Raw genomic sequence first — 83,853 nt, 5'->3', positions numbered from 1 at the left:
TGGCGACGTGCTCGTGTGTCGCCATCGCTGACTGGATTCAGGATTCACTGGCGATTGGATGTGAGGTGATCTCTGACGGGCTGGCCTGCTTCCGCGCTGTGGCAGAAGTCGGTTGCCTCCATCAACCTGTGGTCGTGAAGGGTCGCCATCCCAATGAACTTCCGGAATTTCGCTGGATCAACACGGTGCTCAGCAACCTGAAAATCAGCTTCAGCGGCACCTTCCATGCCCTGAAATTCGATAAGTACGCTGATCGCTACCTGGGTGCCTTCAATTACCGCTTCAATCGGCGCTTCAACTTGGCGACGATGACTGAGCGAGTGGTTCATGCCATCTGCAGCTGCGGCCCTCGGCCGGAACGCTTCATGAGGAGTGCGGAGCTAGCTACCTAATCAAGTACCCCTTTGGCATGCTTTGCCGCTCCTGCCAACTATTTTAGACTCTTCCGCCTTTCCAAACGCCACAGCAAGGCCCTCTTGTCAGTGCGAGCTAGCCCACAGTTTGCTGTTCGACGCTGCCGACTTAATCAATCATACAGAGCAAGTCTTATGATTTATGAGAATGAAGATAAGCAAGGAAAAAGACCGGCTCATTCCATGAGCCGGTCTCAGAGACAAAGAACTTGATTGCACCACTCGGTGCTTACAAAGCTATCAAGTAAAAGTACAGGTCAATGCCCCGGTGGTGGCAATGTTGACGGTGACTGTTGCACTAGAAGTTGTGCTGACAGATGTGAGGCAACGTATTCCAGCTGCACCGGCAGTGAATGTAGCCGCCACCGAACCAGTGGCACCTGCAGCGCAGTTAACAGTTGAGTTACCAGCGTTGGTGGGTGGTACACCAATACCACCAGATGCGACAAAGGTCGCGCATTCTTTGCCGAGGCCCAATGCTTCACCCACACGGGCTCCGGCGGCGGCAGCGTTGCGGGCCTGAAGGTAAAGGGGCAGAGCAACGGCGGAAAGAATACCGACGATCGCCACAACGATCATCAGTTCAACCAAAGTGAATCCCTTGGCGAGGCCGGTGGAATTTCCGTGGCGTTGGTTGAGCTGGTTGAGAACCAGGAGTTTGGTTTTCGCTTGCATTGGGGGAATCCTTTTAACTTCCTCAACTTACAGCGAATCTTCGGCTCCCGCAATCGGGCCATGCTGTTGTCTCAGTCCTAAGCACACCCTGTGAGAGGGCTCAGAACCCAGTGTTTCCAACTATTCTGACCGTTCCTGCCTTGTCAGGGAGTTTCTGGCTCTAACCCTATTCCATTCGGTTTTGTGGAATCGAAGACGACCAATTTTCTGTTCTCTAGCTCGGCTCTCATCAAACTCTCATAATTTAATTGGTTTGCTCTCAGGCTTGACCCGATTTCCGCGTTTGCCGAGTGGCCTCCGATCGAATGGTTCTGGCTGAACACACCTGCGGGCGTTCGTCGCCGATGATTGAAGGCTGGATGTTCCGCTGTCGTTGCTCCCCCATGCCCTTCTGGCTCGCCATGGTGTTGCTTTCCGCCTCGGTGCTGCTCTGGGTCCTTGGCTCCGCCAACGGCGATGACGTGATCGGCCTGCTGGAGCACATCCTCTCCGTGGCCTTCATGGCCATTGCCTTGCTGGCCGGTCATTTCGCTCTGCTGGAGCTGGCCGGCATCGGCTTGGCCTGCTGGCTGCCTTCGGCTCGCCAGCGGCAGACGTTGGAATCACTGCCGCAGCGTGGCGATGGGTTGATGCCCTATTGATCTGGGTATTGGGAAAACTCCCAATAAGGGACCACTATTGGGAGGTGGTCTGCTCCCGGCGATAGCTCTGCGATGCCTCTCCCGAATCTGTGGAGGCTCTACAACCTCGGCTCCTCCCCCTTCTTTCAGGCCACCCTCCGCCCCGACTCGGTGGCAACCCCGCTCAGCCTGTTCGTGGGGCGCCAGAACGAGCGGCTACTGGACCTCAGCCGAGATCATTCCGATCACCGCCGATCTGGCCAGTGAAGATCTGATCGGCCTTCTGCTCGCTGGCACCTACGACGCCGTTCTGGCCTCCAAGCCCCAGGCGAGTGGAGCCGCCTTGTCGGCGGCGCAGCAGCTGGTGCGCACCATCCGTCTGCGTGGTGGTGGCTTCACGGTTTCGGCCGCCGGGTTTGGGGCGGGTGGCACCAACACCCAGGCCGTTTCCTCGCCCCCTGGCGCCCTGGTGCTGGATGGACCAAGGGTGCTGCACCTCAACAGTCTCGAGAACCTCAGTGAGGCCGATGCAGCCCGTGCCGCCGATCTCCTGCGCAGCATTCGGGACCAGGTCCTGCTGCTTGATGGCCTGCACACGATCGTGGTGGGGGACCACCGATGCCGTCCGCACCGTCGTGCAGGGTCACACCCAGGTGCGTTCCGTGTTCAGTGATCCGGTGGTGCTCGAACCCCTTGACCTGAATGAAGTTCACCTGCTGTTGCAGGCCCGCTACCAATCGCTGCAACTGGACCCCAGCCAGCCCGTGCGCTCGCCCCGTGCAAGACGAGGTGATCGACGCTCTGCATGAGCTGTTCCGGGGTGATCTGCGCGGCCTGCTTGGAAGCACCCTTTGGCAACGGTTGGAAGCCTGGGCTGCCCGTGGTGCCCAGGCCCTGCAACAGCTGATCGTTGCCGGCACCGTGGACGTGTTGCCGCGCCGGGGAGGGGATCCACTCCAGTACTTCCTCGCGGGTATGACCCGGCTGGCCCTGAGCTGAATGGTGCCTTATTGGCTGAAGCGACGAGCCAGCCAATGGCCAATCAGGCCGTCTCGTCCTGCTCCAGCCGTTGTTGAGCGGCCAGTTGTTGGCCCACCTGCGCCTGGAAGGCCTCGATCTCCCGGCGCAGGGCCTCCCGGCTGGTCGGCAGGGGGAAAGGCCCCGGCCGGTAGCGTGCTTCCACCGCATACACCTGCAAGTTCAGCAGGTCATCGCTGAGCAGCTGCCGGGCCATCGCCGCCAGCGGCCTCAGCTCGTGGGTCAGAGGAGGACGCTCATCGCCCAGCACGATCAGGGCCTTGAGCAGCTTCTCCACCGCCTGTTGGGCTGAGAATCCCCAGTCTTCATCAGGGTAGTCGGGGTGCATCGTGAGCGCCATCCCTTTCAGGTGACGCTCCACGCTCTGCATCAGCAGGGCCGCATCCTCACTCGGTGGCATGGAGCACCACCCCTCCCGTGCCGCCAGGCTCACCACATGCCAGCGCGATCCGGCCATCCGGTCGGCCTCTTCCCAGCCCATCACCACCAGATCCACCGGCAGCGGCAGATCCCGAAGCTGCTGGTAGTACTGCCGCCAGGCCTGCTGCAAAGCCTGGCCTTCCAGCTGCGCCTCCCGCGTGATCAGCAGCAGATCCAGATCCGATCCGGCTGCCGCCGTGCCGCGGGCGCGGGAGCCAAACAGCACCAGCGCCTTCACGCCAGGCCCCGCCGCCAGCCGTTTCAGAATGGCTGCCGTGGCCGCCTGCCGCTCCCCGTCCACGCCCGCACCCAGAACCGGCAGCTCAAAAGGCCGCGGCTGGTGCCAGGGGCAGAGGCTGGTGGTGGGCATGGGGGGATCGTAGGAGTGGGCGGGGTCACCACAGCACCCTGCAGGGAAACTGCTGGAAGGTGGGATCACAGCTCACCAGCGTCAGCTGATTGAGTTCCGCCTGGGCTGCCAGCAGGCGATCGAAGGGATCCCGGTGGTCAGCGACGTAGCTGCCTGCCCGCCCAGGAGCGTCTCGTAGTCAGCCAGCAGCACCTCCACGTCCACCCGTTGGCCCGGTTTGACGCCCAGATGGCCGAGCAGCTCTTTGCGCAGGGTGACCTGCCCCTTGCTGGTCACGGTCAGGGTTGACATCGTCCCGCCACGCAAGAAGTTCAGTGTAAGGCGGTTCTGCCTTGTGAAGGGGCCTTTGCTCAGCAGCGCAGCCGCAGCGTGCGCGGCAGCTCCTCAGCCAGTGCCCCCTCCGCCGTGAGCTCGGGGTAGGGGCGGCCTTCGCGGCGGCACCACTCCGCCACCTGGGGGTAGGCCCACTCCAGCAGCAACCGCTGGCGCCGCTCCGCCGGCACCCCCTCCCCGGCCAGTGGCAGCAGCCCCGCCGCCTGCCGCTGGCGTAGCGCTTCGAACAGCAGCACCGCCGCCGCCACCGACACGTTCAGCGACTGCACCATGCCGCCCATCGGCACGAACAGCCCCTGATCCACGCCGGCCGCCGCCGCCGCGCTCAGGCCCCATTTCTCCGCCCCCAGCACGAAGGCGGTGGGGCCGGTGAAATCACACTGCCGGTAGTCCACCGCCGCGCTGCCCAGCTGGGTGCCGTAGATCCGGAAGCCCTCCTGCCGCAGCCGTTGCAGTGCGTCCTCCACCGTGGCGTGCGGGTGCACCTTCACCCACTTCTCGCTGCCCAGCGACGTGTGGTTGTAGCGGCGGCTGCGGCCCGCCAGGCTCACCGCGTGGGCTTCCAGCACCCCCACCGCATCGCAGCTGCGCAGGATCGCCGAGAGGTTGTGGGGTTTGTCCACCGCCTCCAGTAGCACCGTGAGATCCGCCATCCGCCGGTTCAGCACGGCCTTCAGCCGCTCGAAGCGGCGCGGCAGCAGGGGCATGGATCGAGGCGCGGCGAGGGCCTCTCAGTTCAGCATTGCGCCTACGTTCAGCACCGGATCCAGGCCGGGGATCACGGCGACTGAATCGCCGCTGCTGCGCACCGCCACGCCGGCCTCGCTCACCTGGAAGCTGCCCTGGTCGGTCCTGCTGCCGCCGGCTCCATCGTCGGCCCGGATCGCCACCCGGCCGCCCTGGAAGAAGGCGTAGGCGTTGCGCGAACCGTCGGCCCAGGCGAGCTGATAGATCGTCTGCCCGCCGGCGGTCCGGGTGCCGCTCAGCCGGCAGGGAATCGACTCGGCCGTTTCGCTCTCCGGTCGCTTGAACAGGCAGACCGTTTCGCCGGCTCCGGCTCCAGCTTCGGATTCGGCGGCGCGATCGGGCTGCTCAGCTTGGCTGGCCCGATCAGCCGCCACGCCCGCCGCCGGCAGGTTGGCCAGGAAGTTGCGCACCACCGAGCTGGAAATCGCGAAATTGAGCCCCTCGCTGTCGTTGAGCTTGAAGGTGGCCACGCCTGCCACGCAGTTGCCCGCATCCAGCACCGGACCGCCCGAGTTGCCCGGGTTGATCGCCGCATCGATCTGCAGGATGTCGTTCTGCTGCCGCAGGCTGCTCACCACACCCCGGCTCAGGCTGAACTCCAGCCCCTTCGGCGCGCCGATCACGAACACCTCCTGGCCCACCGCCGCCGCCTTGTCGCCCAGCGCCAGCGGCACGCCCCGCTGGCCATCCACCGCCAGCAGGGCCAGGTCGGTGCTGGGGCTGTCGCCACCGCCACGGGCCACCACCCGGGCGCTGTCGCCGGCGCCGTCCACCCACTTCAGCCGCACAGTTTCGCTGCCCCGCACCACGTGGGCATTGGTGACCAGAAAGGTCTGCCCGTCCTGCTGCGCCACCACGAAGGCGCTGCCCATGCCGCTCCCCGTCGAGACGACCGCCACCCCCTTGCTGGCCCGGCTGAACACCTGCTCGGCGCTGAGCTTCCCGGCGCCGCAGCTGCCGGCCGGGGCCGCGGCCAGCCTCGGGGTCCGCACGGTTTCCTGGCTGCGGACCATGGCGCAGCTGGAGAGCAGCAGGGCCAGGCCGGTGGCCCCCACGGCGGGCATCCAGGCCATCGGGCGTCTTCCCGGGCGGCTGGGCGAATGGGCTGCGGGGTTGGGGGCCGTCATCGAACGAAACAGAACAGGAATTCGTTCTACGGTTGATCCCTGCCCGCAGCTCAACCGGATCGGTCGCCGCTGGTGACAGGATCTTCCCGCCTGAGCCTGCGGTTGGATCTGGTCATGGCTGTTGCCGAGCCGGCTTCGCCCCGTGGCTTCGATCAGCGGGTCTACGCCGCTGTGGCCCTGATTCCCTGCGGCCAGCTGGCCACCTACGGCCAGATCGCTGATCGGATCGGTGCCTTCGGCTGCGCCCGTCAGGTGGGCTGGGCCCTGCGTCGCCTCAGCCTGCCGTCCGAGATCCCCTGGCACCGGGTCGTCAATGCCCGCGGCCAGATCAGCATGAGCCTCAGCCGTGAAGGCAGCGACTGGATCCAGCGCGAGCTGCTGATCGCCGAAGGCATCCCCGTCGACGACGAGGGCCGCCTCCCCCTGCGGCGCTATCTGTGGAGGCCGCCCTGGCCCGCCCCAGCACCGCTGCCATCGCCTGAGCACCCCCACCCCATGAGCACGCCCCCCTTATGAGCACTGCGCCGGAGGCCGTCGGGCTTGATTCGCGCCGGGTGGCCTGGCGGGCGCTGCAGGCGGTGGCGGCCGGCGCCTATGCCGATCTGGCCCTGGAGCGGGAGCTGCAGCGCCTGCCGCTGTCGCCGCCGGATCGGGCCCTGGCCACCGAGCTCTGCTTCGGGGCGATCCGCCAGCGCCGCCGGCTCGATGCCTGGCTCGATCAGCTTGGCCGGGTGCCGGCCGACCGCCAGCCGCCCCGGTTGCGCTGGCTGCTGCACCTCGGCCTCTACCAGCTGCTCGCCACCGAGCGGGTGCCCGCTTCGGCGGCGGTGAGCACCACGGTGGAGCTGGCCAAGCTCGATGGCCTGGCCCGCCTGGCGCCGGTGGTGAACGGCCTGCTGCGGGCCTTCCTGCGCCGTCCCCAGGCTGATCTTCCCCTGCCCTTGCCAGCCGGTGTTGATCCCGCCGCCGCCGCCTTCGGTCTGCGTCACTCCCTGCCCGACTGGCTGGCGGCCGAGCTGCTGGGCTGGCTGCCGCCGGATCAGGTCGAGGCCTTCGCTCTCGCCGCCAACCAGCCACCTCCCCTCGATCTGCGCGTCAACCCCCTGCGGGCCAGCCGGGACGCGGTGCTCGCCGCCTTCAGCGCCGCCGGCCAGCTGGCCGAACCGCTGGAGGAAACACCCTGGGGGCTCACCCTGCTGGGCCGCTGCGGCGACCTGCGCAGCCTGCCCGGCTACAGCGAGGGGCACTGGTGCGTGCAGGATCGTGCCGCCCAGACCATCGCCCCCCTGCTGGATCCCCGCCCCGGTGAGCGGCTGCTCGATGCCTGCGCCGCCCCCGGCGGCAAGAGCACCCACCTCGCTGAGCTGATCGGCGATCAGGGCACGGTGGTGGCGGTCGATCGTTCGGCCGGCCGGCTGCGGCGGGTGCGGGCCAACGCTGATCGGCTCGGCCTCTCCTCCATCCAGCTGCGCCAGGCCGATGCGGCCGAGCTGACGGCGGACCCGGTGGCAGGCGCAGCGGCGGAGGAGCGCTTTGATCGGATCCTGCTCGATGCCCCCTGCTCCGGCCTGGGCACCCTGGCCCGCCACGCCGATGCCCGCTGGCGGATCGAACCCGCCACGATCGATGAGCTGGTGGTGTTGCAACGACGCCTGCTGGAGGGGATGGTGCCCCTGCTCAAGCCGGCCGGTCGCCTGGTCTATGCCACCTGCACCGTCCATCCCGCCGAGAACGGGGAGCTGATCCGGGCCTTCCTGGCCGGCCGGCCAGGCTGGAGCCAGCTCGCCGAGCGGCAGCTCTGGCCGCGGCCCGGCGGTGGCGACGGCTTCTACGCCGCTGTGCTGCAGGCTCCGGGTTGAAGGTTCAGGGTGCCGGCTCAGGGAGGCGGCTCAGGGAGGAGGCTCAGGGAGGAGGCGGTGCCACCGGCGGCGGTGGAGCGCTCGGTGGCGCCGGGGCGGCGGGTGCCGGTGGGGGAGCGGCGGCCGGTGCGGGCGCCGGCATCGCTTCCGGCCTGGGGGCGGGAGCCGCCGCCGGCGCCGGGTCGTTGCGGGGCTGAACGGGGGCCGGTTCCTCGGGGCTCAACCGTGGCCGCCACTCCTCGATGGCCGGGCTGCTGGTCGTCGGCTCCGATCGATCCGGTTCCCAGGGCCGGGTCTCGTCCCGGGTGACAGGCTCCTGGCGCGCCCAGGGCTTCTCGGCCTTCGGCTTGCCGGCCCGGAACGAGCCGGTGAGCACCGGCTTGGGCGGGAACTCGCGCACCGGCAGATCTTTCACCACCAGGCGCATGTAGCGCCCCCAGGCGGCGGCGGCGGCGCCGCTGTCGCTGCCGGTTTTGCGGTTGTTGTCGTAGCCCAGCCAGATGCCGGTGGTGAGCTGGGGAATCGAGCCGACGAACCAGAGATCGCGGGCGCCTTCCGAGGTGCCGGTCTTGCCCGCCACCGGCCGGTCCGCCAGGGAGGCGCCACCGCCGGTGCCCGCCCGCACCACCTTCTGCAGCATCCACACCATCGCGTCGGCGATGTCGCTGTCCACCGCCCGCCTGCCCCGCTCACCCTGCAGGCGGCGGCTCCAGAGCAGCTCGCCGTTCGGGCCGCTGATCTCCTCGAACGGGGTGGGTGGCACGAACACGCCCCTGTTCACCACACCGGCGTAGGCCGCCGTCATGTCGAGCACCGTCTGCTCGTAGGCGCCGATCACCATCGGATAGAACCGCCCCAGCTCGCGGGTGATGCCCAGGCTCTGGGCTGTGGCGATCACCTTGTCGAGGCCCACCATCTGGCCGAGGGCCACCGCCACGATGTTCAGCGAGTTCTGCAGGGCCGTGGCCATCGACACCCGGCCGATGTAGCGGTCGCCGAAGTTCTTGGGGCAGTAGCCGGCAAAGCAGCGCTTCGAATCGAGAATGACCGTTTCCGGCCGCATGCCCTCCTTCAGGGCGGTGAGGTACACGAACAGCTTGAAGGTGGAGCCGGGGGAGCGCAGCGCCTGGGTGGCCCGGTTGAACTGGCTGGCTTCATAGTCCTTGCCGCCCACCATCGCCCGCACAAGGCCCGTGCCCGGTTCGATCGTGACCAGCGCCCCCTCCAGCCCCCCGTAGGCGCTGCTGTTGATCACCCGCTGCGCTTCTTGCTGCCAGGTCAGGTTGAGGCTGCTGCGGATCGTCAGACCACCCACCTCCAATTGCTCCGGGGTGAGCACCTTCGGCAGCTCCTGGGCCACCCAGCTGGTGAAGTAGGGAGCCTGGCTGTTCCAGTACTTCGGCAGGGCCGGCTTGAGCGTCAGCGGCGTGGCGTTGGCTTCGGCCCGCTGGGCCCCGTCGATGAAGCCCGCCTCCTGCATCCGCTCCAGCACCACCGCCCGTCGTTTCAGGGCCAGATCCGGATTCACCAGCGGTGAATACACCGACGGGGCCGGCGGCAGGCCGGCGATCAGGGCCGCCTCCGGCAGGGTGAGCTGGGCGGGGGTTTTCGAGAAGTAGATCCAGGCGGCATCGGCGACGCCGTAGGCGCTGGAGCCCAGATACACGTAGTTCAGGTATTGGTCGAGGATCTGCTGCTTGCTGAACTCGCGCTCGAGCTTGCCGGCCAGGGCCGCCTCCTTGAGCTTGCGCACCAGGGTGCGGTCCTGGCTGAGATACACCGTGCGGGCCAGTTGCTGGGTGATCGTGCTGGCCCCCTCCTCCACAGCGCCGCTGCGGATGTTGCGCAGCATCGCCCGTCCGATCCCCACCGGATCGATGCCGCCGTGCTCATAGAAACGCCGGTCTTCGGCGGCCACGAAGGCCTGGCGGAGCAGCTTGGGCATCTCGCCGCTCGACACCTTCTCCCGGGTGGCGGGGCCGAGCTTCTGCAGCACCTGCCCGTCAGCCGAGAGCACCGTCACCGTGCCGGGCCGGTTGAAGGTGTTGATCCGCTGCGTTTCCGGTAACAGGCCATCGATGCCCCGCACCAGGGCCCACTGGCCATAGGCCAGCAGGCTGCCGGCGCCGGCAGCCAGCACGGCTGCGATCAGCAGCTGGCGGCGCCGGCTCCGGCGCAGCTGGCTCCGCTCCGTCCGGCGGGCCGTGGCGCTCACAGGCCCACCGTCAGCCGGCTGTGGCCGATCGCCAGAGCCGTGACCAGCATGCCGAGCACCAGAAAAGGCTGGGCGCTGGCCTGATACTTCACATCAAAGCTCACCGGATCGCGCAGCAGCCAGAGATCCTGAAAGGTGATCTGGGGAATGATCAGCAGCACGAGCAGCACCGCCGCGAAGTGCTGGTCGATCGCGATCAGCACCCCCACCATGGCCAGCTGGAACAGGTCGATCATCACGGCGCTGATCCAGCTGGCCCGCTCGATGCCGAACACCACCGGCAACGACTGCAGCCCCAGGGCCCGGTCGCCTTCGACGCTCTTGAAATCATTGACCACGGCAATGCCCAGGCCCGCCAGGCTGTAGGCCAGGGTGAGCGCCGCGGTGGTCCAGGTGAGCCGGCCGAACAGCGCCTGGCCCGCCCACCAGGGCAGGGCGATGTAACTGGCGCCGAGCGCGTAGTTGCCGAGCCAGCCGTTCTGCTTGAGCTTCAGCGGCGGGGCCGAGTAGATGTAACTCACGAAGGAGCCGCCCAGGGCGAGCAGCAGCAGCACCGGCGTGCTGTGGCCGGCCCAGAGGTCGAGGCCCCAGGCCACCGCCAGCCCGGCCACCAGCAGCACCCAGATCTGGGCCTGCACCTGGCCCAGACCGATCGCCCCCGACGGGATCGGCCGGTAGGGCTCATTGATCGCGTCGATCTCGCGGTCGTAATAGTCGTTGAGGGTCTGGGTGTAGCCGGCTAGCAGGGGCCCGCTCATCACCATGCAGGCGATCGCCGCCACCAGATCCCTGCCGTTCCAGTGGAACTGCCCTGAGGCCGCGGCACCGCAGATCACCCCCCAGATCAGCGGAATCCAGGTGACGGGCTTCATCAGCTGCAGCCGCAGCTTCCAGAGGCTGCTGGTGCCGCTGGCACCTTTCATGCCCAGCAACTGGCGGGCGCCGCCGCTGCTGGAGGGGGAGTCGGGTGCGTCGCTCAACAGACCGAAGCGGGGGTCACCAGCATGATCGACACCCTCAGGCTGGCGCGATCTCGTCGTCAAAGAACCAGCCGCTGCTGCCGTCGCTCAGTTCCACCACAACGCCGATGCCGCTGCCGTCGGTCATCTTGTAGCCGCTCACGGTGCCGGAGGCATCCTTCTTGAGCACCTCGACAAGATCAGCGGGGATGCGGTCGCGCACCCGGGTGATCTTCACCCTGGAGCCCACAGTGATCGAGCCTGGGGTGAGAGCCTGAGTCATGGCCTGCGCGGCTGGACAAGTGGCGCAACCTTAACAGCGCCGTTCTCTTCCTTCCTCTGCCCAGCTGCCATGGTCGCCAAGCGCCTGATCCCCTGCCTCGACGTGGCCGACGGTCGGGTGGTCAAGGGGGTGAACTTCGTCGGGCTGCGCGATGCCGGTGATCCGGTCGAGCTGGCCTGCCGCTACGACGCCGCCGGCGCCGATGAACTCGTTTTCCTCGACATCGCCGCCAGCCATCAGGGGCGCACCACCCTGGTGGAACTGGTGCGCCACACCGCCGAGGCGCTGACCATCCCGTTCACGGTGGGGGGCGGCATCGGCAGCGTCGAGGGGATCACCGAGCTGCTGCGCGCCGGCGCCGACAAGGTCAGCCTCAACTCCGCGGCGGTGCGCCAGCCGGAGCTGGTGGCGGAGGGGGCCCGCCTGTTTGGCTGTCAGTGCATCGTTGTGGCGATCGATGCCCGCCGCCGCACCGACGGCTCCGGCTGGGATGTCTACGTGAAGGGCGGCCGCGAGAACACCGGTCTCGATGCGGTGGCCTGGGCCCGCCGGGTCGTGGCGCTCGGTGCCGGTGAGATCCTGCTCACCTCGATGGATGGCGATGGCACCCAGGCCGGCTACGACCTGGCACTCACCCGTGCCGTGGCCAGCGCCGTGGCGGTGCCGGTGATCGCCTCCGGTGGCGCCGGCAGCATCGACCACATCGCCGCCGCCCTCGAGCAGGGCCAGGCGGCGGCGGCTTTGCTCGCCTCCCTGCTGCACGATGGCGTGCTCAGCATCCAGCAGATCAAGACGGGTCTGCTGGAGCGGGGGCTGCTGATCCGGCCCCTGGAGGAGTCGCAAGGGTCGGTGGCGGAGATTACAATTGCTTAAGGGAGTTGGACGTTGGTTTCACTGCTCTCGCTTCTCCGTGCCGGCTGCCGTTTCCCCCGCCTCAACCGCCGTCGCCCTCTTGACGATGGTGTTGGTTGTCGCGTTGGTGGCGTGGGCTCTCTCGCTGATGCAGGCCGCCAACGATCGCCAGGAATTTTCGCTGATGCTGGCCGGCTGCATGGTCTGCTCCGCGGCCGTCGGCCTCACCACGGTGATGGTTCTCACCTTCGCCAGCCCCAACCGGTTGCTGGCTGTCGGCCTCGGCCAGGGCTTTCTGAGTGGTGATGGGGTGCTCAGCACCGATTCGGCTCTCCTTCCCTGGGATCGCTCCCTCGATTGTCTGGTGGAGCCTGAGCGCTGCGCCGCTCTGCCATCCTCCTGAGCAGCCATCGGCGGCGGCCCCTTGACGACCGGAGATCCCGAAGCGGTCCGTGAGCTCTTCGAAGCGATCGCACCCCGCTACGACCAGCTCAATGACCTGCTCAGCCTGGGTCTGCATCGCCTCTGGAAACGGCAGGCAGTCCACTGGCTGCGCCCCAGGCCCGGCCAGCGGCTGCTGGATCTCTGCTGCGGCACCGGCGATCTCGCCCTGCTGCTGGCGGAGAGGCTCCGGCCCGGGGGGGATGTGCTGGGGCTGGATGCCGCCGCCGCTCCCCTGGCCGTGGCCCGTCGGCGCAGCCGGCTGCAGCCCTGGCTGCCCGTGCGCTGGCAGCAGGGGGATGCCCTGGCCACGGGCCTGGCCACCGGAGCCGCCGACGGTGCGGTGATGGCCTACGGCCTGCGCAACCTGGCCGACCCGGCGGCGGGGCTGAAGGAACTGCGGCGGCTGTTGCGCCCAGGCGGCCGTGCGGCGGTGCTGGATTTCAACCGCCCGGATTCCTCCACCCAGGCCGGCTCCCTGACCGCCGGCTTCCAGCGCTTCTACCTCCGCCGCCTGGTGGTGCCGGCCGCCCGCTGGTTCGAGCTGCCGGAGCAGTACGCCTATCTGGAGACGAGCCTGGAGCGCTTCCCGATCGCGTCCGAACAGGAGCAGCTGGCGCGCGATGCCGGCTTCACGGCCGTCCGGCATCGGCCGATCGCCGCAGGGCTGATGGGTCTGCTCCAGCTGGTGGCCTGAACCCACTCTGAGAGGATCGGCCGATGCTTTTCCAGGACATCATCTCCACCCTGAACCGGTTCTGGGCAGCGCAGGGATGCCTGTTGCTGCAGCCCTACGACACCGAAAAGGGCGCCGGCACGATGAGCCCCCACACGGTGCTGCGGGCGATCGGCCCGGAGCCCTGGGCCGTGGCCTACCCCGAACCCTGCCGCCGCCCCACCGACGGCCGCTACGGCGACAACCCCAACCGCGCCCAGCACTATTTCCAGTACCAGGTGCTGATCAAGCCGTCGCCGGATGGCATCCAGGAAACCTATCTGGCTTCGCTCGAAGCGCTCGGCATCCGCGCCGCCGATCACGACATCCGCTTCGTGGAAGACAACTGGGAATCGCCCACCCTGGGCGCCTGGGGTGTGGGCTGGGAGGTGTGGCTCGATGGCATGGAGGTCACCCAGTTCACCTATTTCCAGCAGTGCGGCGGCCTCGACTGCCGGCCGGTGTCGATCGAGATCACCTATGGCCTCGAGCGCCTCGCCATGTATCTCCAGGATGTGGAGAGCATCTGGGAGCTGCGCTGGAACGAGCAGCGCTCCTACGGCGAGATCTGGCTGCCCTTCGAGAAGGCCCAGTGCACCTACAACTTCGAGGCCTCCAACCCCCAGCGGCTGCAGCAGCTGTTCGCGCTCTACGAGGCCGAGGCCACTGATCTGGTGGAGCGCCGCCTGCCAGCGCCCGCCCTCGATTACGTGCTCAAGTGCAGCCACACCTTCAACCTGCTCGAGGCCCGCGGCGTGATTTCGGTCACCGAGCGCACCGCCACGATCGCCCGCATCCGCCATCTGGCCCGCCAGGTGGCGGAAGGCTGGCTGCAGGAACGGGAGGCCCTGGGCTTTCCGCTGCTGGCGGCCACCTCCGCGGGTGAGCAGCCCGCCCCTTGAAGCGCACCCTGCTGGTGGTGGTGCTGCTGGCAGGGTCCTTCCAGGCCGGCCGCCTCACCGAACGGGCGATCTGGCCCTGCCGGCTGCGGCCGATCGCTGCACTGGTGGCGCTCCTGCTGGGCCAGGAGCTGCCCAGCCCCCAGCTCTGTGAGCTGATGCTCAAGCTGCCGAGTTTCTGAGCGCCGGGTTCAAGCGGGCCCGGCCGGGGAACCCTCAGGGGTGCGGTCCCGAGCCGGAGCTCGATGTCAGTGCTGTCGCGGCCATGTCTTTCCATGCCCTTGCTCACGGTGGCCCTGGCGCTGCTGGGGCTGAGCCTCGGGGTGCTGGGCCTCGATGCGCCGCTCCGCGCTGTTGGTCTGGTGCTGCTGAGCGCTCTCGCCTGGTGGCAGGCGGGCCGGCATGGCCTGGCGCCGGGGCCGCGGCTGCTGTTGTTGCTGCTGGCGCCGGCCCTGCTGCTCTGGGGCCTGGCGCAGCAGCCGGTGCCCGGCCCCGCTGATCCGGTGCAGCTGCTGCCGGCCGCGCCCCTGGCTCGGCTGCCGGTGCAGCTGCGGGGCCGGCTCGGCGGTGATCCCCAGCCCCGTGGGGAGCAGGGCGGTTGCCGCGCCGTGCTGGAGCAGGCCGGCGGCCGCACCGAGCTTCTCTTCCGCCACTGTCCGGCGCTGCAGCAGGGCTGGACAGTGGCGGTGGCCGGTGAGCTGCGCCGACCTGCCACCGGCCCCCATCCGCTCCTGAGCGGTCCGGCCGAGCGGCTGGCCCGCCAGGGGATCTGGAGCCAGTTGCAGGTGGAAGGCGAAGCCGAGCTGCTGGAGCGCCCGGCCACGCCGATCGCCGGGCTCAGGCGGCGGATGGCGGCTGCCCTGCTGCGGTCCTGCGGGCCGGAGCGGGGCGGGGTGCTGGCCGCCCTGGTGCTCGGCAGCGCCGTGGTGCCGGTGCCCGGCGATGTCCGCGACGCCTTCCGGGTGGCCGGACTGTCCCATGCGCTGGCCGCCTCCGGCTTCCACCTCACCGTGCTGCTGGGGGCGGTGATGGCCCTGGGGCGTCACCTGAGCCGGCCCCCCCGGGCGGCCCTGGCGGTCGGCGCCATGTTGCTGTTTCTGCTGCTGGCTGGGCCCCAGCCCTCGGTGGTGCGGGCGGTGCTGATGGGGGGAGTGGCCTTCGCAGTGCTTGAGAGCGGCGGCCGCAGCAGGCCCCTGGGGGTGTTGCTGCTCAGCGTGCTGCTGATGCTGCTGGTGCGCCCCAGCTGGTTGCTGGATGTGGGGTTTCAGCTCTCGGTGGCGGCCACCGCCGGCCTGATCCTCACCGCCACGGATCTGGAGGGCGCCCTGGTGCGGCGCCTGCCGGCCTGGCTGGGGGCCCGCTGGATCGGGGCGGGCCTGGCCGTGCCGCTGGCGGCCTCGCTCTGGACCCTGCCGCTGCAGCTGCTCCATTTCGGGGTGGTGCCGCTCTATGCGGTGCCGGCCAACCTGGTGGTGGCGCCCCTGCTCACCCCGCTCACCCTCGGGGCGATGGCGATGGCCCTGGCGGCCGTGACCCTGCCGCTGCTGCTGCCCCTGCTGGCCTGGCCGCTGGGGCTGCTCACCGGGCTGCTGCTGCTGGTGGTGCGGGGTTTTGCGGCCCTGCCGATGGCCCAGTGGCAGATCGGGCGGCCCCAGTCCTGGCTGGTGCTGCTGTTCGCTCTGTCCCTGCTGCCCTGGCTGGTGGCCAGCCTGCGCTGGCGGCGTCTGGGGGCGGCCGGGGTCGGGCTCACCCTTGCCCTGCACCTGGCCCTGCTGGGGGGCGACCAGCTGCTGCTGATCCACCAGTGGGGCGGTGATCTGCTGCTGGCCCGCCACCAGGGTCGCGGCGCCCTGGTCAGCAGCCGCGCCGATGCGCTCAGCTGTGCCAGTGCCGCGAGGCTCGCCACCGGACTGGGCCTGGCCCGCTTCGACTGGATTGCCCTGCTCGATCCGGTGGCGGCGGCGGAACCCGCCTGCTGGCGCGCCCAGGCGTCGCTGGTGCTGGCTGCCACGGATGGCAGCACGCCGCTGGCTCCAGGTCAGCGCCTGGAGAGCCCTGGCCTGGCCCTCTCCCCCCTGAGTGCTGACAGCCGCGCCTATGGCCTGGCGCTGGGGGGAAACCGCTGGCTGCTGCTGCCGGATCGGCAGTCGATGACGGCCTGGCAGCGGGCCGGTGCCGCCGGGGAAACGGTTCTGCCCAGCGGTGCCTGGAGTGGTACCTGGCTGGGCTTCCGGCCCCGTCGCCACGAGCAGCAGGCTGTGGCGGCGGCCGCTCCCCGGCGGATCTGGGTGAGTGGCGCCTGGCTGGCCGCACCCAAGGGCTGGCAAGCCAGCGGCGGCAGTGGATCGCTGCAGAGCCCGGCCGGCTGACGGCTCCGTAAAGTTCCACTTCGTGCGCGCCACTCCGGTGGCGCCGGACGAAGCTGGAGAGGTGGCTGAGTGGTCGAAAGCGAACGACTCGAAATCGTTTGAAGGGAAACCTTCCGTGGGTTCGAATCCCACCCTCTCCGTTTTGAGGCTTTTTGCTCTGCTGCGGCTAGCTTCCGGCTGGCTCAGAGCTCGATCGTGAGCCTGGCGGCATTGTTCGCCTGCGATTCCAGGGGCTCCAGCACATGGCGCTCGGGGTCGGCCATCACCAGCAGCTGATGGGGTCCGGGCGGCAGCGGCAGGGGCAGGCTGAATGGCTGGGTTTCGCCGGCTGCCAGCCAGGGAAGCCTCAGATAGTGGTGGCTGGAGTAGCGATCGTCGATCACCACCGCCACCCCCAGATCGCTCACATCCAGCTCGCCGCGATTGCTGACCTGGAAACCCAACCGGCCATCGCTGTAGCCGAGCTGCTCCACGGCGAGGTCGGAGCCCAGCATGCGGATCTGCTGGAGTGGGTAGATCGCCAGCCACTCCAGCCGCCGCAACCGGCTGCCCGGATGTTCATGGTGCAGGTGGCCGCCATGGCGCAGATCGCGGCTGCAGCCATGCAGATGCAGCGGGGCTGTGGCCACCGGCACGGTCACCCGCCCTGATTCCGGCTGCGTGTCCCAGAAGCCGCAGCAGTCCCAGTGGAGGCTGCGGCCCAGGAAGCGGATCGGATCATTGGCGTCGCCGGGGTCGTCGGCAGCCAGGCGGTAGTGCTGGAGGCTGCCATAGAGCCCCTGGGCGGCCGCCCCCGGATCTTCCGGCGCCTGGTTCCGCCGCTTCTGTCCCATGCAGAGCTTGGAGGCCACGGTGATCACCAGGCTGTGCCACTCCAGCCCCAGCCGCAGGCCGTAGATCGGTGCCTCGGCCAGCTGCCCCTGCTCGCTCAGGGAGGAGATCGCCGCTCCGATGCGCTGCTGCAGCGGCAGTCCTTCGCTGGCTGCCAGGCAGGCGGGGTCCACCGGATGGCGCAGGGCCGTGGCATCGCCACTGAAGCAGACGTAGGGGAAATGGGCACTGCCATCTCCCGGGTGCAACTGGCGGATGCTGCCGTCCCCGGCCGCGCACTTGTAGAGGCGGGTGCGGGGCTCGCTCCCGTCGTGGAGGAAGGTCAGCTCGCCATTGTCGAGGCTGGTGGTGGTTCCGAGCCCCAGCACATCGCCTTCGAGGGGAATGCTGGCCAGGGGCAGATGCTCGCGCACATCGCCCTGGATCAGATCCGTCACGGTGTTGGCGATCGAGAAGTTCAGCATCGGGATGCGGCGTCGTGCCGGATCAAGATGGGAGCCGGGCGAGATCGGATGCCATGCCGTGGTTCGTGAAACTGGAGCAAGGGGTTGTCGACCGGGCCGGTTTCGATGCCCATCTTCATGCCCATCTGGCCTGGATCGGCCAGCTGGAGCGGCTGGGTCACCAGCCCAGCACCGGCTACTGGCGTGAATGCAAGGGGCTCAATGGCGCCGGAGCCGGCGGCATGCTGCTGTTTGAGGCCCGGGATCGGGCCGAGGCCGAAGCGATCCTGGCTGGCGACCCGCTGATCCAGGCCGGCTGCGTCAGCTGGGTGCTGCATGAATGGCAGGTGGTGGCTGGAGCGCTGCGGCGTGAATCGCCGCTCACATGCGGGCCAGAGCCGAAATTTTGACGAGCTTTTCCTGGTCAAGCCCGTCGAGTTCATGCACCGACAGCAGACCATCTTTCACCAGGGTGGCAAAAACGAAAACCAGCGAGGAATCGCGGAGATCGAACTTTCCATCCATCTCGTGCCGCTTGGCGCTCAGGTAATCGTGCAGGCTCCAGACATCACCCGAGCAATGGACTGAACTCACTCGGCTGTGCAGATCGGTGATCAACGAGGCCACTTCCCGCTCATAGGCGAGGTCAACGGCTTGCTTGGCAATGTGACGCTCCTCTGAGCTCCAGCCCTTCTGGCCTGCTTCCACGGTCCTGTCAACAGTTTTCAGTGTCTTTGGACCCTAACACCCAGCTGAGGTTGAACGCGAGCGCAGGGATGGCGCTCCACGAGCTCTTTCTTGAGCCGTGATCTTCGCAGGGAAGGAAGCGTGTACCAGGGCGAATCAGGGTGATGATGGTGTTCCCAGTGGTAGTCGAAGTGATAACAGGCAAGCAGGGAGATCGCTGGCGGAAGCGAGCTGCTGCCTACCTGATGGCAGCTGCCCGGCGAGGCGGATTGAGCCCGGTGTGGCAGATAGGTTCCAAACAGAAAAAGCTGCATCGAGCTCAGGATCAGGGGTAGCACCCAGAACAGCACCAGCACGGCAACTGGATGGCTGCTGGTGAAGGTGAGGCCGGCAAGGGCGCAGGCCCAGATCGCCAGCAGCCAGCCAATCTGAGCGGTGGACAAGTAGCCACCCATGAATGTGATGTACCAGCTCAGTGGGTGGTTATGCCGGCCATCATGAAAATCCGGATCGTCGCCACCCCCTGGATTGCGGTGATGGCGAAGGTGATTGGAGTGGCAGAGGCGATAGGGGATGGCGGCATAGAGCCCCAGGCAAATCTGGCCCAGAAGGGTGTTCAGACCTGGACGCCGTGGAACCAGGCTGCCATGCATGGCGTCGTGGGCCACGATGAACAAGCCAGTCTGCAGAAAGGTGCGGACCAGGATGATCGCTGCCACTGCAATCCAGGTCTGAAGCGAACGTTGCCCAAAAATGGTGAAGGGATCAAACCAGCCGAGTGGCACAAGGCTGGATAACCACAACCCGATGATCAGCAGGGCCAGGCTGCACCCAGGCCCGACCATGACAGCACCCCCCGGTCTGATCAGCGGATGAAGTTGACCAGTTCCTTGGGAGAGGCGAGCAGATCGATCGCCACAAAGAAGATCTTGTTCTGGGGATTGAGCAGAAAGCGCCAGGCCACGTTCATGCCGACGCCGGCACCGAACCAGGGGGTTTGCACTTTTCCTGTCACCTTGATCTGGGTGAAGCCATCGTCCGCAGGCTCGGTGACGCCCTGCTCGGGAATCAGTTTGAGATTCTGGCAATCTTCCTTGAAGAACCGCAGAACCGCCTCCTTGCCGATGATCGGCCGCTGGAAGGGAGGCTGCAGGCCCCCATCCGGCAGAAACAGCTCGATGAGCGCATCAAAGTCGTTGGCATTGAGCAGGTTCATATAAGACAGCACCGTGGTGTTGCTCACATTGTTGATCGATACCTCGCTGCGCTGGGCAATGTCCGTTGGTGGCACCACCGGTTCGGCCACGCGCTTGTTGCCCTCGATCTTGTTGGCATCGAATCCCATGTCCACCACAGCGTTGCGCAGCACCGTGATCTGCTGGCCACCCTCCAGGCGCTTGATGGCATCGAGAATCGCCGCCGCATTGGCGGAGAGCTGATAACCCTGAGGGATCGGGGCAACGATTCCCTCCTCCATCCATTCGCCGAGCTTGTACCAGAAACCCAGCTTGATGTTGGGGGACCAGACCGTGTAAGTGCGTGAAACCGGAGTATCGACCCGGTTGGCCAGATCGCACATCACCTGGGACTGATCCGCGAAACTCATCTGGCGGATCTGGTTCAGCGTGGGTTCAGCGAACTGCATGCGGGCGGCGCCGGGAGCCGCGATCGTGATCGTTTTGCCCATCTCCAGGTACGCATACCAGATCAGTGCCAGCTGATCTTCCGCACTGAGCTGATCGAACCTGGCGATCGTGGCCGGGACGACGTCGGCTGCCAGGGTGGAGGGAAAAATGCCGCGGGCTTCTTCGATCGTGATCGGCATGGCTGGGACCCCGGGGAGAGCATTGAGCGTGTGTCGATCGTAACGGAGTCAGCCCCGAACAGCCTGGGCCTCCAGCTCATTCCGGTGGCATCCCTTGGCATCCCTTAACCAACGGCAGCGCCAGGATGGGTCCCTTCCTGGGTTGCACCGCTGATTTCACCCATTCGTGAGATTCCTGGCCTGGTTTGGCCCTGTCCCATCACGGATCCACTGCAACCACCATTGCTTTGGCAGCTTGCCAGCCGCCACGGTTTCCCTTAACACCCCGGCGGCACTGTCATCAGACCGGCCGGACGGGCGTGGCCTCGTCTGACCTGGATCCAGCCATGGGCCGGGCAGAACTCACCTTCACTCCCGTGACACCAGGCAGCAGCTTGACCAGCTGATAACCATCGTTCTCGGCAGGGCCGTGGATGCCGCCGCCGATGCGGACAGGCTTTACCATGCTTGCGGCTTGCCTGGGTTCGCCCCAGGTGGCAGCTGCCGTCAGGGTGTTTGATCAGACCCCTAACAGGGAGCTCTCGATCGGCCCGGTGAATCCCGACAGGACCGGATTCCCCCAACACATTGGCGAGAATGGACTCCTCTTCTCCCCGCGATCCCGTGGCCAGCAAGTACATCGGCCGGCTGGCTTTGCTCGCGTGAAGCCGGCAGCGCTGAAGGCCGCAACGCCAGGCAACCCCCGTTTAGCGCTGCCCCTTCCGATGGCTGCGTCTCAGGTTGGGATGGCTGCTTTCTGAGTGGTCTGGGGCTGCTTGTGGGATCGGCCTTCTTGGTGGGGGGACCGGCCGGCTGGTTCGTGGGCCTGGCGGCCATCGCCGTGCTGATGGTGCTCGGTGCGGCCAAGACCAAGCTACGGACAGTGTCGATGCGCCGCCCAAGCCTTCCACCTCTCCAGCCGGAGCCCATGGCGTTGGCCGGATCGAACCCCTGCCCACTGCGCTGCTCAGCTCCGGCCTGGATCAGGAGCCGGATCAGGAGTTGGATCAGGAGTTGGATCAATTGCTGTTGGAATCGCGCCGGGCGGTTGACGAGGCGGTTTAGCGGGTTGGGGGAGATCCGATTCCTGCCGATAAGATTCCGGGGGGAGGTTTGACAGATGGGATTGGCTCCAACACAGATGACAGCAAGATTTCTGTCAGCGGCAAGATTGCTTTTGCTTGCCCCTGGACTGCTGGTTGCTGAGGTTGCTGCCCAGCCAGTTCCCTTTCACTCGCCCCAACCGGAGACAGTTCTCACGTCTGCCTTGCCATGGCGCGTCGAACCTGCTGAGTCCGGAGCTAGTCCATGGGTTGTGGTTCCCGCTGATCAACCTGTACGGTCTGGATTCTCTGACGTGGTGCCGACAAGCGAGCCACTCGCTACTCCAACCACGCTCCCTGCCACAAGAGTTCGAGGCCTCAGCCGTGGCATCACGGTCAACGACAACCTCTATACCGACACAGCTTTACAGGTTCCGAACGGGTTCGCAATGGACAAGCGTTTCACCGTATCAACATCTTTCAAAGGAGTCAATCGCACCCGCACTTGTGAATCCTTCAGTGGCGACAGCAGCACGAAATGTGCCGATGGGGAGCTGAACGTCGAAATTACCCCGATCAAGGGCGAAGATGCCAGCCTGGGTTTTAGCTGGAACATTCAAAGCCTGAGCTCCCGTAGTGAAGGAACAGACTCTTTTTCTGGACAGAGCCTTGGTTTTCGAGCAGCCTGGAATCTCAGTCCCACCCTGGGTGTTTCCTTCGGAGGTGAGCAGATAATCCAGTTTGATGACACTATCGATTTGGGGCGTAACTTCTATTTGGTGGTTTCCAAGGCGATTCCGTTCAGTTCTGGATCGGAGCCGGTTGTGGCCGTGGCGACAGTTGGCATTGGCTCTGATCTGTTTGGCTATGGGGGCAACGGGATTCTTGGCTCGACCGACTGCCTATCCGGAAGAAATATCAGCAGCAATAATTTTCCAAGTGGGACAGATTGCTTTTGGGGGCCGATTGGCTCACTGAGTCTTCATTTGGGCAGTCGTGTGTCCTTGGGTGCCGAATGGTTTGGCTATGGGATAGGAGCGGGGATTTCAGCCCGTCCTTTCGACGAAATTCCATTCACTGTTTCGATCTATGCTACTGATTTTCTTGGTAATACACCCAGTTACATCGAAGGGTTATGCACAACCAACCCTTGTGGTGCCCGCTATTACGGCAGGATGACCCTCTCATTCTGATGAAAAATGGGATTCTTTTCACTGTTTTGCGAATCTGCTCTGAATTGCCAGCGGACTGGATGGTGCTGTGATTTCAGCCCAATCCCCACGATGGACAAATTATGGATAGAATCGGAAAGAACCAACAAGATAGTTTGATGGCAAGCAATCTTCATCGTTTACGGCGGACGGGCCCAGGCTACCTCTCCGTAGCACTGATCACCGCGTCGGCTTTGTTATGCGCAGGCATGCCAGCGCGGGCTTTCCCGAACGCTCGGGTCAATCTGATCAGGATCTCTAGCGAGGGCGTTACCGCGATGCCCGGCCTGCAACAGGCCAAGCTGCTGGGCCCGCCCCCTGAGGCTGCTCAAATTCCACTCCTGAGCCAGTCCCAACTCGCCTCGGGCGAGTCGCCGACACTCCTTACCAAGGCCAGCGACCCCTTGGTCATGTCTTTCGCTGATTCCCTACCAAGCTTCGAAGTCGATGACTATATCTCTATCCGCATCAAATCCAACGATTCTAGCAACGGTGTTGAAGTTGAACAAATTCGCTTTGATTCTTCTGCAGTTGTGATTTCGCCTGATCGCCGTACGATCACAATCACACCTCGCCAACCACTTCAAGCAGGTCAAACCCTTGCGGCTCTTTTGCCCACAGGCAATTACGTGTTGCCCGTAGGCACAAGCTCTTGCTTTTTTGAGTTGGCCCCTCCTGTCGCAGTAACGCCTCCTGGGCTTCCGCCCGCGGCAGCGGCGGCGGCGGTGGCGTTCCCCATTGTCCCGGTGATTCTTGGCATCGGTGCTGCGGCCTTGATTGGCTGTGCAATAGGCGGTTGTTTCAACGGAGAAGGTGGCCGAAACCAGTCTTCCAACTAGTTTCGCTAATCTTTTGAACCAGTTTTCCACTGATTTGCTTCACCCCATGTTCAAACCCCTGGTTTTCGCTGCTGCCTCTGCGCTCTCCTTCGCCCATCCGGCCATGGCGGCACAGCCCACGGATCTGCCGGCCTGCCTGAAGCCAGCCAAGACCTTGGCAACCGTTCCCGTCAGAACAGTCCAAACCACCCTGGTGGCTCAGGCGAGCCCCCTGGGCCCCGTCTGCACGTTCACCCCGGATCGCAAGCCCGCTCCCGTGATCCGCGGCCTCTGGTGATCAGATCCCCAGCCGTTCCCAGATCACCTTCAACTGGGCCTGGTGCAGGTCGCTGCTGAAGCAGCCCTCCAGCAACTCTTCGCCCAGCTGGCTGGTCACCTCCGGATCGGCCCTGAGGCTGGCCCTGAAATCGCCACCCTCGGTGTTCCAGGCAGCATGGGCATGGTGTTGCACGAGGGCGTAGGCCTTCTCGCGCGCCATGCCCGCTTCCACCAGGGCAAGGAGCACCCTCTGGCTGAACACCACACCGCCATAGATGTGCAGATTGCGGAGCATGTTGTCGGGGTAGACCCCGAGGCCTCTCACCACCTCCGCCATCTCGCGCACCATGAACTGCAGGGTGGCAGAGCAGTCCGGCAGCATCATCCGCTCCACGGAGCTGTGACTGATGTCCCGTTCATGCCAGAGCGCCACGTTCTCCAGAGCCGCCACGGTGTAGCTCCGCAACACCCGGGCCAGCCCGCTGATCCGCTCGCTGCGGATCGGGTTGCGTTTGTGGGGCATGGCTGAGCTGCCCTTCTGACCTTTGGCGAAGTTCTCTTCCACTTCCAGCACATCCGTGCGCTGCAGGTTGCGGATCTCGGTGGAAAAGCGCTCCAGGGAGGCGCCCACCAGGGCGAGGGTCTGCACGTAGTCGGCGTGCCGATCACGGCCGATCACCTGGGTGCTGGCGGTGTCGGGCACCAGGCCCAGCCGCGCACAGGTCAGGGCTTCCACCTGGGGATCGGTGTTGGCGTAGGTGCCCATGGCGCCACTGATCTGGCCGACGGCCACCGCAGTTTCGAGTCGTTCCAGCCGCTCCTGGTTGCGCAGGGTTTCGGCCAGCCAGCCGGCCACCTTGAAGCCGAAGGTGATCGGCTCGCCATGGATGGCGTGGGAGCGACCGATCATCACCGTGTCCTTGTGGGCACGGGCCAGCTGCCGCAGCGCCTGGGCGAGGGCATCGAGTTCGGTGCGCAGCACCACAACCGAGGCCCTGAGCTGCAGGGCCAGGCCTGTGTCGAGCACATCCGAGCTGGTCATGCCCACATGGATGTGGCGACCGGCATCGCCGACATGCTCGTTGACATTGGTGAGAAAGGCGATCACGTCGTGGCGGACCTCCGCCTCGATCGCCTCAATGCGCTCCAGCTCGAAGCTGGCCCTGGCCCGGATTTCGGCCATCGCTTCCACCGGCACCCGGCCCAGTTGGCAGCGAGCCTCGCAAACGGCCAGCTCCACCTCCAGCCAGGTCTGGAACTTGGCCTGCTCGCTCCAGATCTCGCCCATTTCGGGGAGGGTGTAACGCTCGATCAAGGGCCGGCGCCGCGCGTGGATCGGGTCAATCTATGGCTCCACCACAACGCCACTCCGCCTGGATCCTGCGCCGCTGCCGTGGTTCGATGGCCTCAGGATGTCCACGGCTGGCCCGATCCGAGCGCCCATGGCCCGTAAGCAACGCCTCGACCTTCACCTGGTGAGCCTGGGTCTGGCGGCCAGCCGCGGTCAGGCCCAGCAGCTGATCAGGGCCGGCCGGGTCCGCAGCCACGGGCAGATCCTCGACAAGCCGGGCCTTGAGGTGAGCCTGGAGCTGATCCCCGAGGTGGAGCAGGGAGCTCGTTTTGTTTCCAGGGGCGGTGAGAAGTTGCTGGCGGCCCTGGAGGCGTTCCCGATCGATCCCACCGGCAGGGTCTGCCTTGATGGCGGCATTTCCACCGGTGGCTTCACCGACTGCCTGCTCCAGCGCGGTGCCGGCCGGGTGTATGGCATCGATGTGGGGTATGGCCAGACCGCCTGGAGCCTGCGCACCGATCCAAGGGTGGTGCTCAAGGAGCGCACCAACCTCCGGCATCTCCACGCGGAACAGCTCTATGGACCCGATGATCCCTGGCCGGATCTGGCCGTGGCCGATCTGTCGTTCATTGGCCTGCCGCTGGTGCTGCCGGCGCTGCGGCGGCTGCTTCACCCTGCTGGCCCAGCCGAGGCGGTGGTGCTGATCAAGCCCCAGTTCGAGGTGGGCAGAGAGCGGGTGGGCAAAGGTGGGGTGGTGCGGGACCCCCGCGCCCATGCCGATGCGATCGAAGCGGTGATCGCTGCCTGCTCAAAGCTGGCCTGGCCTGCCGCTGGCCTGGTGGCTTCACCGATCACCGGTCCGGCCGGGAACCACGAATACCTGCTCTGGCTGATCGAGGCCCGGCCGGATCAGCCGGCTCGCCTGGATCGAGCCGGAATCGAGCAGCTGGTGGCCCACACCCTGGGCTTGGGTTGAGCAACACCAGGATCGAGCAGACCGAGATGGCCGTCCTAGATGGCCGTGCTGTCGAGATCGCCGGTGCGGATGCGGATCACGGTTTCGATCGGGCTGATGAAAATCTTTCCATCCCCGATCTCTCCTGTGCGGGCGGCGTCCTGAATCGCGTTGACAACGGTTTCGACCCGGTCATCGTCGACGACCACATCCAGCTTGAGCTTCTGGAGGAATTCAACGGTGAACTCGGAACCCCTGTAACGCTCAACCTGGCCCTTCTGCCTGCCGAAGCCTCGCACCTCACTCACGGTCATGCCGATGATTCCGGCTTTTACCAGGGCCACCTTGACATCTTCAAGCTTGAAGGGACGGATGATGGCTTCGACTTTTTTCATGGAGGTGGTGAGGAGATGCGGTGTGCGGGGAGATCAGGGTCTTCACCGGATGGGAACGCCATCGATCTGGCCGTGGATTCCGAGACGGCTGACACCGAGGCCAGCGGCCTGGGCGTCCTGACGGATCAGGGCGGCTGAGGCCTCTTCCACGCTGACATGGCCGGAGGCCAGCTGGGCCCAGTGCTTGTCGTCGAAGTGGGTTTGCAGCCACAGCATGCCGTTGGCCGTCAGGGCCAGCAGGCGGTAGCCCCCGGTTGTGGCGACCAGTGCGAGATCCAAGAACAAGCCCTGCGACCCAGCCATTAGGCCTGAGTGCGCAGGGCTCCGATGTCATTGTTGCTACAGCCGGTTCGCCTGGTCGGCGATCAGCGATCCCGAACCTGGCGGGCCGCCGCCTGCTGGCGCTGGTGGTAGGGGTTGCCACGGTATTGGAGAACGATGGATTCGTTCACCACACCAGGTTCGTGTTGGAGGGGCTCTTGGAACGTGATGCCCCGGTAGATGTGCTGAACCGGATCGTGGTCGGACGTTGGCGCCGGTTGGTCACCGTCGTGGCGAACACCCCGATAGACGAGAGAGGCTGGGGTCATGGTTGAGAGGCTCGATGGGAAGGGATCGCAGGTCTTGGAGCTGATACCGCTTCATGCAAAGGAGCGTTGCTTCGCCTCGCGGTGGGGCTACTTCCAACAGGCGCACCGGGTTTGGCCCAGGGCATGCCCAACGTTTTGTCCTTTATGCATTGTTAGCGCACTAATGATGTTCATGGCGAACGAACTGCCCGATTGCCGCGGGATCCGTCACAATCTGTTGGGTTCATAGCATCGGCAAGGTCGACCACGCCCATTGAGCACCCAGCCCTGATGACCATCACCCAGACCCCCTCCTATGGCGAACGGCTGATTGCCGATGCCCAGTTGATCTGCTTCGACAACCCCAGGATCGGTCGCGCCTACGAGGTGGCGATCGAGCTGCCTGAGTTCACCTGCAAATGCCCCTTCTCGGGCTATCCCGATTTCGCGGTGCTGCGCCTGATCTATCAGCCTGGCCCGCGGGTCCTGGAGCTCAAGGCGCTCAAGCTCTACGTGAACAGCTGGCGGGATCGCAGCATTTCCCATGAGGAAGTGGCCAATCGCATCCTCGACGACCTCGCCGCGGCCTGCGAGCCGGTCTGGATGCAGCTGGAAGCTGATTTCAATCCCCGCGGCAATGTCCACACCGTGATCAGGGTGAGCCAGGGGAACCGTCAGGCCTGCTGAGCCAGCTGGCTGGCCAGGCTGCGGCTCCGCTCCACTGTGGCCAGGAGCTCGGGAAGTTCCTGGGCCAGGGCGGTGAGGTTGCGGTTGCAGAGGCCCGCCAGGTGAAGCCGGCCCCGCTCAGGTTCAGCGATCGCCCAGAGCTGGCGGGTGGCGATCAGGCTGAGGCCACCGCCGACCAGGGCAATGGCGAAGCCGGCGTAGACAAGTGGTACGCCGGGATCCCGCTTCAGCAGCAGGCCACTGGCCGGCAGCACACTCACCACCCGCAGCGGCAGGCCCCCGATCTCGATGGGCTCGCCGCCGGGCACGATCTGACCGATCCGCTGGGCATCGGCGGCAAAGATCTCGACCGGACCCTGTTCGTTCCCCAGAGTGAGCAGCACGGGTTCGCTGCCATCGGGCCGGGTCGGCAGCGCCAGGCCCCAGATCTGTTCACCGAGTTCCGGCAGACTCCGCAGCGGCAGTTCCAGGAGGGGGCTGCGGCCGATCTGAACGGTGATCGCCGCCAAGGCCCAGTCCGCCTGATACACCGTCATCCCCCGGAAGCGCAGGGGGTGGTTGACACTCACCTCAGCGGTTTGCAGAGGTTCTTGATCGCCGTTCCTGAGCAGCAGGCTGGAGCGGAACTGTTCCGGCCGGCCGGCCGGATCCCGCTCGATCCGGAAACTCTCCACGGCCAGGTTGAGCTGGCTGACGCCCCTTGAATCCAGCAGGCTCAGCTCTCGCCCGGGGGCGAGAAACCGTTCGAGGCGCTGGCCACCCAGCGCGCCCCAGGCAGAGCCCACCATCAACACCACCATGCCGGCATGAACAAGCAGGGGGCCGACGCGGCCAGCCAGGCCACGCCTGGCCGCCAGCCGGTCCTGGCCCCGCTGCAGCTGCCAGCCCTGGGCCGTGAGCAGTTGCTCAAGGCTGCTCAGGTCTGAGCCTGGATCAGGACTTGAGATGGTCTCCGCCAGGCTCAGTTTGCTGAGCTGGCGTGGTGTGCGGTAATCGATCCAGCGCAGCGCCGCCTTCAGAGCGGGCCACTGGCGCCGCCAGCTGCACAACACCAGCGACAGGCCCAGCCAGGCCAGCAGGGCCAGGAACCAGTTGCTTGCGTAGACATGATCCAGCTCCAGACGCAGGATCCAGCCCCCATCGAGCAGGCCCAGCCAGGGGTGATTGTCGTAAAGCTGGTGATAGCGATCGACGGCCTCCTGCTGGGGAATCAGGGTGCCGATGCTGCTGCCCACGGCGATCATCAACAGCAAGCCGATCGCCAGGCGAAGATCGGAAATCCAGGCGAGCAGTCTCAGGGCCATCGAGCCAGGAGCGTGAGGGATCCGCTGGCCAGCAGCACCACGCCGCTGACCGGGGGTATCCAGCGGCTCAGGGCCCTGAAGGCCAGCAGGCGTTGCATTGAGGCCGCTGCCGTTCCGGCCAGCAGCAGCGGCACCACCTGGCCGGCTCCGAAGCAGGTGAGCAACACCATCGCCATCAGCGGTTGTCCATGCTGTGCGATCGAGCCCAGCAACACCGCCAGCACCGGCGTTGTGCAGGGACTGGCCGCCAGCCCGAAAGCCGCGCCGGCTGCCAGCGGGGCCAGGGGAGCGGGCATGCGGCGGCGCCAAAGCTCCGGATCGGGCCCACTCGGCAGGGGAAAGCGCAGCAGCCCAAGCAGGTTGAGTCCCATCACCACCGAAAGCACAGCCACCAGGGTGGGGATCACGCCGGGGATCTGGCCGTAGAGCCTGCCCAGCAGGGCGCTGGCCCCACCCAGCACCACGAGCGCCAGCACGATCCCACCGGCAAAACTGAGGCTGCGTTGCCAGGGACGGCTTTTCTGGCCGGGAAAACCCGCCATGTAGGCCACTGTGATCGGCAGCAGCGACAGGGAGCAGGGTCCCAGGCTGGTCAGCAGCCCTGCCCCGAAGATGATCGCCAGGGTGAGGGGGCCCGGGGCGTTGAGGGAACTGGCCGTGAGGTCTTCCCCCCAGCGGGCCAGATCGGCAATGAACAGCCCAGGGCTCGTCATCCGTGTCTTCGGAAACCGGGAGGCACAACGCCAGCCGGACAGAAAAGTCAGCCTATCGGGGCAGGGTTCACCCCAGCGGTGTGAGGGGGGTCTGGTCGCTGCTGCCGTTTGCGGGGGGGAGCATGGCCGTGTGCCGATTCGAGCGAACAGCGGATCAGCAGGCCAGCGGTGATCAGGCTGGCGAGCAGGGAGTTGCCGCCATAGCTGACCATCGGCAGGGGCAGGCCTGTGGTGGGCATGGCGCCACTGGCAACGGCGATGTTGAGGATCGACTGGCCCACCAACAGGCTGATGCAGCCGATCGCCACCAGCCTCTGCTGGTTGCTGCGGGAGCTCAGGGCCACCCGCAGGCCCACAAAGCCGAACAGCAGAAGGAAGATCAGTGCCACGAGGGAGCCCACGTAGCCGAATTCCTCGGCAAACACAGCAAAGATGAAATCGGTTGACTGGATCGGCAGGTACTGAAGCTTCTGGGTGGAGAGGCCGAACCCTTCGCCCAGCAGTCCACCCGAGCCGATCGCCAGCAGGCTCTGGACAAGTTGATAGCCATCTCCCTGGGCGTCTTGCCAGGGATTCAGAAAGGACACCACCCGAATCCGCTGATATTCGTTGATCAGGATGCTTGCGGTGCCGATCAGGCCACCGGCAACCGCTGTGCCGACCATCAGCAGCATGGGCAGTCCTGCGGCCAGGGCCAGCGCCCAGAGCAGCAGGCCGGTGAGGGCGGCTGTGCTCAGGTTGGGCTGCTTGAGGATCAACAGCAGCAGAACCGAGAAGATCCCCAGCCAGAGCACTTTCTGGTCGAGTCCGATGCGCTTCCAGTGGGCAAACAGGGAGGCACCCTGCAGAACGATGAACGGTTTGACCAGTTCGGATGGCTGGATCTGGATCGGTCCGATCACCAGCCAACGGCTGGCCCCGTTCACGGTCGTCCCAGCCAGGAGAGTGGCGGCGATCAGCAGTGCGCCCACAAGCACGGCCGGCCCAGCCAGGCGGAGCCAACGCCGCAGCGGTGTGCAGATCGCCAGCCACAGCAGGCCCCAGCTGGGAATCATCCAGATGGCCTGTCGTTTCAGGTAGTAAGCGGGATCGCCCATTTCCCGGGCGGCCACCCACCAGCTGGCGGAGGTCAGGATCAGCAGCCCCGCCAGGCACCAGATCGCCACCAGGCCCAGCAGCAGCCGTGCCTCGGCCGGCCACTGGGCCCAGGTCAGCCGGGAGTCATCGCCGAGCTGGGAAGCCGGCTCGACCTTGCTTGCGGCTGGCCGGGTCCTGGTGCGGGAGGTCACGGAACCGGACAAGGCGAAGGGAAAGAGGATCGGTCCCATTCAGCCGTGCCCAGGCGCTGGATGACAGGGGGCAGGGACAAAAAAAAGCCCGGCCATGGCCGGGCTTGCTGATCGATCAACGGAAGTTCAGTTGCCGACGTTGACCTGACGGCGCCCAGACACCAGCTCGACTTTGAGAATCTTGCCCCCTTGCTTCATGATCCGCTGCTGCTCAGCGAACCAGCTCTCATAGGGCACCCACTTGGTGAAGAAGGTGTTCTGAAGTTCTCTCTGGCTGCGCACCTTCTCCGGGCAAGGGATGCAGGCCGTGATCTTGAACAGGCGCATGAATGAATCCTCGCTGGATTAGGCGTCGTTTGGGGATCAGTTCCCGAGGCCTGAGCTGATGTAATCAAGGTAGACACCCAACTCACGGCCGGCGTCGGGACCGACCAGCGAGGCGGCCGTTTCCTTCATGGCCTGGATGGACTGGACCGTTGCGCCGATCGGTACCCCCAGGGAGTTGTAGGTCTCCTTGAGTCCATTGAGCACCCTTTCGTCCAGGATCGAGGTGTCACCCGCGAGCATGGCGTAGGTGGCGTAGCGGAGGTAGTAGTCGAGGTCGCGGATGCAGGCCGCATAGCGACGGGTGGTGTACATGTTCCCACCCGGACGGGTGATATCCGAGTACAGGAGGGTTTTGGCGACGGCTTCCTTGATGATCGCCGAAGCGTTCGAACCGATCGTTGCCGCAGCCCTGACCCGCAGTTCTCCGCTGGTGAAATACTGCTCAAGGCGTCCGATCGAGGAATCATCCAGGTAAAGACCCTGGACGTCGGACTGGTTGATGACGTTGGTGATCGCGTCTTGCATGGGTCCTGGGAAGAGGCGGGGGGCAGGGATGGGCGAGCCTCAGGAGAGGGCGCCGATGACGTAGTCGAAGTAAAAGCCAGCTTCTTCAGAGTCGGCTCCGGTGAGCAGGCCCATGGAGGCGTTCTTGAGCTCGCGCACGGATTCGGCCATGGCCTCCAGGGGAGTGCCGAGGGCTCGATACATTTCGCGGGCACCGATGATGCCGATCTCTTCGATGGGAGTCACATCTCCTGCCACCATGCCGTAGGTCACAAGGCGCAGGTAATAGTCGATGTCGCGAAGACAGGTGGCCGTCATCTCTTCGCCGTAGGCATTGCCACCGGGAGAGATCACGTCTGGCCGCTTTTGAAAGAGAGCGCCGCCGGCCTGCTTCACAATCCGCTCGCGGTTCTCGCTCAAGACCTGGGCCACCCGCAGTCGGCGTTGTCCGCCGGCCACGAAGGATTTGATCTGGTCGAGTTCGCCAGGGCTGAGATAGCGGGCTTCAGCGTCCGCGTTGATGATCGAGTTGGAGACGATGCTCATGCAGTTCTGCCTCGAAACAAGCGGCCGCCGATAAGGAGACCGAGATCCGGTAGGTAAGGGTGGAATGTCCTGACTGGCTGCTGACCGGCAACCTTGGTGGGGCTGCGCGGTTTGGCTTGAAGCCACGACATGACGACCGAACGGGCCGATCGCTCAATGATTCTGTGGCCAAGGGGCTGCCAGAGCGTGACGGTGGTAACAGTTCTTCACGCCGGGCAGATCTCGGAAACTCCTTTGCTGCCAAGGACTCTGGCGGATTCCTCCACCATCGCCACCCCATGGCAAATCAACGTTTTCACCACGACGATGCTGGCTTGAAGTTGATTTTTTCCAGTTGAATTGCATGCCGAATCAGCATCCCTTTGCAGGAACTGATCCGCCATGACAGAACATTCATCCCAGGCAGGTGTGCCTGAGCTTGTTCAGGTGAAGAGGGCTAGATCGCCCCCTTGATCGGTGGGGTCAGCCCCGCATTGCCTGCGTAGAGCGCTGCCGTGCGATTGACAGTGGTGATCGGGATGCCGTTCTCGGTGTCAAGGCCGCGGAGATAGGGGACCGTGTCCCGGCCGAAGCTCTCCGCGTACTCAAGGCTGTTGAGGATGTCATCAAGGGCGGCCCGCTGGCCCTGCTTCGCCCTGGTGGCCAGGAAATGGCTCACCTCCTTGGGTTGGCCGGCCCGGCCCAGCAGGGCCAGGAAGGCTGCGGCGGCAGCCCGCAGCGGGGCCATCTTCAGCAGCCGTTGCTGAAACAGATCTCCTGCTGCGATCAGCCCGACGAATTCCGAAACAGAGAGCTGGGCGTCGCGCAGCTGGGATTCGGCATCCCGGAGCCGCTCCGCTTCAAAGGGGATGCGATTGAGTAGCTGGCGGTAGCTGGCTTCGATCACTTCCTGGAGGGCCGTTTCATCGGCGTCCTGGCGCCAGCTGATCGGCTGCCCGAGTCCAGCCCTTCGGCTGAATCCCTGGGGCCTGGCCCCTTCCAGGGCCTTGGCCATCGCATCACCGGAGACCATGCGGCTGAAGCTGCCAGCGGCCTTGGCTGTCCAGTCACCGGGCTTGGGGCTCCAGCCGCTGGCCTGGGGAGGTGCCTTGGCGGAGCCTGGAGCGGCCCAGGCTGGGGTTGTGAAGGCGCTGACGCCCCGGGGGGTCTTCCAGCGGCGGGTGGGGGCAGGAGGCTCACGCAGGCCCTGGGAAGGCTGGGTGCTCAGGTTGGCGGACGCCGCTTCACCGCCGCTGATCGCGGCCCGCCAGCTGCCCACCACGCGCTCACGCCGCCGATCCGGCAGGTTGCGGACGGTGAGATCTCCGCTGCCTGTGAACTGGGTTGATGGGGCGACCTGGGGGCGACGCACCGGGGTCAGATCGGCCACTCCAGCGGTCTGGAGCGGCTGGCGCAGGGCGGGAATCCGACGGGCGTTCAGGTCGGCCGGGGTGACGAACCGTTCATAGGGGACGGTGTCCTGGCCGAAGGCGTCGTTGTACTCGCGGGTCTCGAGCATGGCGTCGATGACGCCGTAGAAACCCTGGCGGGCCGCGGTGTCGAAGTAGCTGTTGATCTCCCAGCGCCCGAAGGTGGGCCGGCCGATCAGGCGCCGATGCATCACTTCGATGGCCTTGGTGATGTAGAGGCCAGACCAGAAGCGCTTGCGGAACGCGTTGGAGCGGGCCACCTGGCGAATGAACTCCTTGAGGCTGATGTCGCCGTTTTCGAGCTTGATCTCCTCGACGGTGAGCTGTTCGCCGGCATAGCCGGTGGTGCCGAGAATCTGGACATACACGGCCCGGATCACCCCCTGGGTGCTGGCCTCGGTGTTGCGGACGCTCGGCTGGCCACCGCGGCGGGGCACGGAGCCACCGCCTGTGGCGATCTGCTGGAGGCGGACCACCCGGGGGCCCACCCGTCTTGGCGCGGAGGCCCGGAACTGCGGGCTGTCCATCTGGCCGGGCTGGGCCATGCCGTTGCCCACCAGGATCCGGCGCGTGTCGTAGCCGAAAGGCGCCGGCCGCGTGGCCACCGAAGCGGTGCCGGAGGGGAAGATCGCACCGAAGTTGAGACCGAGCGGATCATTGCCCCCGCCATAGACGTGTTGATCGGGCAGGGCCTGCCGGTAGGAGGCGTAGAGGGTGATGTACTGGGGGGCTCCTTCGAAGGGAGCACTGAACCGGAACAGCTTGCGGTTCGATCCCCAGCCGGCGCTCTCCTGGGCTTCTTCGCCGAGGTCGCGGAGGTAGGGAACGGTTTCTTCCCCGAACACCTGGCCGTACTCCAGGGTGTTGATCAGGGAATCGACCAGACCGGCCAGGCCCTGGTCGCTGACGATCGCGAAATAGCGGCGGAATTCCTCGATGGAGCTCACACCACGGCCGAGAAAATGGCGGAAGGCGAGCTCAACGACCCGGCTGTTTGAGAACCGTCCGTAGAACTGCTGGCGATACTCCTTGCTGCGGCCCAGGCTGCGGATGAATTCCCGCATCGGCAGTTGCCCCTGGGCCGTCTGGGTGGCCTCCACCGGGCTGATCACCTGGGAATAACCCTTGACGATGTCCCGTTCGAACACCTGGCGATAGGCCGCCCGGATCACCTCGGCCTTCTCCCGGCCGGAGAGGCCCGGCTTCATCACGAAGCGCTGGGGAGTTTCGGCCGCCAGGGCATAGGTGGCCGGCAACTGCAGGCCCTGGTTCTCCGGGCTGCCCAGCCGTTGCCTGGTGGAGGGGGTGGGGACCTCCAGCTCCTTGAGCAGCACGTTGAAGCAGGCGATCACCAGCTCGCGGGCTTCGGGCTCCTGGCGAAAGAGGTTCGCCGCGGCGGCCCGCATCTCCTGGATCGCCACATTGGTGGCGGCAAGGGAACAGCCCTTCTCCAGCACATCCCGAAGTCCACGGGTGTTCACCGCCAGGATGCTGGGGTCGCCGGCGACCACGGCATAGCCCACGTAGCGCAGAAACCAGCCCAGGTCGCGCAGCGATTTGCGCATGCGCTCGTTGCCATAACGGGCCACGCTGATCGGGCTGAAGCCGCTGGGCAGAACCACCCGCACGTCGGCGTCAGCCTGGACACCTTCCAGGATCCGGCCGAGCAATCCGCCGCCGCCGATGCCCTGGGCGAAGGTGCGGACGGAGGAGGCCGCTGCGATCTGGTCGGCTGCCAGGGGTGCCGTGGCACCGCTGCTGATCAGGGCAGGAGTGAGCGGAGCATCGAGATAGGAGAGCGGGGTGCCGCCGGCGAAGATCCGGTTGGCGGCCTTGGCCACGATCACATCGGCATTGGCCGACAGGCGACGGGCCGCCTCAAGGCGGATCACGCCGCTGTTGAAAAAAGTGATCAGGGTGTCGAGCTCTCCCTTTTCGGGGAAACGATCCTGTTGCTCCGCCTGACGGACGCTGGAGAGCGGCAGGGTGTCGTAGCGCTGAGGGGAAACCCTGCTGCTGCCGCTGCTGGCGGTCACGGACATGGAGGGGCGTGTACCGGGCCGAATCACGTTACGGCTCAGCTTCGGCCCGCCCCGAAGGCCATGAACAAATGTTTGCAGCAGGGCGTTTCCGCCAGGCGGTGCTGACTGCTCCTCGAGCTGGGTGGGGGAGCATGAAAGGCTCGCCAGACAGCCGGACGACCTTCAGCCATGCCCCAGGCTCCCGCCGATGCCGCCACCCCCGTGGTGAGTGCCTTCTACGACCGTTTCCCCTACCCCGGGGATCCGCTTCAGGATGGTCCGCCGCCCGGATACAACTGGCGCTGGTGCCATGCCGCCGCGTTCAGTGCCTGCACAGGTCGGCTGCCCGGCAAGGGCAGATTGCCACGCATCCTCGATGCGGGCTGCGGCACCGGGGTGAGCACCGACTATCTCGCCCATCTCAATCCCGGCTCTGAGCTTCTCGCCGTGGACATCAGCGCCGGCGCCCTGGATGTGGCGCGTGAGCGCCTGCGCCGCTCCGGGGGGGCTGCCCTGAGCGGCGGCCTGAGGATCGAACAGCGCAGCTTGCTGGATCTGGAGGGTGAAGCACCGTTCGATTACATCAATTCGGTCGGAGTGCTGCATCACCTGCGCGAACCCGAAGCCGGGCTTGCCGCCCTGGCTGATCTGCTGGCCCCCGGCGGGCTGCTGCATCTTTTCCTTTATGCCGATGGGGGGCGCTGGGAGATCCACCGCATTCAGCGCGCCCTTGAGGCTCTGGGGGTCGGAGCCGATCAGGAGGGTCTGCGGCTGGGCCGGATGTTATTGGCGGATCTCCCGGCCACCCATCGGCTGCGTCTCCATCACGAGCAACGCTGGGCCCTCGACACGGCAGCGGATGCCAATTTCGCCGACATGTATCTGCATCCCCAGGAGACGACCTACAACCTCGAGAGGCTGTTCCGCTTCGTGGCCAGCGCCGACCTGGAGTTCGTCTGCTTTTCGAATCCCCGGCAGTGGGATCCGGCGCGGCTGTTGAAAGGGGATCTGCTGGCCCGGGCCCAGGGTCTGCCGCTGCGGCAGCAATGGAGCCTGGTGGAGAGCCTCGATCCGGAGATCAGTCATTTCGAGTTCTTCCTCAGCAAGGGCCCGCTGCTGCAGACCCTCTGGAGCCAGGACGAGGAGTTGATCGCCGCCACGGGTCAGCGCAATCCCTGCCTCTGGGGTTGGCCCGGAGCATCCCTGCTGGATCCCGATCTGCTCCCGCTTGATCTGGAGCCGGATCAGCTGGACTTTCTCAAGGCCCTGGAGCTGGCGGGTGCCACCACACCGCTGGCTGATCTGAACCTGGGCTGGGATCGGCCCCGACTGGCGCGGGTGGCCCGGCAGTGCTGGATTCAACGGCTGCTGTTGCTGGCGCCGCCTGCCTGAAAGCAGCCTGCTGGGGCTGCGTGATAAATTCCGCTCGCCTTTCGCCGAGCTTTTAGGCGTTTGCAGGCTGCTTCTTCGGCAAGTATCAGACCCTCCGGCAGTTCATCTGTTCCAGGAGATTCACCGGTCGGAATCCAAGGTTTTCCAGAACTGCTGGAGCAACCCGCCGATCTGCTCGGTGAGCCCTCCGCATCGGCGGAAAAAAGCTCTGTTCTGGTGCTTGAAGCCGCTCCCACAGCTGCAGGCTCGGCCAGCCCTGGCCTGAGCCAACCCGAGCAGGCCCGATCTTCCGGTGGCCTCGATGACTACGTCCGCCTCCAGAACCGCCTGTTGCTGGCTACCCTGGCTCTGAGCGGAGTGGCCGTGCCCCTGACGGCCGTTCTGTTCGGTTTCGCCCAGGCGATCAGTCTGCTGGTGGGGTCCCTGGCCGGTCTTCTCTACCTGAGAATGCTGGCGCGGAGTGTGGCCCGGCTCGGCTCCGATTCCCGTTCCGTGGGCAAGTCCCAGCTGCTGGTTCCGGTTGTTCTCGTTCTCGCCGCCATCCGCGTTCCTGGCGCCGAAGTGATTCCCGCTCTTGTGGGATTTCTGCTTTACAAGCCGGCGATCCTGATCCAGGCCTTCCTGCCGGCCTAGCTCCCCACGGTTGCTTCGCCTCCCCCACGATCCGTCGCATCCGCGGCACCTCCCTTTCTCTCGATGGTCCCGTTGTCTTTCCCCCTCCCCTTTGCCGAGCTCGAGGTTGGACGACACCTCTACTGGCAGATCGGTGGACTCAAGATCCATGGTCAGGTCTTCCTGAGCTCCTGGCTGGTGATCGGGGCCCTGCTCGCCCTGGTGGTGGCCGGCACCCGCAAGCTGGAGCGGGACCCCCGCGGGGCCCAGAACCTGCTGGAGTTCCTGTGGGAATACCTTCGGGACATCGCCCGCGAGTACATCGGCGAAAAGGCCTATCGCGACTGGCTGCCGTTCATCGGCACGCTCTTCCTGTTCATCTTCGTGAGCAACTGGGGCGGCGCCCTGGTTCCCTGGAAGTTGATTCATCTGCCCAGTGGTGAGCTCGGAGCCCCCACCGCCGACATCAACACAACGATCGCCCTTGCTCTGCTTGTTTCGCTGGCCTACTTCTACGCCGGGTTGAGCCGCAAAGGATTCCGCTACTTCGAGTATTACGTCGAGCCGACGCCGATCATGCTCCCATTCAAGATCGTCGAAGATTTCACCAAACCCCTGTCGCTTTCCTTCCGTCTGTTCGGCAATATTCTCGCCGATGAGCTTGTGGTGGCTGTTCTGGCTTTCCTGGTGCCCCTGATCGTCCCACTGCCGGTGATGTTCCTCGGACTCTTCACCAGCGCCATCCAGGCCCTGATCTTCGCCACCCTGGCCGCCTACTACATCGGCGAGGCCGTCCACGAGGAGGCCCACTGACGACGGGCCCCAGGACGGGCCTGCCGATCGGAGCGTCCCAGCTCCACCCTCTGCTAAAACACCTGCGCGCAGGTCCGGTCGATTCCGGGCCCATCTCCCTCCGGTGAGATGTCCCCGGCGCCAGCTCCAACCCGCGCTCACCGGCGCCCCCCATCCCTTCGTTCCACCATGGATTCCATTACTTCCGCTGCGTCTGTTGTGGCTGCTGGTCTGGCCGTCGGCCTCGGCTCGATCGGTCCTGGCATCGGCCAGGGCACAGCTTCCGGCGGAGCCGTCGAAGGCATCGCCCGTCAGCCCGAGGCTGAAGGCAAGATCCGCGGCACCCTGCTGCTCTCCCTGGCTTTCATGGAATCGCTGACCATCTACGGCCTGGTGGTGGCTTTGGTGCTGTTGTTCGCCAACCCGTTCGCCGGCTGACGGCGAACGGTTGACCGCTTCATCACCTGTTCACTCCGCCGGGGATTTGTCCACGGCGAGCCTTCCTGATCTTTCCAGCGTTCCTGCCCCATGACCAGCTGGTTTCTGTTCGCCGCTGCCGGAGCCCCGGAAGGAGGTCTTTTCGACCTCGATGCCACCCTTCCCCTGATGGCGATTCAGGTGGTGGTTCTCACGTTCATTCTCAACGCCCTGTTTTTCCGACCTGTCGGACGCAACGTGGAAGCGAGAGAGAGCTTTCTGGCCACCACCCGCACTGATGCCAAGCAGAAGGTGCTTCAGGCCCAGCGCCTCGAGGCTGATCTGTCCAACCAGCTCAAGGAGGCCAGGCAGAAAGCCCAGTCTCTGGTTGTCGATGCTGAGGAGGAGATGGACAAGCTCTACCGCGCTGCCCTGGCCTCTGCTCAGGCTGAGGCCAATGCCAGCCGGGAGGTGGCCCGGCGTGAAATCGACCGTGAGCGGAAGCAGGCCCTTGGGCAACTGAAGGCTGATGCAGAGTTGCTCGGTGACCAGATCGTTCAACGTCTGCTGGCCGCAACATGATCGCCATTCCCTTTGCCCTTTCCGGTCTGATGCCCGCCTGGCTGGCCGTTGAAGGGGGTTTCGGTCTCAACCTCGATCCGTTCGAGACCAACATCATCAACCTTGCCATCGTCATCGCTGGCCTGGTCTGGTTTCTTCCCAAGGTGATGGGCTCCATTCTGGAGCGCCGCCGCGGCGCCATCCTCGCCGATCTCGAAGACGTCGAACGCCGGCTGCAGGAGGCGAATGCCGCCCTGCTCACCGCCCAGCAGGACCTGGCGGCCGCTCAGGCCAAGGCCGAACAGATCCGGATCGAAGGCAAGGCCAGGGCGGACGCCATTCGCCTGGACAGCGAGCAGCGCACCGTCGAGGAGATGGCCAGGCTCAAGCAGTCGGCTGCCGCCGACCTCGGTTCCGAAGCCGCCAGGGTCAGTGAACAGCTCCGCCGGGAGGCGGCACGCCGTGCGATCGAGCGGGCTCTCGATGTGCTTCCTGGCAAGCTCGATGCCAAAAGTCAGTCCCTGCTGATCGATCGCTCCATCAACACCCTGGGGAAAGGCTGATGCCGTTGCTCAATTCGATCGCCTCTCCCTACGCCGACGCCCTGCTTCAGGTCTCTGATCAACGTCAGGAAGCTGACCTGGTGGCCGAGCAGGCCAAACAGATTCTGGAGCTCTGGCAGGCTTCTCCCGAGCTTCGCGACACGATGACGTCTCCGGTGGTCGAACCGGACGCCAAGAAGGGAGCTCTGGTTGCCCTGTTCAACGATCAGGTGACACCCTCCCTGCTCAACCTCATGCAGTTGATGGCAGATCGCCAGCGCATCTCCCTGCTTGATGCTGTTCTGGTGAGGTTTCTCGAGCTCTTTCGTGAGCAGAGAGGGATCTCCCTGGCCAGTGTCATCTCAGCCACTCCGCTCAGCGAAGCCCAGCAGGACAAACTGAGAGCCAAGGTGAAGGCCGTGGCCGGCACTGAATCGGTCGAGTTCGATCTCAGCGTTGATCCTGCACTGATCGGTGGCTTCGTCGTCAGCCTGGGTTCCCAGGTGATCGATGCGAGCCTGGCCGGTCAGGTCAGGCGGCTCGGCCTTGCCTTGGCCAAGGCCGGCTAGATCTCGCCCTGCGGTTCTCCATCCAGTTCCCTTTCCCTTCCATCCCTCCTCTTCCATCGCCTCCCCGAGCGGGGATCTGAATCCATGGTTTCCATCCGTCCCGACGAGATCAGCGCCATCCTCAAGCAGCAGATCGAGGACTATGACAAGTCCGTTTCGATCAGCAACGTCGGAACCGTTCTGCAGGTGGGTGACGGCATCGCCCGCGTTTACGGGCTCCAGCAGGCCATGGCTGGCGAGCTGCTGGAGTTCGAGGACGGCACGGAAGGGATTGCCCTCAACCTCGAGGACGACAACGTCGGCGCCGTGCTGATGGGCGAAGGCCTTGGGATTCAGGAGGGCAGCACCGTCAAGGCTTCCGGTCGGATCGCCGAGGTGCCCGTCGGCGAAGCGATGCTCGGCCGGGTGATCAATCCTCTTGGTCTGCCGCTGGATGGCAAGGGGGAGATCGCCACCACCGAAACCAGGCTGATCGAATCGATGGCCCCCGGCATCATTCAACGCAAGTCCGTCCACGAGCCGATGCAGACCGGCATCACCGCGATCGACGCGATGATCCCGATCGGACGCGGCCAGCGTGAGCTGATCATCGGTGACCGGCAGACGGGCAAAACCGCCATCGCCATCGACACCATCCTCAACCAGAAAGGGGAGGACGTGGTCTGCGTCTACGTGGCGATCGGTCAGAAGTCCGCTTCCGTCGCCAACGTGGTCGACGTGTTGCGTGAGCGCGGCGCCCTTGATTACACGGTGGTGGTGGCGGCCAGTGCGTCTGAGCCTGCCGCCCTTCAATACCTCGCCCCGTACACCGGTGCCGCGATTGCCGAGTACTTCATGTACAAGGGCAAGGCCACCCTGGTCGTTTACGACGACCTCACCAAGCAGGCCCAGGCCTACCGCCAGATGTCGCTGCTGCTGCGCCGCCCGCCCGGCCGCGAGGCTTATCCCGGTGACGTGTTCTACTGCCACAGCCGCCTGCTCGAGCGGGCCGCCAAGCTGTCCGATGCCATGGGCAAAGGCAGCATGACCGCCCTGCCGATCATCGAAACCCAGGCCGGTGACGTCTCGGCCTACATCCCCACCAACGTGATCTCGATCACCGACGGCCAGATCTTCCTCACCTCGGATCTGTTCAACTCGGGCCTCCGGCCAGCGATCAACGTGGGCATCTCGGTGAGCCGGGTCGGCGGCGCTGCCCAGACCAAGGCGATCAAGAAGATCGCCGGCACCCTCAAGCTGGAACTGGCCCAGTTCGATGAACTAGCGGCGTTCTCCCAGTTCGCCTCCGACCTCGATGCCACCACCCAGAAGCAGCTGGGCCGTGGCAAGCGCCTGCGCGAACTGCTCAAGCAGCCCCAGTTCAGCCCCCTGATCCTCGCCGAGCAGGTTGCGGTGGTCTATGCCGGCGTCAAGGGCCTGATTGATGAAATTCCCGTCGATCAGTGCACCATGTTCGTGCGTGAATTGCGTGAGTATCTGAAGTCGAATGCTTCGGCCTTCGTGGAGCAGGTGCAGACCGACAAGCAGATGAGCGAGGCTTCCGAGGAACTGCTCAAGGCAGCGATCAATGAAGTGAAATCCACCCTGCTCGCCACCGCCTGAGGCACCTGAACCATGGCCAACCTCAAGGAAATCCGCGACAGGATCAGTTCGGTCAAGAACACCCGCAAGATCACCGAGGCCATGCGCCTCGTCGCTGCGGCCAAGGTCAGGCGGGCCCAGGAGCAGGTGCTCCGCTCACGGCCCTTCGCCGATCGCCTCGCCCGCATGCTGGAGAACCTCCAGTCGCGGCTCCGCTTCGAAGATGTGAGCGGCACGCCCCTGCTTGAGCAGGAGCGTCCCCTGCGCCACATCACCCTCGTTGTGGTGAGCGCCGATCGCGGCCTCTGTGGCGGTTACAACGCCAGCATCATCAAGCGCAGCGAGCAGCGTTTCGCTGAGCTCACCGGCAAAGGCTTCACCGTTGAGATGGTGCTGATCGGTCGCAAGGCCACCACCTATTTCAAGAACCGTTCTTATCCCATCCTCGCCACCTTCACGGGGCTGGAGCAGGTTCCAACCGCCGAGGATGCTGGCCGGATCGGTGATGAGATTCTGGCTGAATTCCTTTCAGGCAGCACCGACCGCGTCGAGATGATCTACACCAAATTCGTCAATCTGGTCAGCAGTGCTCCCGTCGCCCAGACCCTGCTACCCCTGGATCCCCAGGGGATCGCTGCCCAGGACGACGAGATCTTTCGACTCACCACCCGCGAAGGCCAGCTTGCTGTCGAGAAGGGCCCGTCCGGTGTCAACGAAGTGCCGCCGCTCCAGCCTGAATTCGTGTTTGAGCAGAGTCCGGATCAATTGCTCAATGCTCTGCTGCCGCTCTACCTCGATAACCAGTTGCTCCGTTCTCTCCAGGAGGCCGCGGCCAGCGAGCTGGCCAGTCGGATGACGGCGATGAACAACGCCAGCGACAACGCCAAGGAGCTCGCCAAGACCCTCACCCTTGATTACAACAAGGCTCGGCAGGCGGCCATCACCCAGGAGATCCTGGAAGTGGTGGGTGGTTCGGCGATGGGTTGAGCTGACACTTCAGATCCAGCCCCTGTTCCCTCTGGCGCTCGGTAGTGTCCGGCTGGGCCCAGATCCGCTTGTCACCGCCGTGATGATGCAGGCGGTGCTGAAGCTGCGTGGTCCGGCCCGCAGCAATCCCGATCCCGGTTGTGCCTGGACCGGTGATCTCAACGGGGTCTGGCAGGTCCATCTGCTGCCGGAGTTTGATTGGCTGCGCCACCGGGTGGAGGCGGAGGCCTGGCATTACCTCGAAGCTCTCGGCTTTGAGCTGAACCAGGTGGATCTGTTCATCCAGCGCGCCTGGCCAGTGGTGAGCGAGCAGGGTCTGGAGGTGGGGCGGCACCACCACCCCAATGCCCATCTCAGTGCGGTGTTCTATCTCAATGGCGATGGCAGTGGGCTCGGTGGTGCGCTGCGGCTGTTCGCGCCCCGGCAGGTGAATGAGCTGGTGCCTGGTCTCGGTGTCGGCCATGGCGGCCCGATCGCCGTGGAGCATCCCCTCAATGCCCCCTGGCTGGATGTGGCCCCTGAAGCTGGGCTGCTGGTTCTGTTCCCGGCCAGCACCGACCATGCCGTCACCGTCAATCAGGATGGCGAGAACGTGCGGCTGTCGATCAGTTTCGATCTGTTCCTCTGCGCCCGTGCCCGACCGGATCGAGCGAATCCTGCTTCCGAGTACCTGGCCCCCCACCCCGAACACTGGACCCCCCTCTCATCTGCCCGCCATGCCTGAAAGCTTCACTGTCGTCGCCGAGCTGGGCGGCACCCTGCACACCTTCCCCTGCCGTGATGATCAGACCGTGCTGGCGGCGGCCGAGCTGGCGGGCGTCCCCTTGCCCAGTTCCTGCTGTGCGGGCGTCTGCACCACTTGCGCGGCCAGGATTCGAGCGGGCTCGGTGGATCAGTCAGAGGCGATGGGGGTGAAGGCGGAGCTCCAGAGCGAAGGTTTCGCCCTTCTGTGCGTGTCCTATCCCCGCAGCGATCTGAACCTGCTGGCGGGTCAGGAGGATGCCCTCTATCAACGGCAGTTCGGCCAGTTCCAGTCGTGAGCAGGGTTTCTGGAAGCCGGCGGCCCGTCTCTCCGCGGTGTCGATGAGGCTCGAAGCGTTGGAGATCTGGCTGGAGGCCGCTCCGGGTCCGCTGCTTCCCCAGCTTCTCGCTGCCCTGGCCCACCACGGTGAACCGCTGCGCTGGTCCGTCACCGCCGTTGAGCCGCAGGGGGCGGCAGGGGCTGGCTCCGGCCACCAGTCAGGCCGCCGGCGACTCCGGCTCGAGGCGATCATGCTGTGTTCCTAGCTTCCGCGGCGCCACTCCCCACCCTGCTGGTGATCCCGACCGGGATCGGTTGCCGCATCGGTGGATTTGCCGGAGATGGGCTGCCGTCGGCCCGGTTGCTGGCGGCTGCCAGTGGTTGCCTGATCAGCCATCCCAACGTGCTGAACGGAGCCGCCCTCTACTGGAGCGACCCTCGCTTTCACTACGTCGAAGGCTGGGCGCTCAACCGCTTCGCCCGGGGCGAACTGGCCCTGGCTCCGGTGCGTCGTCAACGGGTGGGTCTGCTGCTGGATGCGGGGATCGAGCCGGACCTGCGGCTGCGCCATCTTCAGGTCGCCGATGCCTGCAGGGCCACCCTTGGCCTGTCGATCGGCCCTGTGGTGATCACCGATCAGCCGGTTGAGGTGGCTCTGACCCGGGGGGCCAGTGGGGCGAGCTGGGGACAGCTGGGCCATCCCGAGACGTTGCTGCGCGGCGCCGAGCGGCTCTGCCGGGAAGGGGCAACAGCAATCGCGGTGGTCACCCGTTTCCCCGACGAGGCCGGCAGCGAGGCCCTGCAGGCTTACCGGCAGGGGAGCGGCGTGGACGCCCTGGCTGGAGCCGAGGCGGTGATCAGTCACCTGCTGGGCTGGCGGCTTGGCCTGCCCTGTGCCCACGCACCTGCCCTGGCGCCGCTGCCCCCGGAGCCGGAGCTTGATCCACGCGCTGCCGCTGAGGAACTGGCCCACACCTTTCTGGCCTGTGTCCTGGTGGGGCTGAGCCGTGCACCAAATCTGATCCGGCTCGGATCAGCCTTCGCCGCCGCCGCTGCACCGGTTGACTCGGCGGATCTTCTCCATCCCAGCCGGATCGGGGCGGTGGTGGCTCCGGCCGGTGCCCTGGGCGGCGAGGCCGTGCTCAGCTGTGCAGAGCGCGGGATCCCCCTGATCGTCGTGGAGGGCAATCCCTCTCTGCTGTCCGTCACGGCGGAAGCCCTGGGCCTGGAGGCGCTCGCCGTGGCCAGCTACGCGGAGGCGGCCGGCCTGGTGCTGGCCCTGCGGGAGGGGCTGGCGCCGGAATCGCTCAGCCGCCCCCTGGTGCCCCTGCGGCCCCTGGAGGCTGGTTGAACGTTGCGAGGGGGCACCATCAGCGCAGGCAGGCCATGGGATGGCGGGTCGGCACCCCCAGGGCCTTGGCCACGCCGGGGTGGCAGACCGCCCCGTCAACGGTGTTGAGCCCCGAGAGCAGTTCGGGTCGTTCGGTGACCGCCTCCAGCAGTCCCCGACCGGCGATCCCGACGATGTAGGGAAGCGTGACGCTCACCAGGGCTTCGGTGGAGGTGAAGGGCACCGCTCCGGGCATGTTGCCGACGGCGTAGTGCTGCACCCCGTGGATCGTGACGACAGGATCGGTATGGGTGGTTTCGCGGCTGGTGGCGATGCAGCCCCCCTGGTCGATCGCCACATCGACGATCACGGAACCGGGCTTCATCTGCTGCACCAGGTCTTCCTCCACCAGGGTCGGTGCCCGGCCGCCGGGGGTGAGCACGGCCCCGATCAGCAGATCGGCGCTCGGCACCAGCCGCTCGATCAGGCCACGGCTGCTCACCAGGCTGACCAGACGGCCGCAGCGGTCGGTTTCGAGGTTGCGCAGTCGCTGCGGGGTGTGATCTAGCAGCAGCACCTCGGCATCCATGGCCGCCGCCAGCCTGGCCGCGTTCCATCCCACCGTGCCGGCTCCGAGCACCACGACGCGGGCGGGACGCACGCCGGTGCAGCCTCCGATCAGCACCCCTCGGCCGCCATGGGGTTTCTCGAGCAGATGGGCTCCCACCTGCGCCGCCAGCCGACCGGCGATTTCGCTCATCGGAGCGAGCAGGGGAAGGTTGCCGTTGTCGAGTTGCACCGTTTCGTAGGCCACCCCGGTGGTGCCGGCCTCGAGCAGGGCACGGCCCACCTCCGGGTAGGCCGCCAGATGGAGGTAGGTGAACAGCACCAGGTCGTCGCGGAGCAGATCGAATTCCTCCCGCTGCGGTTCCTTCACCTTGACGACCAGGTGAGCGGACCAGGCCTCCTCACGGCTCACCAGGCGGGCGCCGGCCGTGGCGTAGTGCGCATCGCTGATGCCTGCCCCGGTGCCCGCGCCAGCCTGGACAAGCACTTCCAGGCCATTCGAGACCAGCTCCCTCACCCCGTCGGGAGTGAGGGCCACCCGTTGCTCATCGCGCTTGATTTCGGTCGGAACGCCGATGCTCGCGATCGGTGCCGCCGGGCCTTTGGTTGCCATGCAACTCAGTAGCTGCATTCAGGTTGGCGGACATCGGGGCCAACTGCAGGGATTTGATCTGGAATCCCTTCCTCAGATCGGTCCGGAGGCGATCGGCATCCGCCAGCCACTGCCGAAGGCGCGGCCGCTCACCTTGAGCAGGGGGGCGGCCTGACGTCGCTTGAATTCGGCCAGGCGCAGCATTCTGTGCACACGCCTGGCCAGGCTGGCCTCGATGCCGGCGGCGATCAGCTCCTCAGGCGCCCGCAGGTCTTCGATCAACGCCTTGAGCAGCGGATCGAGCTGGTTGTAGTCGGGCAGCGAATCCGTATCGAGCTGTCCGGGGCGCAGTTCGGCGCTGGGTGGCTTGTCGCGGATGGCGCTGCCGATCAGTTCGGCAGCGGCTGGCAGGCCGTAGCTGCGGCGGCAGGCTGCCGACGCTTCTGAATCAAGCCAGGCGCAGAGCCGGAACACCGTGGTTTTGTAGAGGTCTCCGATCACGGCAAGTCCGCCGTTCATGTCGCCGTAGAGGGTGCAGTACCCCACCGCCAGCTCGGATTTGTTGCCGGTTGAGAGCAGCAACTGGCCCTGCTGATTGGCCATCGCCATCAACAACGTGCCACGGATGCGCGACTGGAGGTTCTCGGCCGTCAGGCCATCCGGTGGGCTGCCGAACGGGCTTTCCAGGGCCTGATCGAAGCTCTCCATCAGGCCGCTGATCGGCACGACGTGATGGGGGATGCCGAGCCGGCCGGCCAGGGCGATCGCATCGTGGCGGGATCCTGCCGAGCTGTAGGGGGAGGGCATCAGCAGGGCCGCGACCCGCTCCCCACCCAGCGCCGCCGCGGCGATCACCGCCACCAGAGCGGAATCGATTCCACCGCTCAGTCCCAGCAGGGCCCGCTCGAAGCCGCATTTGCGGGCATAGTCGCCCAGGCCCAGCACCAGCACCCGGAACAACTGCTCCAGGGGCTCAGGTTCCTGCAACGCTACGGCGGCCGCTTGCTGAAGGCAGTCGGCCGCCGTGGAGGGCATCGACCAGAACGCCAGGCCCGCCCTGGCGCAGGGGAGCTGCAGCAGGATCTGACCAGCGGCATCGACGACGAAGCTGGCTCCATCGAAGACCAGTTCGTCGTTTCCCCCCACCTGATTCACATACACCACCGGACAGCCCAGCCGCGCGGCGGCGGCGGCGGCCAGGCTGCGCCGCAGCGTCGGTTTCCCCTGCACGAACGGCGAGGCGGAAAGGTTCAGCAGCAGATCGGGTTGATGCGGCAGCAGCGCGGCGATCGGATCCGGACCGGCCAGACGGTGTCCCAGCACCTCCTCCTCCACCCAGAGGTCTTCGCAGATGCTGAGGCCGATCCGCCAGCACCGGCCGCGTCGCTCCAGCTTCAGGAGGCAGGGTTGATCGGCGGGGCGGAAATAGCGCCGCTCATCGAAGACGTCGTAGCTGGGCAGCAGCCGCTTGCGGGCAACGATGCGCCAGGTGCCCTGCTCCAGCAGGGCAACCGCATTGTGCAGCGACGGTTGTTGCTCGCCGGGCAGGGGCTCGGCCACCCCCACCAGCACGGCCAGGCCAGGGGGGAGCGCAGCGGCCAGTTCCTCCAGAACCCTGGCCTGCTCCAGCAGCAGGGCAGGCCGCAGCAGCAGATCCCGGGGCGGGTAACCCCAGAGGGAAAGCTCCGGACTGATCACCAGGTCGGCCGCCGCCGCCTGCCGGCAACAGTCGAGCAGCATGGCCGCATTGCCGTGAAGGTCGCCGACCAGCGGGTTGGTCTGGGCCAGGGCGAGACGCATCAGGGCTGGCGGCGGCTGGGGGATGGCAGGGGGTCGAAGCCGTACAGGTTTCGCTTGTGCAGCATGGGCCAGAGCTCCTTCGGCACCAGTTCAGGCTCGCGCTGAAGGCGGATCTCGGAGCTGGCGGTGGCTGGAATCTGCAGAGGGAGGAGGTCCAGCTGGCCGCCCAGCCGGCGCAGGCCTTCCAGATCGGCCGGCTGTATGGGCCAGCCCAGGCGTGGCACCACCGCCAGCCGAGCCAGATCCAGGATGGCCTCCACGGCATGCCAGCGGTGGATCTGGGGCAGCAGATCACTGCCGACCGCGAACACCAGGGTTGCTTCCGGCCAGAGCCGCCGGGCCCGCTCCAGGGTGTCGAGTGCCCGGGGGCTGCTCAGGTTTTGGGCCATCTGGATCCTGGGGTTGGCCAGGCCGTCCACCAGCGCCTGGAGCAGGGCGGCACGATCGGGCAGCGACGCCCCGTGCTGCTTGAAGGGGTTGTCACTGGCCCAGGTGCGCACGCGGGGATACTGCCGGGCCAGGCCTTCCAGCAGGGCGCGATGGCCCAGGGTCGGGGGGTCGGCGCTGGTGCCGAACAGGGCCAGTTCCTGGCTCTCAGGCTCGGTCATGGCCAGTGCAGCAACCACTGGCGCACCTGGGGATCCTGGGCGGCCAGGCGCCGCAACAGCCCGGCTGGGCCGCCCGGCCCCTTCCGGGCCCCTTCCTGCAGTTCCGCCGCCGCCAGCTCACCGGTGCGTCGCGTGGTGTGCACGGCCAGGGCCGCCTGGGCCAGGGCGACGGGGGCGGCAGGGGCCAGGGACAGGCCACCGCTGAACGGTGCCGCGAGCAGGAGAACCTGGCGAAGGCTTCCCAGCAGGAGCTGGATGCCGAGCTGGGCTCCACCCAGCAGGGCACCGTGACCGGAAAGGCGGCTCAGCAGCCGCCGGGCCTGGGCTCCGTTGAGGCTCAGTCCGTAGAGCCGACAAAGCTGCATCACCAGGGCCGTGTCCACGGCCATCGAGCCAGCCAGATCCAGGAGCACCAGGGGGTTGGCCGCCACGCCGGTGGCCTTGAGGGCGGCGAAGCGGCCGATCAGGCTGTGGGCGGCCTGGCGATGGTGGCGCAGTCGCCAGTCCTGGAGTCGTCGGCTGAAGCGATCCCCGGCCCGCAGGCTGTTGAGGGCGAGCAGCAGCGGACCATGGCTTGCCACCAACGCCAGCAGTCGGTCCTTGAGGGGGCCGATCGCTGCTGGCCCGGCTTCGCTGCGGACACGGCCATCCTCCAGAAGGGTCGCCAGTCGCGGTGCCGCCGAGACGGCCAGCAGCTCCAGGTCCCGGGCTGCGGCGGGCAGTCGGCTGCGGATGCTGGCCAGCAGGGCGTCCCGCTCGCTGGCTGGCCAGCAATCGATCCGGTTGACGACCAGCAGCATCGGCTTGCCAAGACGCAACAACTGCTCCAGTGCCTCGAGCTCGGTGGAGGTGAGGTCGCCCTCGACCACGAACAGCACCAGATCGGCCCCCAGGGCCACCCGGGCGGCCAGGCGGTGCCGGGCTGGTGCGGCCACCTCATCGATGCCCGGTGTGTCGATCAGATCGACCCCGGCCAGGCCCGCGAAGGGGAGATCCCAGGCTTCATGCTGCTGGAGCCTGGTGCTGCCGTGGGCCAGGTCGGTGGCAAAGCGTGGCTGGCCCAGCAGGGCGTTGAGCAGGCTCGACTTGCCCACTCCCACCCGGCCGAACACCGCCAGGTGCAGTCGTCGCTGCACCAGACGCTTCAGCTGACGGTCGAGGGCGACCAGCTCCGGGGCAAGGGCCGACCTTTCCCGCGCGCTCATCGCCAGCTCCGAGCGCCAGCGTTGCAGCAGCTGCTCGCTGCGGGTGATGGTGTCGGGCCTGGCAACGCTGGAGGAACGGCTCATGGGATCGACTCCCCAGCCGCCTGGGGACGACGCCACCAGCCGGCGAGCACGGCCAGCACGGCATCGGCGCCGATCACCCCGACAAAGCCGCCGTGTTCATCGACCACGACCCGAACCGAATGGCTGTTGCGTCGGAAGGCGGTGAGCAGCCGGTCGGCCCGGATCATTTCCGGAACATATTCCACCGGAATGGTCAGGCTGAGGGCGGTGACCTGGCCGCGCCCTTCGACCAGGGCGCCGAGCAGGCTCTCCCGGCTCGCCACCCCCAGCACCTCATCCACCTCCTCGCCCAGCACCACCCACCAGGGAGCGCTGTTGCCGAGCAGCTCGTCGCTGACGCTCTCAAGCCTGGCCTGGGCGGAGAGAGTGGGCGCGGAGACCCGCGGAACCATCAGATCCCTGGCGGTCAGGTCGTTGAGCTGGAACACCTTGCCGATCATCGCCGCTTCATCGGCCTCGATCTGGCCGGTGCGGGAGCCGAGCCTGGCCAGCAGACGAATCTCCTCCTCATCGGTGGTGAGCTCGCTCTCGGCGGTGATCGCCGGCATCAGCCGCTCCAGCACCAGCACCAGCGGCAGCATCAGTTTCAGCACCATTCCGACGGTGGCGGCGCTGCCCAAGGCGATCGGCAGGGCCATGCGGCTGCCGATCGCCTTGGGCAGGATTTCGCCCAGCAGGATCACCAGCACGGTGAGCCCGACCGAGAACAGCGGCAGGGCGATGCGGTCGATGCCCTGGGAGGAGAACACCCAGCCGGCATAACTGCCCAGCATCAGGCTGCCGAAGATGTTGAAGCCGTTGTTGAGGATGACGAGCACCGCCAGGGCACGGCCCATCCGGTTCTTGAGGGAGAGCAGGGCCAGGGCACCCCGCACCGGCCTGGGCCGGCTGGCCAGCTCATGCACCCGCAGCGGGTTCACCGTCAGCATGGCGGCTTCGACACCGGAGCAGACTGCGGAACCGACCAGAATGAAGACCACCAGCGCGGCCAGACCAAGCAGCCCGTTCATGTTCGAAATGCCGAATCTGCAGGCTTCTGCATCCACCACCACACCACTCTGACCGCCAATCCCTTCATGTCATCGGTTGTGCCATCTTCGCGCTGTTCTGACCATCTCTCCATGGCGATCTCCCCCGCCGAGTTCAGCCGTCGCCGCACCACCTTTCTGGAGCGGCTCGGCGGCGTGGCGGCCGTGATCCCTGCGGCCGCTCTGGTCACCCACCACGCCGATGTGGAGCACTCCTTCCGCCAGCAGAGCGATTTCTGGTACCTCACCGGTTTCGATGAGCCCGGCGCCGTGGCGCTCTTCCTGCCGCACCGACCCGACAACCCCTTCGTGCTGTTCGTGGAGCCGAAGGATCCCACTGCCGAGGTGTGGAACGGCTTCCGATGGGGCTGCGAGGGAGCGGTGCAGCGGTTTGGCGCCGACCTGGCCCACCCCCGGGCCGACCTGGCCGGACGGCTGGGGGACTACCTCAGGGGAGCCGAGGGCATCGCTTTCCGGGTGGGCCGCCATCCGGCCGTGGAGCCATTGGTGCTCTCTGCCTGGTCGGCCCAGCTCGATCGCGCCCCCCGCAACGGCCAGGCTGCCCTTGGGCTGGTGGCCCCCTGTCCCCTGCTGCACGAGCTGCGGCTGCGGAAATCCGATGCCGAACTCGAACGGATGCGTCTGGCCGCCCGGATCTCGGCGGAAGCCCACGAACTGGCCCGCCAGGTGGCCCGGCCTGGCCTGAACGAACGCCAGGTTCAGGCGGTGATCGAGCAGCACTTCATGGAACAGGGGGCGCGGGGGCCGGCCTATGGCTCGATCGTTGCCGGCGGGGACAACGCCTGTGTGCTCCATTACACCAGCAACAACGCTCCGCTCGCCGATGGCGATCTGCTGCTGATAGATGCCGGCTGCAGCCTGAGCGATTACTACAACGGCGACATCACCCGCACTTTCCCGGTCAACGGTCGCTTCAGCGGCGAGCAGCGCGCCCTCTACGACCTGGTGCTCGCCGCCCAGGAGGCGGCCATCGCCGCCGTTCGCCCCGCCGCGGACGCCGAGCAGGTCCATGGGGTTGCCCTGAGGGTGCTGGTGGAAGGGCTCGTGGACCTGGGCCTGTTGCGGGGCGCGGTGGAGGGCCTGATCGAGCAGGGGGCCTATCGCCATCTCTACATGCACCGCACCGGCCACTGGCTCGGGCTCGATGTGCACGATGTCGGCGCCTATCGGCTCGGTGAGCACCCGGTGCCCCTGGAGCCCGGCATGGTGCTCACCGTGGAGCCTGGTCTGTACGTGAGCGACCGGCTGCCACCCCCGGAGGGCCAGCCGGCGATCGACGAGCGCTGGAAAGGCATCGGCATCCGCATCGAAGATGACGTGGCGGTCAGCGAGCGCGGCCATGAGGTGCTCACGGCCGCGGCCCAGAAGTCGGTGGCGGCGATCCAGCGCTGATCGGGAGCCGGGAGCCGGGATTCAGCCTGGGGAGCCGTCGTCCAGCCAGCTGAGCAGCAGCTCGGGCTCCAGATCCCTGGTGCATCCGATCAGCCGATCCGCACCCGCTTCCAGCAGAACGGCTTCGTACAGGCAGCGCTGCTGCGTCTGATCCGCTGCGTGGAGGTGGGGCGGAGCCACCGCCAGGCTCAGCAGCTGCTGGCCGGGCCGATCACGGCGGGCACGGCCGACGGTCTGCACATCCGCCACGGTGTCACCCAGGTACACCACCGCTGGAGCCTGTGGGCCCAGGGCCATGCCGGCGAGTGCTTCGGCCAGTCGGATCAGTCCGGTGGGGTCGGGCTTTTCGGGGGCCTCCCCCATGGCGATCAGTGGCGGGTCGATCAGGCCGAGCCGGTGGCCGAGCACAAAGCGTGCCGAGCTGGGCTCGGCGCCGCTGACGAAGCCCCAGGCGATCCCGGCACCGCTCAGGCGGTCAAAGAAATCAGCCTCGACCAGAAGGGGTTCGTCACGGATGAAGCCAGACCAGCTGGCTGGATCACCGTCTGGATCGCCGCCGAAATAGAACCCGCTGAACACCTCCACGAGATGGTCGAACGTCGGCAGGGGGGTTGGTCCCCGCCGCCTCAGCAGCTCCATCGAAGCGTCCCAGTCGTTGTTCCAGCGACCCTCGCCCTTGAGGGCATCGATCTGATCGGGGCGCGGGCGCCAGCCCCCGAAGTGATCAACTGTTTCGCGAAGGGCGCGGCGATAGCTGCCACCCACATCCCTGATCACGCCATCAATGTCGAAGAGCAGGATGGCCCTGGGGCTCGAAGGGACCTTCAGGAGCGGGCCGGTCTTGGGGAGGGGAGGAGGGCTCAGCAGGGAGGGCTGGAGGGGCTGATAGGTTTGTTGCTTGATTTTATGCCTTGAAAGCCGAACCCAATGACGGCCACCGACAGCGCAGCTCCTGAACTCGACCTCGCGGTCAGTCCTTCGGCGGAAGTGACGCCATCAACCGGCCGCGGCCTGACCCGCAGGGTCATTCCCGTTCAGGCTGCCCAAGTCCCTGGGGCGGCGCTGGAAGATGACGAACCCATCACCAAAGGTCGCCCTGCCCTCCGCGGTGCCAGCGCCGCCCTGGCCACAGCCACCGTCGATGAGGACGGAGTTCCCTCCGGTCATACCCCCAAGGCTGACGAGGGTCGCTTCCTGCTCAAGATTCTCTGGCTGCCCGATAACGTCGCTCTGGCCGTCGATCAGATCGTCGGGGGTGGACCGAGTCCCCTGACCTCCTATTTCTTCTGGCCCCGCGAAGACGCCTGGGAAACCATGAAAGGCGAGCTGGAAGCGAAATCCTGGATCACCGACAACGAACGCGTTGAGGTTCTCAACAAAGCCACGGAGGTGATCAATTATTGGCAGGAGGAAGGCAAAGGCAAGTCATTGGATGAAGCCAAGCTCAAGTTCCCTGACGTGACCTTCTGCGGTACCGCCTGAAGGGTCTGCGGCATTTTCTCCGACCATCAAAAAAGCGTCCCCAGGGGACGCTTTTTTTGGGCTGATGGCCAGGTCAGTCAGCTGGATTGACTGGCCTGGAGACGGGCGCGAGCCCTGGCCAGGGATTGCTGAGCCTTGAGCTTCTCAGTGCTGGGTGGCTGCCCGTCATAGCCTGAGGCGGCCAGCTGGGCTGCTTCGACAGCCTGCTCGGCCTTGGCGGGTTCGATGCTGGAGCCGAGTTCGGCGGTGTTGACCAGCACGGTGACCTGGTCGGCTTCCACCTCGGCGAAGCCGCCCATCAGTGCGATTGAAGCCCAGTCCTTGCCTGTGCGCAGACGCATCACGCCGATGTCCAGGGCCGTGAGCAGGGAGACATGGCCGGGAAGGATGCCCAGCTGTCCGGTGGTGCTCGGCAGAATCACCTCGTCGGCGCTGCCATCAAAAACGCTCTGATCGGGGGCCAGAACGCGCAGGGTAAGTGTCATCGGCATGCATCCTCAAAAGCGAGACAGAACAGGACGGGGTCAGGCTTTGGCTTCGGCGCTGAGTTTTTCGGCTTTTGCCTTGACCTCATCAATGGAGCCGACCAGATAGAAGGCGGCTTCGGGAAGCTCATCAAGCTCGCCTGCCAGGATCATGTTGAAGCCCTTGATGGTTTCCTCCAGTTTCACGTATTTGCCGGACATGCCGGTGAAGATCTCGGCAACAAAGAAAGGCTGGGAAAGGAATTTCTCAATCTTGCGGGCCCGATCGACCGTGCGGCGGTCGTCTTCGGAGAGTTCATCCAGGCCGAGAATGGCGATGATGTCCTGGAGCTCTTTGTAGCGCTGGAGGGTGGACTGGACGGCCCGGGCAGTGCGGTAGTGCTCATCTCCGACCACGGCGGGCTGGAGCATGGTGCTGGTGGAGTCGAGCGGATCCACGGCCGGGTAGATCCCCTTGGAGGCCAGGCCGCGGCTCAGCACGGTGGTGGCATCGAGGTGGGCGAAGGTGGTGGCCGGTGCCGGGTCGGTCAGGTCGTCGGCGGGAACGTAAACCGCCTGAATGGAAGTGATCGAGCCCTCCAGGGTGGAGGTGATCCTTTCCTGCAGCTCACCCACGTCGGTGCCCAGGGTTGGTTGGTAACCCACTGCCGAAGGCATCCGGCCCAGCAGGGCGCTCACTTCCGAGCCGGCCTGCACGAAGCGGAAGATGTTGTCGATGAACAGCAGCACATCCTGGTTGTTCACATCGCGGAAGTGCTCTGCCATGGTGAGGGCTGAGAGGCCAACCCGCATGCGGGCGCCGGGAGGTTCGTTCATCTGGCCGAAGCAGAGGGCCACCTTCGACTTGGTGAGGTCTTCGGAGTTGATCACCCCGGATTCCTTGAACTCTTCATAGAGGTCATTGCCTTCCCGGGTGCGCTCTCCGACACCTCCGAAAACCGAAACGCCGCCATGCTCCTTGGCGATGTTGTTGATCAGCTCCTGGATCAGAACCGTTTTGCCGACGCCGGCACCGCCGAACAGGCCCACCTTGCCGCCCTGGCGGTAAGGAGCGAGCAGGTCGATCACCTTGATGCCGGTTTCAAACACCTTGGGCTTGGTTTCCAGCTCCGTGAGCTTGGGGGCCTCCCGGTGGATCGAGGCGGTGAGGTTGGAGGTGACGGGGCCAAGTTCATCAACGGGCTCGCCGAGCACGTTGAAAATCCGACCGAGCGTGGCTTCTCCGACCGGAACGCTGATCGGGGCACCGGTGTCGAGGGCTTCCATGCCCCGCACCAGGCCATCGGTGGTGCTCATGGCGATCGCCCGCACCCGGTGATCGCCCAGTAGTTGCTGAACCTCGGCGGTCAGGGCGATGTCCTGGCCAGCGGAGTTGCGTCCCGCGATGCGCAGTGCATTGAAGATCCGCGGCAGCTTGCCGGCCGGAAACTCCACATCCAGCACGGGACCGATCACCTGGCGCACCACGCCCTTGGTGCCGGTGTTGACGGGAGCAGCAGCAGCCATAGGGAAAGAAAGGGGTTCGCGCGGCGGGACGCACATCCGCCGAAAGCGCGGCCAACTTACCACCGCAACGGGGTCAGGGGGCCTTGAACGGGCCTTGAAGGGGGGTGATGTTCGGTCAACCGCCCCTGCCGACGATTGCGGGACAACCCTCCCTTGCCATAAATTGGCACTCGACGGGCCCGAGTGCTAACTCGACCGTTTCCATGGCGTCATCGGCGCCATGACTGTTGCTCTCGCACCGAACCATGGCTGCTGTTTCTCTCACCGTCTCCACGGTCAAACCGCTCGGGGACCGCGTTTTTGTCAAAGTTTCCGATTCCGACGAAAAAACCGCCGGCGGGATTCTCCTGCCCGACACCGCTCAGGAAAAGCCCCAGGTGGGTGAAGTGGTTCAGGTCGGTCCTGGCAAGCGGAACGACGACGGCACCCGCCAATCTCCTGAAGTGAGCGTGGGTGACCAGGTTCTCTACAGCAAGTACGCCGGTACCGACATCAAGCTGGCCGGCAACGATTTCGTGCTGCTTTCGGAGAAGGATATTCTGGCGATCGTCAACTGAATCATTGATTCGAATTGCTTTGTTGGCAATCGTTCCCTCACACACACACTCACTTAGAACCTGATTTCCATGGCCAAACGTATCATTTATAACGAGAATGCCCGCAGGGCTCTCGAAAAGGGCATCGACATCCTCGCCGAAGCCGTTGCTGTCACCCTCGGACCCAAGGGCCGCAATGTGGTGCTTGAGAAGAAATTCGGCGCTCCTCAGATCATCAACGACGGCGTGACCATCGCCAAGGAGATCGAACTCGAAGATCACATCGAGAACACCGGTGTCGCCCTGATCCGTCAGGCCGCCTCCAAAACCAACGATGCCGCCGGTGACGGCACCACCACCGCCACGGTCCTGGCCCACGCCATGGTCAAGGCGGGTCTGCGCAACGTGGCCGCCGGCGCCAATGCCATCACCCTCAAGAAGGGCATCGACAAGGCCTCCGACTTCCTCGTCAAGAAGATCGAGGAGCACGCCAAACCGATCTCCGATTCCAACGCCATCGCCCAGGTGGGCACCATCTCCGCCGGCAACGACGAAGAGGTGGGCCGCATGATCGCCGATGCGATGGACAAGGTCGGCAAAGAAGGCGTCATCTCCCTGGAAGAAGGGAAATCGATGACCACCGAGCTGGAGGTCACCGAAGGCATGCGCTTCGACAAGGGCTACATCTCGCCCTACTTCGCCACCGACACCGAGCGGATGGAGGCCATCCTCGAGGAGCCCTACATCCTGCTCACCGACAAGAAGATCGGCCTGGTGCAGGACCTGGTGCCCGTGCTCGAGCAGATCGCCCGCACCGGCAAGCCCCTGCTGATCATCGCCGAGGACATCGAGAAGGAAGCCCTCGCCACCCTGGTGGTGAACCGTCTGCGCGGTGTGCTCAACGTGGCTGCCGTCAAGGCGCCCGGCTTCGGTGATCGCCGCAAGGCTATGCTCGAAGACATCGCCGTTCTCACCAACGGTCAGCTGATCACCGAGGACGCTGGCCTCAAGCTGGAGAACACCAAGCTGGAGATGCTGGGTACCGCCCGTCGCATCACGATCAACAAGGACACCACCACGATCGTGGCCGATGGCAACGAGCTGGCTGTCAAGGCCAGGGTCGAGCAGATCCGCAAGCAGATCGACGAAACCGACTCCACCTACGACAAGGAGAAGCTCCAGGAACGCCTGGCCAAGCTCTCCGGCGGTGTCGCCGTGGTCAAGGTGGGCGCTGCCACCGAAACCGAGATGAAGGACAAGAAGCTGCGCCTGGAAGATGCCATCAACGCCACCAAGGCGGCCGTTGAGGAAGGCATCGTCCCCGGTGGCGGAACAACCCTGGCTCACCTGGCTCCTGCTCTGGAAGAGTGGGCGGCCGCCAACCTCTCCGGTGAGGAGTTGATCGGCGCTGGCATCGTGGCCTCGGCCCTGAGCGCACCGCTCATGCGGATCGCCCAGAACGCCGGCGTCAACGGCGCTGTCGTGGCCGAGCACGTCAAGGGGATGCCCTTCAACGAGGGCTACAACGCTGCCACTGGCGAATACGTGGACATGCTGGCTGCCGGCATCGTGGATCCCGCCAAGGTCACCCGTTCGGGGCTGCAGAACGCCGCTTCGATCGCTGGCATGGTGCTCACAACTGAGTGCATCGTGGCCGATCTTCCCGAGAAGAAGGAAGCGGCTCCCGCCGGCGGCGGTGGCGGCATGGGCGGCGACTTCGACTACTGATCGCCGCTCCTGCGATCTGCGTTCAGAGCGCCCCTGTGGGGGCGCTTTTTTTTGGCGGCTGCGACCATCCCCGGAGAAGCGAGGCTGGTGAGCCAGGCTGGATCGCGATCAGCCCTCCGGCACGAAGGCCAGGGCGACGCCGTTGTTGCAATAGCGTTTGCCGGTGGGTCTCGGCCCGTCGTTGAACACATGCCCCTGGTGGCCTCCACAGCGGCGGCAGTGATACTCGGTGCGGGGCACGATCAGCTTGAAATCCGTCTTGGTAACCACTGCATTCGGCAGTGGCTGCCAGAAACTGGGCCAACCGGTGCGGCTGTCGAATTTTGCGGCCGAACTGAACAAAGGAAGGCGGCAGCCGGCACAGACGAACGTGCCTTTGCGCTTTTCCCGATCGAGAGGACTGCTGAATGGGCGCTCAGTGCCCTCCTTTCGCAACACCTGGAAGGCCTCGGGGCTGAGCCGTTTTCTCCATTCCGATTCACTCAGCTTCCAGTTCGGATCAGCTGGCTTCGAGGCTGCTTCTGCAACCGTTCCGCCGAGCAAGGGGCTGAGCAGGGAACCGAGGGCGGCCAGCAGGCTGCGGCGATGGATCGGACTCACCGCAACCAGCCTGCACTGAGCAGAACGGCCAGACCGAGAAAGAGGGCCAGCAGGGTCCAGCTGATCCGGTTCAGGGTGTCTTCAGCGCTGCGGGCACTGCTGAACATCGAGCCGCCGCTACTGGCAAGCCCTCCCATGCCGTCGCCCTTGGGGCTGTGGAGCAAGACGCTGATGATCAGCAGGACGCCTGTGGAGATCCAGATCCAGGACAGAACGGAAGTGAGCATCCAGGCAGTTTATCGAACCGGCGCTCACACCTGCAGGGCCTGGTACAGCTGGGTCTGCTGGGCCTCGGGAGTGGGCTCCAGCCGAACATCGGCTGAATCGATCAAGGAACGGCCGGTCATCCGTGCGGGCTGGGGAAGATCGAGAATGTCGAGCAGGGTTGGGGCGATGTCAGCCAGCCCTCCGCCGCTGCGCAGGCTGGCATGGGCTCCGTGGCCAGGCAGCTTGCGCTTCTCCCCTTCCACAAGAATCACCGGTACGGGGTTGGTGGTGTGGGCTGTCCAGGGCCTGCCATCGCTGCTGCGCATCATTTCGGCGTTGCCATGGTCGGCGGTGATCAGCAACGTTCCGCCTTTGCGGTTCGTGGCCTCAACCAGTTGTCCGATGCAGCGGTCGACGGTGCTGATGGCGGTCTTGGTGGCCTCGATCATGCCGGTATGGCCAACCATGTCGGGGTTGGCGTAGTTGATCACGATCAGGGAATAGATGCCTTTGTTGATCGAGGCGATGCAGGATTCTGTGAGAGCGTCAGCCGACATCTCCGGTGACTGGTCGTAGGTGGCGACCCGTGGAGAAGGAACAAGATGCCTGTCTTCACCAGGAAAAGGCTGCTCGATTCCTCCGTTCATGAAATAGGTGACGTGGGGATATTTCTCGGTTTCGGCCGTGCGCAACTGGAGCAGGCCATGCTCAGACACCACCTGGCCAAGCAGGCCATCGAGTGATTCAGGCGGGAAGGCCACCTCAACCGGCAAGCCCGCCTCGTACTGGGTGAAGGTGACCAGCCGAAGGCGAGGCAGCTGCTGGCGGACAAAGCCATCGAAGCGTTCGAGGGCCAGGGATCGCAGCAGCTGACGCGCCCGATCCGGCCGGAAATTGAAGCAGATCAGCCCATCTCCATCGCCCAGCTCCCCTGTGTCCAGGCGCAGAGGTTCAATGAATTCATCGTTGATGCCTGCTGCATAGGCTGCTTCGACAGCCTGCTGGGCCGTCAGGCCAGCGATCGGTGCCGATTCGGTGAGCAGCCGGAAGGCCTTCTCGGTGCGATCCCAGCGGTTGTCCCGATCCATGGCCCAGTAGCGGCCGCAGAGGGTGCTGATCCGGCCGACGCCGACCGAGGCGATCTGGGCGTCGATCTGGTCGAGGAAGGGAAGGGCGGACTGGGGTGGGGTGTCACGGCCGTCGGTGATCGCGTGGATGAAGACCTCCTTGAGGCCCCTGTCGGCCGCCCACTGCAACAGGCTGCCGAGATGGTCGATGTGGCTGTGAACTCCGCCATTGGAGCAGAGGCCGAGCAGATGCAGGCTGCCTCCCGTTGCGAGCAGATGGTCGGCGAGATCGTTCAGGGCTGGATTCTCCGCCAGGCTGCCATCGGTGGCGGCTTTGCTGATCCGCACCAGTTCCTGGCGGATGATCCGGCCGGAGCCAATCGTGAGATGGCCCACCTCTGAATTGCCCATCTGACCGTCAGGCAATCCGACGTCGCCCCCGCTGGCCTGAATCAAGGCATGGGGGTACACCTGCCACAGCGCGTCCATCACCGGGGTGGAGGCTTCCGTGATGGCGTTCGTCCCTGAGGATTCGCCGTAACCCCAGCCATCGAGAATGGCCAGAACCACGGGGGAAACCGGCGCTTTACCGCCAGCAGAAGCGGAGGCACCGACGTCAGGGGAAGGGTTGGCGTTGGGGCCGGTCGGCATGGAAGTAACAGTGTCACCCCGGCTAATGAAGCGGCGCAGGATAAATGTGGAATCAAGTTAACCCCGTCCTGCTGGCGTTCCCGCTGCCGCTGCTCGGCCGGGTCAGCTTTTGGTCACATCTTTGCCGTCCGGCAGCCTTCCTAGGCTGGTTCAACACTCGTGAACGCCATGCCATCGCCGCATCAGGCCGGGCGACTCGAAATCCTCTCCGCCCAGGACCTGAGCCGCACCCTGAACCGTCTCGCGTCCCAGGTGCTGGAGAACGTTGTCGACAGCAGGCAGCTGCTCCTGCTGGGAATCCCCACCCGCGGCGTTGCCCTCGCCACGGTGCTGGCCCAGCAGCTCGAAGCCGATTCAGGCCACCCGATTGATCGGGGCAGCCTCGACCCCACCTTCCATCGTGATGATCTCGACCGGGTGGGAACCAGGCTGGTCGAGGCAACCCGGTTGCCGGTCGGGATCGAAGGACGTCAGGTGGTGCTGGTCGATGACGTGATCTTCACGGGCCGAACGGTGCGGGCGGCGATGGAAGCGCTGCTGACCTGGGGACGCCCCGCGGCCGTGCGCCTGCTGGTGATGGTCGATCGAGGTCACAGGGAGCTGCCGATCCAGCCGGACTTCTGCGGGCGGGTCGTGCCCACCAGCCGTCTGGAGAGCATTCAGCTCTGCCTGGCAGACATCGACGGGGTGGAGGGTGTCTTCCTGCTGAAGGAATGACTCAGGCGGTGGGGACGATCGGTTCGAGCTCATCGGCCCGGAAATGGGCACGGAAGCGTCCGAACGCCACGATCACCGGCAGGGTTGGACTGATCGGCCGCCCTTTCCAGTCATCGAGAACCTGGTGAACTTCGCCTTGCTGGCCCAGGAGATCGAAGGGCTGGCCGCGATGTTCGGGGTGGGTGAACACAACGACGCTCTGACTGACCCTGACCTGTTCACCGGGCTGCATGGAGTTTCCTCAGGATCCGCCAATCCTGTCATGGGGTGTCCTCATCGCTGGCAACCCGTTTCGGGACCTGCTTCCACCACCTTGCCCCCCAGCTGTCGGCAGGCCGTGGTGAAGGCGGTCCAGTCGTCGAGGCCGAGGACGATGTTGCGTTGAACGGCGCCATCGAGATCGGCCATCGGCACGTTGCTCAACCGGTTGTCACCATGGCTGTGGTGCTCCTGTTCCTTGGCCTTGAGGCCGGCGATCTCGTTCTCCACCTGGCGCTGCAGGCCGGCTGACTGGCTTTTCCACCATGGGTGGTCGATGCGGTTCAGGGCTTCAAGGGCTTCCCACCAGCGCTTCTGGCTGATCAGGCCGCGGGCCCGCTCCTGCTGCAGCCGGTTGCGACTCCAGAGTTGCCTGAGATTGTCGCCGTAGGCATTGCCATCGGGATGCTGGTCTTCCCCCATCGGCTTGAGCAGGGTGATGGCCCCCTCCAGATCTCCCGCTTCGAAGCGAGACAGGGCTCTGGACTTGAGCTCCTGCTGCCAGGACTGAAGGCGTTTTCTGTCGGCGACCGTGCCGGCGGGAGAGTTGCTGAGCAGGAGTTGCAGCTTGAGGGCCTCTGCCCATTTCTCAGCCTGCCAGAGGGTTTCGGCCTGGTGGCGCCGGCAGCGGCCCTGCTCCCTCGGCGCCCGCCCGCTCATCCAGCGCAGGGCGGCCAGCTGTTCGCTGTAGCTCAGGCACGCCTCGTAGTTTCCGTCGGCCGCCGCCTGCTCCAGGCGTGAGGGAAGCTGCGCTTCCCACCAGTGGGCTGCACCAACGCCGGCGGCGACCAGACCCAATGTGACGGCCAACCAGAAGCGCGGCAGCCTGTGGCGACGGAGAGCCAAGGCGAGCGGGATGCGAAATCAACTTTTCCCATGCAAGCACCCCCCGCTATGAACGTCCTGGCTGGGATCTAGCGGACGGGTCCAAGGGCGATCGGTTCGCTGCAGCGACCACTGATCAGATCCTCGCTGCCCATGGTCAGCTGGGCCTGATCATTGACCCGGAAGCACAGCTTCAGCCGGTCCACGCCGCGGGCTCCGGGGGGATCAAGGTCGATGGCCGCCGGCTGCCGGTCCCAGGGCTCCACGCGCCTCTCGCCGGCGGGAGGCGCGATCAGGGCTGGCAGGCCATCGCGAAAGACCACCTCGGCACGCCGCTCATCCAATGGCTCACCCAGCACCAGATCCAGCTGGCGCTGACCATCGCTGCTGCAGGCCAGGATCAGCTCCAGGGGATTTCCGGTGGGCCAGCTCTGGCCGGGGAGGAAGAGGGGATGCCAGCGGTGCCCGTCGCTGCGGAGGTCCCAGCGGCGCAGCGACACTCCCCGGCTGAGCACATCCTTGATCTGAACGCCAGGTGTCAGGGCAAGAGCCCCCACCGCGACCGCCTCGATCGGCCGCTGGTCGAGAATCGGGATGTCGGGGCAGCGCTCGCGCAGCCACTGGCGGATCAGCGGCATGCGGCTGGTGCCTCCCACCGGGAGCACGGCATCGATCTTCGAGAGGTTCAGCCCCTCCGATCTGGCCCCGGCCAGCACGCGCTCCAGCAGCTCGTCGAGCAGATCGAGCAACCCATGCCGCTTGAGCAGGTCTTCCAGTTCCCGGCGGCTCAGCCTCAGTTCCCGGCTGGCCTGGCCGGGGGGGCACCAGACCGCCCTGGCCTCCTGCTCGGTGCTCAGCGTGCACTTGAGCTGCTCCACAGCGTCCAGCAGAGCCCCTGTCGGTGGCGTGTCCGCGAGGGCGGCGGCGATCCAATGGTCCAGGTCCCTGCCGCCGAGAGCCAGTCCTGCCTTGCCCAGCACCCGCGCACAGCGAAGCGCCTGACGGCTGCCGCGCAGATCGCGGCCGGCAAAGCGAAGCAGCTGGGCGATCGGTGCGGCCCGACCCTCTCCGCCCTCCAGGGCCACCAGCGAAAGATCGATCGTGCCGCCACCGAGATCCACCACCAGCACCCGGCTGCCGGGGGGCAGGCCGGCTCCGATCGCTGCGGCGGTGGGTTCATCCACCAGGGCCAGCTCCGCCACGGCAAGGCTCTGGCTGGCCTGCTCCAACCACTGGCGGTAGCCCCGATAGCTGTCGATCGGCGCTGTGAGCACCAGCCGCGAGGGGGCCAGTTCGGCGGGGAGGTGGCGCCAGATGCGCTCCAGCAGGAGGGCGCCGGCCTGCTCCGGGCTGAGCAGGGACTCCCGCCTGAAGCCCGTGGAGTCGGGGGAGCCGATCCAGCGTTTGAAATTGCGGCAGAGCTGGGGACTTTCACTCCAGGCCAGGCCTGCCTCCTGCACCTGGCGACCGAGTAGGGGCTGCTCGGAGGCGCTGCTGGCGACCCAGACCAGGCTGGGGATCACGCCCGCCTGGAGGCCGTTGAACGGGGCGACCGTGACCATCTCGACCGCTCCTCCGTCGGCTGCCTGAAAGGCCACCACGGTGTTGCTGCTGCCGAGGTCGATAGCCAGGGTCCCATCAATCACGGCGGGGCTGGAACGGCGAGGCTGCCACGGTGAGGTGAGCGTCCGGCGGAGCTCAAGCTTGCCGGATCAGGGCCACGGCCGGGGGGCTGGCGGGCTGCTGGACTAAGATTCTCAGAGTTGGGATTCTGATTTGTATACCAGTGCGGTGGTCAATCCCAAGGAACTGGCCCATCGGGCCGAGAGCCTGATCCGTGAGTCCAGCAACCGCTATCTCACCACTGTGAAAATCGCCTTCCGGGCCAAGCAGCGTCGCTTTGATGATTTCGATGGCCTGCTTGAGGATGCGATGGTCAAGCCCGTTCAGCGAGCGATCGTCGAGCTCAGCGACGAACAGGACCAGCCCGATCTTCTTCCTGGCTGACCACGGCCCGCGGTGAATCCGGGAGCGTGGTCCAGGGAAGGCGACGGATGGCGCCTGGCCTGGGAGCCGGCCCGTCAGCCTTTTTCCGTTCTGATCGGCGGAGTCGGCTGGGCGGCGGAACTCACCACGGCTGAAGCACTTGCGTTGCGGCAAGCGATCCGTGATCTGGTGAAGCAATGGGGCGAGCTCACCGACCAGCTGCTCGACGAAGAGCTGATCAGCCTTGAACTGGAGCGGCAACCCTGGTGGGTGGGTCTTGAGGGGGATCGAACCACTTGGGCCCTGCACTTCGTGCTCAGCACCGGTCCCTCCCAGCGGGGGATCGAGGGCAGCTGGACGCTGGCGGCCGGCGCCCACGGCCTGCGGGCCATGGAGCAGTTGCCGCTCTGAGCTTCCACCGCGCTGGCCAGCTTCGGCGGCGGATGAGACTGGTTGCTCGAATCGGCAGCGATCAGCACTGCTGATCGGCTGGCCCTTCCCCGGCCCTGACCGGCTTCAGCCCGGTTTTTGCACAGCTTTTCCACAGCTTCAGGGGCTCGACCCTTCTCCACGCTTCCTGCCTGTGGAGAAGCGCCCGCCGAAGGGCTCTCCCCTTGACAAAGGCGGTGAATCGATTCAATCAGGAGCGCCTTCTGGCCTGCTCGCGCCACAGCTCCCTCGTGGGGGAAGTCTCAGGCTGGGATGGCCGCTCCCCGCCCACTGCCGCCGGATTTGACGAGACCGCGGCGATGTGGAGAACTGGTGTCTCAGCGAACCCCCCCCCGAATGGATGCAGCTCCGGCCCTGCCTGTCCCAGTCCAGTTGTCTGCCCCGGCCCAGCCGCTGGCCGTCAGCTCCGTCCCCCAGCCGTCCCCCAGCTCCGACCAGGGCGACCTGGGGGTGGTGAGCCTGCGGGCCGACGTGCCGGAAGCCCTGCTGGGATCGATGCGCCGCTTCATCGAAGCCCATCCGAACTGGGATCAGTACAGGCTGTTTCAGGCGGCCCTGGCAGGCTTTCTTGTCCAGAACGGAGTGCAGAGCCGGGCTGTGACCCGCTGCTATGTGGCGAACATGTTCCTGCGTTAGGAGCATCGAGCTGGAGCAGGCCTGGCCGGATCAGGCCGCCAGCAGTTCAAGCAGCCGGTGGGCCGTGGGCTCCGGCACCGGCAGGATCGAGAGCCGGTTGCCCTTGCGCACCACCGGGAGCTGATCAGCAGTGAACGACTGTCGCAGGGTGTCGAGGCTGAGCAGCTGCGGAAACCTTCGTCCGAACCGAAGCCGCGCGCAGTCCCAGCGAGGAGCCTCGCGCCGGGCGGCAGGGTCGAAGTACTTGGAGCCTGGATCGAACTGGCTGGGGTCGATGAGCCCGGTTTCGATCACCTCCATCAGCCCAACGATGCCGGGCGGCTTGGTGTTGGAGTGATAGAAGAAGGCCTGGTCGCCGATCTGCATGGCCCGCATGAAGTTGCGCGCCTGGTAATTGCGAATGCCATCCCAGAGGGTGGTGGTTTCAGCTTCCAGATGGTCGATGCCGTAGACATCCGGCTCGCTCTTCATCAACCAGTAGGCCAAGGCCGGACCAGGCCAACACCTGCTGATCCTATCGGGGTGCTCAGGCTTCGAGGGCAGAAACCAGAGCACGGAAATGCTCTCCGCGGGCCTCGAAATCGCTGTACTGATCAAAGCTGGCACAGGCCGGTGAGAGCAGCACTGCCGAAGCCCCATGCCGCTCGGCCAGCGCCCTGGCCAGGGGCAGTGCGTCGTCGAGTCCTGGACGCAGCGCCATCTCCCCGCCATAGCCGTGGCTGGCGAGCAGCTGGGCAAAGGGTTCGGCTGCCGCTCCATAAAGCACCACGGCTGGGGCATGACGGCTGAGTTGGCTCACCCAGCCCGTGGCATCGCCCTGCTTCGCTTCGCCGCCGGCCAGCACCACCACGGGTTCGGCCAAGGCCCTGACCGCTACGGCGGCAGCATCGAAGTTGGTGGCCTTGCTGTCGTTGTAGTAGGCGATGCCATCCCATTTCCGGATCAGTTCCAGGCGGTGGGGCACACCGTGAAAGGAGCGGAAGGCCTGCTCCAGTTGCGCGGCTTCGAGCCCCAGCTCCAGTCCGACGGCGGCGGCGAGCAACATGTTCTGGCGATTGTGGGCCCCGGGCATGGCCAGGGCATCGGCGGGAAACAGCGGGCCTGCGCAGGTTGTGACCTGGCCGGCCTCGATCCAGAGCTGGGGATCGATCGGCCTGGCCCCCGCTGGGCGTGGCCCCGCCGTGACCCACCGGACGGTGCTGGCATCGCCCCAGCTGGCGGCTCGCTCGGCCAGATCGGGATCATCGCCGTTGAGCAGACGCAGCTTTGAGCGCTCCAGCAGGGAGTGTTTGATGGCTCGGTAGGCCTCGAGGCTGCCGTGACGTTCCAGGTGGTCGGGGGTGAGGGTGGTCCAGACGCCGATGCGCGGACGAATCGCGGCGGCGGCCTCGATCTGGTAGCTGCTCAGTTCCACCACCAGCCAGTCGGGCAATGGCAGGCCCTGGGCGCGCCGCTGCAGGGCCAGTTCGGCGGCGGAGAGGCCGACATTGCCGCACATCGGTGCATCGAAGCCGGCGCTCTCCAGCAGATGGCTGATCAGGTGGGTGACGGTGGTCTTGCCGTTGGTGCCGGTGATGCCGATCCAGGGAACCGAACCCAGGGCCTCCCAGGCCACGGCCATCTCGCCAATCACCTCAATCCCGTCCTGGCGCAGTGTTGTCAGCGTGGGGTGATCCCAGCGGATCCCCGGGCTGACGATCACCTTGACCGCCCGTCCTCCCGGCCAGTGGAACTGTTCGATCGCCAGGGGCGCGTTCAATCGCACCTCAATCCCTTCGGCTTCCAGCGCAGCTGCCAGCACCTGCTGCTCACTGCCCCCCTTGGATTCGATCAGGCGCACCTGCTCGCCGGCCGCAGCCAGCAGACGGGCGGCGCCGATGCCGGAGCGTCCAAGGCCAATCACGACGGTGAAAGGTAGATCCGCCGAGGGCATTGCTTGGGTTGGTGTACTAAGAACTATGGGCGATACTGGAATCGAACCAGTGACTCCTACCGTGTCAAGGTAGTGCTCTACCTCTGAGCTAATCGCCCGGGTGATCGGGCCGGCACCCAGGATTGAAACCTAGCAGCCAGCCTTTCCCGATTCATTCGGCAGCGCAACATGACGGCGCATTACGCCAGCGCGATATGGCAGCTCGATACGCCAGCGCGATTCGGATGGGGCTTCCCAGGAGTGCTCTTCAATGCCTGCTCAGGGTCAGGCGCCAGCGGGAGCGCTTGGTGGCCTCCACCTCCAGCACGGTGAGCTCGCCGCGATTGTCGAGTTGAACCCTGTCGCCAACGGAGAGATCGCGGCTTGGGCTGCTGATCACCCGCCAGTTGACCCGCACCAGCCCCTGGCGGATCCAGCCGGCCATACGGCTGCGGGACACGCCGAATCCGGCCGATGCCACCGCATCCAGCCGCAGGGAGGCTTCCACCGTCTGCAACTGGCGGGGGAGGGGACGAGCCGGTGGCTGAAGGTCGTGCAGGGGGATGGCTTCGAGCTCCACCGGCACTGTGCGGACCTGGGCCTGATGGCCGTGCCACCGGTCGGCCAGCTGTTGCGTGATCACCAGCTGGGCGCCCCGATCGCCGCGCACCCAGAGGTCACCGAGATCCGCTTCGCTGGCGCCGGCGGCCTGCAGGCCAAGGCGAAAATCGGCTGGTGTGGCGGGGTCGAACAGAAAGTTGCCGCTCACCTGCAGGCCCCTGAGGGGATGGTCTTCAAAAGCGCCTGTGGTGCTGGGCAGATCCACGCGTTGCAGCCGCAGGCGACAGCGCTCGGCCTGGGGATAACCGCCATCGGCAGCCAGTTCCAGTTCGCTCAGCGCCGCCAGTCTGGCGCTCCCTTCCTCAAGCACGGCGGCCGGAAGAAAGTCGCTCCAGACCGGTTCCCAGGTTTTCAGGGCCTGCTCAGCCAGCAGGATCAGCTGGCTGAGGGTGCCTGGATCACGGCTGCCGAGCAGCAGGGCTTCGCGGGGAAGACGTGATCCGGAATCAGGAGTGCTCACCAGTTGGTCATCCCGGGGCGGACAATCAGCTTTCGGCAAGGCGCACCACCGCCCTTGGTCTGGACTGTTGAATCAGGTTCCAGGGGATGTCGGTGCCGGCGGCTGCGTCCAGCAGCAGCAGCCAGTTGCCTTCCTCGATCCGGTTGCGCAGGCTGCGGATCCGGTCGTCGGCCTCGGAGCTCACGCTGGCGGCGGCGGCATAGCTGCCCATCCAGCCGGAACCCATCCCCAGCAGGCCGCCGATCAGGGGTTCGCCGTAGGTGCCAGCGAAGGCGAAGGTGTCCAGGTTGGTGATCAGGCTGAACATCAGGCCGGCAAAAAAGCCGAAGGGCATCAGCCAACGCACCATGCTCCGCTGGCGCCTCTGGCGGGCAATCCCCGGGTTGAGCTGTTCCACCGATTCCATGGCCGTTTCGCCGGCACCGATCGCCACCAGGGCGGTCGGTGCCGGATCGAGCTGGCTGAGCCGATCGCGCAGCCCGTGAAGCTTGTCGCGATCCTCCAGCACCATCACCACACACAAACCCAAGACAGAACGCCGCAATCGATCCGATTCTCCTCGTTGCCGCGAGGGAGCGTGGCGAACTGCTCACTACACTTCACCGGCGGCCATCGCTTGAGCCCTTCCGGCTCCTGCCTATCTCATCCCCGGATATGACAAAGGTTCTGGTTTCCGATCCGATTGATCAGACGGGGATCGACATCCTCTCCCAGGTGGCTCAGGTAGATGTGCGCACCGGCCTTTCTGCTGAGCAGCTCATCGAGATCATCGGCGACTACGAGGCCCTGATGATTCGCTCAGGCACCCAGGTGACAGCAGCCTTGATCGAGGCGGCCCCACGGTTGAAGATCATCGGCCGGGCCGGGGTCGGGGTCGACAACGTCGATGTGTCCGCCGCCACCCAGCGTGGCGTTCTGGTGGTCAACTCGCCGGAGGGGAACACGATCGCCGCCGCGGAGCACGCTCTGGCGATGATGCTGGCCCTCTCCCGCCACGTGCCCCAGGCGCACCAGAGCACGATGGCCGGTGGCTGGGATCGCAAGAAATACGTCGGCAACGAGCTTTACCACAAGAAACTCGGGGTTGTTGGCCTCGGCAAGATCGGCTCCCACGTGGCCCGGGTCGCCAAGGCGATGGGCATGGACGTGCTCGCCTACGACCCTTTCATCTCGACGGAACGCGCCCAGCAGCTGCAGGTGCGGCTGCTGGCGATCAAGCCCCTGTTCGCCGAGGCTGATTTCATCAGCCTCCACCTGCCCCGCACCGCCGAAACCGAAAATCTGGTGAACGCGGAGCTGCTCCAGTCGATGAAGCCGACGGCGCGCCTGGTGAACTGTGCCCGGGGCGGCATCGTCGATGAGCAGGCCCTGGCCGATGCACTCAACGCCGGCACGATCGCCGGCGCCGCCCTCGATGTGTATGCCCAGGAGCCCCTGGAGGCGAACTCCCCCCTGCGCGGGGTCAAGGAGCGTCTGATCCTCACGCCACACCTCGGCGCTTCCACGGCCGAAGCCCAGGAGAACGTTTCGATCGATGTGGCCGAGCAGATCCGTGATGTGTTGCTGGGTCTGCCGGCCCGCAGCGCCGTGAACATCCCCGGACTCACTCCCGAGGTGATGGAGAGGCTCCGGCCCCACCTCCAGCTGGCCGAAACCCTCGGATTGCTGCTCAGTCAGATGGCTGGTGGATCGTTGCAGGAGCTGGAAGTGAGGCTCCAGGGCGAGTTCGCCAACCATCCCTCCCAGCCGCTTGTCGTGGCCGCCCTCAAGGGTCTGCTCTCTGCCGCTCTCGGGGAGCGGATCAACTATGTGAACGCTTCCCTGGAGGCGAAGAGCCGCGGCATCCACGTCCTGCAGGTGAAAGACGATGCCAGCCGTGATTTCGCCGGTGGATCGCTGCAGCTCACCTCGCGGGGATCCCATGGCAGCCACAGCGTCACCGGTGCGGTGTTCGCTGAGGGTGAGCTGCGCATCACCACGATCGATGAATTCCCCGTCAACGTGGCGCCCAGCCGCCACATGCTCTTCACCCGCCACCGCGACATGCCCGGGATCATCGGCCAGCTGGGCTCCCTGCTTGGCGAACACAACGTCAACATCGCCTCGATGCAGGTTGGTCGCCGGATCGTGCGGGGGGACGCGGTGATGGTGCTCAGCCTCGACGACCCGATTCCCCCCAGCCTGCTGGCCCACATCCACACGATCAACGGCATCCAGGAAGCTCACCCCGTCACCCTCTGAATGGCAGGCCCGCCGCCGCAGGGGAGTGTGCCGGCCACCAGCCCGCTCTGGTGGCGGCTGGAGCTGGCCGTGCCACCCGAACTGGAGGAATCGCTGCTCTGGAAGCTGGGAGCCCTCGGTGTTCCGAGGCTGGCCCTGCAGCATGCCCCCCTCACGCCGCGGTGCCCCCGCCTGGTGGCCTGGTTGCCGGCCGCCGACTGGCCCCTGCAGGAGCGCCAGCGGCTGGCGGTGGCGCTGTCAGGGCTGGGGGAGCCCTTCGGCCTTGTGCTGCCTCCGCTGGAGTGGCACGAGCAACACGACGAAGACTGGAGTTCGAGCTGGAAACGGCATTGGCAGCCCGATCCGGTCGGGCGGCGGTTGCTGATCCTGCCGGCCTGGCTTGAGCCTCCCGCTGAGCTGCGCGACCGGCTGGTGATCCGCCTCGATCCCGGCAGCGCCTTCGGCACCGGCAGCCATCCCACGACGCGCCTCTGCCTCGAAGCGATCGAGACGCTTGATCTCAGCCGGCAGCGAGTCGCCGACCTGGGCTGCGGCAGCGGCATCCTGGCGCTTGCCGGCCTGCGGCTTGGAGCCACCTCTGCCGCCGCCGTGGACACCGACAGCCTGGCTGTTCGAGCCACCGGGGAGAACGCCAGCCTGAATGGGATCGGTGTGGGTGCAGCAGGGCCGCTGCAGGTGACTCTGGGGTCGGTGGAGGAGCTGGCGACCCTGCTCGCCGGGGAACCCGCCGACGTTCTGCTCTGCAACATCCTGGCGCCGGTGATCGAGGCACTGGCACCCCGGTTCCGATCCGTGCTCTCGTCCCGGGGGGTGGGCCTGCTCAGCGGGCTGCTGGTGGATCAGCAGCCCGGCCTTGAAAAGGCCTTGGCCGCCGCCGGCTGGCGATCGAGGCTGATCGCTGAGCAGGGTGGCTGGGGCCTGCTCGAGATCCGTCAGCGGACGGCTGTCGCATAAATCACGCTTATCTGTGCCCAGCCTTTGATTGGGCTTCTGATGATCCGCCGCCGGGAGCACCGGCATGGCCCTGGTCCGATGTAGGAAGGAGCGGTCCTACAGGCCCGGATTGTCCAGGCGCCTGTGAGCTCCAATCCCTTCCATGGCTTCCTACAAGGTCACCCTCATCAACGAGAGCGAGGGCCTCAACAAGACCATCGAGGTTCCTGACGATCAGTACATCCTTGATGCGGCTGAAGAGCAGGGAATCGATCTTCCCTATTCCTGCCGTGCCGGTGCCTGCTCCACCTGCGCCGGTAAACTCACCTCTGGAACTGTTGATCAGTCCGATCAGAGCTTCCTCGACGACGACCAGATCGAAGCCGGTTTCGTGCTCACCTGCGTGGCTTACCCCACCTCCGACGTGACCATCACCACCCACGCCGAAGAAGAGCTTTACTGAGCTTCCGGACCCTTTGAACCCCTGAACCAGGACGGAAGCCCACGGCTCTGCTCCTGGTTTTATTTTTGTTTTCCAGATCCCTTTCCGCCACCCGATCGGGTGGCTTTTTCATGGCCCTGCAGGTCGATGCCCTTCTGGAGCCCGGCAGCGAGCATCCCAGCCTGGGTGGGCAGTACAGCTATCGCATCCTGGGGCCCTGTTGCCGGTTGTTCGACCGCGAAGAGTTGCCCTGGCCCTGCTGCAGGCTGGCCTGGCGCACCAAGGAGCCGAGCTGGCGACGGATCGGTAGGCGTTTGGTCGCCGACCTCGCTTCTCGCCGCTGCCCGTCCTACGCCGTGGAAATTCTTCAGCCGGGATCAAGGCCAACCCGAACGGTGGTCACGCTGTTCCCCCAGCGGTTGAACCCCCCGTTGCAGGAATGGTGGTACAGCAAGCAACCCGCTTCGCTGAATCCCTGCAACATCAGGCCACCGCTGGCTTGATTCAGAAGGAGATCTTTGTTCAGAAGTACACGTTTCTTCAGAAGTAGACTTTGCCGCCGCCCCACTGGATTCCACTGACTTTCGGTGCCACCAGGATGTAGCCGGCGATCAGGCGGAGATCATTCTCACTGAGGTCGCGCATCTTCACGAACACATCGCTGCTGCGCAGGCTTGGATGGATGTCGGAGATGCTGAATTCCCCGTCATAGGACGTCGGATCCTTCATGTAATCCACCAGGGCATCCACGGAATCCCTGGGTGGGGTTGCCAGGGCGAGGGTTTCGAGGTCGAGTCCAACGTTGTAGTTGGTCTTGGTGACCCCACCGGCGTGACAGGTGCCGCAGCTTTCGTTGAAGATCTTGCGCCCCGACTTGATCTCCGCCTCACTGAAGCTGACGGTCGTTCCATCGGGTGAGCCGGCCACCGTGAGGGTCTCGGTGTCCCATTGCGCCGCCTGAACAGCCAGGGTCGGCAGAGCCAGGCAGGTGAGCAGCGCCAGGGATAGAACCAGCAGGGTTCGGCTGAGGGTCCGAAGGCAGGAGAAGAGGAGGGAGACCATGGAGGGATCCGGCGAACTGGCGGTGGGCACCGCGCCTCAGACCTTGTATCACGGGCGGATGGCCGTCCGGGCGGGAATCAAGAACTGTTGCAGGCTCGCCTTCCCTCCGGCCTGGCTCAGGGGTCCGAAGGGCTGACATCCAGGCTGAGGAAATCCCTGGCCACCAGGGTGTTGGCAAAGATCGAGCGGGCCTCGGCGAGCAGATCGTCGGGGGTGAAGGCATTGCCTTGCACGTAGCGCGGGCTGAGGTGGGTGAGCACGAGCTGCTTCACCCCGGCCAGGGCCGCCGTCTGGGCGGCCATGGTGCTGGTGGAATGCTGACGCTGGATGGCCATGGCCGCTTCCCCATGGGCGAAGGTGGATTCATGGATGAGCAGGTCGGCCCCTCGGGCCAGCTCGACCGCCGCTTCGCAGAACACCGTGTCGGTGCAGTACACGACGCTGCAACCGGGGCGGACGGGTCCGCAAAGGGCTTCGCCGCGGATGATCCGGCCGTCGGCGAGGGTCACGCTGCGACCGGCCTTGAGCTCGGCATAGATCGGGCCGGGCTGGATGCCCAGTTCGCGGGCCTTGTCCACATCGAAATGGCCGGGTCGGGGTTTCTGCTCCACCCGGTAGGCGTAGGCGGGGATGCGATGGGTCAGCGGAGCGCAACGCACCAGCAGGTCGTCGTCGTCGAGCAGGACCAGGCCTTTGAGAGCCGCCTCACCCACGGGATGGGTGCGCAGCGGATAGCCGATCCGGGTGGAGGAGGTGCGCAGAGCCCCCTCCAGGTACTCCGGCAGAGGGTCGGGGCCGTAGAGGTCGATGCCACTGCTGCAGCTGCCGGCCATGCCGAGGCTCGCCAGCAATCCCGGCAGCCCGAACACGTGGTCACCATGCATGTGGGTCACGAAGATGCGGCGAAGCTGCGAGACCCGCAACGCACTGCGCAGGAATTGGTGCTGGGTGCCTTCGCCACAGTCGAACAGCCAGATCTCAGCGCGCTGGGGCAGCCTCAGGGCCACGGCCGATACGTTCCGGGCCCTGGTGGGAACCCCCGAACTGGTGCCAAGAAAGGTGACCTGCACACCGCCCGCTTCTTTTCGGCATGCTGCCACGCCCCCCCTGCCCGGTGCTGCTGCTCTCCGGTGGGGGGGTGGCGGTCGTCAACGGCACTGGGCACAATTGTTTCGCTTTCGGCGTGCTCCGACGCCGTTCCGTGGCTGATCCCTTGCCCTTCTCCGCACCGCTGGCACTGCCCTCCCGTCGCACCCTGAAGCGGCTGATCGGGGTTTTGGGCGGAACCCTGGCCTTCCCCCTGCTGCTCTCAGCATCCCCTGCCCGGCTGGCCGATGCGCAGGCGGCGAAGGCTGGAACCAGTCCGGAGCTGCGGGTGCTGCTGCTGGAATCAGCCGGCTTCCGCATTGCCGGAGATGGCGGGGCGCGGCTGGTGGATGGCACCGGCAAGGAGCTGCTCCGCCTGCCGCCAGGCGGCATGGTGGCCATCAGGTCCTCCGCTGGAAGGGTTGTCGTCGACAGCGCAAGCGAAGGACAGGCACCGCTGCTGGCCCAGCCCCTTGCCGTGGGCGAGCTGTGGCTGGTGCCCATCGCCCACAGATCCGCTGCAGCGACCTTCCAGCTCCAGCAGCGGAGATATCACGGTCGCCTCCTGGTTCGCCCCGCCAACGACCTGCTGCGCGCCATCAACGTGATCGGGGTCGAAACGTACCTCCCCAGCGTCGTCGGCAGCGAGATGCCCGCCAGCTGGCCTCTGGAAGCCCTGCGGGCCCAGGCGGTGGCGGCACGCACCTATGCCCTGCGCCAGCGCAATCCCGAGGCACCCTTCGATCTCAAAGCCACCGTCAGCAGCCAGGTGTACAAGGGGTTGGAGGCAGAAACCGCTTCCACCCGCCAGGCGACCACCACAACCCGCGGCCTGGTGTTGATGTACGGCAACAGTCTGATCAACGCCGTCTTTCACAGCAGCAGCGGCGGCGTCACCGAGAACAGCGGCGACCTCTGGACCCGGCAGCTCCCCTATCTGGTCAGTGTCCGCGACTTCGATGAGACCGGTCCGGTGAGCCAATGGAAGAAAGACCTGGCACCCGAGCTCCTCGCCGAGGCGTTCGCCGAGATCGGCGGGGTGAATCGGATTGATGTGATCGCCAGCACCGCCAGTGGTCGGGTGCGCCAGGCCAGGGTGATCGGGCCCTCCGGTGCCCTGGTGCTCAGTGGAGCTCAGCTGCGCAGTCGGCTGGGCCTGAGAAGCACCATGGTCCGCTTTGAGGCGGCCCCCTTCCGCTTCGAAAGCCGTGGGGAGCCAGGCCTCTCCCTGGCAGGGGATGCCCAGCCAGGCGGACCGGTTCGCTTCAGCACTCCCCTCGGTGGCCTGCTCGGCCCACCGCCACCCCCTGGCTTCCAGCTGCCTCAGCAGCCGATCGGGTTGGTGGCGATCGGCCGTGGCTTTGGCCATGGCGTCGGGATGAGCCAGTGGGGCGCCTTCGCGCTGGCCCAGCGTGGCGAGCGGTTCGATCAAATCCTCCGGCACTACTACCGCGGTGCCGAACTGCGTCCGTTTCAGGAAGCGGTCCCGGGCCCCCTTGCCGCCGAGTCAGGCGCTGAGCCAGGCTCAGCGCCATGGATGTCAGGAACCTTCACGGCTCGGGATCGCCCCTGAGCGCCCGCGAGCCGCTGGCTGAGGCCCTGCCCGGCTGGGCTGGCCGCATCGTTGTCGCCGAGGCGGCCGCCGAGCTCGGCGAAGTGGTGGCGGCGGAGGTGGCCAAGGCCTTGCGAGCCGATCCGGATCTGGTCCTGGGTCTCGCCACCGGCCGCACGATGGAGCCGGTCCACGCCGGCCTGGTGCGTCGGCTGCAGGCACTGCCATCGGGGGAGCTGAACACGATCCGCGACCACTGGCGCAGTTTCAACCTCGACGAATACGTGGATCTGGCTCCAGGGGACCCCCGCTCCTTCGGCGCCACGATGCGCCGCCAGCTGGGTGATCCGCTCTCCATTCCCCCGGAGCGGCTGCAACTGCCCAGGGGGCTGAGCGCCGATCCCGCCGCGGAAGCCCTTCGTTACCGCGAGGCGATCGCCGCCGCCGGAGGCATCGGGCTGCAATTGCTTGGCCTGGGCCACAACGGCCATGTGGGCTTCAACGAACCCCCCTGTCTGGCCTCGGCGGTGGGCCGCTGTGTGGAGCTCAGCCCCAGCACACGCCTGCAGAACGGCGGCTTGTTCGGCGGGGATCCCGCCGCCGTGCCCGCGCGGGCCATCACCCTGGGTCTGGCGGAGATCCTCCAGGCCAGGCGGATCCTGCTGGTGGTGAGTGGTTCCAGCAAGGCGCCGATCCTGAGCCGGCTGCTGCGGGAATCAGCGAACCCTGCGCTTCCGGCCAGCTGGCTGCAGACCCATCCGCACCTGCAGCTGTGGGTGGACCGGGCGGCGCTCGATGGCTAGCTGAGCGGCTCCTCCAGCAGGGTCTCGTCGGCTTCGAGGTTGGAGGTGACGCTGCGCACATCGTCGAGATCGTCCAGGGCGTCGAGCAGGCCCAGGCAGGTTCTGAGCTGATCGGCGGCTTCGAGCTGGCACTCCCTGCTGGCGATCCAGCGGTGCTCCCAGCCCGCCACGGCCCAGCCCTGGCGCCGCAGTCCGTCCTGCAGGGCTTCGAGCCCGCTGAAGGCACAGATCACATCCGCGCCACTCTCGTCAAGCTCATATCCCAGGGCCTCCAGCTCGAGCAGGTCCTCCAGGAGGGTTTCCTCGGCCAGTGGCGTCTGCTCGATGCGTACCACCCCCCGTTGTTCGAACAGGTAGCCGACACAGCCGGTCTCGCCGAGGTTGCCGCCGTTTTTTCCAAACGCCAGGCGCAGATCGGCCGCAGTGCGGTTGCGGTTGTCCGTGAAGGCCTCCACCAGCACGGCCACCCCGCCGGGCCCATAGCCTTCGTAGCGAACGGCCTCGAAGCGATCGGCTTCGCCGGTCGCCAGGCCTGAGCCCTTGGCGATCGCCCGATCGATGTTGCCGTTCGGCATCCCGGCGGCCTTGGCTTTCTCGATCGCGGTGCGCAACTGGAAGTTGCCGGCCGGATCGGCGCCGCTGCGGGCCGCCACCGTGATTTCACGCCCCAGACGGGTGAAGACGACGCCACGTTTGGCATCAACGACCGCCTTCTGGCGCTTGATCTGGGACCACTTGCTGTGGCCGGCCATCGCAATCGGCTCCGGGGGAAGAACTCAACCGGCAGGATCGAACACCAGGCGGGGCTGAAGCCTTCCGTCCGGGGCCGATCGGGCCATACCAGCCAGATTGCCATCCGGGTTGACCACCACCACGGCCTGATCGAAGCCCAGATCCAGGTCGGTGTTCAGGCTGCGGCCACAGCGCCAGGCCGTCCAGTCGCTGGCTTCGAGCTGGTGCCGGGGCAGCCCAGCCAGGGCCAGCAGCGGATCCTGGAGGGGCGGCAACTCTCCGGCCTCCAGCAGCGCCAGGCTGACGCTGCCAGCCAGGTCGAAGCCAAGCGCTTCGGTGCGACGCAACTGAGCCAGGGCGCCACCGCAGCCGAGCTGATCGCCGAGATCCCGGGCCAGCGACCGGATGTAGGTGCCGGCACTGCAGTGCACCACCAGCTCGAGCTGCTGGCTTCCCTGATCCCAGTTGAGCAGATCCAGGCGGTGAATCGTCACGGCACGGCTTTCGAGCTCGACGACCTCTCCGCGGCGGACCCGGACATGGGCCCGTTCTCCGGCGACGTGGACGGCGGACACCTGGGGAGGGCGCTGCTGGATCGGTCCGCGGAAGTGTTCAAGGCAGCTGTCCAGCTGCTCGAAATCCAGGTTCGGGACCGCCCCTTTCTCCAGCACCGTGCCGCTGAGGTCGTCGGTGCTGGTGCGCAGGCCCAGTTGCACCAGGCCGTGATAGGTCTTGGCGCCGGGCAGGTAGGGCAGCAGACGGGTGGCGGGGCCGAGGGCGATCGGCAGCACCCCGGTCACGGCCGGATCGAGGGTGCCGCCATGGCCGACGCGCTTGAGGCCATAGCGCCGGCGCACCTTGGCCACACAGGCCTGGGAGGTGAGTCCCGCCGGCTTGTCGAGCACCAGAAATCCGCAGAGTTGGTCCAGGGCCGCAGCGGTGAGGAGGGACGAGAGAACTGTTGCATCCGGGCCCCGCCCCAGCAGGCTGGTGCCAGATCACCCGCCCCGTTGTGCCTTGACCCTGCAGAACCGCCGCGATCTGGCCTTCATGGTCCTGGCCGGACTCTTTCTCGGCACGATGGGCATGCTCAACATCCTGGGACTGACCCGTTTTCTCAGCCTCGGCTCCATCGGTGGTTGGCCGATCGTCGTGGCGGTCGGGGCGTTGCCCTACCCGGTCACATTTCTGTGCACCGACCTGATCAGCGAGATCTGGGGAGAGCAGAAGGCCAACCAGCTGGTCTGGGTGGGCCTGCTGCTCAATGGTTGGATCGTGCTGATCCTCTGGCTGGGGGGAGTGTTGCCGGGCCTCGATGGTTATGGCGGCGATGGGGGGATGCCCCTGGCCGACACAGGGGGACGCTTGCCGGTGTTCTTCGAGGTGCGGCGGCTGGCTTTCGGGGCGGTGGGCGCCTCGATGGCGGCATACCTTGCCGCTCAGTTCACCGATGTCCGCCTGTTTCATTTCTGGAAACGGTTCAGCGGCGGCAAGGCGCTCTGGTTGCGCAACAACGGCTCCACCATGGTCAGCCAGCTGGTGGACACCTCGGCGGTGGTGCTGATCAGCCATTACGCCGCCCACGTCTTGCCGGTGCGGCTGGAGGAGCCGGTTCTGCCCCAGCTCGGCTCATTCATCGCCAGCGGCTATCTATTCAAGTTCGTGGCCGCCCTGCTGGACACCATTCCCTTCTATCTGCTGGTCGCCTGGCTGCGTCGCTGGTTGGAAGTGCCCGGCGACGGCGTGGAGCTTGGGGTGCCTGAGCGGGAGGGGCAGAGCAGCTCGCCTTAACTTGAGGGATGTTGCCAGTGGCTGCCCCTTTGTGTCCGAGCTGATCCAGGCCGAATCCGCCAGCTCCGCCGTGGGTGCCACCACCATCGGAGTGGAGCGCTTTCTGCTCGATGGCTTTGCCCTCAGGGAGCAACTGGCTGCTTTTCTTGAGCTGGCTCCGGAGTTGTTGGAGCAGCGGCTGGCCGCCAGTTGCAGCGATCTGGCGGCTCTTCATCCTGGTGCGGTGGATTTCGATCCGCAGCGGGTCGGTGCGTTCTATGAGGAAACGGTCGGTACGGGACACCTCCTCGAGTTAGCGGCCTGGCACCTCGGCAGTGCGGACTACATCGCCGAAACCCTGCGTCTGCAGGCCCGTTTCGCCCGCGGGCAGGTGCTCGATTTCGGTGGTGGAATCGGTAGCCACGCCTTGGCGGCAGCCGCCCTGCCGGCGGTGGAGTGCGTCTGGTTCGTGGATCTCAATCCCCACAACCGCGCTTTTGTGACTCGGCGGGCCGAAGAGCTGGGGCTGAGCAGGCGGTTACGGGTTTGCCGGGACCTGGACGATCCGGCCTTGCCAGACCGGTTCCAGACGATCATCTGCCTTGACGTGCTGGAGCATCTGCCGGACCCGGCGGCTCAGTTGCTCGGATTCGCAGCACGCATGGAGACCGACGCCACAGCCCTGCTCAACTGGTATTTCTTCAAGGGGTTCCAGGGGGAGTATCCCTTCCATTTCGATGAACCGGCCCTGGTGGAGCGCTTTTTTCAGACACTCCAGGACCGGTATCTCGAGGTGTTCCACCCCTTTCTGATCACTGCCAGGGCCTATCGGCTCAGACAGGAACCGCCACATTGATGCGCTTGCGGTTGCGCAGGCTTCGCTTGATGCTCTCGAAGTTCACCACGCCATCCACCAGGGCGAACAGGGTGTCATCGGATCCACGACCGACATTCAGGCCGGGGAGCACCGAGGTACCCCGCTGGCGGATCAGGATCGAGCCGGCACTGACGGTTTCGCCGCCGTAACGCTTCACGCCCAGGCGCTTGGAATTGGAATCCCGGCCGTTGCGGGTGGAGCCGGTGCCTTTCTTGTGGGCCATGGAATCAAACCTGAGAAGGGAGAGAGGAGAGCGGAAACAGACGTAAGGAGCAGGAGCCCTTGGGTTCAGCTGAGGGGCTGGCCGCCCACGGTGATCGACTCGACCATCACCCGGGTGAGTTCCTGGCGGTGGCCGTTTTTGCGGCGGGTTTTCTTCTTGGGGCGCATCTTGTAAACGAGGATCTTGGGTCCGCGTCGATGGGCGATCACCTTGAGGGTGACGGTGGCTTCCGGCACGTGTGGAAGCCCCAGGCGGGTGCCACTGGAATCACGCACCAGGAGAATCTGATCCAGGGTGACGATGGCGTCGACCTCGGCAGGGATCCGGTCAAGGTCGTAGTAACGGTTGGGCTGCAGCCAGAACTGCTGACCGGAAGCCTCGGCGATCGCGTAGGGACCCGGTGCTGCCGGGGATATGCCGTTGGCCAGAGTTCCGTTAGCCGGAAGCTCGTTGGCCGGGACGCCGTCGCCGGCAGGGGTGTTGGTCATGGAAACAGGTGGCGTGGTCAGGCAAATCCCAGAGCGATCGAGGGTGAAGCCACCCCGGCTGTGCTTTGGAATTGTTCAGGCCAGACTCACATCCAGCGAAATCAAGGAATATCCATTCTTGCTCGTCACTCACCCGGTCGTCAACACCTAAGGTCAGCAGCTCAGAGCCGAACGTGGCAGATGGTCCAGCCGGCCCTCACCATCGCATCCCTGCTCAGGGATCCCCTGCTCAGGGAAGCCTGCGGCCAGTGGCTGAGGGAAGGCCGCTACGAGCTGATGGATCTCGGAGAAGAAGCCGACCCGGGAGCGGTTCTTGAGGAGAGATGGGATGGCTTTGACGCCATTCTGCTCGAGCAGGGCCTGCTGAGCGGCGAAACCCTGCGGCGTCTCTGGAGCCTGGGGCTGGTGCTGCCGACCGTCATCCTGGGCCCGGTGACCGGACAGCTTGACTTTCATGCAGCCGAAGTTCACCTTGCCAAGGACCAGCTCCCCCAGCTCAGCTACAGCCTGGACGCTGCCATTTCGCGCTTCCTGCGCCGGGGACAGGTTGCCGAGCCGGAAACGGCCAGCGAGGCTGGAATACCCCAGAAGTGGAAGTTCTCCGACCGCCTCAAGGAAAGGCTCGGATACCTTGGTGTGTTCTATAAACGAGATCCCAATCGCTTCTTTCGGAACCTCTCGGCTCCTGAGCGTGGCACTCTGCTGCAATCCTTGGAGCGAACCTACCGAGACCTGCTGATCAGCTACTTCAGGGATCCGGCGGCAGCCAACCAAGCCCTGGAAAGTTTCGTGAACACAGTTTTCTTCAGTGATATCCCGGTTACCAAGACAGTTGAGATTCACATGGATTTGATCGATGAGTTCTGGAATCTCCTGAAATTCAAGGGACGGAAGAATGATTTCCTCAGGGATTATCGGCTTGCTTTGATGGATGTGCTGGCCCATCTGTGTGAAATGTATCGGCGGTCCTTGCCTCCGGAACCTTTTTTTGAGAAGATTGAAGCGGTTTCTGGTTTTACGGCGGCTCGCCAGGAGATGTGTTGATGCCACCACCAAAGGCCTACATTCTGAAACTGTATGTTGCGGGAAACACTCCGAACTCGATGCGAGCGCTCAAGACATTGCGCACCATCCTCGAATCGGAGTTCAAAGGCGTCTATGCGCTCAAGGTGATTGATGTCCTCAAGAATCCGCAGCTGGCCGAAGAGGACAAAATCCTGGCCACTCCCACCCTGGCCAAAATTCTGCCACCGCCCGTCCGGCGGATCATCGGTGACCTCTCCGACCGTGAGCGCGTGCTAATCGGCCTGGATCTTCTCTATGACGAGCTCTCGGAGACCGATCTGATCGATGGCTCCATGGACTCTCCTGAAGAAACGGCCAAGCCGCCCCTTCTTTGATGGATTTCATCTTTCGAGATTGTCATGCAGAACATCATGCCGAATCCTGACTTTCCAGCTCAGATTCATAAACTCCCTACCGGTGTTGAGGGTCTTGACGATATTCTTCAGGGTGGTTTGCCTACGGGGCGCTCAACCCTGATCAGCGGTACCTCTGGCACCGGAAAAACAATTTTTTCGCTTCATTTTCTTTACAATGGAATTCAAAAATATGATGAGCCCGGCATCTTCGTCACCTTTGAAGAGTCGCCGCGAGATGTGATCCGAAATGCGTCCAGCTTTGGTTGGGATCTTCAATCGTTGATCGACCAGGGTAAACTGTTCATTCTGGATGCATCTCCGGATCCTGATGGTCAGGATGTGGCCGGCAATTTTGATCTTTCTGGATTAATTGAGCGAATTAATTATGCGATTCGCAAATACAAAGCCCGCCGGGTGGCGATTGATTCGATCACGGCAGTTTTTCAACAGTACGATGCACTTTCGGTGGTGCGCCGAGAAATCTTCCGGATGATCGCCAGGCTCAAGGAGATCGGCGTCACCACCGTGATGACAACCGAGCGGATTGAGGAGTATGGAGCGATTGCCCGCTACGGGGTTGAGGAGTTCGTTTCTGACAATGTGATCATTCTGCGCAATGTGCTCGAGGGTGAGCGCCGCAGACGCACTGTGGAGATTCTCAAGCTGAGGGGAACGACCCACATGAAAGGGGAGTTCCCGTTCACGATGGGGGCGAATGGGGTGAGCATCATTCCCCTGGGGGCCATGCGTCTCACCCAGCGTTCATCCAATGTGCGGGTCAGCTCCGGGGTGGCCCGGCTCGACGAGATGTGTGGGGGGGGCTTCTTCAAGGATTCGATCATCCTGGCCACCGGCGCCACCGGAACAGGCAAAACGCTTCTGGTCAGTAAGTTTGTTGAGAATGCCTGCCAGAACAACGAGCGGGCGATCGTCTTCGCCTTCGAGGAATCCCGCGCCCAGCTCCTGCGCAATGCCACCAGCTGGGGCATGGATTTTGAGCAGATGGAGCAGGATGGATTGTTGCGGATCATCTGCGCTTATCCGGAATCCACGGGCCTTGAGGATCATCTCCAGATCATCAAAACCCAGATCAGTGATTTCAAGCCATCGAGAATGGCGATTGACTCTCTCTCCGCCCTCTCCAGGGGGGTGAGCCACAACAGCTTTCGCCAGTTCGTGATCGGCGTTACCGGCTATGCCAAGCAGGAGGAGATTGCTGGTTTCTTCACCAATACATCGGAAGAGTTCATGGGGAGCCACTCAATCACGGATTCCCATATCTCCACAATCACCGACACCATTCTGCTGTTGCAGTATGTGGAGATTCGCGGCGAGATGGCCCGGGCGATCAACGTGTTCAAGATGCGGGGTTCGGCCCACGACAAGGGGATCCGTGAATTCGTGATCACCAGCGACGGGCCGGAGATCCGGAATTCCTTCTCCAATTTCGAGCGGATCATCAGCGGCGTTCCCCATCGCATCACCAACGACGAGCGCAACGAACTCTCGAGGATCGTGCGGGGGGTCGCCGGCG

At 65.5% G+C, this 83,853-nt stretch carries 100 protein-coding genes and 2 tRNA genes (1 of these 102 running past the window's edge); 52 read left to right on the top strand and 50 right to left on the bottom strand.

Annotation, left to right across the window (positions count from 1 at the left end; genetic code table 11):
• Positions 1-392 (top strand): transposase (locus KQ307_RS02470; protein ID WP_259726813.1); only part of this gene is annotated, 392 nt, incomplete at its 5' end.
• Positions 393-653: 261 nt separating this feature from the next.
• Here KQ307_RS02470 and KQ307_RS14755 read toward each other — a convergent pair.
• Positions 654-1,088: a type IV pilin protein gene (locus tag KQ307_RS14755; protein ID WP_259728581.1), complete on the bottom strand. Its 435-nt coding sequence runs from the start codon at positions 1,086-1,088 to the stop codon at positions 654-656.
• Between the two features lie 383 nt (positions 1,089-1,471).
• On the opposite strand from KQ307_RS14755, the gene KQ307_RS02460 reads away from it, so the two are divergent.
• From KQ307_RS02460 to KQ307_RS02445, 4 genes are all read left to right on the top strand, one after another.
• Complete coding sequence (locus tag KQ307_RS02460; RefSeq protein ID WP_259726812.1) at positions 1,472-1,729, top strand: hypothetical protein; 258 nt, start codon at positions 1,472-1,474, stop codon at positions 1,727-1,729.
• Positions 1,730-1,801: 72 nt separating this feature from the next.
• Entirely contained in the window at positions 1,802-1,975 is a 174-nt protein-coding gene (locus tag KQ307_RS02455; RefSeq protein ID WP_259726811.1) for a hypothetical protein, read from the top strand.
• A gap of 76 nt (positions 1,976-2,051) precedes the next feature.
• Positions 2,052-2,381 (top strand): hypothetical protein, encoded by a 330-nt coding sequence (locus tag KQ307_RS02450; RefSeq protein ID WP_259726810.1) that lies wholly within the window; start codon positions 2,052-2,054, stop codon positions 2,379-2,381.
• 104 nt (positions 2,382-2,485) lie between these two features.
• Complete coding sequence (locus tag KQ307_RS02445; protein ID WP_259726809.1) at positions 2,486-2,707, top strand: hypothetical protein; 222 nt, start codon at positions 2,486-2,488, stop codon at positions 2,705-2,707.
• Between the two features lie 43 nt (positions 2,708-2,750).
• Here KQ307_RS02445 and KQ307_RS14750 read toward each other — a convergent pair whose 3' ends face one another.
• From KQ307_RS14750 to KQ307_RS02420, 4 genes are all read right to left on the bottom strand, one after another.
• The gene (locus tag KQ307_RS14750) at positions 2,751-3,536 is read right to left on the bottom strand and encodes a nucleotidyltransferase domain-containing protein (protein WP_311133765.1); all 786 of its coding nucleotides are present in this window, start codon (positions 3,534-3,536) and stop codon (positions 2,751-2,753) included.
• 81 nt (positions 3,537-3,617) lie between these two features.
• Complete coding sequence (locus KQ307_RS02430; RefSeq protein ID WP_259726808.1) at positions 3,618-3,827, bottom strand: AbrB/MazE/SpoVT family DNA-binding domain-containing protein; 210 nt, start codon at positions 3,825-3,827, stop codon at positions 3,618-3,620.
• Between the two features lie 59 nt (positions 3,828-3,886).
• Positions 3,887-4,576 (bottom strand): tRNA (guanosine(18)-2'-O)-methyltransferase TrmH, encoded by a 690-nt coding sequence (gene trmH, locus KQ307_RS02425; RefSeq protein WP_259726807.1) that lies wholly within the window; start codon positions 4,574-4,576, stop codon positions 3,887-3,889.
• A gap of 24 nt (positions 4,577-4,600) precedes the next feature.
• Entirely contained in the window at positions 4,601-5,743 is a 1,143-nt protein-coding gene (locus KQ307_RS02420) for a S1C family serine protease (protein WP_259726806.1), read from the bottom strand.
• 114 nt (positions 5,744-5,857) lie between these two features.
• Here KQ307_RS02420 and KQ307_RS02415 point away from each other — a divergent pair, with 114 nt between their 5' ends.
• Entirely contained in the window at positions 5,858-6,259 is a 402-nt protein-coding gene (locus KQ307_RS02415) for an MGMT family protein (protein ID WP_259726822.1), read from the top strand.
• Positions 6,256-7,602, top strand: a complete 1,347-nt coding sequence (locus KQ307_RS02410; protein ID WP_259726805.1) for a 16S rRNA (cytosine(967)-C(5))-methyltransferase — start codon at positions 6,256-6,258, stop codon at positions 7,600-7,602. Before KQ307_RS02415 ends, KQ307_RS02410 begins: the two co-directional genes overlap by 4 nt.
• 43 nt (positions 7,603-7,645) lie before the next feature.
• Here the strand turns inward: KQ307_RS02410 and KQ307_RS02405 are convergent, their stop codons facing one another.
• Genes KQ307_RS02405 through KQ307_RS02395 form a run of 3 tightly spaced genes read right to left on the bottom strand, consistent with a single transcriptional unit; the run spans position 7,646 to position 11,059 of the window.
• Positions 7,646-9,781: a transglycosylase domain-containing protein gene (locus KQ307_RS02405; RefSeq protein WP_259726821.1), complete on the bottom strand. Its 2,136-nt coding sequence runs from the start codon at positions 9,779-9,781 to the stop codon at positions 7,646-7,648.
• A 32-nt stretch (positions 9,782-9,813) separates the two neighbouring features.
• The gene (gene chlG, locus KQ307_RS02400) at positions 9,814-10,797 is read right to left on the bottom strand and encodes a chlorophyll synthase ChlG (RefSeq protein WP_259702025.1); all 984 of its coding nucleotides are present in this window, start codon (positions 10,795-10,797) and stop codon (positions 9,814-9,816) included.
• Positions 10,798-10,834: 37 nt separating this feature from the next.
• Entirely contained in the window at positions 10,835-11,059 is a 225-nt protein-coding gene (locus KQ307_RS02395; RefSeq protein ID WP_259702026.1) for a DUF2862 domain-containing protein, read from the bottom strand.
• 69 nt (positions 11,060-11,128) lie between these two features.
• Between KQ307_RS02395 and hisF the strand changes: the two genes are divergently transcribed.
• The 7 genes from hisF (at position 11,129) to KQ307_RS02360 (ending at position 16,475) form a co-directional block, all read left to right on the top strand.
• A complete protein-coding gene (gene hisF / locus KQ307_RS02390; protein WP_259702027.1) occupies positions 11,129-11,932 on the top strand; it encodes an imidazole glycerol phosphate synthase subunit HisF in 804 nt (267 codons plus the stop codon).
• A gap of 37 nt (positions 11,933-11,969) precedes the next feature.
• Positions 11,970-12,314 carry a hypothetical protein gene (locus tag KQ307_RS02385; protein ID WP_259726804.1) on the top strand — a complete coding sequence of 115 codons (345 nt, stop codon included), beginning with the start codon at positions 11,970-11,972 and terminating at the stop codon, positions 12,312-12,314.
• Between the two features lie 21 nt (positions 12,315-12,335).
• Positions 12,336-13,049: a bifunctional demethylmenaquinone methyltransferase/2-methoxy-6-polyprenyl-1,4-benzoquinol methylase UbiE gene (gene ubiE / locus KQ307_RS02380; protein WP_259726803.1), complete on the top strand. Its 714-nt coding sequence runs from the start codon at positions 12,336-12,338 to the stop codon at positions 13,047-13,049.
• A gap of 23 nt (positions 13,050-13,072) precedes the next feature.
• Entirely contained in the window at positions 13,073-13,969 is an 897-nt protein-coding gene (gene glyQ / locus KQ307_RS02375) for a glycine--tRNA ligase subunit alpha (protein ID WP_259702030.1), read from the top strand.
• Positions 13,966-14,148: a hypothetical protein gene (locus KQ307_RS02370; protein WP_259726802.1), complete on the top strand. Its 183-nt coding sequence runs from the start codon at positions 13,966-13,968 to the stop codon at positions 14,146-14,148. The genes glyQ and KQ307_RS02370 overlap by 4 nt, the downstream gene beginning before the upstream one ends.
• A 93-nt stretch (positions 14,149-14,241) precedes the next feature.
• Complete coding sequence (locus KQ307_RS02365; protein WP_259726801.1) at positions 14,242-16,335, top strand: ComEC/Rec2 family competence protein; 2,094 nt, start codon at positions 14,242-14,244, stop codon at positions 16,333-16,335.
• A gap of 55 nt (positions 16,336-16,390) precedes the next feature.
• Positions 16,391-16,475 (top strand) — tRNA-Ser (locus KQ307_RS02360).
• Positions 16,476-16,517: 42 nt separating this feature from the next.
• Here KQ307_RS02360 and KQ307_RS02355 read toward each other — a convergent pair.
• Positions 16,518-17,630 (bottom strand): CARDB domain-containing protein, encoded by a 1,113-nt coding sequence (locus KQ307_RS02355; protein WP_259702033.1) that lies wholly within the window; start codon positions 17,628-17,630, stop codon positions 16,518-16,520.
• A 53-nt stretch (positions 17,631-17,683) separates the two neighbouring features.
• Between KQ307_RS02355 and KQ307_RS02350 the strand changes: the two genes are divergently transcribed.
• On the top strand, positions 17,684-18,019 hold the full coding sequence (locus tag KQ307_RS02350; protein ID WP_259702034.1) for a YciI family protein: 336 nt from the start codon (positions 17,684-17,686) through the stop codon (positions 18,017-18,019).
• On the opposite strand, the gene KQ307_RS02345 is transcribed toward KQ307_RS02350, so the two are convergent.
• The 4 genes from KQ307_RS02345 to KQ307_RS02330 all read right to left on the bottom strand — a co-directional run bounded on the left by KQ307_RS02345 (position 17,991) and on the right by KQ307_RS02330 (position 20,566).
• Positions 17,991-18,317, bottom strand: a complete 327-nt coding sequence (locus tag KQ307_RS02345) for a hypothetical protein (RefSeq protein ID WP_259702035.1) — start codon at positions 18,315-18,317, stop codon at positions 17,991-17,993. The two genes, KQ307_RS02350 and KQ307_RS02345, sit on opposite strands and share 29 nt — an antisense overlap.
• A gap of 17 nt (positions 18,318-18,334) precedes the next feature.
• Positions 18,335-19,141 carry a fatty acid desaturase gene (locus KQ307_RS02340; RefSeq protein WP_259726800.1) on the bottom strand — a complete coding sequence of 269 codons (807 nt, stop codon included), beginning with the start codon at positions 19,139-19,141 and terminating at the stop codon, positions 18,335-18,337.
• Positions 19,142-19,161: 20 nt separating this feature from the next.
• On the bottom strand, positions 19,162-20,121 hold the full coding sequence (locus KQ307_RS02335; RefSeq protein WP_259702037.1) for an orange carotenoid-binding protein: 960 nt from the start codon (positions 20,119-20,121) through the stop codon (positions 19,162-19,164).
• Between the two features lie 280 nt (positions 20,122-20,401).
• The gene (locus tag KQ307_RS02330; protein WP_259726799.1) at positions 20,402-20,566 is read right to left on the bottom strand and encodes a hypothetical protein; all 165 of its coding nucleotides are present in this window, start codon (positions 20,564-20,566) and stop codon (positions 20,402-20,404) included.
• A gap of 891 nt (positions 20,567-21,457) precedes the next feature.
• Here KQ307_RS02330 and KQ307_RS02325 point away from each other — a divergent pair.
• The 3 genes from KQ307_RS02325 (at position 21,458) to KQ307_RS02315 (ending at position 23,470) form a co-directional block, all read left to right on the top strand.
• Positions 21,458-22,336: a hypothetical protein gene (locus KQ307_RS02325; RefSeq protein ID WP_259726798.1), complete on the top strand. Its 879-nt coding sequence runs from the start codon at positions 21,458-21,460 to the stop codon at positions 22,334-22,336.
• A gap of 101 nt (positions 22,337-22,437) precedes the next feature.
• The gene (locus tag KQ307_RS02320; protein ID WP_259726797.1) at positions 22,438-23,193 is read left to right on the top strand and encodes a hypothetical protein; all 756 of its coding nucleotides are present in this window, start codon (positions 22,438-22,440) and stop codon (positions 23,191-23,193) included.
• A 46-nt stretch (positions 23,194-23,239) separates the two neighbouring features.
• On the top strand, positions 23,240-23,470 hold the full coding sequence (locus tag KQ307_RS02315; protein ID WP_259726796.1) for a hypothetical protein: 231 nt from the start codon (positions 23,240-23,242) through the stop codon (positions 23,468-23,470).
• Here the strand turns inward: KQ307_RS02315 and purB are convergent, their stop codons facing one another.
• Positions 23,471-24,766, bottom strand: a complete 1,296-nt coding sequence (gene purB / locus KQ307_RS02310; RefSeq protein ID WP_259726795.1) for an adenylosuccinate lyase — start codon at positions 24,764-24,766, stop codon at positions 23,471-23,473. It abuts the gene before it with no gap.
• A 127-nt stretch (positions 24,767-24,893) separates the two neighbouring features.
• Here purB and KQ307_RS02305 point away from each other — a divergent pair, with 127 nt between their 5' ends.
• Entirely contained in the window at positions 24,894-25,718 is an 825-nt protein-coding gene (locus tag KQ307_RS02305) for a TlyA family RNA methyltransferase (RefSeq protein ID WP_259726794.1), read from the top strand.
• A gap of 35 nt (positions 25,719-25,753) precedes the next feature.
• Here KQ307_RS02305 and KQ307_RS02300 read toward each other — a convergent pair whose 3' ends face one another.
• The 3 genes from KQ307_RS02300 to KQ307_RS02290 form a co-directional block, all read right to left on the bottom strand.
• The gene (locus tag KQ307_RS02300) at positions 25,754-26,092 is read right to left on the bottom strand and encodes a P-II family nitrogen regulator (RefSeq protein WP_259726793.1); all 339 of its coding nucleotides are present in this window, start codon (positions 26,090-26,092) and stop codon (positions 25,754-25,756) included.
• A 42-nt stretch (positions 26,093-26,134) separates the two neighbouring features.
• Entirely contained in the window at positions 26,135-26,371 is a 237-nt protein-coding gene (locus KQ307_RS02295) for a hypothetical protein (protein WP_259726792.1), read from the bottom strand.
• Between the two features lie 86 nt (positions 26,372-26,457).
• Positions 26,458-26,682: a DUF4278 domain-containing protein gene (locus KQ307_RS02290; protein WP_259726791.1), complete on the bottom strand. Its 225-nt coding sequence runs from the start codon at positions 26,680-26,682 to the stop codon at positions 26,458-26,460.
• A gap of 276 nt (positions 26,683-26,958) precedes the next feature.
• Here KQ307_RS02290 and queF point away from each other — a divergent pair, with 276 nt between their 5' ends.
• Complete coding sequence (gene queF, locus KQ307_RS02285) at positions 26,959-27,348, top strand: preQ(1) synthase (RefSeq protein ID WP_259702188.1); 390 nt, start codon at positions 26,959-26,961, stop codon at positions 27,346-27,348.
• Here the strand turns inward: queF and KQ307_RS02280 are convergent.
• The 8 genes from KQ307_RS02280 to KQ307_RS02245 form a co-directional block, all read right to left on the bottom strand.
• Positions 27,336-28,652: a cytochrome c biogenesis protein ResB gene (locus KQ307_RS02280; protein ID WP_259726790.1), complete on the bottom strand. Its 1,317-nt coding sequence runs from the start codon at positions 28,650-28,652 to the stop codon at positions 27,336-27,338. The genes queF and KQ307_RS02280 overlap by 13 nt on opposite strands.
• On the bottom strand, positions 28,643-29,365 hold the full coding sequence (locus tag KQ307_RS02275) for a cytochrome c biogenesis CcdA family protein (RefSeq protein WP_259702047.1): 723 nt from the start codon (positions 29,363-29,365) through the stop codon (positions 28,643-28,645). Before KQ307_RS02275 ends, KQ307_RS02280 begins: the two co-directional genes overlap by 10 nt.
• Before the next feature lie 47 nt (positions 29,366-29,412).
• Complete coding sequence (locus tag KQ307_RS02270) at positions 29,413-30,693, bottom strand: FtsW/RodA/SpoVE family cell cycle protein (protein ID WP_259726789.1); 1,281 nt, start codon at positions 30,691-30,693, stop codon at positions 29,413-29,415.
• 87 nt (positions 30,694-30,780) lie between these two features.
• Positions 30,781-30,981 carry a phycobilisome linker polypeptide gene (locus tag KQ307_RS02265; protein WP_255087356.1) on the bottom strand — a complete coding sequence of 67 codons (201 nt, stop codon included), beginning with the start codon at positions 30,979-30,981 and terminating at the stop codon, positions 30,781-30,783.
• Between the two features lie 36 nt (positions 30,982-31,017).
• Positions 31,018-31,506: an allophycocyanin subunit beta gene (apcB, locus tag KQ307_RS02260; protein ID WP_255087355.1), complete on the bottom strand. Its 489-nt coding sequence runs from the start codon at positions 31,504-31,506 to the stop codon at positions 31,018-31,020.
• A gap of 39 nt (positions 31,507-31,545) precedes the next feature.
• Positions 31,546-32,031, bottom strand: coding sequence for an allophycocyanin (locus KQ307_RS02255; protein WP_259702048.1), 486 nt, complete (start codon positions 32,029-32,031; stop codon positions 31,546-31,548).
• Between the two features lie 206 nt (positions 32,032-32,237).
• Positions 32,238-32,414, bottom strand: coding sequence for a hypothetical protein (locus KQ307_RS02250; RefSeq protein WP_259726788.1), 177 nt, complete (start codon positions 32,412-32,414; stop codon positions 32,238-32,240).
• Positions 32,415-32,467: 53 nt separating this feature from the next.
• Entirely contained in the window at positions 32,468-35,482 is a 3,015-nt protein-coding gene (locus KQ307_RS02245) for a phycobilisome rod-core linker polypeptide (protein WP_259726787.1), read from the bottom strand.
• A gap of 168 nt (positions 35,483-35,650) precedes the next feature.
• Between KQ307_RS02245 and KQ307_RS02240 the strand changes: the two genes are divergently transcribed.
• From KQ307_RS02240 to KQ307_RS02180, 13 genes are all read left to right on the top strand, one after another.
• Positions 35,651-36,853, top strand: a complete 1,203-nt coding sequence (locus KQ307_RS02240; protein ID WP_259726786.1) for a trans-aconitate 2-methyltransferase — start codon at positions 35,651-35,653, stop codon at positions 36,851-36,853.
• 216 nt (positions 36,854-37,069) lie between these two features.
• Complete coding sequence (locus KQ307_RS02235; protein ID WP_259726785.1) at positions 37,070-37,486, top strand: hypothetical protein; 417 nt, start codon at positions 37,070-37,072, stop codon at positions 37,484-37,486.
• Positions 37,487-37,549: 63 nt separating this feature from the next.
• Complete coding sequence (gene atpB / locus KQ307_RS02230) at positions 37,550-38,278, top strand: F0F1 ATP synthase subunit A (protein ID WP_259702052.1); 729 nt, start codon at positions 37,550-37,552, stop codon at positions 38,276-38,278.
• Between the two features lie 168 nt (positions 38,279-38,446).
• Positions 38,447-38,695 (top strand): ATP synthase F0 subunit C, encoded by a 249-nt coding sequence (gene atpE / locus KQ307_RS02225; RefSeq protein ID WP_071801201.1) that lies wholly within the window; start codon positions 38,447-38,449, stop codon positions 38,693-38,695.
• Between the two features lie 90 nt (positions 38,696-38,785).
• A complete protein-coding gene (locus tag KQ307_RS02220) occupies positions 38,786-39,256 on the top strand; it encodes a F0F1 ATP synthase subunit B' (protein WP_259702053.1) in 471 nt (156 codons plus the stop codon).
• Complete coding sequence (locus KQ307_RS02215) at positions 39,253-39,798, top strand: F0F1 ATP synthase subunit B (RefSeq protein ID WP_259726784.1); 546 nt, start codon at positions 39,253-39,255, stop codon at positions 39,796-39,798. Before KQ307_RS02220 ends, KQ307_RS02215 begins: the two co-directional genes overlap by 4 nt.
• Complete coding sequence (gene atpH / locus KQ307_RS02210; protein WP_259726783.1) at positions 39,798-40,346, top strand: ATP synthase F1 subunit delta; 549 nt, start codon at positions 39,798-39,800, stop codon at positions 40,344-40,346. Before KQ307_RS02215 ends, atpH begins: the two co-directional genes overlap by 1 nt.
• Before the next feature lie 84 nt (positions 40,347-40,430).
• Positions 40,431-41,948, top strand: a complete 1,518-nt coding sequence (gene atpA, locus KQ307_RS02205) for a F0F1 ATP synthase subunit alpha (protein ID WP_259702056.1) — start codon at positions 40,431-40,433, stop codon at positions 41,946-41,948.
• Positions 41,949-41,960: 12 nt separating this feature from the next.
• Entirely contained in the window at positions 41,961-42,914 is a 954-nt protein-coding gene (locus KQ307_RS02200) for a F0F1 ATP synthase subunit gamma (protein WP_259726782.1), read from the top strand.
• On the top strand, positions 42,895-43,638 hold the full coding sequence (locus tag KQ307_RS02195) for a 2OG-Fe(II) oxygenase family protein (RefSeq protein ID WP_259726781.1): 744 nt from the start codon (positions 42,895-42,897) through the stop codon (positions 43,636-43,638). The genes KQ307_RS02200 and KQ307_RS02195 overlap by 20 nt, the downstream gene beginning before the upstream one ends.
• Positions 43,631-43,954 carry a 2Fe-2S iron-sulfur cluster-binding protein gene (locus KQ307_RS02190; protein ID WP_259702059.1) on the top strand — a complete coding sequence of 108 codons (324 nt, stop codon included), beginning with the start codon at positions 43,631-43,633 and terminating at the stop codon, positions 43,952-43,954. Before KQ307_RS02195 ends, KQ307_RS02190 begins: the two co-directional genes overlap by 8 nt.
• Complete coding sequence (locus KQ307_RS02185; protein WP_259726780.1) at positions 43,914-44,201, top strand: hypothetical protein; 288 nt, start codon at positions 43,914-43,916, stop codon at positions 44,199-44,201. Before KQ307_RS02190 ends, KQ307_RS02185 begins: the two co-directional genes overlap by 41 nt.
• Complete coding sequence (locus tag KQ307_RS02180) at positions 44,192-45,286, top strand: DUF3326 domain-containing protein (protein WP_259726779.1); 1,095 nt, start codon at positions 44,192-44,194, stop codon at positions 45,284-45,286. The genes KQ307_RS02185 and KQ307_RS02180 overlap by 10 nt, the downstream gene beginning before the upstream one ends.
• 19 nt (positions 45,287-45,305) lie before the next feature.
• Here KQ307_RS02180 and ald read toward each other — a convergent pair whose 3' ends face one another.
• The 5 genes from ald to KQ307_RS02155 form a co-directional block, all read right to left on the bottom strand.
• A complete protein-coding gene (ald, locus tag KQ307_RS02175; protein ID WP_259702062.1) occupies positions 45,306-46,445 on the bottom strand; it encodes an alanine dehydrogenase in 1,140 nt (379 codons plus the stop codon).
• Between the two features lie 72 nt (positions 46,446-46,517).
• A complete protein-coding gene (locus KQ307_RS02170; RefSeq protein ID WP_259726778.1) occupies positions 46,518-48,224 on the bottom strand; it encodes an NAD+ synthase in 1,707 nt (568 codons plus the stop codon).
• Positions 48,224-48,832: a nicotinate-nucleotide adenylyltransferase gene (locus KQ307_RS02165; protein ID WP_259726777.1), complete on the bottom strand. Its 609-nt coding sequence runs from the start codon at positions 48,830-48,832 to the stop codon at positions 48,224-48,226. Before KQ307_RS02165 ends, KQ307_RS02170 begins: the two co-directional genes overlap by 1 nt.
• On the bottom strand, positions 48,829-50,121 hold the full coding sequence (locus KQ307_RS02160) for a GTP-binding protein (protein WP_259702065.1): 1,293 nt from the start codon (positions 50,119-50,121) through the stop codon (positions 48,829-48,831). Before KQ307_RS02160 ends, KQ307_RS02165 begins: the two co-directional genes overlap by 4 nt.
• Complete coding sequence (locus KQ307_RS02155; RefSeq protein WP_259702066.1) at positions 50,118-51,131, bottom strand: CNNM domain-containing protein; 1,014 nt, start codon at positions 51,129-51,131, stop codon at positions 50,118-50,120. Before KQ307_RS02155 ends, KQ307_RS02160 begins: the two co-directional genes overlap by 4 nt.
• 111 nt (positions 51,132-51,242) lie before the next feature.
• On the opposite strand from KQ307_RS02155, the gene KQ307_RS02150 reads away from it, so the two are divergent.
• Complete coding sequence (locus KQ307_RS02150; RefSeq protein WP_259726776.1) at positions 51,243-52,562, top strand: aminopeptidase P N-terminal domain-containing protein; 1,320 nt, start codon at positions 51,243-51,245, stop codon at positions 52,560-52,562.
• A 21-nt stretch (positions 52,563-52,583) separates the two neighbouring features.
• Here the strand turns inward: KQ307_RS02150 and KQ307_RS02145 are convergent, their stop codons facing one another.
• Entirely contained in the window at positions 52,584-53,363 is a 780-nt protein-coding gene (locus KQ307_RS02145) for a TIGR01548 family HAD-type hydrolase (RefSeq protein WP_259726820.1), read from the bottom strand.
• A gap of 126 nt (positions 53,364-53,489) precedes the next feature.
• Here KQ307_RS02145 and KQ307_RS02140 point away from each other — a divergent pair, with 126 nt between their 5' ends.
• On the top strand, positions 53,490-54,044 hold the full coding sequence (locus KQ307_RS02140) for a 30S ribosomal protein PSRP-3 (protein WP_259702068.1): 555 nt from the start codon (positions 53,490-53,492) through the stop codon (positions 54,042-54,044).
• 77 nt (positions 54,045-54,121) lie between these two features.
• Here KQ307_RS02140 and atpC read toward each other — a convergent pair whose 3' ends face one another.
• Positions 54,122-54,529 carry an ATP synthase F1 subunit epsilon gene (gene atpC, locus KQ307_RS02135; protein ID WP_259726819.1) on the bottom strand — a complete coding sequence of 136 codons (408 nt, stop codon included), beginning with the start codon at positions 54,527-54,529 and terminating at the stop codon, positions 54,122-54,124.
• Positions 54,530-54,568: 39 nt separating this feature from the next.
• Positions 54,569-56,035 carry a F0F1 ATP synthase subunit beta gene (atpD, locus tag KQ307_RS02130; protein ID WP_259702070.1) on the bottom strand — a complete coding sequence of 489 codons (1,467 nt, stop codon included), beginning with the start codon at positions 56,033-56,035 and terminating at the stop codon, positions 54,569-54,571.
• A gap of 245 nt (positions 56,036-56,280) precedes the next feature.
• On the opposite strand from atpD, the gene groES reads away from it, so the two are divergent.
• Together groES and groL are read left to right on the top strand one after the other, a co-directional pair.
• The gene (gene groES / locus KQ307_RS02125; protein ID WP_259702071.1) at positions 56,281-56,592 is read left to right on the top strand and encodes a co-chaperone GroES; all 312 of its coding nucleotides are present in this window, start codon (positions 56,281-56,283) and stop codon (positions 56,590-56,592) included.
• A gap of 69 nt (positions 56,593-56,661) precedes the next feature.
• Positions 56,662-58,299, top strand: a complete 1,638-nt coding sequence (gene groL, locus KQ307_RS02120) for a chaperonin GroEL (RefSeq protein ID WP_259702072.1) — start codon at positions 56,662-56,664, stop codon at positions 58,297-58,299.
• 108 nt (positions 58,300-58,407) lie between these two features.
• On the opposite strand, the gene msrB is transcribed toward groL, so the two are convergent.
• The 3 genes from msrB to gpmI are packed head-to-tail and all read right to left on the bottom strand — an operon-like array spanning position 58,408 to position 60,824.
• Positions 58,408-58,890 carry a peptide-methionine (R)-S-oxide reductase MsrB gene (gene msrB, locus KQ307_RS02115; protein ID WP_259702191.1) on the bottom strand — a complete coding sequence of 161 codons (483 nt, stop codon included), beginning with the start codon at positions 58,888-58,890 and terminating at the stop codon, positions 58,408-58,410.
• A gap of 5 nt (positions 58,891-58,895) precedes the next feature.
• Positions 58,896-59,126, bottom strand: a complete 231-nt coding sequence (secG, locus tag KQ307_RS02110) for a preprotein translocase subunit SecG (protein WP_259702073.1) — start codon at positions 59,124-59,126, stop codon at positions 58,896-58,898.
• Between the two features lie 24 nt (positions 59,127-59,150).
• Positions 59,151-60,824, bottom strand: coding sequence for a 2,3-bisphosphoglycerate-independent phosphoglycerate mutase (gpmI, locus tag KQ307_RS02105; RefSeq protein WP_399236179.1), 1,674 nt, complete (start codon positions 60,822-60,824; stop codon positions 59,151-59,153).
• Between the two features lie 168 nt (positions 60,825-60,992).
• On the opposite strand from gpmI, the gene pyrR reads away from it, so the two are divergent.
• A complete protein-coding gene (pyrR, locus tag KQ307_RS02100; RefSeq protein ID WP_259726775.1) occupies positions 60,993-61,541 on the top strand; it encodes a bifunctional pyr operon transcriptional regulator/uracil phosphoribosyltransferase PyrR in 549 nt (182 codons plus the stop codon).
• 1 nt (position 61,542) lies between these two features.
• Here pyrR and KQ307_RS02095 read toward each other — a convergent pair whose 3' ends face one another.
• The 3 genes from KQ307_RS02095 to KQ307_RS02085 form a co-directional block, all read right to left on the bottom strand.
• The gene (locus KQ307_RS02095) at positions 61,543-61,773 is read right to left on the bottom strand and encodes a ferredoxin-thioredoxin reductase variable chain (RefSeq protein ID WP_259702075.1); all 231 of its coding nucleotides are present in this window, start codon (positions 61,771-61,773) and stop codon (positions 61,543-61,545) included.
• Positions 61,774-61,814: 41 nt separating this feature from the next.
• Positions 61,815-62,609: a hypothetical protein gene (locus KQ307_RS02090; protein ID WP_259726774.1), complete on the bottom strand. Its 795-nt coding sequence runs from the start codon at positions 62,607-62,609 to the stop codon at positions 61,815-61,817.
• A gap of 104 nt (positions 62,610-62,713) precedes the next feature.
• Complete coding sequence (locus tag KQ307_RS02085; RefSeq protein ID WP_399242340.1) at positions 62,714-64,270, bottom strand: Hsp70 family protein; 1,557 nt, start codon at positions 64,268-64,270, stop codon at positions 62,714-62,716.
• 130 nt (positions 64,271-64,400) lie between these two features.
• Here KQ307_RS02085 and KQ307_RS02080 point away from each other — a divergent pair, with 130 nt between their 5' ends.
• The 3 genes from KQ307_RS02080 to KQ307_RS02070 all read left to right on the top strand — a co-directional run bounded on the left by KQ307_RS02080 (position 64,401) and on the right by KQ307_RS02070 (position 65,696).
• On the top strand, positions 64,401-64,631 hold the full coding sequence (locus KQ307_RS02080) for a DNA-directed RNA polymerase subunit omega (protein ID WP_259702077.1): 231 nt from the start codon (positions 64,401-64,403) through the stop codon (positions 64,629-64,631).
• Between the two features lie 12 nt (positions 64,632-64,643).
• The gene (locus tag KQ307_RS02075) at positions 64,644-65,021 is read left to right on the top strand and encodes a DUF1818 family protein (protein WP_259702078.1); all 378 of its coding nucleotides are present in this window, start codon (positions 64,644-64,646) and stop codon (positions 65,019-65,021) included.
• Between the two features lie 411 nt (positions 65,022-65,432).
• Positions 65,433-65,696, top strand: coding sequence for a DUF2811 domain-containing protein (locus tag KQ307_RS02070; RefSeq protein ID WP_399242343.1), 264 nt, complete (start codon positions 65,433-65,435; stop codon positions 65,694-65,696).
• 30 nt (positions 65,697-65,726) lie between these two features.
• Here the strand turns inward: KQ307_RS02070 and KQ307_RS02065 are convergent, their stop codons facing one another.
• The 5 genes from KQ307_RS02065 to KQ307_RS02045 form a co-directional block, all read right to left on the bottom strand.
• On the bottom strand, positions 65,727-66,182 hold the full coding sequence (locus KQ307_RS02065; RefSeq protein ID WP_259702080.1) for an EVE domain-containing protein: 456 nt from the start codon (positions 66,180-66,182) through the stop codon (positions 65,727-65,729).
• A gap of 40 nt (positions 66,183-66,222) precedes the next feature.
• On the bottom strand, positions 66,223-67,629 hold the full coding sequence (gene murD / locus KQ307_RS02060; RefSeq protein WP_259702081.1) for a UDP-N-acetylmuramoyl-L-alanine--D-glutamate ligase: 1,407 nt from the start codon (positions 67,627-67,629) through the stop codon (positions 66,223-66,225).
• 26 nt (positions 67,630-67,655) lie between these two features.
• Positions 67,656-67,727, bottom strand: a tRNA-Val gene (locus KQ307_RS02055).
• A 149-nt stretch (positions 67,728-67,876) separates the two neighbouring features.
• Positions 67,877-68,689, bottom strand: coding sequence for a photosystem II S4 domain protein (locus tag KQ307_RS02050; protein WP_259726773.1), 813 nt, complete (start codon positions 68,687-68,689; stop codon positions 67,877-67,879).
• Between the two features lie 25 nt (positions 68,690-68,714).
• Positions 68,715-69,218: a hypothetical protein gene (locus KQ307_RS02045; protein ID WP_259702083.1), complete on the bottom strand. Its 504-nt coding sequence runs from the start codon at positions 69,216-69,218 to the stop codon at positions 68,715-68,717.
• Positions 69,219-69,343: 125 nt separating this feature from the next.
• Between KQ307_RS02045 and serA the strand changes: the two genes are divergently transcribed.
• From serA to KQ307_RS02025, 4 genes are all read left to right on the top strand, one after another.
• Positions 69,344-70,930 carry a phosphoglycerate dehydrogenase gene (gene serA, locus KQ307_RS02040; RefSeq protein ID WP_259702084.1) on the top strand — a complete coding sequence of 529 codons (1,587 nt, stop codon included), beginning with the start codon at positions 69,344-69,346 and terminating at the stop codon, positions 70,928-70,930.
• A complete protein-coding gene (gene prmA / locus KQ307_RS02035) occupies positions 70,931-71,884 on the top strand; it encodes a 50S ribosomal protein L11 methyltransferase (RefSeq protein WP_259726772.1) in 954 nt (317 codons plus the stop codon).
• 142 nt (positions 71,885-72,026) lie between these two features.
• A complete protein-coding gene (locus KQ307_RS02030; RefSeq protein ID WP_094512700.1) occupies positions 72,027-72,326 on the top strand; it encodes a ferredoxin in 300 nt (99 codons plus the stop codon).
• 110 nt (positions 72,327-72,436) lie between these two features.
• On the top strand, positions 72,437-72,808 hold the full coding sequence (locus KQ307_RS02025; protein ID WP_259702086.1) for a hypothetical protein: 372 nt from the start codon (positions 72,437-72,439) through the stop codon (positions 72,806-72,808).
• A 37-nt stretch (positions 72,809-72,845) separates the two neighbouring features.
• On the opposite strand, the gene psbV is transcribed toward KQ307_RS02025, so the two are convergent.
• Positions 72,846-73,367: a photosystem II cytochrome c-550 gene (psbV, locus tag KQ307_RS02020; protein WP_259702087.1), complete on the bottom strand. Its 522-nt coding sequence runs from the start codon at positions 73,365-73,367 to the stop codon at positions 72,846-72,848.
• Between the two features lie 116 nt (positions 73,368-73,483).
• A complete protein-coding gene (gene rnz / locus KQ307_RS02015; RefSeq protein WP_259702194.1) occupies positions 73,484-74,437 on the bottom strand; it encodes a ribonuclease Z in 954 nt (317 codons plus the stop codon).
• Between the two features lie 20 nt (positions 74,438-74,457).
• Here rnz and KQ307_RS02010 point away from each other — a divergent pair, with 20 nt between their 5' ends.
• Positions 74,458-76,026, top strand: coding sequence for a SpoIID/LytB domain-containing protein (locus tag KQ307_RS02010; RefSeq protein WP_259726771.1), 1,569 nt, complete (start codon positions 74,458-74,460; stop codon positions 76,024-76,026).
• Entirely contained in the window at positions 75,987-76,808 is an 822-nt protein-coding gene (locus KQ307_RS02005) for a glucosamine-6-phosphate deaminase (RefSeq protein ID WP_259726770.1), read from the top strand. Before KQ307_RS02010 ends, KQ307_RS02005 begins: the two co-directional genes overlap by 40 nt.
• Here KQ307_RS02005 and KQ307_RS02000 read toward each other — a convergent pair.
• On the bottom strand, positions 76,805-77,560 hold the full coding sequence (locus KQ307_RS02000) for a YebC/PmpR family DNA-binding transcriptional regulator (RefSeq protein WP_259702090.1): 756 nt from the start codon (positions 77,558-77,560) through the stop codon (positions 76,805-76,807). The genes KQ307_RS02005 and KQ307_RS02000 overlap by 4 nt on opposite strands.
• A gap of 24 nt (positions 77,561-77,584) precedes the next feature.
• Positions 77,585-78,445, bottom strand: coding sequence for a tRNA pseudouridine(55) synthase TruB (gene truB / locus KQ307_RS01995; protein ID WP_311133767.1), 861 nt, complete (start codon positions 78,443-78,445; stop codon positions 77,585-77,587).
• A 112-nt stretch (positions 78,446-78,557) separates the two neighbouring features.
• On the opposite strand from truB, the gene KQ307_RS01990 reads away from it, so the two are divergent.
• Both KQ307_RS01990 and KQ307_RS01985 read left to right on the top strand, forming a co-directional pair.
• On the top strand, positions 78,558-79,331 hold the full coding sequence (locus tag KQ307_RS01990) for a queuosine precursor transporter (RefSeq protein WP_259726769.1): 774 nt from the start codon (positions 78,558-78,560) through the stop codon (positions 79,329-79,331).
• A gap of 31 nt (positions 79,332-79,362) precedes the next feature.
• Entirely contained in the window at positions 79,363-80,166 is an 804-nt protein-coding gene (locus KQ307_RS01985; RefSeq protein WP_399242349.1) for a class I SAM-dependent methyltransferase, read from the top strand.
• On the opposite strand, the gene rpmA is transcribed toward KQ307_RS01985, so the two are convergent.
• Entirely contained in the window at positions 80,144-80,410 is a 267-nt protein-coding gene (rpmA, locus tag KQ307_RS01980) for a 50S ribosomal protein L27 (RefSeq protein ID WP_259702092.1), read from the bottom strand. The genes KQ307_RS01985 and rpmA overlap by 23 nt on opposite strands.
• A gap of 65 nt (positions 80,411-80,475) precedes the next feature.
• Complete coding sequence (gene rplU / locus KQ307_RS01975) at positions 80,476-80,898, bottom strand: 50S ribosomal protein L21 (RefSeq protein WP_259726768.1); 423 nt, start codon at positions 80,896-80,898, stop codon at positions 80,476-80,478.
• A gap of 180 nt (positions 80,899-81,078) precedes the next feature.
• Between rplU and KQ307_RS01970 the strand changes: the two genes are divergently transcribed.
• The 3 genes in view from KQ307_RS01970 to kaiC are tightly spaced (at most 24 nt apart) and all read left to right on the top strand, a layout consistent with a single transcriptional unit that may run on beyond the window.
• Positions 81,079-81,942: a circadian clock protein KaiA gene (locus KQ307_RS01970; RefSeq protein ID WP_259702094.1), complete on the top strand. Its 864-nt coding sequence runs from the start codon at positions 81,079-81,081 to the stop codon at positions 81,940-81,942.
• Positions 81,942-82,298 (top strand): circadian clock protein KaiB, encoded by a 357-nt coding sequence (gene kaiB, locus KQ307_RS01965; RefSeq protein ID WP_259702095.1) that lies wholly within the window; start codon positions 81,942-81,944, stop codon positions 82,296-82,298. Before KQ307_RS01970 ends, kaiB begins: the two co-directional genes overlap by 1 nt.
• A 24-nt stretch (positions 82,299-82,322) precedes the next feature.
• On the top strand, positions 82,323-83,853 hold the 5' portion of the coding sequence (gene kaiC, locus KQ307_RS01960) for a circadian clock protein KaiC (RefSeq protein WP_259726767.1). 11 nt of this gene lie beyond the right edge of the window; the window shows 1,531 of its 1,542 coding nt (coding positions 1-1,531); it begins with the start codon at positions 82,323-82,325; the stop codon falls past the right edge of the window.

Origin of the sequence: Synechococcus sp. CS-1326, from assembly GCF_025128115.1 — a bacterium.
Taxonomy (GTDB): Bacteria; Cyanobacteriota; Cyanobacteriia; order PCC-6307; family Cyanobiaceae; genus Regnicoccus.
The sequence above is the reverse complement of the archived record's forward strand: the minus strand, read 5'-3'. Positions and strand labels throughout refer to the sequence as shown.

Coding starts and splice junctions, on each gene's coding strand:
- KQ307_RS14755 (WP_259728581.1), bottom strand. CDS start 1,088: ATGCAAGCGAAAACCAAACTCCTGGTTCTCAACCAGCTCAACCAACGC.
- KQ307_RS02460 (WP_259726812.1), top strand. CDS start 1,472: ATGCCCTTCTGGCTCGCCATGGTGTTGCTTTCCGCCTCGGTGCTGCTC.
- KQ307_RS02455 (WP_259726811.1), top strand. CDS start 1,802: ATGCCTCTCCCGAATCTGTGGAGGCTCTACAACCTCGGCTCCTCCCCC.
- KQ307_RS14750 (WP_311133765.1), bottom strand. CDS start 3,536: ATGCCCACCACCAGCCTCTGCCCCTGGCACCAGCCGCGGCCTTTTGAG.
- KQ307_RS02430 (WP_259726808.1), bottom strand. CDS start 3,827: ATGTCAACCCTGACCGTGACCAGCAAGGGGCAGGTCACCCTGCGCAAA.
- trmH (WP_259726807.1), bottom strand. CDS start 4,576: ATGCCCCTGCTGCCGCGCCGCTTCGAGCGGCTGAAGGCCGTGCTGAAC.
- KQ307_RS02420 (WP_259726806.1), bottom strand. CDS start 5,743: ATGACGGCCCCCAACCCCGCAGCCCATTCGCCCAGCCGCCCGGGAAGA.
- KQ307_RS02415 (WP_259726822.1), top strand. CDS start 5,858: ATGGCTGTTGCCGAGCCGGCTTCGCCCCGTGGCTTCGATCAGCGGGTC.
- KQ307_RS02410 (WP_259726805.1), top strand. CDS start 6,256: ATGAGCACTGCGCCGGAGGCCGTCGGGCTTGATTCGCGCCGGGTGGCC.
- KQ307_RS02395 (WP_259702026.1), bottom strand. CDS start 11,059: ATGACTCAGGCTCTCACCCCAGGCTCGATCACTGTGGGCTCCAGGGTG.
- hisF (WP_259702027.1), top strand. CDS start 11,129: ATGGTCGCCAAGCGCCTGATCCCCTGCCTCGACGTGGCCGACGGTCGG.
- glyQ (WP_259702030.1), top strand. CDS start 13,073: ATGCTTTTCCAGGACATCATCTCCACCCTGAACCGGTTCTGGGCAGCG.
- KQ307_RS02365 (WP_259726801.1), top strand. CDS start 14,242: ATGCCCTTGCTCACGGTGGCCCTGGCGCTGCTGGGGCTGAGCCTCGGG.
- KQ307_RS02355 (WP_259702033.1), bottom strand. CDS start 17,630: ATGCTGAACTTCTCGATCGCCAACACCGTGACGGATCTGATCCAGGGC.
- KQ307_RS02350 (WP_259702034.1), top strand. CDS start 17,684: ATGCCGTGGTTCGTGAAACTGGAGCAAGGGGTTGTCGACCGGGCCGGT.
- KQ307_RS02340 (WP_259726800.1), bottom strand. CDS start 19,141: ATGGTCGGGCCTGGGTGCAGCCTGGCCCTGCTGATCATCGGGTTGTGG.
- KQ307_RS02335 (WP_259702037.1), bottom strand. CDS start 20,121: ATGCCGATCACGATCGAAGAAGCCCGCGGCATTTTTCCCTCCACCCTG.
- KQ307_RS02330 (WP_259726799.1), bottom strand. CDS start 20,566: ATGGTAAAGCCTGTCCGCATCGGCGGCGGCATCCACGGCCCTGCCGAG.
- KQ307_RS02320 (WP_259726797.1), top strand. CDS start 22,438: ATGGATAGAATCGGAAAGAACCAACAAGATAGTTTGATGGCAAGCAAT.
- KQ307_RS02315 (WP_259726796.1), top strand. CDS start 23,240: ATGTTCAAACCCCTGGTTTTCGCTGCTGCCTCTGCGCTCTCCTTCGCC.
- KQ307_RS02305 (WP_259726794.1), top strand. CDS start 24,894: ATGGCCCGTAAGCAACGCCTCGACCTTCACCTGGTGAGCCTGGGTCTG.
- KQ307_RS02300 (WP_259726793.1), bottom strand. CDS start 26,092: ATGAAAAAAGTCGAAGCCATCATCCGTCCCTTCAAGCTTGAAGATGTC.
- KQ307_RS02290 (WP_259726791.1), bottom strand. CDS start 26,682: ATGACCCCAGCCTCTCTCGTCTATCGGGGTGTTCGCCACGACGGTGAC.
- KQ307_RS02280 (WP_259726790.1), bottom strand. CDS start 28,652: ATGGCCCTGAGACTGCTCGCCTGGATTTCCGATCTTCGCCTGGCGATC.
- KQ307_RS02275 (WP_259702047.1), bottom strand. CDS start 29,365: ATGACGAGCCCTGGGCTGTTCATTGCCGATCTGGCCCGCTGGGGGGAA.
- KQ307_RS02270 (WP_259726789.1), bottom strand. CDS start 30,693: ATGGGACCGATCCTCTTTCCCTTCGCCTTGTCCGGTTCCGTGACCTCC.
- KQ307_RS02265 (WP_255087356.1), bottom strand. CDS start 30,981: ATGCGCCTGTTCAAGATCACGGCCTGCATCCCTTGCCCGGAGAAGGTG.
- apcB (WP_255087355.1), bottom strand. CDS start 31,506: ATGCAAGACGCGATCACCAACGTCATCAACCAGTCCGACGTCCAGGGT.
- KQ307_RS02255 (WP_259702048.1), bottom strand. CDS start 32,031: ATGAGCATCGTCTCCAACTCGATCATCAACGCGGACGCTGAAGCCCGC.
- KQ307_RS02250 (WP_259726788.1), bottom strand. CDS start 32,414: ATGGCGGATCAGTTCCTGCAAAGGGATGCTGATTCGGCATGCAATTCA.
- KQ307_RS02245 (WP_259726787.1), bottom strand. CDS start 35,482: ATGTCCGTGACCGCCAGCAGCGGCAGCAGCAGGGTTTCCCCTCAGCGC.
- KQ307_RS02240 (WP_259726786.1), top strand. CDS start 35,651: ATGCCCCAGGCTCCCGCCGATGCCGCCACCCCCGTGGTGAGTGCCTTC.
- atpB (WP_259702052.1), top strand. CDS start 37,550: ATGGTCCCGTTGTCTTTCCCCCTCCCCTTTGCCGAGCTCGAGGTTGGA.
- atpE (WP_071801201.1), top strand. CDS start 38,447: ATGGATTCCATTACTTCCGCTGCGTCTGTTGTGGCTGCTGGTCTGGCC.
- KQ307_RS02220 (WP_259702053.1), top strand. CDS start 38,786: ATGACCAGCTGGTTTCTGTTCGCCGCTGCCGGAGCCCCGGAAGGAGGT.
- KQ307_RS02215 (WP_259726784.1), top strand. CDS start 39,253: ATGATCGCCATTCCCTTTGCCCTTTCCGGTCTGATGCCCGCCTGGCTG.
- atpH (WP_259726783.1), top strand. CDS start 39,798: ATGCCGTTGCTCAATTCGATCGCCTCTCCCTACGCCGACGCCCTGCTT.
- atpA (WP_259702056.1), top strand. CDS start 40,431: ATGGTTTCCATCCGTCCCGACGAGATCAGCGCCATCCTCAAGCAGCAG.
- KQ307_RS02200 (WP_259726782.1), top strand. CDS start 41,961: ATGGCCAACCTCAAGGAAATCCGCGACAGGATCAGTTCGGTCAAGAAC.
- KQ307_RS02190 (WP_259702059.1), top strand. CDS start 43,631: ATGCCTGAAAGCTTCACTGTCGTCGCCGAGCTGGGCGGCACCCTGCAC.
- KQ307_RS02185 (WP_259726780.1), top strand. CDS start 43,914: ATGCCCTCTATCAACGGCAGTTCGGCCAGTTCCAGTCGTGAGCAGGGT.
- ald (WP_259702062.1), bottom strand. CDS start 46,445: ATGGCAACCAAAGGCCCGGCGGCACCGATCGCGAGCATCGGCGTTCCG.
- KQ307_RS02170 (WP_259726778.1), bottom strand. CDS start 48,224: ATGCGTCTCGCCCTGGCCCAGACCAACCCGCTGGTCGGCGACCTTCAC.
- KQ307_RS02165 (WP_259726777.1), bottom strand. CDS start 48,832: ATGACCGAGCCTGAGAGCCAGGAACTGGCCCTGTTCGGCACCAGCGCC.
- KQ307_RS02160 (WP_259702065.1), bottom strand. CDS start 50,121: ATGAGCCGTTCCTCCAGCGTTGCCAGGCCCGACACCATCACCCGCAGC.
- KQ307_RS02155 (WP_259702066.1), bottom strand. CDS start 51,131: ATGAACGGGCTGCTTGGTCTGGCCGCGCTGGTGGTCTTCATTCTGGTC.
- KQ307_RS02150 (WP_259726776.1), top strand. CDS start 51,243: ATGGCGATCTCCCCCGCCGAGTTCAGCCGTCGCCGCACCACCTTTCTG.
- KQ307_RS02140 (WP_259702068.1), top strand. CDS start 53,490: ATGACGGCCACCGACAGCGCAGCTCCTGAACTCGACCTCGCGGTCAGT.
- atpC (WP_259726819.1), bottom strand. CDS start 54,529: ATGACACTTACCCTGCGCGTTCTGGCCCCCGATCAGAGCGTTTTTGAT.
- atpD (WP_259702070.1), bottom strand. CDS start 56,035: ATGGCTGCTGCTGCTCCCGTCAACACCGGCACCAAGGGCGTGGTGCGC.
- groES (WP_259702071.1), top strand. CDS start 56,281: ATGGCTGCTGTTTCTCTCACCGTCTCCACGGTCAAACCGCTCGGGGAC.
- groL (WP_259702072.1), top strand. CDS start 56,662: ATGGCCAAACGTATCATTTATAACGAGAATGCCCGCAGGGCTCTCGAA.
- secG (WP_259702073.1), bottom strand. CDS start 59,126: ATGCTCACTTCCGTTCTGTCCTGGATCTGGATCTCCACAGGCGTCCTG.
- gpmI (WP_399236179.1), bottom strand. CDS start 60,824: ATGCCGACCGGCCCCAACGCCAACCCTTCCCCTGACGTCGGTGCCTCC.
- pyrR (WP_259726775.1), top strand. CDS start 60,993: ATGCCATCGCCGCATCAGGCCGGGCGACTCGAAATCCTCTCCGCCCAG.
- KQ307_RS02095 (WP_259702075.1), bottom strand. CDS start 61,773: ATGCAGCCCGGTGAACAGGTCAGGGTCAGTCAGAGCGTCGTTGTGTTC.
- murD (WP_259702081.1), bottom strand. CDS start 67,629: ATGCCCTCGGCGGATCTACCTTTCACCGTCGTGATTGGCCTTGGACGC.
- serA (WP_259702084.1), top strand. CDS start 69,344: ATGACAAAGGTTCTGGTTTCCGATCCGATTGATCAGACGGGGATCGAC.
- prmA (WP_259726772.1), top strand. CDS start 70,931: ATGGCAGGCCCGCCGCCGCAGGGGAGTGTGCCGGCCACCAGCCCGCTC.
- KQ307_RS02030 (WP_094512700.1), top strand. CDS start 72,027: ATGGCTTCCTACAAGGTCACCCTCATCAACGAGAGCGAGGGCCTCAAC.
- KQ307_RS02025 (WP_259702086.1), top strand. CDS start 72,437: ATGGCCCTGCAGGTCGATGCCCTTCTGGAGCCCGGCAGCGAGCATCCC.
- psbV (WP_259702087.1), bottom strand. CDS start 73,367: ATGGTCTCCCTCCTCTTCTCCTGCCTTCGGACCCTCAGCCGAACCCTG.
- KQ307_RS02010 (WP_259726771.1), top strand. CDS start 74,458: ATGCTGCCACGCCCCCCCTGCCCGGTGCTGCTGCTCTCCGGTGGGGGG.
- KQ307_RS02005 (WP_259726770.1), top strand. CDS start 75,987: ATGGATGTCAGGAACCTTCACGGCTCGGGATCGCCCCTGAGCGCCCGC.
- KQ307_RS02000 (WP_259702090.1), bottom strand. CDS start 77,560: ATGGCCGGCCACAGCAAGTGGTCCCAGATCAAGCGCCAGAAGGCGGTC.
- rpmA (WP_259702092.1), bottom strand. CDS start 80,410: ATGGCCCACAAGAAAGGCACCGGCTCCACCCGCAACGGCCGGGATTCC.
- rplU (WP_259726768.1), bottom strand. CDS start 80,898: ATGACCAACACCCCTGCCGGCGACGGCGTCCCGGCCAACGAGCTTCCG.
- KQ307_RS01970 (WP_259702094.1), top strand. CDS start 81,079: ATGGTCCAGCCGGCCCTCACCATCGCATCCCTGCTCAGGGATCCCCTG.
- kaiB (WP_259702095.1), top strand. CDS start 81,942: ATGCCACCACCAAAGGCCTACATTCTGAAACTGTATGTTGCGGGAAAC.